Source organism: Bacteroides sp. L008 (assembly GCF_040812255.1).
GTDB classification, from domain to species: Bacteria; Bacteroidota; Bacteroidia; order Bacteroidales; family Bacteroidaceae; genus Bacteroides; species Bacteroides vicugnae.
The window spans coordinates 1,441,790-1,557,132 of sequence record NZ_JBFNXO010000001.1 but is presented as its reverse complement, the minus strand read 5'-3'; the positions used below and the strand labels follow the sequence as shown (position 1 = coordinate 1,557,132).

Annotated in this window: 99 protein-coding genes and 1 riboswitch (1 of these 100 cut by a window edge); of the genes, 71 read left to right on the top strand and 28 right to left on the bottom strand. The window is 41.7% G+C overall.

Translation table 11 applies throughout. The annotated features are described in order from the left end of the window. Nucleotides 1-31 precede the first annotated feature (31 nt). The 4 genes from AB3G73_RS06340 to AB3G73_RS06325 all read left to right on the top strand — a co-directional run bounded on the left by AB3G73_RS06340 (nucleotide 32) and on the right by AB3G73_RS06325 (nucleotide 3,162). Entirely contained in the window at nucleotides 32-358 is a 327-nt protein-coding gene (locus AB3G73_RS06340; protein WP_007752390.1) for a PadR family transcriptional regulator, read from the top strand. Between the two features lie 21 nt (nucleotides 359-379). After that, complete coding sequence (locus tag AB3G73_RS06335) at nucleotides 380-1,477, top strand: PspC domain-containing protein (protein ID WP_320979310.1); 1,098 nt, start codon at nucleotides 380-382, stop codon at nucleotides 1,475-1,477. Nucleotides 1,478-1,632: 155 nt separating this feature from the next. Then, nucleotides 1,633-2,631 carry an MBL fold metallo-hydrolase gene (locus AB3G73_RS06330; RefSeq protein ID WP_217722149.1) on the top strand — a complete coding sequence of 333 codons (999 nt, stop codon included), beginning with the start codon at nucleotides 1,633-1,635 and terminating at the stop codon, nucleotides 2,629-2,631. Nucleotides 2,632-2,655: 24 nt separating this feature from the next. Then, nucleotides 2,656-3,162 (top strand): flavin reductase family protein, encoded by a 507-nt coding sequence (locus AB3G73_RS06325; RefSeq protein WP_029425934.1) that lies wholly within the window; start codon nucleotides 2,656-2,658, stop codon nucleotides 3,160-3,162. A 99-nt stretch (nucleotides 3,163-3,261) separates the two neighbouring features. Here the strand turns inward: AB3G73_RS06325 and AB3G73_RS06320 are convergent, their stop codons facing one another. From AB3G73_RS06320 to AB3G73_RS06305, 4 genes are all read right to left on the bottom strand, one after another. Continuing rightward, a complete protein-coding gene (locus AB3G73_RS06320) occupies nucleotides 3,262-5,364 on the bottom strand; it encodes a S9 family peptidase (protein WP_217722145.1) in 2,103 nt (700 codons plus the stop codon). Between the two features lie 48 nt (nucleotides 5,365-5,412). Beyond that, the gene (gene bexA / locus AB3G73_RS06315) at nucleotides 5,413-6,744 is read right to left on the bottom strand and encodes a multidrug efflux MATE transporter BexA (RefSeq protein WP_234133521.1); all 1,332 of its coding nucleotides are present in this window, start codon (nucleotides 6,742-6,744) and stop codon (nucleotides 5,413-5,415) included. Between the two features lie 84 nt (nucleotides 6,745-6,828). Beyond that, on the bottom strand, nucleotides 6,829-8,682 hold the full coding sequence (gene yidC, locus AB3G73_RS06310) for a membrane protein insertase YidC (protein ID WP_148367462.1): 1,854 nt from the start codon (nucleotides 8,680-8,682) through the stop codon (nucleotides 6,829-6,831). 58 nt (nucleotides 8,683-8,740) lie between these two features. Beyond that, on the bottom strand, nucleotides 8,741-10,366 hold the full coding sequence (locus tag AB3G73_RS06305; protein WP_148367459.1) for a CTP synthase: 1,626 nt from the start codon (nucleotides 10,364-10,366) through the stop codon (nucleotides 8,741-8,743). A 188-nt stretch (nucleotides 10,367-10,554) separates the two neighbouring features. On the opposite strand from AB3G73_RS06305, the gene AB3G73_RS06300 reads away from it, so the two are divergent. The 33 genes from AB3G73_RS06300 to AB3G73_RS06140 all read left to right on the top strand — a co-directional run bounded on the left by AB3G73_RS06300 (nucleotide 10,555) and on the right by AB3G73_RS06140 (nucleotide 52,260). After that, the gene (locus AB3G73_RS06300; RefSeq protein ID WP_367743786.1) at nucleotides 10,555-12,063 is read left to right on the top strand and encodes a DUF3078 domain-containing protein; all 1,509 of its coding nucleotides are present in this window, start codon (nucleotides 10,555-10,557) and stop codon (nucleotides 12,061-12,063) included. A gap of 121 nt (nucleotides 12,064-12,184) precedes the next feature. Continuing rightward, entirely contained in the window at nucleotides 12,185-13,390 is a 1,206-nt protein-coding gene (locus tag AB3G73_RS06295; RefSeq protein WP_217722126.1) for a site-specific integrase, read from the top strand. Between the two features lie 419 nt (nucleotides 13,391-13,809). Further along, the gene (locus AB3G73_RS06290; protein ID WP_320974832.1) at nucleotides 13,810-14,394 is read left to right on the top strand and encodes a DUF3575 domain-containing protein; all 585 of its coding nucleotides are present in this window, start codon (nucleotides 13,810-13,812) and stop codon (nucleotides 14,392-14,394) included. Nucleotides 14,395-14,406: 12 nt separating this feature from the next. Beyond that, nucleotides 14,407-15,831, top strand: coding sequence for a tetratricopeptide repeat protein (locus tag AB3G73_RS06285; protein ID WP_367743777.1), 1,425 nt, complete (start codon nucleotides 14,407-14,409; stop codon nucleotides 15,829-15,831). A gap of 116 nt (nucleotides 15,832-15,947) precedes the next feature. Continuing rightward, on the top strand, nucleotides 15,948-17,864 hold the full coding sequence (locus AB3G73_RS06280; RefSeq protein ID WP_320979523.1) for an Mfa1 family fimbria major subunit: 1,917 nt from the start codon (nucleotides 15,948-15,950) through the stop codon (nucleotides 17,862-17,864). A 252-nt stretch (nucleotides 17,865-18,116) separates the two neighbouring features. Beyond that, nucleotides 18,117-19,127, top strand: coding sequence for a FimB/Mfa2 family fimbrial subunit (locus tag AB3G73_RS06275; RefSeq protein WP_367743771.1), 1,011 nt, complete (start codon nucleotides 18,117-18,119; stop codon nucleotides 19,125-19,127). A gap of 10 nt (nucleotides 19,128-19,137) precedes the next feature. After that, nucleotides 19,138-20,340, top strand: a complete 1,203-nt coding sequence (locus AB3G73_RS06270; RefSeq protein ID WP_367743767.1) for a hypothetical protein — start codon at nucleotides 19,138-19,140, stop codon at nucleotides 20,338-20,340. A 20-nt stretch (nucleotides 20,341-20,360) separates the two neighbouring features. Continuing rightward, nucleotides 20,361-23,780, top strand: a complete 3,420-nt coding sequence (locus tag AB3G73_RS06265) for a DUF4906 domain-containing protein (protein ID WP_367743763.1) — start codon at nucleotides 20,361-20,363, stop codon at nucleotides 23,778-23,780. Between the two features lie 226 nt (nucleotides 23,781-24,006). Next, complete coding sequence (locus AB3G73_RS06260) at nucleotides 24,007-24,597, top strand: UpxY family transcription antiterminator (protein ID WP_148367442.1); 591 nt, start codon at nucleotides 24,007-24,009, stop codon at nucleotides 24,595-24,597. 323 nt (nucleotides 24,598-24,920) lie between these two features. Further along, nucleotides 24,921-26,849, top strand: coding sequence for a nucleoside-diphosphate sugar epimerase/dehydratase (locus AB3G73_RS06255; protein ID WP_217722113.1), 1,929 nt, complete (start codon nucleotides 24,921-24,923; stop codon nucleotides 26,847-26,849). 16 nt (nucleotides 26,850-26,865) lie between these two features. After that, complete coding sequence (locus tag AB3G73_RS06250; protein ID WP_367743760.1) at nucleotides 26,866-27,699, top strand: polysaccharide biosynthesis/export family protein; 834 nt, start codon at nucleotides 26,866-26,868, stop codon at nucleotides 27,697-27,699. Nucleotides 27,700-27,708: 9 nt separating this feature from the next. Next, entirely contained in the window at nucleotides 27,709-30,132 is a 2,424-nt protein-coding gene (locus tag AB3G73_RS06245) for a GumC family protein (RefSeq protein WP_367743757.1), read from the top strand. Nucleotides 30,133-30,169: 37 nt separating this feature from the next. Then, a complete protein-coding gene (locus tag AB3G73_RS06240; RefSeq protein WP_367743755.1) occupies nucleotides 30,170-31,489 on the top strand; it encodes a UDP binding domain-containing protein in 1,320 nt (439 codons plus the stop codon). A 2-nt stretch (nucleotides 31,490-31,491) separates the two neighbouring features. Then, nucleotides 31,492-32,556 (top strand): NAD-dependent epimerase/dehydratase family protein, encoded by a 1,065-nt coding sequence (locus tag AB3G73_RS06235; RefSeq protein WP_008022754.1) that lies wholly within the window; start codon nucleotides 31,492-31,494, stop codon nucleotides 32,554-32,556. A gap of 20 nt (nucleotides 32,557-32,576) precedes the next feature. Continuing rightward, nucleotides 32,577-33,626 carry a polysaccharide biosynthesis protein gene (locus AB3G73_RS06230; protein WP_148367430.1) on the top strand — a complete coding sequence of 350 codons (1,050 nt, stop codon included), beginning with the start codon at nucleotides 32,577-32,579 and terminating at the stop codon, nucleotides 33,624-33,626. Nucleotides 33,627-33,633: 7 nt separating this feature from the next. After that, nucleotides 33,634-34,839, top strand: coding sequence for an NAD-dependent epimerase/dehydratase family protein (locus AB3G73_RS06225; protein ID WP_367743751.1), 1,206 nt, complete (start codon nucleotides 33,634-33,636; stop codon nucleotides 34,837-34,839). 1 nt (nucleotide 34,840) lies between these two features. Further along, nucleotides 34,841-36,031, top strand: a complete 1,191-nt coding sequence (locus AB3G73_RS06220) for a UDP-N-acetyl glucosamine 2-epimerase (protein ID WP_367743749.1) — start codon at nucleotides 34,841-34,843, stop codon at nucleotides 36,029-36,031. Nucleotides 36,032-36,263: 232 nt separating this feature from the next. Further along, entirely contained in the window at nucleotides 36,264-37,310 is a 1,047-nt protein-coding gene (locus AB3G73_RS06215) for an acyltransferase family protein (protein WP_367743747.1), read from the top strand. Nucleotides 37,311-37,480: 170 nt separating this feature from the next. Next, nucleotides 37,481-38,473 carry a glycosyltransferase family 2 protein gene (locus AB3G73_RS06210; protein ID WP_367743745.1) on the top strand — a complete coding sequence of 331 codons (993 nt, stop codon included), beginning with the start codon at nucleotides 37,481-37,483 and terminating at the stop codon, nucleotides 38,471-38,473. A gap of 1 nt (nucleotide 38,474) precedes the next feature. Next, nucleotides 38,475-39,596, top strand: coding sequence for an O-antigen ligase family protein (locus tag AB3G73_RS06205; RefSeq protein WP_367743741.1), 1,122 nt, complete (start codon nucleotides 38,475-38,477; stop codon nucleotides 39,594-39,596). Continuing rightward, complete coding sequence (locus AB3G73_RS06200) at nucleotides 39,586-40,383, top strand: hypothetical protein (protein WP_367743738.1); 798 nt, start codon at nucleotides 39,586-39,588, stop codon at nucleotides 40,381-40,383. The genes AB3G73_RS06205 and AB3G73_RS06200 overlap by 11 nt, the downstream gene beginning before the upstream one ends. Next, on the top strand, nucleotides 40,377-41,774 hold the full coding sequence (locus tag AB3G73_RS06195) for a lipopolysaccharide biosynthesis protein (protein ID WP_367743733.1): 1,398 nt from the start codon (nucleotides 40,377-40,379) through the stop codon (nucleotides 41,772-41,774). The genes AB3G73_RS06200 and AB3G73_RS06195 overlap by 7 nt, the downstream gene beginning before the upstream one ends. Further along, on the top strand, nucleotides 41,771-42,910 hold the full coding sequence (locus tag AB3G73_RS06190) for a CapA family protein (protein ID WP_367743729.1): 1,140 nt from the start codon (nucleotides 41,771-41,773) through the stop codon (nucleotides 42,908-42,910). The genes AB3G73_RS06195 and AB3G73_RS06190 overlap by 4 nt, the downstream gene beginning before the upstream one ends. 545 nt (nucleotides 42,911-43,455) lie before the next feature. Next, nucleotides 43,456-44,388, top strand: a complete 933-nt coding sequence (locus AB3G73_RS06185; protein ID WP_367743726.1) for an ATP-grasp fold amidoligase family protein — start codon at nucleotides 43,456-43,458, stop codon at nucleotides 44,386-44,388. A 393-nt stretch (nucleotides 44,389-44,781) separates the two neighbouring features. Beyond that, the gene (locus tag AB3G73_RS06180; RefSeq protein ID WP_367743722.1) at nucleotides 44,782-45,861 is read left to right on the top strand and encodes a glycosyltransferase family 4 protein; all 1,080 of its coding nucleotides are present in this window, start codon (nucleotides 44,782-44,784) and stop codon (nucleotides 45,859-45,861) included. Next, nucleotides 45,858-46,973 carry a glycosyltransferase family 4 protein gene (locus tag AB3G73_RS06175; protein ID WP_367743718.1) on the top strand — a complete coding sequence of 372 codons (1,116 nt, stop codon included), beginning with the start codon at nucleotides 45,858-45,860 and terminating at the stop codon, nucleotides 46,971-46,973. Before AB3G73_RS06180 ends, AB3G73_RS06175 begins: the two co-directional genes overlap by 4 nt. Beyond that, entirely contained in the window at nucleotides 46,940-47,593 is a 654-nt protein-coding gene (locus AB3G73_RS06170) for a DapH/DapD/GlmU-related protein (RefSeq protein WP_367743714.1), read from the top strand. The genes AB3G73_RS06175 and AB3G73_RS06170 overlap by 34 nt, the downstream gene beginning before the upstream one ends. Before the next feature lie 86 nt (nucleotides 47,594-47,679). Beyond that, nucleotides 47,680-47,868: a hypothetical protein gene (locus AB3G73_RS06165; RefSeq protein ID WP_367743712.1), complete on the top strand. Its 189-nt coding sequence runs from the start codon at nucleotides 47,680-47,682 to the stop codon at nucleotides 47,866-47,868. Between the two features lie 82 nt (nucleotides 47,869-47,950). Then, entirely contained in the window at nucleotides 47,951-48,325 is a 375-nt protein-coding gene (locus tag AB3G73_RS06160; RefSeq protein ID WP_367743710.1) for a transposase, read from the top strand. A 238-nt stretch (nucleotides 48,326-48,563) separates the two neighbouring features. Then, nucleotides 48,564-49,808, top strand: a complete 1,245-nt coding sequence (locus AB3G73_RS06155; RefSeq protein ID WP_367743708.1) for a glycosyltransferase family 4 protein — start codon at nucleotides 48,564-48,566, stop codon at nucleotides 49,806-49,808. Nucleotides 49,809-49,821: 13 nt separating this feature from the next. Further along, on the top strand, nucleotides 49,822-50,808 hold the full coding sequence (locus tag AB3G73_RS06150) for an NAD-dependent epimerase/dehydratase family protein (protein WP_367743706.1): 987 nt from the start codon (nucleotides 49,822-49,824) through the stop codon (nucleotides 50,806-50,808). 4 nt (nucleotides 50,809-50,812) lie between these two features. Beyond that, nucleotides 50,813-51,817 carry a glycosyltransferase family 4 protein gene (locus AB3G73_RS06145; RefSeq protein WP_367743704.1) on the top strand — a complete coding sequence of 335 codons (1,005 nt, stop codon included), beginning with the start codon at nucleotides 50,813-50,815 and terminating at the stop codon, nucleotides 51,815-51,817. 5 nt (nucleotides 51,818-51,822) lie between these two features. Next, nucleotides 51,823-52,260, top strand: coding sequence for a WbuC family cupin fold metalloprotein (locus AB3G73_RS06140; protein ID WP_367743702.1), 438 nt, complete (start codon nucleotides 51,823-51,825; stop codon nucleotides 52,258-52,260). A 278-nt stretch (nucleotides 52,261-52,538) separates the two neighbouring features. On the opposite strand, the gene AB3G73_RS06135 is transcribed toward AB3G73_RS06140, so the two are convergent. The 3 genes from AB3G73_RS06135 to AB3G73_RS06125 all read right to left on the bottom strand — a co-directional run bounded on the left by AB3G73_RS06135 (nucleotide 52,539) and on the right by AB3G73_RS06125 (nucleotide 53,743). Then, nucleotides 52,539-52,967, bottom strand: coding sequence for an N-acetylmuramoyl-L-alanine amidase (locus AB3G73_RS06135; RefSeq protein ID WP_367743700.1), 429 nt, complete (start codon nucleotides 52,965-52,967; stop codon nucleotides 52,539-52,541). Nucleotides 52,968-52,970: 3 nt separating this feature from the next. Continuing rightward, the gene (locus AB3G73_RS06130; RefSeq protein ID WP_004303578.1) at nucleotides 52,971-53,078 is read right to left on the bottom strand and encodes a smalltalk protein; all 108 of its coding nucleotides are present in this window, start codon (nucleotides 53,076-53,078) and stop codon (nucleotides 52,971-52,973) included. Between the two features lie 176 nt (nucleotides 53,079-53,254). Continuing rightward, nucleotides 53,255-53,743: a DNA-binding protein gene (locus tag AB3G73_RS06125; protein ID WP_099145941.1), complete on the bottom strand. Its 489-nt coding sequence runs from the start codon at nucleotides 53,741-53,743 to the stop codon at nucleotides 53,255-53,257. A 219-nt stretch (nucleotides 53,744-53,962) separates the two neighbouring features. On the opposite strand from AB3G73_RS06125, the gene AB3G73_RS06120 reads away from it, so the two are divergent. Then, nucleotides 53,963-54,181 (top strand): DUF4248 domain-containing protein, encoded by a 219-nt coding sequence (locus tag AB3G73_RS06120; RefSeq protein ID WP_004297475.1) that lies wholly within the window; start codon nucleotides 53,963-53,965, stop codon nucleotides 54,179-54,181. A gap of 176 nt (nucleotides 54,182-54,357) precedes the next feature. Here AB3G73_RS06120 and AB3G73_RS06115 read toward each other — a convergent pair whose 3' ends face one another. Together AB3G73_RS06115 and AB3G73_RS06110 are read right to left on the bottom strand one after the other, a co-directional pair. Beyond that, complete coding sequence (locus AB3G73_RS06115; protein WP_148366998.1) at nucleotides 54,358-56,184, bottom strand: DUF3987 domain-containing protein; 1,827 nt, start codon at nucleotides 56,182-56,184, stop codon at nucleotides 54,358-54,360. Nucleotides 56,185-56,201: 17 nt separating this feature from the next. Continuing rightward, nucleotides 56,202-56,834 carry a BT4734/BF3469 family protein gene (locus tag AB3G73_RS06110; protein ID WP_297284816.1) on the bottom strand — a complete coding sequence of 211 codons (633 nt, stop codon included), beginning with the start codon at nucleotides 56,832-56,834 and terminating at the stop codon, nucleotides 56,202-56,204. A 681-nt stretch (nucleotides 56,835-57,515) separates the two neighbouring features. Between AB3G73_RS06110 and AB3G73_RS06105 the strand changes: the two genes are divergently transcribed. The 8 genes from AB3G73_RS06105 to galE all read left to right on the top strand — a co-directional run bounded on the left by AB3G73_RS06105 (nucleotide 57,516) and on the right by galE (nucleotide 64,497). After that, nucleotides 57,516-57,941 (top strand): SoxR reducing system RseC family protein, encoded by a 426-nt coding sequence (locus AB3G73_RS06105; RefSeq protein WP_148366997.1) that lies wholly within the window; start codon nucleotides 57,516-57,518, stop codon nucleotides 57,939-57,941. A gap of 7 nt (nucleotides 57,942-57,948) precedes the next feature. Then, nucleotides 57,949-58,845, top strand: coding sequence for a Fe-S cluster domain-containing protein (locus AB3G73_RS06100; RefSeq protein WP_234133547.1), 897 nt, complete (start codon nucleotides 57,949-57,951; stop codon nucleotides 58,843-58,845). A gap of 24 nt (nucleotides 58,846-58,869) precedes the next feature. After that, the gene (gene rsxC / locus AB3G73_RS06095; protein WP_074909204.1) at nucleotides 58,870-60,207 is read left to right on the top strand and encodes an electron transport complex subunit RsxC; all 1,338 of its coding nucleotides are present in this window, start codon (nucleotides 58,870-58,872) and stop codon (nucleotides 60,205-60,207) included. 5 nt (nucleotides 60,208-60,212) lie between these two features. Beyond that, nucleotides 60,213-61,220, top strand: a complete 1,008-nt coding sequence (locus AB3G73_RS06090; RefSeq protein WP_367743686.1) for an RnfABCDGE type electron transport complex subunit D — start codon at nucleotides 60,213-60,215, stop codon at nucleotides 61,218-61,220. Next, nucleotides 61,217-61,963: an RnfABCDGE type electron transport complex subunit G gene (locus AB3G73_RS06085; RefSeq protein ID WP_148366995.1), complete on the top strand. Its 747-nt coding sequence runs from the start codon at nucleotides 61,217-61,219 to the stop codon at nucleotides 61,961-61,963. Before AB3G73_RS06090 ends, AB3G73_RS06085 begins: the two co-directional genes overlap by 4 nt. A gap of 15 nt (nucleotides 61,964-61,978) precedes the next feature. Beyond that, a complete protein-coding gene (locus AB3G73_RS06080) occupies nucleotides 61,979-62,566 on the top strand; it encodes an RnfABCDGE type electron transport complex subunit E (protein WP_008998541.1) in 588 nt (195 codons plus the stop codon). Nucleotides 62,567-62,662: 96 nt separating this feature from the next. Continuing rightward, nucleotides 62,663-63,235: an electron transport complex subunit RsxA gene (rsxA, locus tag AB3G73_RS06075; protein ID WP_004295587.1), complete on the top strand. Its 573-nt coding sequence runs from the start codon at nucleotides 62,663-62,665 to the stop codon at nucleotides 63,233-63,235. A gap of 227 nt (nucleotides 63,236-63,462) precedes the next feature. Next, nucleotides 63,463-64,497, top strand: coding sequence for a UDP-glucose 4-epimerase GalE (gene galE, locus AB3G73_RS06070; RefSeq protein WP_074705183.1), 1,035 nt, complete (start codon nucleotides 63,463-63,465; stop codon nucleotides 64,495-64,497). 265 nt (nucleotides 64,498-64,762) lie between these two features. Here galE and ispE read toward each other — a convergent pair whose 3' ends face one another. After that, the gene (gene ispE / locus AB3G73_RS06065; protein ID WP_148366994.1) at nucleotides 64,763-65,587 is read right to left on the bottom strand and encodes a 4-(cytidine 5'-diphospho)-2-C-methyl-D-erythritol kinase; all 825 of its coding nucleotides are present in this window, start codon (nucleotides 65,585-65,587) and stop codon (nucleotides 64,763-64,765) included. 234 nt (nucleotides 65,588-65,821) lie between these two features. Between ispE and dnaB the strand changes: the two genes are divergently transcribed. From dnaB to AB3G73_RS06015, 10 genes are all read left to right on the top strand, one after another. Then, nucleotides 65,822-67,384: a replicative DNA helicase gene (gene dnaB / locus AB3G73_RS06060; RefSeq protein ID WP_367743659.1), complete on the top strand. Its 1,563-nt coding sequence runs from the start codon at nucleotides 65,822-65,824 to the stop codon at nucleotides 67,382-67,384. Nucleotides 67,385-67,658: 274 nt separating this feature from the next. Continuing rightward, nucleotides 67,659-70,121, top strand: a complete 2,463-nt coding sequence (gene pheT, locus AB3G73_RS06055; RefSeq protein WP_148366992.1) for a phenylalanine--tRNA ligase subunit beta — start codon at nucleotides 67,659-67,661, stop codon at nucleotides 70,119-70,121. Nucleotides 70,122-70,152: 31 nt separating this feature from the next. Then, the gene (locus AB3G73_RS06050) at nucleotides 70,153-70,890 is read left to right on the top strand and encodes a YebC/PmpR family DNA-binding transcriptional regulator (RefSeq protein WP_074636120.1); all 738 of its coding nucleotides are present in this window, start codon (nucleotides 70,153-70,155) and stop codon (nucleotides 70,888-70,890) included. A gap of 8 nt (nucleotides 70,891-70,898) precedes the next feature. Beyond that, nucleotides 70,899-71,144, top strand: coding sequence for a TIGR03905 family TSCPD domain-containing protein (locus AB3G73_RS06045; protein ID WP_148366991.1), 246 nt, complete (start codon nucleotides 70,899-70,901; stop codon nucleotides 71,142-71,144). Nucleotides 71,145-71,325: 181 nt separating this feature from the next. Beyond that, entirely contained in the window at nucleotides 71,326-72,579 is a 1,254-nt protein-coding gene (locus AB3G73_RS06040) for an Nramp family divalent metal transporter (protein WP_148366990.1), read from the top strand. A 29-nt stretch (nucleotides 72,580-72,608) separates the two neighbouring features. Further along, nucleotides 72,609-73,370, top strand: coding sequence for an exodeoxyribonuclease III (locus AB3G73_RS06035; RefSeq protein ID WP_148366989.1), 762 nt, complete (start codon nucleotides 72,609-72,611; stop codon nucleotides 73,368-73,370). A 64-nt stretch (nucleotides 73,371-73,434) separates the two neighbouring features. Then, nucleotides 73,435-73,893, top strand: a complete 459-nt coding sequence (locus tag AB3G73_RS06030; protein ID WP_004295601.1) for a C-GCAxxG-C-C family protein — start codon at nucleotides 73,435-73,437, stop codon at nucleotides 73,891-73,893. Nucleotides 73,894-74,047: 154 nt separating this feature from the next. Next, complete coding sequence (locus AB3G73_RS06025) at nucleotides 74,048-74,248, top strand: winged helix-turn-helix domain-containing protein (protein WP_004295603.1); 201 nt, start codon at nucleotides 74,048-74,050, stop codon at nucleotides 74,246-74,248. 130 nt (nucleotides 74,249-74,378) lie between these two features. Beyond that, nucleotides 74,379-76,160, top strand: a complete 1,782-nt coding sequence (gene lepA, locus AB3G73_RS06020) for a translation elongation factor 4 (protein WP_148366988.1) — start codon at nucleotides 74,379-74,381, stop codon at nucleotides 76,158-76,160. 85 nt (nucleotides 76,161-76,245) lie between these two features. Beyond that, nucleotides 76,246-77,424: a sodium:proton antiporter gene (locus tag AB3G73_RS06015; protein ID WP_148366987.1), complete on the top strand. Its 1,179-nt coding sequence runs from the start codon at nucleotides 76,246-76,248 to the stop codon at nucleotides 77,422-77,424. Nucleotides 77,425-77,548: 124 nt separating this feature from the next. Here AB3G73_RS06015 and AB3G73_RS06010 read toward each other — a convergent pair whose 3' ends face one another. From AB3G73_RS06010 to AB3G73_RS05990, 5 genes are all read right to left on the bottom strand, one after another. Beyond that, a complete protein-coding gene (locus AB3G73_RS06010) occupies nucleotides 77,549-78,784 on the bottom strand; it encodes a DNA recombination protein RmuC (RefSeq protein ID WP_195649605.1) in 1,236 nt (411 codons plus the stop codon). Further along, the gene (map, locus tag AB3G73_RS06005; protein ID WP_148366985.1) at nucleotides 78,784-79,638 is read right to left on the bottom strand and encodes a type I methionyl aminopeptidase; all 855 of its coding nucleotides are present in this window, start codon (nucleotides 79,636-79,638) and stop codon (nucleotides 78,784-78,786) included. The genes AB3G73_RS06010 and map overlap by 1 nt, the downstream gene beginning before the upstream one ends. 304 nt (nucleotides 79,639-79,942) lie before the next feature. Continuing rightward, on the bottom strand, nucleotides 79,943-81,010 hold the full coding sequence (locus AB3G73_RS06000; RefSeq protein ID WP_367743640.1) for a hypothetical protein: 1,068 nt from the start codon (nucleotides 81,008-81,010) through the stop codon (nucleotides 79,943-79,945). A gap of 265 nt (nucleotides 81,011-81,275) precedes the next feature. Then, nucleotides 81,276-81,899 (bottom strand): DUF4858 domain-containing protein, encoded by a 624-nt coding sequence (locus AB3G73_RS05995; protein WP_217722094.1) that lies wholly within the window; start codon nucleotides 81,897-81,899, stop codon nucleotides 81,276-81,278. 114 nt (nucleotides 81,900-82,013) lie between these two features. After that, nucleotides 82,014-83,654, bottom strand: a complete 1,641-nt coding sequence (locus tag AB3G73_RS05990) for a DUF4080 domain-containing protein (protein WP_367743636.1) — start codon at nucleotides 83,652-83,654, stop codon at nucleotides 82,014-82,016. A gap of 111 nt (nucleotides 83,655-83,765) precedes the next feature. Between AB3G73_RS05990 and AB3G73_RS05985 the strand changes: the two genes are divergently transcribed. Then, complete coding sequence (locus AB3G73_RS05985) at nucleotides 83,766-84,164, top strand: hypothetical protein (protein ID WP_148366982.1); 399 nt, start codon at nucleotides 83,766-83,768, stop codon at nucleotides 84,162-84,164. Nucleotides 84,165-84,245: 81 nt separating this feature from the next. On the opposite strand, the gene AB3G73_RS05980 is transcribed toward AB3G73_RS05985, so the two are convergent. Together AB3G73_RS05980 and rlmD are read right to left on the bottom strand one after the other, a co-directional pair. Next, nucleotides 84,246-85,166 carry an RluA family pseudouridine synthase gene (locus AB3G73_RS05980; RefSeq protein ID WP_099145921.1) on the bottom strand — a complete coding sequence of 307 codons (921 nt, stop codon included), beginning with the start codon at nucleotides 85,164-85,166 and terminating at the stop codon, nucleotides 84,246-84,248. 104 nt (nucleotides 85,167-85,270) lie between these two features. Further along, nucleotides 85,271-86,641 carry a 23S rRNA (uracil(1939)-C(5))-methyltransferase RlmD gene (rlmD, locus tag AB3G73_RS05975; RefSeq protein ID WP_259023465.1) on the bottom strand — a complete coding sequence of 457 codons (1,371 nt, stop codon included), beginning with the start codon at nucleotides 86,639-86,641 and terminating at the stop codon, nucleotides 85,271-85,273. Nucleotides 86,642-86,888: 247 nt separating this feature from the next. On the opposite strand from rlmD, the gene ppdK reads away from it, so the two are divergent. From ppdK to AB3G73_RS05960, 3 genes are all read left to right on the top strand, one after another. After that, nucleotides 86,889-89,609, top strand: a complete 2,721-nt coding sequence (ppdK, locus tag AB3G73_RS05970; protein ID WP_195649602.1) for a pyruvate, phosphate dikinase — start codon at nucleotides 86,889-86,891, stop codon at nucleotides 89,607-89,609. Between the two features lie 243 nt (nucleotides 89,610-89,852). Then, complete coding sequence (locus AB3G73_RS05965; RefSeq protein WP_148366979.1) at nucleotides 89,853-90,368, top strand: outer membrane beta-barrel protein; 516 nt, start codon at nucleotides 89,853-89,855, stop codon at nucleotides 90,366-90,368. 196 nt (nucleotides 90,369-90,564) lie between these two features. Next, nucleotides 90,565-91,137 (top strand): porin family protein, encoded by a 573-nt coding sequence (locus AB3G73_RS05960; protein ID WP_148366978.1) that lies wholly within the window; start codon nucleotides 90,565-90,567, stop codon nucleotides 91,135-91,137. 136 nt (nucleotides 91,138-91,273) lie between these two features. Here AB3G73_RS05960 and AB3G73_RS05955 read toward each other — a convergent pair whose 3' ends face one another. From AB3G73_RS05955 to AB3G73_RS05910, 10 genes are all read right to left on the bottom strand, one after another. Then, nucleotides 91,274-91,882 carry a thiamine phosphate synthase gene (locus AB3G73_RS05955; protein WP_148366977.1) on the bottom strand — a complete coding sequence of 203 codons (609 nt, stop codon included), beginning with the start codon at nucleotides 91,880-91,882 and terminating at the stop codon, nucleotides 91,274-91,276. A 62-nt stretch (nucleotides 91,883-91,944) separates the two neighbouring features. Next, on the bottom strand, nucleotides 91,945-92,637 hold the full coding sequence (locus AB3G73_RS05950; RefSeq protein ID WP_234133551.1) for a HesA/MoeB/ThiF family protein: 693 nt from the start codon (nucleotides 92,635-92,637) through the stop codon (nucleotides 91,945-91,947). Nucleotides 92,638-92,641: 4 nt separating this feature from the next. After that, complete coding sequence (gene thiH / locus AB3G73_RS05945; RefSeq protein WP_148366975.1) at nucleotides 92,642-93,766, bottom strand: 2-iminoacetate synthase ThiH; 1,125 nt, start codon at nucleotides 93,764-93,766, stop codon at nucleotides 92,642-92,644. A 90-nt stretch (nucleotides 93,767-93,856) separates the two neighbouring features. Beyond that, complete coding sequence (thiC, locus tag AB3G73_RS05940) at nucleotides 93,857-95,554, bottom strand: phosphomethylpyrimidine synthase ThiC (RefSeq protein ID WP_195649601.1); 1,698 nt, start codon at nucleotides 95,552-95,554, stop codon at nucleotides 93,857-93,859. A 13-nt stretch (nucleotides 95,555-95,567) separates the two neighbouring features. Then, the gene (locus AB3G73_RS05935; protein ID WP_004295706.1) at nucleotides 95,568-96,341 is read right to left on the bottom strand and encodes a thiazole synthase; all 774 of its coding nucleotides are present in this window, start codon (nucleotides 96,339-96,341) and stop codon (nucleotides 95,568-95,570) included. Between the two features lie 121 nt (nucleotides 96,342-96,462). Then, nucleotides 96,463-97,119, bottom strand: coding sequence for a thiamine phosphate synthase (locus tag AB3G73_RS05930; protein WP_195649600.1), 657 nt, complete (start codon nucleotides 97,117-97,119; stop codon nucleotides 96,463-96,465). Nucleotides 97,120-97,123: 4 nt separating this feature from the next. Next, entirely contained in the window at nucleotides 97,124-97,324 is a 201-nt protein-coding gene (thiS, locus tag AB3G73_RS05925; RefSeq protein WP_148366972.1) for a sulfur carrier protein ThiS, read from the bottom strand. A 61-nt stretch (nucleotides 97,325-97,385) separates the two neighbouring features. Next, nucleotides 97,386-97,479: riboswitch (TPP riboswitch) on the bottom strand. Nucleotides 97,480-97,534: 55 nt separating this feature from the next. Continuing rightward, nucleotides 97,535-99,514 carry a HAMP domain-containing sensor histidine kinase gene (locus AB3G73_RS05920; protein WP_297284802.1) on the bottom strand — a complete coding sequence of 660 codons (1,980 nt, stop codon included), beginning with the start codon at nucleotides 99,512-99,514 and terminating at the stop codon, nucleotides 97,535-97,537. A 150-nt stretch (nucleotides 99,515-99,664) separates the two neighbouring features. After that, nucleotides 99,665-100,282 (bottom strand): superoxide dismutase, encoded by a 618-nt coding sequence (locus AB3G73_RS05915; protein ID WP_148366970.1) that lies wholly within the window; start codon nucleotides 100,280-100,282, stop codon nucleotides 99,665-99,667. Between the two features lie 75 nt (nucleotides 100,283-100,357). Further along, nucleotides 100,358-102,097: an RHS repeat domain-containing protein gene (locus tag AB3G73_RS05910; protein WP_148366969.1), complete on the bottom strand. Its 1,740-nt coding sequence runs from the start codon at nucleotides 102,095-102,097 to the stop codon at nucleotides 100,358-100,360. A gap of 146 nt (nucleotides 102,098-102,243) precedes the next feature. Between AB3G73_RS05910 and AB3G73_RS05905 the strand changes: the two genes are divergently transcribed. Next, nucleotides 102,244-104,556, top strand: a complete 2,313-nt coding sequence (locus tag AB3G73_RS05905; RefSeq protein WP_320982802.1) for a UvrD-helicase domain-containing protein — start codon at nucleotides 102,244-102,246, stop codon at nucleotides 104,554-104,556. Between the two features lie 25 nt (nucleotides 104,557-104,581). Then, nucleotides 104,582-105,274: a glycine zipper family protein gene (locus AB3G73_RS05900; protein WP_148366967.1), complete on the top strand. Its 693-nt coding sequence runs from the start codon at nucleotides 104,582-104,584 to the stop codon at nucleotides 105,272-105,274. 105 nt (nucleotides 105,275-105,379) lie between these two features. On the opposite strand, the gene AB3G73_RS05895 is transcribed toward AB3G73_RS05900, so the two are convergent. Continuing rightward, nucleotides 105,380-106,621: an ATP-binding protein gene (locus AB3G73_RS05895; RefSeq protein WP_234133554.1), complete on the bottom strand. Its 1,242-nt coding sequence runs from the start codon at nucleotides 106,619-106,621 to the stop codon at nucleotides 105,380-105,382. A 248-nt stretch (nucleotides 106,622-106,869) separates the two neighbouring features. Here AB3G73_RS05895 and AB3G73_RS05890 point away from each other — a divergent pair, with 248 nt between their 5' ends. From AB3G73_RS05890 to AB3G73_RS05850, 9 genes are all read left to right on the top strand, one after another. After that, nucleotides 106,870-108,438, top strand: coding sequence for an ATP-binding protein (locus AB3G73_RS05890; RefSeq protein WP_367743600.1), 1,569 nt, complete (start codon nucleotides 106,870-106,872; stop codon nucleotides 108,436-108,438). Beyond that, on the top strand, nucleotides 108,425-109,336 hold the full coding sequence (locus AB3G73_RS05885) for a PD-(D/E)XK nuclease family transposase (RefSeq protein ID WP_367743598.1): 912 nt from the start codon (nucleotides 108,425-108,427) through the stop codon (nucleotides 109,334-109,336). Before AB3G73_RS05890 ends, AB3G73_RS05885 begins: the two co-directional genes overlap by 14 nt. 767 nt (nucleotides 109,337-110,103) lie before the next feature. Beyond that, the gene (locus tag AB3G73_RS05880; protein ID WP_367743595.1) at nucleotides 110,104-111,108 is read left to right on the top strand and encodes a winged helix-turn-helix domain-containing protein; all 1,005 of its coding nucleotides are present in this window, start codon (nucleotides 110,104-110,106) and stop codon (nucleotides 111,106-111,108) included. Between the two features lie 149 nt (nucleotides 111,109-111,257). Next, nucleotides 111,258-111,491 carry an NVEALA domain-containing protein gene (locus AB3G73_RS05875; protein ID WP_367743593.1) on the top strand — a complete coding sequence of 78 codons (234 nt, stop codon included), beginning with the start codon at nucleotides 111,258-111,260 and terminating at the stop codon, nucleotides 111,489-111,491. After that, nucleotides 111,460-112,542, top strand: coding sequence for a BF3164 family lipoprotein (locus tag AB3G73_RS05870; RefSeq protein WP_367743591.1), 1,083 nt, complete (start codon nucleotides 111,460-111,462; stop codon nucleotides 112,540-112,542). Before AB3G73_RS05875 ends, AB3G73_RS05870 begins: the two co-directional genes overlap by 32 nt. A 201-nt stretch (nucleotides 112,543-112,743) precedes the next feature. Next, nucleotides 112,744-113,007 carry an NVEALA domain-containing protein gene (locus AB3G73_RS05865; RefSeq protein WP_195649593.1) on the top strand — a complete coding sequence of 88 codons (264 nt, stop codon included), beginning with the start codon at nucleotides 112,744-112,746 and terminating at the stop codon, nucleotides 113,005-113,007. A gap of 77 nt (nucleotides 113,008-113,084) precedes the next feature. Further along, entirely contained in the window at nucleotides 113,085-114,086 is a 1,002-nt protein-coding gene (locus AB3G73_RS05860) for a hypothetical protein (protein WP_259011504.1), read from the top strand. Then, the gene (locus tag AB3G73_RS05855) at nucleotides 114,083-115,087 is read left to right on the top strand and encodes a hypothetical protein (protein WP_195649592.1); all 1,005 of its coding nucleotides are present in this window, start codon (nucleotides 114,083-114,085) and stop codon (nucleotides 115,085-115,087) included. The genes AB3G73_RS05860 and AB3G73_RS05855 overlap by 4 nt, the downstream gene beginning before the upstream one ends. Nucleotides 115,088-115,089: 2 nt before the next feature. Then, nucleotides 115,090-115,343 carry the start of a DUF1573 domain-containing protein gene (locus AB3G73_RS05850; protein WP_195649591.1) on the top strand. The gene runs 622 nt beyond the window's last position, so only the first 254 of its 876 coding nucleotides appear in the window; it begins with the start codon at nucleotides 115,090-115,092; its stop codon lies beyond the right edge, outside the window.

Below are 115,343 nucleotides of genomic sequence, written 5' to 3'. Positions count from 1 at the left end.
ATATATTTGTGCCATCTAAAAGAAGTGAATAATGAAAGTAGACAATGTAAAATCACAGATGAGGAAAGGCATGCTTGAATATTGCATCATGCTTTTGCTACACAAGGAACCCTCTTATGCTTCTGATATCATTCAAAAGTTGAAAGAAGCCCAACTGATTGTAGTGGAAGGCACCTTGTATCCATTGCTTACCCGTCTGAAAAATGACGATTTGTTAAGTTATGAATGGGTAGAATCTACCCAAGGACCTCCCCGCAAATACTATAAATTGACCGAACAGGGAGAAGTCTTTTTGGGAGAACTTGAAATTTCCTGGAAGGAACTTAATGAAACAGTGAATCATATTGCCAATAGATAATCCGAAAAAGAAGAAATAAAAATGAAAAAGACATTGACCATAAATTTAGGAGGAATTGTCTATCATATAGATGATGACGCCTACCGATTGTTAGACAATTATCTGTCTAACCTCAAACATTACTTTCGTAAACAGGAGGGTGCGGAAGAAATCGTAAACGATATTGAAATGCGTATTGCCGAACTGTTTGCCGAAAAAGTAAATGAAGGGAAACAGGTCATCACAGTTTCGGATGTGGAAGAAATCATCGCCCGCGTCGGCAAACCGGAAGACTTTGGAATTGCTGATGAGGATATGGACTCACAGAAAAGAACGGAACAAACATCGTCCGCTAATCAAGGCGGTACACAAACCTCTGCTCAACGCCGTTGGTTCCGTGATCCGGATAATAAATTGTTGGGAGGTGTAGCGGCAGGATTGGCAGCTTACTTCGGTTGGGACATTACATTGGTACGTATACTGATGATTATCCTGGTGTTTGTACCTTATTGCCCGATGATTATACTTTATATTATCGGATGGCTTGTTATTCCGGAAGCCCGTACTGCTGCAGAAAAATTGAGTATGCGTGGAGAAGCGGTGACCATTGAGAATATTGGCAAAACAGTGACAGACGGTTTCGAACGCGTAGCGGACGGAGTCAATAACTATATGAATTCCGGCAAACCTCGTACCTTTCTTCAAAAGATAGGTGATGTATTTGTTTCCATTGCTGCCGTTCTCTTTAAAATATTTCTGGTAGCTCTTGTCATTCTCTGCTGTCCTGTCTTGTTTGTATTGGCCGTTGTACTGGTAGCGCTGGTGTTTGCAGCAATTGCCGTGGCAGTTAGCGGAGGAGCATTACTTTACCAGATGCTGCCTGCCATTGACTGGATGCCGATTACTTCTTTATCGCCAATGATGACACTACTGGGTACGATTGCCGGAGTTGCCCTCATCGGTATTCCATTAGGAGCTTTCTTGTATACTATCTTGCGGCAGTTATTCCATTGGTCGCCGATGGGAGCAGGCTTGAAATGGTCGCTATTGATTCTATGGATATTGGGTGCAGTCATAATGATTATTAATCTTTCAGCTCTTGGCTGGCAACTGCCTTTGTATGGCTTGCACTGCTCTTAACGAAGTCTCATTCTATATAAAAAAGGATAATATTTATTCTTTTATAAGTAAATGTACCCCGATAGTGTGTCCGGGGTACATTTTTTGTTTACTCTAATTCATCGTAAATCGAGAAATTATTAGTAAGTTTGTAAATACGTATTCAGGAAATAAAAATGGGTGAACATATATGTTTTAGGAGAAACGAACGTTTAGCGACAGTCAACCCTTATTGGAGAGGAAATCCGATGGTGCGCGGGCGTTTTTTTAATCGGCAGCATCGCTTCCGTCCGGGGATGGGGAGTGTACTGAAATGGCGTCTTTCGCCCAACCCCCAACGCAAGGAGAAGAAAACGGTGAAATGGGATCCGAAAGTTTGTTATCTCCGTTCATTGGATGCGGTGGTAGGAGATTCCCTGATATGGCTCGGACATAATTCTTTCTTTCTGCAATTAGCAGGTAAACGAATCATGTTCGATCCTGTGTTCGGAAGTATTCCTTTTGTGAAGAGGCAGAGCGAGTTTCCCGCTAATCCTGACATATTTACAGGGATTGATTATCTACTTGTCAGCCATGACCATTTCGATCATCTGGACAAGCAGAGTATAGCCCGCCTATTGAGGAATAACCCGCAAATGAAACTCTTTTGTGGATTGGGAACCGGTGAACTGATTCAGGGATGGTTTCCTGAAATGAGGGTGATTGAAGCCGGATGGTATCAACAAATGGAAGATGAGGGATTGAAGATTACTTTTCTACCGGCACAACACTGGAGCAAACGTTCCGTACGCGATGGCGGCCAGCGACTGTGGGGAGCCTTCATGCTGCAAGGAGATGGAATCTCCCTTTATTATAGTGGTGACACTGGTTATTCCAGCCACTTTCGTGAGATTCCCGATCTGTTCGGAGCACCGGATTACGCTTTGTTGGGTATCGGGGCATATAAACCTCGCTGGTTTATGCGTCCCAATCATATATCGCCTCACGAGTCTTTGACTGCTGCCGAAGAAATGCATGCAGGACTTACTATCCCCATGCATTATGGCACATTCGATTTGTCTGACGAGCCTTTGCATGATCCCCCGAAAGTCTTTGCAACAGAAGCAAAGAAACGGAAGATCTCTGTGGAAATTCCTTATTTGGGAGAGATCGTGAAATTGAGGAAACAGAAATAAGAATATTTAGATACGAATAAAGAGATGAAGAAATTAGAAGTAAAAGATCTGAAAGAAAACTTTTTCGAAGCAATCGGAAAAGAGTGGATGCTCGTAACGGCGGGAACAAAAGAGAAGTTTAACACCATGACAGCAAGTTGGGGTGGCATCGGCTGGTTGTGGAATAAACCGGTTGCTTTCGTTTTTATCCGTCCTGAACGGTATACATACGAGTTTGTAGAGGAGAACGATCACCTGACACTTTCTTTCTTAGGAGAAGAAAATAAGAAGATTCATGCGGTTTGTGGTTCCAAGTCGGGACGTAATATAGATAAAGTAAAAGAAACCGGATTGAAACCTGTATTTACAGAAAAAGGTAATGTCCTGTTCGAACAGGCACGTTTGAGCCTGGAATGTAAGAAACTTTATGCTGACGCTATCAAACCGGAATGTTTTCTGGATAAAGAATCAATAGAAAAGTGGTATGGTGGTGCTCATGGAGGTTTCCATAAGATGTATATTGTAGAAATTGAAAATATTTATTCAAGGTAAAATTTAGCGGATTTTGGTTGAATGTAATGGAGAAGGCTCTGAACTCAAGTAGATTGAGAACAGAGCCTTCTTTTTACTTTATAGGAATATGTACCGTTTTTATTTGGACGGCGCTTTCTTTACCCATTTATCCAACCACTCAAAGAATGTGCGTTGCCATAAAACTCCATTCTGTGGCTTCAATACCCAGTGGTTTTCATCCGGATAAATCAGCAACTCTGCGGGAACACCACGCATCACGGCAGCATCAAAAGCAGCCATTGCCTGATTAGCCAGAATACGGTAGTCTTTTTCTCCATGAATACAGAGAATAGGAGTATCCCATTTCTCTACGAATAGGTGAGGAGAGTTGGCGAATGTACGCTGTGCCACCGGATTCTGTTTTTCCCAGTATGCGCCTCCCATATCCCAGTTGGCGAACCATTTTTCTTCAGTTTCCAGATACTGCATTTCCATGTTGAAGATACCATCATGAGCAATGAACGCTTTGAACCGTTTGTCGTGATGTCCGGCCAACCAATATACGGAGAATCCTCCGAAGCTGGCACCTACGCATCCCAGACGATCTTTGTCCACATACGGCTCTTTTGCCATTTCATCGATAGCAGTGAAATAATCCTTCATACACTGGCCACCGTAATCGCCGCTGATCTGTTCGTTCCATTCCACACCGAATCCCGGCAAACCGCGACGGTTCGGAGCGACGATGATATAATCATTAGCTGCCATAATCTGGAAGTTCCAGCGATAAGACCAGAACTGGCTTACCGGACTCTGCGGACCTCCTTCACAGAACAGCAAAGTCGGATATTTCTTGTTCGGATCAAACTGTGGAGGATAAATCACCCATGTCAACATCTGTTTGCCATCTGTTGTTTTCATCCAGCGACCTTCCACTTTGCCCATTTCCAGCTGGTCATAGATTTGTTTATTCTCCTGTGTCAGTTGAGTGGTAGAACCATCCAGTGCCACAGAGTAAATCTCATCACCCATACTCATTGAATGACGTTTCGCAATCAGCTTATCTCCGAAAAGAGCTACCCCTTCGTAATCGTACATTCCTGAAGTAATAGCCTTTACCGAATCATTTGTCAGGTCAAGCGCATAAATCTGCGACTCTCCATGCCATACACCTGTGAAATAGATCACTTTTGCATCTGCTCCCCAGACAAAAGCATCTACATTCGATTCGAATGCCTTGCTCACAAAACGCTTCTCGCCGGTTTCCAGGTTCATGATGAACAGACGGTTCAGATCCGCTTCGTATCCATCCCGTTCCATGCTTTGCCAGGCAATATACTTGCCGTCCGGTGAGTATTGCGGATTGGTATCATATCCTTTATTCTCTTCAGTAATATTTTCCGTTTTCTTGGTGTTCAGGTCATATATATAAATATCCGAGTTGGTAGAAATCGCATATTCCAGTCCCGTCTTTTTGCGGCAAGTATAAGCCACTTTGTCCGAGGTTGTATTCCAGGCAAGTTGTTCGATGCCACCCCAAGGCTTCATCGGACTTTCATACGGTTCGCCGTTCAGGATATCCACGATATTGGAAATACCGTTACCATCAAAGTCAGCAATGAAAGGATGCGGAGCGGTCGTCACCCATTCATCCCAATGCTTGTACATCAGGTCGGTAACGATGATACCGGTGGCTTTCGGCAGGTCCGGATACTTATCAGCGGTGCTTTCTTTCGTCTTTACTTGTGAAATAAATAGCAGTTTTTTGCCATCCGGTGAGATGGAATATCCTTCGATATCTCCGTCGTAGCTGGTCAGCTGCTTGCGTCCGCTACCATCCGGATTCATTTCATAAAGCTGGCTGCTTCCGTTGTCATTGCTTAAGAATGCAAGTTTGGTGCCTCCCTTAATCCAAGTCACCTCATTTTCCTGATACGGGGTACGAGTGATTTGCTGGTTTTCGCTTCCGTCTGCGTTCATCACGAAAACTTCGCGGTTACTCTTGTTTTCCGGTACGCTGTAATACGCTACCGTATACGCAATTTTCTTTCCGTCGGGCGATACGGCGAATCCGCCGATACGTCCCATAGCCCAAAGTGCTTCGGGAGTCATGCGCTTCCCTTCGATCTTTATGTCCGATTTCTCGATAAGCACCTGATCTGTCTTGCCTGCGTCTTTGGTTCCTCCGCAGGCAGCTAATAACATTGCTGCCGACATCATAAATAAATTAGCTTGTCTCATATATTTTATAAAATGTTTATTTTCTTGCGAAGATAGTGAAAAAAGGATTTAAATCTTCTTTTTCTGCCAGTTTCCTTTCTTCATGTACCAGTAGCAGAATATCAGTATAAAAGTACCGTACACACATTCCGTCGTCCAGGCAAATGCGATATCCATTCGTAGGTGCAGGATAAAATATGCAGAATATGCCACATAAATAACCAATACACAAAGTTCCATAGCCAGTGCTGTTCGAGTATTTCCTGTACCTGATACCGACTGGAAATAAACATTGGCAGGCACCAACACCAGGTAAGCGGAACACAATACCCATAGTGAAGATACGGATGCAGCCCTTAAATCCGGCATATCCGTATAGATACGCAGAATCAGATCCGGAAACAGGCAGAAGAATACCAGAATCGGCAATACAAATAGATATCCGATCCGAATGTGCTGCCTGATAGTTCCCCGTACACAATCCTGTTCGCCTGCACCGATCAGGTTACTTACCAGTGAGCCACAAGTAGCTGCAAATGCCATCGCAATCATGAACGGGATACCCGACACGTTACGGATAATGTTGGCGATTGCCAGAGAACGTTCTCCCAAATGTTCCACGAACAGAAAGAACATAAACCAGGTAGATAAGGAAACAAAGTTCTGAATCATGGTCCATACGGAGACATTCAGTATTCGTTTCAATGTTTTCCCTTGGAATTTGGGCAGTATATTCAATGCATACTTCTTGCAGTCAATCCGTTTCCACGTATAGATAATGAAGAAAATCACCGATACCATTTCGGCCAGTGAAGAACCGATGGCAGCACCGGCAATACCCAGTTGCGGGAAACCGAATTTACCGAAGATCAGGATATAGTTGAACACCACATTCGAAAGTACCATCACAATCGAGTTCAACGTCAATGTTTTGGTTTGCGTCGTGCCTACAAAGAAAGCGCGGAACATCACCATGACAAAGGAGAAGAAGAACCCATACACACGCCACTGAATATAACTTTCGGCTGCATCATAAATATGAGGAGACGAAATTATATTTTTGAGGATATGGGGTGAGAATACAATGGAGAGCGTAAATAAGATCACAGCCATTACAAGCAGGAAATAAACGCCCTGATAGAAAATCGGGCCGATTTCCTTGTAGTTTCCTTCTCCGTTGCGACGGGCTATTAATATCTGTGCACCGATGCTGAAACCGAATGCCATCATAAAGATGGCAAGATAATATACACCTGCAATAGCAGAAGCACCCAGCTCGATTTCACCTACACGTCCCAGAAAGGCTGTGTCCGTCATACCGATCATCTGCTCCATAATCAGACTGATTAGGATAGGGTAGGCAATCGTCCAGATTTGTTTATACGAATATTTAGTTTTCATCCTATTTTATTTTTTAGAGAAAGAAAGCCGGGCAACCAAAATAGGGTGTCCGGCTTTCTTAGAATAGATTTCGGGAATTACTCCTTATTTTTTATTCTGTCTTTGCTGCTGCAATAGCTCTTGTTGCTTTTGCATCGCCTCCAGGCGAGCAGCAAATCCGGTCTTTTTCATTTGTTTCGGGTCTTTCTTTTTCGCTTCAAGAATAGACAATAATTTGACCTCGTCGGTCGTTCTACGAAGCAGAATCATAGTCCCCACACTAATCAGCGTTGACACGAAGTAGTAATAGTTCAAACCTGACGGATAGTCGTTCAAGACGAACAAGAACATAATCGGCATCAGATACATCATCCATTTCATAGCTGCCATTTGTGGCTGCGCTCCGGTATCCTGCATAGACATTGTGTACTTTGTGTTCAGGATATTGGTCACCGTCATCAGCAAGCAGAACAAGCTAAGATGGTTACCCAGGAACGGAATATGGAACGGGAACGTGATGAACGCATCATAAGTAGAAAGGTCGTCCGCCCACAAGAAGCTCTGTTGACGCAGCTCGATAGCACTCGGCACGAACATAAACAAAGCCATCAGGATAGGGAACTGCAATAACATCGGCAGACAGCCGCCCATCGGGCTTACCCCGTACTGGCTGTAAAGGCCCATCACCTCCTGCTGTTTCTTCATTGCATCTTCCTGCTTCGGGTATTTCTTGTTGATTTCGTCAATTTTCGGTTTCAATACACGCATCTTGGCAGAAGACATATATGTTTTCCAGGTAGCCGGATAAACCAGCACTTTTACCATAATAGTCAGAATCAACAGAACGATACCCATGCTCAATCCCCAACCGGACAACCAGTCGAATACGTTGATCGTGATAAACTGGTTAATCCAGCGAATCAACGGCCAACCCAAGTAAACGAGTCGGTGAAGCTCCCATTTCTCGTCACGGCCTTTATCCAACGCTTTCAACGTCTTGAAGTGGTTCGGACCGAAGTAGAAATACATCTCTGTCGGTTCCTTACCTGACGGATCAAAGAAAGTATTCATTTCAGCAGAATAATCTTTGATATATCCGCTTCCCTGTTGTTCCATTTTTGACTTAACGGAAACCTTGTCGAAATCCTGTTCAGCGATAAATACAGACGAGAAGAACTGATTCTTGAAAGCTACCCAATCAATGCGTCCCGGCAAATCCTGACTGTCATCTTTGGCAGCAGACAAGTTGTCTACATTGTCACCTGTTACTTTATAAGTCAGTTCCGACAGACGATTCTCATAAGTGAATCCTTTTTCCAGTTGGCGGGCACGTTGTGACCAGTCGATGTCCACATACTTAGTGCTTGCCAACTTGTCTTCCATGCCTGTCGCTTTGATTTCAAAGTTCATCAGGTAGCTATCCGGTTTCAGTGTATAGATGAAATCGATATAGCTTGCGCTATCCGCAGCCAGACGCATTGTAACACTACTGTCCGTCTTGTTCACCGCTTCAAAGAAATAATCTTTGGTCTGGATGGCTCCTGCTTTGTTGTAGAAGTTGAAGTTCATCGAAGCATCGTCACCGTCGAACAACATGACCGGCGTCTTTTTGTCCTGTGCCATATAATCTTTCAGCATGGCTGAATAGACGCGTCCGCCTTTGGTTGTGAAAGTGATTTCCGCTACATTATTCCGGATGCTGATTTTAGAGTCAGTTCCATGCAAGGCATTGAAAAACAAAGCAGAAGAATCGGCAGCCGTTGCCACCTCTTTTTGGCTGTTAGCCAGTGCAGCTTCCGTTTTAGCCTTCAACGCTTCCTCCTGCTGCTGTACCACGGCAATAGAATCGTAGTATTTCTTTTGTGCAGCTATCTGTTCCTCGCTTGGACGGCTCAAAAAACTGAATCCTACCAATAATATACCTATCAGAACGAGACCTGTGATGGTGTTTTTATCCATTCTTATTTTAATTACAAATTATATAAATTACAAACTACCGGTTGTTTACCACGTATCGTTAGCCGTTCACCGTTGCTTTTTCGTTTTCGATGGCAGCTTTCACAAAGGCGACGAACAACGGATGAGGGTTCAGTACCGTACTACCATATTCCGGATGGAACTGTGTGCCGACAAACCATTTCAAAGCCGGGATTTCAACAATTTCTACCAGATCCGATTCCGGGTTGATACCTACACATTTCATGCCGGCAGCTTCATATCGGTCTTTATAATCATTGTTGAACTCATAGCGATGACGGTGACGTTCTTGAATATGTTCCTGTCCGTAAGCCTGATATGCTTTAGAACCTTTCTGCAAAACACATTCGTAAGCACCCAGACGCATGGTACCACCCATGTTGGTGATTGCCTTCTGTTCTTCCATGATATCAATCACGTTATGCGGAGTTTTTTCATCCATTTCACGTGAGTTGGCATCAGCGTATCCCAGTACGTTGCGGGCAAACTCGATAGCAATACATTGCATACCCAGACAAATACCGAAAGTCGGGATGTCATGTGTACGTGTATATTTGATAGCGACAAACTTGCCGTCGATACCCCGTTGACCGAATCCCGGACCAATCATTACACCCGCCATACCTTTCAGAGCTTCACATACATTTTCGTCTGTCAACTTCTCGCTGTTTACGAAATGAACTTCCACTTTGCGGTCATTGTACGTTCCTGCCTGTGATAAAGCCTCACGGATAGACTTATAAGCATCCTGCAAGTCATATTTTCCAACCAGTGCAATATTGATCGGATCTTTTGTCTCTGCGGCGTGACGGCGTTCCAGGAACTTACGCCATGGGCCGAGTCCCGGAGTTTCTCCTACCGGCAGTCCCATCTTTTCGAGGATAGTGCTGTCCAGTCCTTGTGCCTGCATCAGGATAGGTACTTCGTAGATTGTTTCCGCGTCGATAGACTGCACAACAGCTTTATCGTCTACATTACAGAATTGTGCCACTTTCTTACGCAATCCGTCACTTAGCGGATGCTCGGCACGCAGAACCAGTACATCCGGCTGAATACCCACACTTTGGAGTTCCTTTACAGAATGTTGCGTCGGTTTTGTTTTCAATTCTCCGGCAGCAGCAAGATAAGGAACATAAGTCAAGTGTACGCAAAGAGCGTTCTTACCGAGTTCCCATTTCAACTGACGGATACTTTCGAGGTAGGGGAGTGATTCGATGTCACCTACCGTACCACCGATTTCAGTAATCACAAAATCAAACTTGTATTTATTACCAAGCAGTTTAACATTCCGTTTGATCTCGTCTGTGATGTGAGGAATCACTTGGATGGTTTTACCCAGATAGTCTCCACGGCGTTCCTTGTCAATGACGCTCTTGTAGATACGTCCCGTAGTAATGTTGTTCGCCTTTGTCGTTTGTATTCCCAGGAATCTCTCATAGTGTCCCAGATCGAGGTCGGCTTCGTGTCCGTCTACGGTTACATAGCACTCTCCGTGCTCATAAGGATTTAATGTTCCCGGGTCGATGTTAATATACGGGTCAAACTTCTGGATGGTTACATTATAACCTCTTGCTTGCAGCAACTTACCGATGGATGATGAGATGATCCCTTTTCCTAAAGAAGAGGCAACACCACCGGTGACGAAAATATACTTTGTTTCTCCCACAGCTATAACTGTTTTAATAATTGTTACTTAGTAGTATTCTTACGAACTTAAAAAGCGCAAAATTATAAAAAAAAGGGGAAGATTGCAGACTTTCGTCTCTACAATTTTATTAAAAAATGCAATTTTGAAAGAATCCTATGATTTCTAAACAAAATAATGTAGCTTTGCAGCCTAAACCATAGACAAATATGATGAGAATTACTACTTTATGTTCAGCGTTTATCCTGTCAATCTTATCGTTATCGCTTTTTGCACAGGAGCCTGTCGAATCCGCTTCACTTCCGACTGACTCTCTGCAGCCTGCTCCTGCAGCGATCAAACCTGCCAAAACGGTTAAATCTTCAACAGTTGTGGCAAAAGCCAGAGTCGTGAGGGCAGATACCCTTTCTGCAGAACTTCAGAAATATTTGATGCTAAAACTTAATCTGTCTGGTCCGACTCCGAAACTGGATACCGTTTCTTATTTATATAATAAGTATGTTGCACAATTAGATTATTTGAACGACTTGTCCGTTCCGCCACGTTATATTCCGTCTGATCCCGATTATTTCCGCTTGTTTACACCTGTGGCGTATTATTATGCCCCGATGGCACAATATTCGAAATTGGAATGGAAACCCATACAATTGGATGCTACTCCTCAACTGACAACAGAACTTCTGCCATACGATACCTTGGTATTTACCAAAACCCAGCGTGCCGGTAAAATAGTGAACAGTGCGTTGATGGATCTGTATCTGGCACATCCGGATTTGGTTGTAACTACAGAAGATCGCATCATGAGCCGTGATGTGTTCCGTCACGATGTGAAGCCGAAAATATCTCCGAAAGCAACTGTTGTTCATCTGTTTCAACCGGAAAATATGGATGATAATGTAGGAAAGGCCAATATGAAGATTAGTCGACCTAACTGGTGGGTTACGGGAGGTAACGGGTCGTTGCAGATCAGTCAGAACCACCTGTCGGACAACTGGTATAAGGGAGGGGAAAGCAACTTTTCCGGATTAGCGACTTTTCAGGTTTTTGCCAACTATAATGACAATGAAAAAGTACTGTTTGAAAACCAGTTGGAAGCTAAAGTCGGTATGACTTCCACTCCGTCAGATGAATACCATAAATATCTTTTTAATACCGACCAATTTCGCTTGTATAATAAATTAGGTCTGAGAGCTTTCAAGAACTGGTATTATACCATTTCTTCCGAGTTCAAGACGCAGTTCTTTAATGGTTATAAAGCTAATAGTGAAGAATTGGTTTCGGCTTTCATGTCTCCGGCAGATTTGGCGGTCAGTGTCGGTATGGACTACAAACTGACTAAGAAGAAATTTAATCTTTCCGTGTTTATGGCACCGTTAACTTATAATTTACGTTATATTGGTAGCTCGGAAGTGGATGAAACAAAATTCGGTTTGGACAAAGGCAAATGTTCTAAAAATGACTTCGGTTCCCAGCTGCAATCGACATTCAACTGGACCATCATCTCTGCAGTGACTTTAGAATCCCGTCTCAATTGTCTGACCAACTACCATTGGGCACGTATAGAGTGGGAGAATACATTCAATTTTGTGTTGAACCGTTATCTTTCTACTAAGCTCTATATACATACCCGTTTTGACGATAGTTCGAAACCGACTGAAGGAGACAGCTTCTTCCAGTTGAAAGAATTGCTTAGTTTCGGTATTAATTATAAGTGGTAAGAAATTTAAAGTTTCCCCAAAGAAATAAAAGAGGCTGTTTAACAATAAAATGTTATTCAGTCTCTTTTTTTGATCCATATATTTGTTATATCACTAATTTATAATTCAAAATATAACTTATATGGCAACAGTAAAAGTGAAATTTCGTCCTTCTTCAGTTTGTAAAAAAGAGGGGACTTTATTTTATCAAGTGACTCATAATAGAGTCGTGAAGCGGATAAGCACGTGTTACAAGATTTTCCCGTCGGAATGGGATAACCGGTTTTCCTCGGTTATTACCTTCACTGATAACGAAGTTCGTGCACGTCATCTTGTTACATTAAGAAAATGCATTTTAGAAGATCAATCCCGGCTTAAAGAAATTATTCGACGGTTTGAGCGGTCGGCGGATACTTTTACGTCAGACGATGTAGTGAAAGCCTATAAAGTACCTCTTGTTGACGGTTTCCTGTCATTTGGGCGGAATCTTATTGTGCAGTTGGAGCAAATAGGTAAAGAACGTACCGCTGAAACCTATAGGGCAACCTTAAATAGTTTCGAACGTTTCATGGGAAGCCGTGGTGATATTCTTATTGAAGGAGTGGATTCTGCTTTTATGGTTGAGTATGAAACATTTTTAAAATCAACTGGAGTATGCCCCAACAGTTCTTCGTATTATATGAGAAATTTGCGTGCGATATATAACCGTGCTGTTGACAAGGGGTTGACGGTACAGCGTAGTCCGTTCAAACATGTGTATACTGGGATTGACAAGACAATGAAGCGTGCTGTGTCAATGACAGTTATTCGCCAGATAAGAGATCTGGAACTGGGATTTTCATCTTCAATGGAGTATGCTCGGGATATCTTTATGTTTTCGTTTTATACTCGTGGAATGTCGTTTATAGATATAGCATTCCTTAAAAAGAAAGATATTCAGAATGGCATCTTGTCATATCGGCGTCACAAGACGAATCAGCAGCTTTTTATCAAATGGGAAAAGCCTATGCAAGAAATCGTTAACAAGTATAATACGGTAGATACGCCTTATCTGTTACCGATAATAAAAGATATTGGTAAAAATGAAAGGCGGCAATATATAAATGCGGCACATTTGATAAACAGGAAATTAAAAATGATTGGAGAACTGTTGAATTTGAATGTGACACTGACAACATACGTTGCCCGCCATGCTTGGGCCAGTATAGCCCGAAGCAAAAATATTTCTATTTCTGTTATTAGCGAGGCTATGGGACACGACTCGGAGAATACTACAAAAATTTATCTTGCATCATTGGATACTTCAGCTGTGGATAATGCTAATAATCTTATTATCAATTCTTTATAATGATAAAAAAGAAATGAGTGTATATTATTGAGCCGGTACTTTTCTTATCAAGAAAAGTATTAATTTGATGCAAAATTATAAAAAAACGGCCATACAGCATTATATCCAACAACTTTTTTTATTCTGTAACAAAAAATATTAGCATTTTTTGTAAAATGTTAATTGAAACAGCACTTTAATATAATCCAAAAGTATCAGTATCAGACAGTATTGTTGTCGGTACTTTTCTTGATAAGAGAAGTATTGGATTAAGCCATAAAGCAAATAGAATTGGGGTATAAACATATTTGCAGGGGAAATAAAGATCAAGATATATTTTTAGAATATCAGTAAATGCTAATTTGTTTATTGCTGTTTGTTTGGGGTAATGCTTAAAGAGAAATAGTAACAATTATTTGGCATAGGAACACACATAAATGATGAAACTAAGGATTCTTTTTCTGATAGTAGCCATGAATGGCGTGGCTTATACAATTAATGCGCAGAAAGTGGCGCTAAAGACCAATATCCTGTCCGATGTTTTCATGAATATAAATACCGGTTTCGAGGTAGGACTTGCACCTCGGTGGACATTGGATATTTCCGGAGATTTCAACGCATGGACCTTATCGCATAATCGCCGGTGGAAACACTGGGCGGTACAACCTGAAGCACGCTACTGGTTTTGCGATCGCTTTGCAGGTCATTTTGTCGGAGCTCATCTCCACGGTGGACAATATAATATAGGTGGTATTGACACTGATTTCAAATTACTGGGCACAGATTTTTCAACTCTTAAGGACACCCGCTATCAAGGATGGTTTGTTGGCGGCGGTGTTGCTTATGGTTATGCTTGGATCTTGGGGCGTCATTGGAATATCGAGGCTGAAATAGGTGTCGGTTATTCCTATACCCGATATGACCGTTTCAGGTGCGCCGGGTGTGGAAAGAAAGTGGAGGAGAGCAAGCCGCATAACTATTTTGGTCTCACTAAAGCGGCAGTGAATTTAGTTTATTTATTCTAAAAGCGTTTAGTTATGAAACGAACTATTTTTATTATAACAGCATTGCTGGGAGCTGGCTGTATGCTGAATGCCCAGCAAACAATTGGAGTGACAACAGATAACCTTAAAATTGAACGGAACGGTGAATATATAGTAGTCGATATGAATATGGGGCTGTCTCCTCTTGATGTGGAGAGCAATAGAGCAGTGCTGCTCACTCCTCGCTTTGTGTGCGCTACGGACACGTTGGAGCTTCCTTCGGTAGGAGTTTATGGGCGTCGTCGTTATTATTATTATGTGCGTAATGGTGAAAGTATGCTCTCCGGCAAAAAAGAGATGACATTCAAAGCACATTCCAGACCAGAAGATGTGGCGTATCATGCTATTATTCCTTATTACAAATGGATGAACGGTTCTGCACTGGAACTGTATCGTAGTGATTACGGATGTTGTAGCACACTATTAGCGGAATGTATCGAGCCGTTGGGCGGATATGCCGAAATAGAACCGCTTTCTCCACAGTTGCTCTATGTATACCCACAGGCAGAAACAGTCAAAAGTCGTTCGCTTTCCGGTTCGGCTTTTATCGATTTCCCGGTCGACAAGACGGTTATATATCCCGAGTATCGTCGGAATACTTCCGAGTTGGGTAAAATTCAGGCTTCTATTGACTCTGTCCGTAATGATAAAGATATAACCATCACTTCGGTATGGCTTAAAGGTTACGCTTCACCTGAAAGTCCATACTCCCATAACCGTGATTTGGCGATAGGTCGTACAGCGGCATTGAAAAGTTACATCAATCAACTGTACCATTTCAGGGATAGTGTAATAACTACCGCCTATGAACCGGAAGATTGGGGAGGATTGCGCCGGTATGTTGAGAAAACGAACCTTACACATCGTACGGAAATATTGGCAATGATTGACAGTGACATGGAACCGGATGCTAAGGAAGCAAAAATCAAGCGGACTTATCCGGAAGAATACCGTTTCTTGTTACAAAACTGTTATCCGGCTTTACGCCACACTGACTATCGCATAGATTACATTATCCGCAGCTTCAGTGATGTAGAAGAAATCAAACGTATTATGCGGACACAACCGCAAAAACTTAGTCTTAATGAGTTCTATCTCGTGGCGCGGACATACGAACCGGGAAGCGCAGAGTTTAATGAGGTGTTCGAAACGGCCGTGAGAATGTATCCCGATGATGAGATTGCCAATTTGAATGCTGCAAACTCTGCTATGCAGCGTAAGGATTTTGAAAGCGCAGAGCGTTATCTTTCCAAAGCGGGAGATTCGTCACAGGCGGTATACGCTCGTGGGGTATATGCCTTTGGAGTAGGGAAGTATGATGATGCTCGAAGGTTCCTGAATGATGCGAAGGCGATGGGAGTAGAGGAAGCGGAGATAATTCTTATTGAGATAGATAAAATAGAGAAAGCAAAAAAATAAATTAATTCATTAACATTATTATAAAAAGGAAGCTGCCGAGATTAATAAGGTTAGCTGATTGGATTAAAATCAAGAGATTAGAAGATAGATTTATAATAACTATTAATTTTTTAATTATGAAAATGAAGAAGATTATTTGGGGAATTTTTGCATGTATGGCATTATGTGCATGTTCCGATGAAAGTAAAGATGTGACGGATGGCAAGGGTGACAATGCTGTTCTTTTTCCTAATGGAGAAGCATATATCAACGTGAAAATTTCGGAAGCGGGTGCTTTGACGAGAGCTACGACTAAAGATGATGCGCCAGGTTTTGAATTTGCTGATAAGAATACGAAAGAAGGCGAAGTGAAGAATGCCAAATTCTATTTTTATGATGCAACGGGTGCTTTTGTTTTGAAAAATGATGTATGGGATGGCGGAAATATTCATGATCCAAATCCGGATAACATTGAATTTGATGGTAAGACAGTTGTTGTTTTGCGTGGTCTTACAGAAACAAATTTTCCGAAATATATGCTTACTGTATTGAATGCACCTGATAATTTTGAGGCAGGAGCTACATTGGACGAAGCACAGAAGAATTTGATGGCTTTGAACAGTGATGTGGAAGGCGTTTATAAAAATGGTGAAAATTTTGTTATGAGTACGACAAGTTACGTCAGAGAAGATGGTACTCCATACTATTGTGTAACAGTTTTGTCTACAGAAAATTTTGCTAAGTCTACGGAGCAGTTGAAAGAGACTCAAATTGTGAAAGTTTACGTAGAACGTTTGGCTGCAAAAGTTGCTTTGAAAACAACGCTTGAAAAAGCTTCCTCATATACGAAAGGGGAAGAGGAAGTGCCTCTCTACAAATTGAATGTTTCTATCGCAGGTGAAGAAAATAATGAGGGAGAAGTTGTATTCCCAAGTACAGGTGAGGGTACAACTGTCGATAAAATTCAAGCTGGGGCAACTGATATTTATGTAGAATTTGTTGGTTGGGGCTTGAATGCTACAGCAAAAGATTCTTATTTGCTGAAAGGTATCAACACAGCATGGCAGAGTACAAATCCAGGAGATAAGACAACTTTTGTAGGGTTCGATTGGGATGCGAGCAAATATTTCCGTAGCTATTGGGGTACGTCGTTTGCCTATGGTCATGAGATTTCAGCACAGTCTGCCGAAGACGTTGCAGCAGGTGAAGAAACAGATAAAGATGGCAATAAGGTATTTCATAATTCAAATAACTCAAAGTATTTGAACTACATCTCTGCAAATAATTGTAATGGAGTAATTGGTGCCGATGTTGCTTATTGTGCTGAAAATACAAATACGGCTGCTTATGCTGTATCTCGTGCAGCTCGTACAAGTGTAATTTTGGTGGCTCGTATTTGTGATAAGGACGGTAATGATTTAAGTGATGATTTAGTTCGTTTTAACGGTCTGCTTTATTTGAGAAAATCATATCTCAATTATGTACTTAATACACAAAAAATTAATTTGTATTATAAAGTTGATGGTGTAGATGAAAGTGCTACTGACGATGAAAAATACAAGCAAATCAATGATACTTATGTAGAGTTGGTTAACATGGGTGATGGTAAGGTAAAAGTAGCGCTTACTAAGGAAACAGAAGTTGCTATTACAACTCTTTATAAGAAGGATGCGAATAAAAAAATGCTATCTGCTGAAGCGAGTGATATTGACGTTATAAATACAGCTTTATCATTTAAGAACTTTGAAAACCAAGATCCTGCAATTGGTTATAAAGGTGGTTTGATGTACTATAATATTCCTATTGAACACTTGAATAACGAAACTGAAACAATCGGAGATAAAGAAGTAAAAACATTCGAAGCTAATTACGGCGTTGTTCGTAATCACTACTACACACTTACAGTAAACAAATTGGAAAACTTAGGTAAGGGTGTTTATGATCCGGATGAAGTAATTGTTCCTAGTGAAGATGATGAAAAAGAAAACTACTATGTAGGTGCTACAATTAATATCCTTTCTTGGAAAGTTGTTAATCAGAATGTAGGTTTGTAATTTTTATTGCTAACACATAAATAGAAATTTATCTCGGAGGAGAAAAGGCTTTAATTCCTGCTCCTCCGGGATTTAACAAGAAAAAGTACTTCCGTTCCGGTACAAAGAAAGGGCGGCTTTGGAAAATGTGACGACAAAAAGTTGTCTATTTTCCCACTAACAATGAAAATTCACTACGGATGTATGTTCGTAGACAATATATATAACGAGAGAAATAATCCATGTATATAAACGATGAATACATTAGTTTATATGAAAGAAATAAATAAAACAACAACACTGCCAGTGCTTATGCTGCTGTCTGTTCTTTTTGTAATGACAGCTTGCGATGGAATTTACGAGGATGAAGGAGATTGCTCTGTGCATTATCATGTCAAGTTCCGTTATGATATGAATATGAAGTTTGCAGATGCTTTTGCACACGAGGTAAATTCGGTTACACTTTATGTCCTTGATGAACAGAATAATGTAGTGTGGCAAGGTTCAGAGCAAGGGGAAGCTCTTGCACAAGAAGGATATGCAATGGAAGTAGACGTGGCTCCGGGTAGTTATAGCCTGTTGGCATGGTGTGGGTTGGCAGGAGGCAATTCATTTGTCGTTCCTGTCTCATCTTGTAAGGAAGACCTGATTTGTTCATTGAAGCGCGAGCACAAGCTTGATGGAACAGCTTATGTCAAAGAAGATCTTAATAGGCTGTATCACGGCTATTTGGAAAAACAGACTTTCAGCAGTGAGGAAGGTACACATACTTTTGTCGTTCCGTTAGTTAAAAACACTAATAATATACGTGTTGTATTGCAGCATCTTTCGGGCGAGCCTGTCGATAAAGATAAATTTACGTTCTCCATAACTGATGAAAATGGGGTGATGAACTGGGATAATAAGCTGCTATCTGATGAACCTGTGACATACTATGCATGGCATACTGACTCGGGAACGGCGGGCATTGATGATGTAGATAGCAGGACAGTATCTTCATTTAGCGCTGCTATCGCAGAACTTACTACTGCAAGGTTGGTTAAGGAAAAAGCTCCCCGCCTGAAAGTGACGAACGATAAGGGAGAAACAGTATTTTCTATTCCACTGATAGATTATGCTTTGCTGGTGAAAGGAGAGTACAATCGTCGAATGGACGATCAGGAATATCTCGACCGGCAAGATGAATATAATATGGTTTTCTTTTTAGATGAAGGAGACCGTTGGATGGATGCTTATATTTACATAAATTCTTGGAAAGTTGTTCTTCAAGAGACCGGTATTTAAAAACATGTATATGATGAGAAAAGGTAAAAGCATATTGTCATTTTCTTGCTTGTTCTTCTCTGTCTGCATTTTGTTCTTATCGTGCAGTTCAGAGAGAGAATACCTTTCAACAGACCGGTATGAAGAAGAGGAGACTGTTCAGGTAGGTTTTCATATTGCGTTTGATGAACTCTCTGATACCCGAACAGTGACAAGGGCCGGTCGGGACGGGTATGACAACGGGATGGAAACAGATTTTGAAAATTACATCAATTTTGAGAATCAAGACTTTCGTATCCTCTTTTTCGATAAAGATAATAAATATATTTCTACTCTTCAGCTGGAAGGTATTATGCTTGTGGGCAATGCCGGTTATCGTTCAAAGTATTATGATGTAGTGGGTAATATTAGAAAACCGCTTCCTTCTACATTCAAGGTCGTGATGCTTGCCAACTGGAGGGAATATCCCCAAGAAAGTGAAATGGTTGTTGGGCAAACTACCATCAAAGATATATGTATAAGCCCGGGCAGTCAATATTCGTATGTTACTCCTTCTTTGTTTCATCTTTCAGAAGATTGTCTCATTCCTATGTATGGCGTGAAACTTTTCGAGAACGTGAAATTCTACTCTAATATGTGCACTTATTTAGGCACGCTCCATATGCTTCGTGCGATGGCGAAAGTGGAAGTTAACTATACTGTTGCCGAAGCCTCTGGCAATACTTCCGACTACACCTTAAAGTCTGTTACGCTACATCGCTACAATAGCCGCGGATATTGTGCACCGGATAATGTATTCGTGGAAAGCGATTATGTGAAGGGGGATTATGACAAGGATTATGTAGACGACTTGCATTTGCCGGATGGCAAGAACGACAGTGATGAGAAAGAATTGCCTTTCGAGGAACTGTCGACAGGAACTCGTTTTGTGCTCTATATTCCCGAATATCAAAACCTTCTCAACGGTAACAAAGCTGTGGATGCAGCCGAGATTCACTTGAAATTTGCCGAGAGCGATCAAATACATACTATTGATTTTAAATATTATGATAATGCACCGAAAGACGTAGCATTAGGTACACCTTTCGACATTCATCGCAATTATTATTATAAATTCAACGTGACGAAAACGTACATAGATAAAATAGATGTTCATGTACAGGTAGTACCCTATGCAGAGGTCGAACTTGAACCCGATTTTGGCCTGGATCCGAAATCTGATTCTAACAATTAAACCTGAAAATGATGTGTCGTATGAGAAAGATAACAACTTTATTTTGTTTTGTTTTGCTTATGCTGCAATTCGTACTGACGACAAGTTGTCGGGATGATTATTTCATGACAGAAGAAATTGGCAAAGGAGATGCTGTCATTTCTGTATCCTTATGTTTTGATCAGGAGAATGCATTACTAGGCAAGACTCGTGCCGGAGAAGCGCAAAAAGAAACGGGTGGTGATGATGGAGATGCCATTCAGAATATCAACTCGCTTTGTATGCTGTTCTATAATGAAGCAGGCGAATTAGTTCATAATTATATCGTTTACAATAATGATGTGACGCCCGATCCGGATGTTGCCGATTGGAACTATAAATTAGAAGACAATCGTATTGACGAAGATAAAAATGAAGACGGAAGTCAGTTTGAGGACGATAAGACAGGTTCAGCCACCTTTAAGCTTCGTTCGATAAAGCGAGGACGCTACTATGTCTATGCGGTAGCTAATATGGGTGATCTGGGAGATTATTCTGATGCGATAAAGACCCGTGCAGGACTGAAATCAATTTCTCTTACCTGGGAGGATGAAATAGCAAAGAATAGTGAAATGTTTGGTATATTTAGTCTTAAGTCGGATCGTAATGCGAGTGATGACCAACCTGTCACTATAAATTCTCCAAGTGTGCAACTCCATAGCTGGTTGCGTCGTGCAGCTTCTAAGGTAACGGTTGCATTCGACGGTACCGGCCTTTATGAAAATGTGCAGATATATATTGAAAATATTGTAATAAAAGATATACCTAAAACCTGCGCATTAGGCAACCCGAATACACCCGGACAGGCTGATGTAAGCAAAGTGTATCCGTTGAGTGACTATATGGCTGAAGAAACAAAATGGGATGATAGGATGCTTGAGCGTTCTGTACGTTATTCCGCTTCTAACGGTTTGCTTGAAGAAGGTAAATCCATTATTATTCAAGAACTCCCGGATAAAGATCTTCAAACGCTCACTCCGGAAAACTATAAACATGTGTGTAAAACACAGCATCCTTATTTGGGTATGGGAGAGGATGGTGACGATTCCAATATTATCACCAATCGTCATGCCCATACAGCAAAGTCTCTGTTTTTTTATGAGAATATGCAGGGGAAAGGAAAGTTGAAATATCAGTCGAACGATGGTGGCCATTCGATATGGAAGCCCAATCCGGATGAAAATGAGCCGGGTTCCGGTTGGAAAGATGAAAAACCTTACGGTACGTATGTGGAGGTGAGTGGTTATTATCGTTGTACGGCTTCGGACGAACATTTGGGCGCAGGTCCGATTAAATTTCGTTTTATGCTTGGAAAAGATGTAAAAACGGATTATAATGCCGAACGCAACACTCATTACAAGCTGACTCTTAAATTCAAGGGTTACGGCAACGATGCCGATTGGCACATCGAATATAAAGAGCCGCCCGGCATTCATGTGACTACTCCACAGTATATTTCTTATTTGTATAATAAGGAAATGACGGCAACGGTGAAGGTGACAGGAACGATGAAGTCCGGTTATAAGTTGGTGGCAAGAATTTTGGCGAAGAAAGAAAAGAGCTATGCAGGTAAGCATGAGTGTGAAAATGACGAAGTTGATTCTTCATTTACAGGATGGAAGCCTTGGGGAAATAATACAAAAGCATTTCCGCTTGTTACTGATGGATTCTTCTATAATCAGCAGTCTGTTTATGAAGATGGTCCGTGGAATAGTTTTTTGTCGTTGATAAAAACTTCTACAGTAAAGGTTGGAAAACCTGAATGGGAAAAACAAATGTCGAATAAAGTAAATGTGTCGGATGCTTCGTTTTATAATTTTCAGTATTATAAAGGCATAGTTGATGGAAAAGATCGAAGTAAAAGAGTTTATGAATGGACGGGAAACGAAATGAGTGGAGGTAGTGAAGCTGATGGGAAATATACTGTGGTTGATAATGGCAAGGAGCTTGTATTCTCAATACCGCTTTATACGCGTGCCAAAGAATTGGTGACAAGAACAGGCTTTACCGGCAATAATCCCTACGTAGCTTATCCTCGTAAAGAGGTTGTGAGATTCACGATTGAAGATGAAAACAATAATAAAGTTGCCGGACCGGTAGATCTTGATATGATACAAGTCCGACGTGTCGAGAACCCCAAAGGGGTATGGCGTAGCCATAGTTGTTCGGACGATTTTCATGTGACGTTGATGCGGCTACCCAATGAAGAAGGTGATTTTGTACCATTCAAGTCTGAAGGTGAATGGAGTGCGGAAATCATGGAAGGTGGCGATAATTTTATAACTCTGGAAGGTACTAGTGAAAGTGTAACTGTCAAACCTGATAGAGTGGAAGGGAAAGGAGAGCAATTTATTGATTTTAAAATAAAATTCAACGGAACGATTGGAGAAAATGACGTGCGCTGTGCAATAGTTCGTGTACGCTATCATAATTATACGTGCGAACATGACATTTTTGTGCGACAAGGTTACGCCCCTTTAACATTGGAAGGTAATGTAAGTGATAGCAATCCTGCATGGGTTTCATATAATGTGTATCGTTTTGATAAGGATAACAATCCTGTTTATACCCGTTCGCCTTTGGAGGAAGGGTCGCTGTTCCGTCGCGGTAATAATACGGCAATTTTAGCCTCAAACAATGATAGACCGGGGTTTGGTTATGCAGATAAATACACATCGGCTCCATCAGAAGATTTTCACGTATTGAAGCCCGGAGAAACGAGTGTTTCGAATGTATCATGGGACGGGCTTGCTCCTTCTACAGAGGAAGAAAAAAAACGTTTTAATGGCTCGTGGACCCTTCCGGGAAAGTCAGATGAGCGTATTGCAACCATTGATGATTTTTATCATACATTGGTGTCTACAGATATAAACGGTAAAATAAATAAGGGATACGGTATACTTTATGGAGATGGTGCTAGAGAAACAGCAACAGAAAAATCCATAGCACAGGGATATGTGCGCATTGAAGAACCGAATTCTCCGAATTCGGAAAAAGGTATGCGTGGATGTTTTGTATATAACAAAGACAATGGGCATTGCATCTTTCTTCCTATTGGAAAACTTGGTTATGGACGCAGGCAAGGTGTCGCACCATGGAGTGACAGTAGTGAGAAACCTGGTAAATTACGATATGCCTCCCGTAATACATGGTATGATAGTGGGGATATAATATATCAACCTTTATTTTATGACTTGTACAAACGTCCGGGAGCAGTTTATCATTGTCGCAATAGAATAGGAAATTTGGAAGTAACAGACCCTACTACCAAAGAAAAGTATACTGATGTAACAAAATCAAGTGCCTTGGATATTAATTATTTTACCATGGGGTTTGAGGGCTTTGAAAATGGTGCAGCGACAATCAAAGATGATGTATTAAAGCCTGACGCTTGTTTCTTGCGTACAGTAAAATATAAATAGCACTATATCTCTAATTATTCGAGTTCTATGGTCTTGTTCGGAAAATAAAAGAATCCGGATTTTGCTTGGATTTTTTTGCGTGTGGGTAGTTTTTTAATGGCATATTTTACCTTACGACTAAAAAGAGTACATTTTTTCTTGTTTATTATTTATAATTTTATCTATCTTTGTCACCGAATTCAATCCATTACCAAAGAAGTAACGGAAAAATGAGGGGTAAAAATACATGATCATTAAGAAAAATGACGATCAGAGAACTCTGCCAACAGATGTGATTGGCAGCAGCGTAGCGCGCTCAAAACGTTGGTTAGTGGCCATTGTGCGCATCTGTCACGAGAAAAAAACGAGTGAGCGGCTTACGAAAATGGGGATCGAAAATTTCCTTCCAATTCAACAAGAAGTCCATCAATGGAGCGACCGTCGTAAGGTTGTCGACCGGGTACTACTTCCGATGATGATTTTTGTTCACGTTGATCTGCAAGAACAAAAAGAAGTCCTGACTTTATCTTCTATCAGCCGTTATATGGTATTACGTGGGGAGAGTACTCCGGCTGTTATTCCTGACCAACAAATGTTGCGATTTAAGTTTATGCTCGATTACTCGGATGAGACGATCAGCATGAGTACATCGCCATTAGCTCCGGGAGAAAAAATACGGGTAATCAAAGGACCATTGGCAGGACTGGAAGGGGAATTAGTAAATATGAATGGGAAATCGAAAGTTGCTGTTCGATTGACGATGTTGGGGTATGCATGTGTAGATATACCGGTGGGGTGTGTAGAGCCGGTGTTTGAAAATGGGGATTTAGATGATTGAATAATCAATCTATTTTATAGGGGGTATGGGGATTTTACTGCAAAAATGTAATGAAAGTCTGTAAAATAGCAGACAGTCTATCTGACATCGGTAACCAAACAGTGGATATATTTATCGATGACCTCTCTCAAAAAAATCCATAAAAGTATTATGAATTATATCTTGTAAAAGATATAGTGTAGAAATGTATGTACGTATCGAAAGATGAAAAGATTCTCTGTTGGGTTACACTGACATTGAAATCTTGCTCATTGCCTTTGTATTGATAGTAATCAATCAGATAAATCAAACTTCGAAATATTATTTTATTCATTTATACTATAATGGAAAAAACATTGAAGGGCATAGTACAATATGCCCGCAAAAACTATTTCAGTTATTGGGTTGTTTTAGGTATTGACACGGCACTTTCTGTATTGTGTTCATTGGTAGCTTATGCTGTAATTCATTATATGGCGCATGTGCCAATGACAGACTGGATGCTTTGTAAATTTGCTTGTGTTTCCTTGGTGTCAAGTGTTGCGGGCGCTTTGTTATTCCATACTTATCGTAATACGATTCGTTTTTCACAAGCTCGTGAACTTTGGCGTATCATGTGTGCCGTTTTATTCAAAATTGTCTGTTTGGCCATTATTTCTTTTGGGCTTATATATGAGATTCAATTGCCATACAATTATAAAATATCCTATCTTCTATTTGATGGCTTATTGACTCTGGTGATTCTGACATCTTTTCGCGTATCGTTAATAATCGTCTATGACCTCTTGTTGGATTGGGTGAATAAAAAGAATACCCGTATTCTTATTTATGGTACTGACGAAGAGAGCGTGGCCTTGAAATTACGTCTTAGGGATAGTGCACATTATAAGGTAGCAGGTTTTTATGTATATGGTAAAAATAACAGCCGACGCCGATTGGCAGATCTTCCCGTTTATTACTTTGAAAATGAGTCGGATGTTGATTATATCATGCGAAAGCGTGGAATTAAGGGGATCCTGTTTGCCCGTTATGAAGACACTCGCTTGGAAGAAAAACGCCTTTTGGAATATTGTAAAAGCAATGAACTTAAAACATTGATAGCTCCTACTATCAGTGAAGCGGATTCTGACGGCAATTTTCACCAATGGATACGTCCCATCAAGATTGAAGATTTGCTGGGACGTGCTGAAATCAACATCAATCTTCGTCAGGTTGCGGAAGAATTCAGGGGAAAAGTGGTGTTGGTGACCGGTGCGGCAGGCAGTATTGGCAGTGAACTTTGCCGTCAATTGGTGCAGATGGGAATTCAAAAACTTATCATGTTCGACTCTGCAGAGACTCCTTTACACAATGTCCGTCTTGAATTTGAGAAAAATTATCCAAATATAGATTTTATTCCTGTGATCGGTGACGTGCGTGTGAAAGAGCGTGTACGTATGGTGTTTGATCTTTATCATCCTCAAATCGTCTTTCATGCCGCCGCTTACAAACATGTACCGTTGATGGAAGAAAATCCTTGCGAGGCTGTCCTTGTCAATGTAACCGGTTCCCGACAGGTAGCTGACATGGCTGTGGAATATGGCGCAGAAAAAATGATTATGGTTTCTACAGATAAAGCCGTGAATCCTACCAATGTAATGGGGTGCTCCAAACGTTTGGCAGAAATCTATGTACAGAGTTTGGGATGTGCTATTCGTGAAGGGAAAGTGAAAGGTCATACCAAATTCATCACGACACGTTTCGGAAATGTATTGGGCAGTAATGGTTCTGTCATTCCTCGTTTTAGGGAACAAATTGAGAATGGCGGTCCTGTCACTGTTACTCATCCTGATATCATCCGTTTCTTCATGACTATTCCTGAAGCTTGCCGTTTGGTGATGGAGGCTGCCACGATGGGAGAGGGCAATGAGATCTTTGTTTTTGAAATGGGCAAAGCCGTGAAGATTGTTGATTTGGCTACCCGTATGATTGAATTGGCGGGTTATCGTCCGGGGGAAGACATAAAGATCGAATTTACAGGATTACGTCCGGGTGAAAAGCTTTATGAAGAGGTGTTGAGCGATAAAGAAAATACAATACCTACCGAAAACAAGAAAATTATGATAGCTAAAGTACGTCGGTATGAATATGCAGATATCCTTGATACTTATGCAGAGTTTGAGAAGTTGTCGCGTACGGTAAAGATTATGGATACCGTGCGGTTGATGAAGAAAGTCGTGCCGGAATTTAAGTCAAAGAATTCTCCGAAATTTGAGAGGTTGGATAAGGAATAATAAATTTAACAATTTTATGAATAAATCATTTTACATGTATATGAGTATGCAAGGTATGGGACGTAATGTGTTTGTCTGTCTGATTGCAATATTTCTGCTCGCGTCTTGTCAGTCATACAAAAAGGTTCCTTACTTGCAGGATGTGGAAGTTGTGGAACAGACCGTCCAACAGGAAAATTTGTATGATGCCAAGATAATGCCTAAAGACCTGCTTACTATTGTGGTTTCATGTACCAGTCCCGAGTTGGCGGTTCCATTCAATTTGACTGTAGCGAGTCCTGGCAGTGTGGCTATCGGGAATACACAGTTGACAACTCAGCCTGTTCTACAGCCCTATTTGGTGGATAATGAAGGAAATATCAATTTTCCGGTATTAGGCGAATTAAAGGTGGGCGGTTTGACAAAGAAAGAGGCGGAACAATTAATTATAGAAAAGTTGAAACCTTATATCAAGGAGACTCCGATAGTAACCGTCCGCATGGTTAATTACAAAATTTCCGTATTGGGTGAGGTTGCACATCCTGGTACCTTTACCATTAATAATGAGAAGGTGAATCTGTTGGAAGCCTTGGCCATGGCGGGTGATATGACTGTCTGGGGGCTTCGTGACAATGTAAAGCTGATTCGTGAAGGTGCTGACGGCAAACAGCAGATTATAACGCTGGATCTGAACAGTGCGGAAACCATTCTTTCCCCTTATTATTGGTTGCAGCAGAATGATATTGTTTATGTGACTCCGAACAAGGCGAAGGCTCGTAACTCTGATATCGGTAATAGTACAAGTCTTTGGTTCTCAGCCACCTCTATCTTGGTGTCATTGGCAAGTTTATTAGTAACAATCTTCAAATAGTATCACTGTATGGTTGAGGAAAAAAAGGAAAAGTGTATGGAACAGTCTGAAGGACAGGTTAATATTCAGGAAATTTTTTTCCGTTGTCTGGTTCACTGGCCTTGGTTCGTGGTTTCAGTAATTGTATGTATCGCCTGTGCGTGGGGATACCTGCGACTGACAACACCCGTTTATAATATTTCCGCTACAGTCTTGATTAAGGATGATAAGAAAGGCGGTGGTACAAGTATGTCTTCCGAACTGGAAAGGATGGGGTTGGACGGTTTTGTCTCTTCGTCCAGTAATGTTGATAATGAAATTGAAGTGCTCCGCTCGAAGTCTTTATCCGGAGAGGTGGTAAACAATTTAGGACTGTTTGTTACCTATATGGATGAAGACGAGTTCCCGAAAAAGGAACTTTATCAGACCTCTCCTGTATTGGTGAGCCTTACTCCGCAGGAGGCAGACAAGCTTCCTGGCAGGATGGAAGTCGCCATGACTCTTCAACCGACAGGTGTGATGGATGTACAAATGAAAGTGGGTGATAAAGAATACCGGAAACAGTTTGAAAAATTACCTGCCGTATTCCCGACAGATGAGGGTACGGTCGCATTTTTCGCAAATAATGATACCTTATCTGCTGTTCGTCCGGAAAGCGTGACAAAAGAACGTCATATTACGGCTTTCATTAACAGACCTTTCTCTGTAGCAAAAGGATATGCCAGCTCCTTGTCAATAGCCCCCACTTCGAAAACGACTTCTGTTGTTGTCATTTCATTGAAGAATACTAATCCCCGTCGTGGTAGGGATTTTATCAATAAACTGCTTGAGATGTACAACATCAATGCGAATAATGACAAGAATGAAGTGGCCCAGAAAACGGCAGAGTTTATAGATGAACGTATCGGTATTATTTCCAAAGAGTTGGGCAGTACTGAGCAAGATCTGGAAAATTTCAAACGTACAGCAGGTATTACGGATTTGAGTAGTGAGGCACAGATCGCCTTGACGGGTAATGCGGAATACGAAAAGAAACGTGTGGAGAATCAGACCCAGATCAACCTTATTGTTGATTTGCAAAAATACCTTCAGGGTAGTGAATATGAAGTGTTGCCTGCCAATGTTGGTTTGCAGGATGGTGGCCTGGTTGGAGCAATCTCGCGTTATAATGAGATGCTAATTGAACGTAACCGTCTGTTGCGTACCTCCACTGAAAGTAATCCGGCGATTGTCAACCTTAATACCAGTATCCGTGCCATGCGTAGCAATGTGCAGGCCACTTTGGATGCTACCTTGAAAGGATTACAGATCACTAAAGCTGATTTGGATCGTGAAGCGAGTCGTTATTCCCGTCGTATCAGTGACGCACCGACTCAGGAACGTCAGTTTGTAAGCATTGCCCGCCAGCAGGAAATCAAATCGGGACTGTATCTAATGCTGCTTCAGAAACGTGAGGAGAATGCTATTACTTTGGCAGCTACGGCAAATAATGCCCAGATAATTGATGCAGCGATTGCTGATGATAATCCCGTTTTCCCTAAAAGGATGATGGTCTATCTGGTTGCTTTGTTTTTGGGAATGGGAATCCCGGTAGGTATCATCTATCTGATAGGCTTGACCAAATTCAAGATTGAAGGACGTGCCGATATAGAGAAATTGACTTCACTTCCGGTTGTAGGTGATATTCCATTGGCAGATGAGAAATCCGGTTCAATTGCGGTCTTTGAGAATCAGAACAACCTGATGAGCGAGACTTTCCGTAATGTCCGTACCAATCTTCAGTTTATGCTTGAAAGAGATAAGAACGTAATTTTAGTAACTTCAACTATCAGTGGTGAAGGTAAATCCTTTGTATCATCCAATTTGGCTATCAGCCTTTCTTTGTTAGGTAAGAAAGTTGTAATTGTTGGTCTTGACATTCGCAAGCCCGGTCTGAACAAAGTGTTCAATATCCCCAAGAAAGAGCATGGTATTACTCAGTTCCTGACTAACCCGAGTATGAACTTGATGGATCTGGTTCAACCTTCGGATATCAACAGGAATCTTTTTATTCTTCCGGGTGGAGCAGTTCCGCCCAATCCAACGGAATTATTGGCCCGTGACGGATTGGAGAAAGCCATCGAAATATTGAAGACTAACTTTGATTATGTGATTCTGGATACCGCTCCTGTTGGTATGGTAACCGATACTTTGCTGATAGGTCGTACTGCTGATTTATCGGTATATGTATGCCGTGCTGATTATACCCGTAAGGCAGAGTTTACTTTGATTAATGAACTTTCTGAAAATAAAAAGCTGCCTAATCTCTGTATCGCTATAAACGGCTTGGATCTTCAGAAAAAGAAGTACGGCTATTACTATGGCTATGGCAAATACGGCAAGTATTATGGCTATGGCAAGCGTTACGGTTACGGCTATGGCTATGGAGAGAAGCATGCAAGGTCGGGAAGGTAAATAACATTGATATAGATAAAACCAAATCAAACATAATATGCGTGATTTCAAAGAGATTCGGGTCGCAGTAGCCGGAACAGGCTATGTGGGGCTGAGCATAGCGACACTGCTATCACAACATCATCATGTAACCGCTGTGGATGTAGTTCCGGAAAAGGTGGAGAAACTGAACGGCAAGGTTTCTCCTATCCAGGATGATTATATCGAGAAGTATCTAACTGAAAAGCCACTTGACCTTGTAGCCACTTTGGACGGAAGGGCAGCCTACGCTGACGCCGACTTTGTGGTAATAGCCGCTCCTACAAACTATGATCCTGTGAAGAATTACTTCGATACGAGCCGTGTGGAGGAGGTTATCGACCTTGTGCTTGAAGTGAATCCTGATGCTATAATGGTGATCAAATCGACGATTCCGGTGGGCTATACCCGTAACCTTTATGTGAAATATGCCAAAAAAGGAGTAAAGAAGTTCAACCTGCTGTTCTCACCGGAGTTCCTCCGTGAAAGCAAGGCTCTTTATGACAATCTCTATCCGAGCCGTATCATCGTAGGCTATCCGAAGATTATTGACGGTCCGGAGTTTGCGGAAGAAAACAAGGCTATCCAGTCCGTCACGGATGTCAATATGTTGCAGGAAGCTGCCAGGACATTTGCCGCCCTTTTGCAAGAAGGGGCTGTCAAAGAAAACATCGACACGCTCTTCATGGGTATAAAAGAGGCGGAAGCAGTCAAGCTCTTCGCCAACACCTACCTGGCTCTCCGTGTCAGCTACTTTAATGAACTTGATACATACGCGGAAATAAAGGGATTGGACAGTAAAGCGATTATTGAGGGCGTAGGCCTTGATCCCCGTATTGGGACACATTATAATAATCCTTCATTCGGTTATGGCGGTTACTGCCTGCCGAAAGATACCAAACAACTTCTTGCCAACTATCAGGATGTTCCCCAGAACATGATGTCCGCAATTGTGGAATCAAACAAGACCCGCAAGGATTATATAGCCGATGCAGTGCTTCGTAAGGCAGGCTATTATACAGGAAACGGACAATGGGACGCATCCAAGGAGCATACCTGCGTCATCGGTGTATACCGCCTGACCATGAAATCGAACTCTGACAATTTTCGCCAGTCCGCCATTCAAGGTATAATGAAACGTATCAAGGCGAAGGGTGCGGAAGTGATCATCTATGAACCCACGCTTGAGGACGGGACTACATTCTTCGGCAGCAGGGTCGTTAACGATCTTACCGGATTCAAAGCGCAAAGCAAGGCTATCATAGCCAACCGCTTTGACAACAGTCTGGAAGATGTGGAAGCCAAGGTTTATACACGTGACATTTTTAGAAGGGACTGACCATGTTGCCATATAATATAGAGCTGGACGAAAAGACTGTGCTTGTAACGGGTGCTGCCGGTTTTATTGGGAGCAATCTTGTCATGCGTCTTTTCCATGATTTTCGAAATATCAAGGTAATCGGTATTGATTCCATCACCGATTATTACGACGTCAATATCAAGCATGAGCGTCTCAAGGAAATAGAGTCGTTAAACCGTGACTGGACTTTTGTCCGTGCCTCGATTGCCGATAAGGATGCGGTAGAAAGAATTTTCTCTGAAAACAGAATTTCCGTTGTCGTAAATTTTGCGGCCCAGGCGGGCGTCCGTTACAGTATCACCCATCCTGATACCTATGTCCAAAGTAATCTTATCGGTTTCTATAATATCCTTGAAGCCTGCCGTCATTATGAGGTGGAGCACTTGGTTTATGCCTCTTCATCATCCGTATACGGCAGTAACAAGAAAACTCCGTATTCAACTGATGACAAGGTTGACAACCCGGTCAGCCTTTATGCGGCAACAAAGAAGAGTAACGAGTTGATGGCTCACGCATACTCAAAACTCTACAATATTCCATCAACAGGCTTGCGTTTCTTTACGGTTTATGGTCCTGCAGGTCGTCCGGATATGGCGTATTTCGGGTTCACCGACAAGCTTGTAAAAGGCGAAACTATCAAGATTTTCAATTATGGTAATTGCAAGCGTGATTTCACCTATGTGGATGATATTGTGGAGGGGGTAGTACGCATTATGCAACACGCTCCGGAAAAAGAGAATGGAGAAGACGGACTTCCGATTCCACCATACAAAGTATATAATATCGGTAACAGTCATCCGGAGAACCTGCTTGAATTTGTGACTATTCTTCAGGAAGAATTGGTTCGTGCCGGTGTGCTTCCGAAAGACTATGATTTTGATTCCCATAAAGAACTTGTGCCTATGCAACCGGGTGATGTGCCTGTTACTTATGCTGATACTACTCCATTGGAACAGGATTTTGAATTTAAACCGAGTACAAGTTTGAGAGATGGACTAAGAAACTTTGCAGAGTGGTATGTAAAGTTTTATAATACGGAGAAATAAAACAATAAAACAATAAAACTATGAGCATTTTTGCGGGTAAAACCCTAATGATTACCGGTGGAACAGGTTCTTTCGGTAATGCAGTCTTGAATCGTTTTCTTCGTACCGATATCGGTGAAATTCGTATATTTTCACGTGACGAGAAGAAACAGGACGATATGCGCCACGAATATCAGGTAAAGTATCCTGATGTGGCAAACAAAATAAAATTCTTTATCGGTGATGTACGCAACCTCCAGTCTTGTAGGAACGCCATGCCGGGAGTAGACTATATCTTCCATGCCGCTGCCTTGAAGCAGGTTCCGAGTTGCGAATTTTTTCCAATGGAAGCTGTCAAGACGAATGTAATCGGTACTGACAATGTATTGACGGCTGCTATTGAGGCGGGTGTTGGTGCCGTAATCTGCCTTTCCACGGATAAGGCTGCCTATCCAATCAATGCTATGGGTATCACCAAAGCTGTTGAGGAAAAGATAGCGGTGGCAAAGAGCCGTTACTCCGGTAAGACCAAGATTTGTTGTACGCGTTATGGTAACGTGATGTGTTCCCGTGGTTCAGTCATTCCTCTCTGGATAGAGCAGATCCGCAATGGTAATCCTGTAACATTGACCGAGCCTAAAATGACGCGCTTCATCATGTCATTGGAAGAAGCGGTGGATCTCGTATTGTTTGCTTTCGAACATGGTCAGAATGGTGACATCCTTGTTCAGAAAGCTCCGGCTTGTACCATCCGGACTCAGGCGGAAGCTGTCTGTGAGCTCTTTGGCGGCAAGAAAGAAGATATTAAGGTTATCGGCATTCGTCATGGAGAGAAAATGTATGAAACATTGCTGACCAATGAGGAATGCGCCAAAGCAGAGGATATGGGCAATTTCTATCGTGTACCGGCAGATAACCGCGGGTTGAATTACGATAAATATTTCAAAGAGGGTGAGACAGAGCGTAACACGCTTACAGAGTTCAATTCAAACAATACGCGAATCCTCAACGTGGAGGAAACTAAAGCCAAGATTGCAGCTTTGGAGTATATAAAGAAGGAGTTGAGCGGTGAGGGCAACTTCGTACAATAATAAAACTATGAAGATATTAGTAACCGGTGCCAAAGGTTTTGTTGGGAAGAATCTTTGCGCCCAACTTAATAACATCAAGGACGGTAAGGCTCGTTGTTATGGTGAACTGAAGATCAGTGACGTATTCGAGTACGATCTTGACTCTACTCCGGAACAACTTGATAATTGGTGCAAAGAAGTCGATTTCGTATTCAACCTTGCTGGGGTAAACCGCCCTAAAGACAATGATGAATTCATGAAAGGTAATTTCGGCTTTGCAAATACATTGCTTGATACCTTGAAGAAATATCATAACACTTGTCCCGTTATGCTTTCCTCCAGTGCGCAAGCCTCGTTGACCGGTCGTTTTGGTAACAGCGAATATGGTCGTAGCAAAAAGGCGGGTGAAGATCTTTTCCTACAATACGGTAAAGAGACAGGAGCCAAAGTTTTGGTCTATCGTTTTCCGAACCTTTACGGAAAGTGGTGCCGTCCAAACTATAATAGTGCTGTAGCCACTTTCTGCAATAACATTGCCAATGACTTGCCTATACTGGTCAACGATCCGAGTGTGGAACTTGAGTTGCTTTACATTGATGACCTTGTGGACGAAATGATTCATGCCCTGAAAGGTGGGGAACATCATTGCGAATTCGAGGGGCTTGATGTACATCCGGAGGCTGACGGCAGATATTGCTATTGCCCTGTTACCCATAAAGTGACGCTTGGTGAAATCGTTGGTTTATTACATCAATTCGCGGAAATGCCTAAGACGCTGATGATTCCGGAAATCCCGACTGATTCATTTGCAAAACGTCTGTACAGCACGTTCCTAAGTTACTTGCCAAAAGAAAAAGCGATTTTCGACTTGAAGATGAATGTGGACCAGCGTGGTAGTTTCACGGAACTTGTACATACCTTAAATTGCGGCCAGGTAAGCATTAATATCTCCAAACCGGGCGTTACCAAGGGCGAACACTGGCACAATACCAAATGGGAGCAGTTCATTGTGGTCAGTGGACATGGACTCATTCAGCTTCGTAAAGAAGGTACAGAGGAAGTCTTGAACTATGAGGTGAGCGGAGAGAAAATACAGTCTGTCATTATGCTTCCTGGTTATACTCATAACATCATTAATCTCTCTGATACGGAAGATTTGGTAATAGTTATGTACTGTAATGAGATATTTAATCCGGATAAACCAGATACGTACTTTGATAAAGTAGAAAAATAATATGGAAAAACAACCCAAATTTGATTATTCAGATATAAAATTCAAGGACAACGGCAAGTTGAAACTGATAATCGTAGTCGGCACTCGTCCTGAGATTATCCGTTTGGCGGCAGTAATCAACAAGTGCCGTAAGTATTTCGATGTGATTCTTGCCCATACGGGTCAGAATTATGACTATAACCTCAATGGCATATTCTTTAAAGATTTGAAGTTGGCAGAGCCGGAAGTATATATGGATGCCGTAGGCGATGATCTGGGAGCTACTTGTGGTAATATCATTAATTGCTCTTACAAGCTTTTTGCACAGACTAAGCCTGACGGAGTTCTTGTACTTGGTGATACAAACTCATGTTTGAGTGTAATTGGTGCAAAGCGTCTACATATTCCAATTTTCCATATGGAAGCAGGTAATCGCTGCAAGGATGAATGTCTTCCAGAAGAAACCAACCGTCGTATTGTTGATATCATCAGTGATGTGAATATGGCATACTCCGAACACGCCCGAAGATATCTTGCCGACTGTGGGCTGCCTAAAGAGCGCACTTATGTCACGGGTTCACCTATGGCAGAAGTACTTCACAATAACCTTGCAGAAATTGAAGCCAGTGATATTCATCAACGTCTTGGTTTGGAGAAAGGAAAGTACATTCTGCTCTCAGCACATCGTGAGGAAAATATCGATACCGAGAAGAACTTCATGTTGCTCTTCAATGCTATCAACCGTATGGCCGAAAAGTACGATATGCCAATCCTTTATAGTTGTCACCCACGTAGTCGTAACCGTCTTGCAGAGAGTAGTTTTAAACTTGATGAACGGGTTATCCAACATGAGCCTCTTGGCTTCCATGATTACAATTGTCTCCAGATGAATGCCTTTGCCGTAGTTAGTGATAGTGGAACACTTCCAGAGGAATCTTCGTTTTATGCATCTATCGGCAAGCCAATCTCTGCAATATGTATTCGTACGAGTACAGAACGTCCGGAAGCTCTTGATAAAGCATGTTTCATCCTCTCTGGTATCGATACCAAGGGGCTTCTTCAGTCCATTGATCTTGCTGTTCAAATGACAAAAGATGGTAATCATGGTATTCCTGTTCCTAACTACATAGATGATGTGTCTAATAAGGTTGTTAAGATTATTCAGTCATATGTTGGGGTTGTTAACAAGATGGTTTGGCGCAAGGAGATTTAGGCTTTTGCAATCAGTATTTACTAATAATATGCACAATCTTAAACTCAATTCGTAACAGTATCTGTGCGATATCTTCCGTTGGATAAAAAATACTGCGGAAGATGAGTCTATATATCTTCTTCCCATAAATGTAGCCACAGGTTGCTATCATATGAGGTCAATATATGAATTATAAAAACAAATGTTTTAGACTCTTAACTAGACTGAACTGATATAAAAACATAACAAGCAAATGTCAAGTAATACTTCTAATAACAAACAACTTCTTTATGAAGTGGTAGTGATCAGACTATTTCTGATAGTGATGCTTGTGTTCTATCATGCTTTTGCGATATTCTCTGGCGGATGGGCACCTATTGAGGATTACCCGGAGATACCTGTGTATGATTTGATGGACAAGCTGTCATATGCCTGCTTGCTCGAAACTTTTGTGTTCATATCAGGATATATCTTAGGCTATCAAGTAAGGCAGAAAGGAGCTGAGAAGGTGCTGAAGGCAAAGAATATATTTGTGAAGAAATTCAAGCGATTGATTATCCCCTCTATCATTTTCAGTACTATCTATCTATTGATGTTTAGAGACTATCATCAGTCTATACTTACATCAGTATATCGGATATTATGTGGCGTAGGACACATGTGGTTCTTACCCATGTTGTTTTGGTGCTTTGTAATTGTGTATTTTATAGAGAAAATAGAAATAAAGAGGCAGTGGGCAATAGTATTACAATTCTTCGCAATGTTTATGTCATTTCTGCCTTTACCTTTCGGTATGGGAGTTGCATTGTACTATGTGATATTTTTCTATGTAGGATACATATTGCAAAAGGAAGATATAGTCGGCTCATGCAATATCAAACGTTGGTTGCCTATTCTTACAATTTCATTCGTTATTGCATTCTTGAATAAAATGTGGCTAGGAAACATCTCAGATTTCTCACTCATTGGATATCCGATAGCTGATAAGATACTATATGTATCTTTGATGACATTCGTTAGGTTTGTGTGCGCTTCTGTTGGCATAATAATGTTGTATGCAACTTTTAAAAGCTTTGTACATCGTTCATTATCAGGAAAATATTCAAGGGTGCTAAGCGAATGTTGCTTTGGGGTCTATCTGTTTCAGCAGTTTATCCTAAAGGCTATATATGAATCGTCAGTTCCCCAAATGATTAACCCATATATACTGCCTTGGACATCATTCGTAATTACGCTAATATTGTCATCATGCTTAACAATAGTGATAAGAAAAACAAAAGTTGGAAGAAATATATTGTAGTTCAATGGTCAATGAATCATCAAATTGCAAACTTATAAGTGCGACAAAGTGGTCAGAATCACAGAAGTTCTTTGGTGGTTTTGTGGGGTGAGGTGTCTTCTAATAGTATGCGTTTAAAGTTTATTTAAGGTTATTTCATTCGATTCTTCTATATTGGTTATTGAACATTTATGACAAAACAATATAATATAAAGTATAAAGAGTGGTTGAAAGATAGTCGTGATATGAATATTATCACAATCTTTACCCCAACCTACAATCGAGCAAACCTCATTCAACGAGTTTATGAATGTCTTTTGAATCAGACGGACAAGAGATTCGTATGGATTCTTGTCAATGATGGCTCAAAAGATAACAGTGATGAAGTAGCAGAGGAGATTCTTGAGAAAAATGAGTTACCGATACTCTTTATCTCGAAGTCTAATGGAGGGAAGCATAGTGCATTTGAAGTCGCCTTTAATGAGGTAAGAACAGAATATTTCATGTGCATGGATGATGATGATATCTACTCGCCTAAGGCCGTTGCAACATATCTTGGTGAATGGGATTACATAAAACAAGAGAATAAATTTGAGAAGATTGGTGCCATTCGCACTATAACCCAGGAAGAGGATGGTACAATAGTTTCGAGAAAACCATTCAATAAGTCTTTTCTTGGAACACGAATTGACCAAACAACACTAGAGAGTAATTATATCAAGCACGAGTATTTTGAGAATTGGACCTGCTATCGTACAGGAGCGTTACATTCCGTTGATCTTTTTCCGAAACACTACTGGATGCACGACCAGCATAAATTCTTTTCTGAAGGTATCTGGCAAGGGCGTTTTGCTCGTAAATACCAATGCCGTTATTACTTCGTCGTGCTTCGTGAATATCGTCATGATACCGAAACAAGTATTATTCGAGGTCACAAGAGTCGCCAGCATTATGTTGATATGTTTATCAACACAAAGATGATATTGGATGAGCACTTGGATTATATAAAGAAGTCACCGTCTCATTTCATTCAAGATGTAGCAATTGTAAGTATTTTGAGACACAAGCTCGGAATCTCATTGAAGGAACTACTGAAAAATACAAAGTCTGTATTACTGAAATGCTGTTTCGTGCTCGCCATACCATTGGCATACTTAGCGCGTAACCCTAAGATTAGTAAGTAATATGCTTTATAAAAAGAATTATTTAATATATGCACTGTTTGCTGTATTAATAACCTATACGGCATATACCTTTCTTTGGACACGCTTTGGTTTGGGAGTAACTTTTGTTGTGCAGTTAGCTCTCTTGGGCTTGGTTATTTTAGGGTTCTTTGCATATCTTGTTTCACCATCATCCGGAAAGAACTCTTGGATTAATTGGTTATTTGCTGTGTGGGTAACGCAGGCTCTTGCTTATACATTGGGCGACTCGTCTGCTACAACACAATTTAAAGAATCAACGTTTGTGCTATTATGTGCGGCACCAATTATTTCTCAAAAATACAATCCCAAGCATGCGAAATATTTCATGATAGTTATGGGAGCTGTTTCCATAGCTATGTATTTTGTAACAATTTCTATGATGCGACTTGAAAATGAAAACAGTTATGGTGGTGGTTACCTGATCTTAGTGGCTTTCCCCGTTTTACTTTACTTCTTCCGCCATAAGTCGATTCGTATCCGGATGATTATTTCCATAATAACCTTTGTGTTGGTGTTATTATCAATGAAACGAGGTGATATTTTGTCTTGTATATTAGTAATATTGGTTTACTATTATATAATGTTGCGACATAAGGGCAAAATAGACTCCAAAGTTATTGTTGCTATAATTTTCGTCGCTTTTGCAGGTTTTCTTATTTTTAAGTATATGTTGTCAACATCAGATATCTTTGCATGGAGATTTGAACAAACTATGGAAGGAGATAGTAGTAATCGCGATGATATATACTCATCTCTGATCAATAACTTCTTGAATGCGCCTTTCGATGTTCAATTATTTGGAGGTGGCTTTGATGCTTCAGTAAAGATTGCAGGTATCCGAGCTCATTCTGATATACTTGAGGTGTTATCATGTGAAGGTATCTTTGGACTTACCATTTATCTTGGTGCTTTCTTTTCCCTCTTTCGTCAAATGCGTAGGAGAGCTGATGTGGCAGAAAAAGCTATACTTGCTTCGGTCCTTGTAATATGGCTCGTGAAAATGGTATTTTCCATGTTCATTTTCTCGCAACCTACAATTATCTTATTTGTACTAACCGGTTATATTTTGAATAAAAGAATTGATAAACAATATGAATATTAGCATGCTTTTCTCATCATGCGATAAGTATGATGATGCTTGGGTTCCTTTCTTCACCCAGCTCAAAAAATTCTGGCCAGAGTTTGATATGCCTGTCTATATGAGCATAGAGTCTAAAACTTTCCAATTCGAGGGCTTTGATATCCGTTGCCCGCTTGCAGATGGTCCGGTATATAAGCAGTGGTCCGAACGTCTGTTGAAATTGTTGGAGCATATCGATACGGAATATGTGTTGTTCACATTGGATGACTTTTGGCTGACAGCTCCAGTTAACAATGGTATTTTTGAGCGTATCTACTCTTATATGGAAAACGATAAGCGTATGGGGTTTGTGTGTCTGAAACAAGAGATAATCAAAGGCAAATCTTCAGCAAAAGACATTGCTGCAAGTGTAGATTGCGAATATCCTGAATTGTGGAGATGTCTTAAGAACAAGAGTTTTCGTATTACTACCCAGTTTGGACTTTGGAAACGCTCTTATCTGATTAAGATTCTCAGAACTCATGAGTCAGCATGGTATTTTGAGACCCGGGCCACATGGAGAAGTAAATTCTGTTGGGAACGTGTATATGATGTAAAAGAGACTGTAATTACATATCCCATAGGTGGTTTTTTTGGGGGGGGACAGTGCTATGAAGATTATAAAGACTTGTTTGATGGTGAGCTAATCAAGCCTTGTGTGGAAAAACGAGGATTTATCCACTTTGGCGATCATCGCGATTATCCTCCTACACCTAAAGGTTTTTACTATTATTTCTCAATCTTCCGATCAATGCTTCCGAAATGGTAATAAGCGAAAATAGAAAAGCAATTATCTGGAGTGGAATAGAAAAAGTTGGCACCTACGTTGTCAATTTCGCGATTCAAATCTTGTTGGCTCGATTGTTATGTCCTAATGACTATGCGGTCGTAGCTATGTTGGCTATCTTCTTTTCCATATCTCAAGCCTTCATCGATAGTGGCTTTGCTACTACACTTATTCAGAAACAGGACTGTACTCAAACCGACTATAGCTCGGTATTCTATTTTAATATGCTGGTTGGTGGTGTCGTTTATCTGCTATTTTTTTTCGGAGCACCGTTCATAGAGTCGTTCTATAACTTCGAAGGGCTTGCTTTGGTAACGAGAGTTTACTCGCTGAACTTATTCATTAATTCGTTTGCGATGGTTCATCGAGTTATATTGACGAAGGAGTTGAGGTTTAAGAAGATTGCCTTAATTACATTTTTATCTTCGATAGTTTCTGCAATTCCCGCTATCATAATGGCATATTTAGGATATGGATATTGGGCTCTTGTAGGTCAAAGTTTAATGAGTGCAGTTGTTACTTCCGCATTGCTTGTGTACCAATCTAAATGGTGTCCGTCGTTAATCTTTTCTAGGAACTCCTTGGCTAAGCTTGCACCTTTCGGTTTGAAAATGCTTGTGGTATATCTCTTCCACGCAATATATAATAATGTGTATTCATTATTAATTGGCAAGAAGTTTCCTGCTCAAGAACTTGGTTATTACGATAGAGGAAAGACCCTTAGTAGTATGGGACCAGTTGGTTTCAGTGACTTCTACACGAGAGCTCTTTATCCCATTCAGGCGAAGGTCCAGAATGATACACCAACACTGAGACAGTCCTATAACAAGTCGTTTTCAGTGATGTGTTTAGGCATAGTGCCAATTGCTGCATTTATGTTCTTTTTTGCCGAGGAGACCGTCTATTCACTATTCGGAGAACAATGGATGAATTGCTCCTTTATCCTTCGAATTCTCTGTTTGGGTTATATGTTCTATCCTCTTCAAACGCTTAATATGAATATGTTGAAGGTCAAAGGTAGAGGAGACTATATGTTGATTGCTGAAGTGATTAAGAAGATAATGGGTATTACTTGTGTCCTTGTTTTGATAAATTTCGATTTGAAATTGGTGGTGATTGGGTGGACATGCTGTTCAATCATTGAGTTCTTGATTAGTGAAGGATTCTTTTTGAAACTGTACCGATTCTCGCCTTCAATTACTATAAAGACGTTAGTGGTAACAGTAGTGGGTACTTTTGTACTGTCTTTCGCATTATCTATAGCCACAACTCTTCTGTTTGATAATATGTTTGTTCGTTTTATAGTTGGAGGCATTGGCTTTATGGCGATATATGGTTTAAGCAACTTTAGAAAAATAAAAAGACTGATATGAGTGAAATCTCTATATTGATAGCTGGAGATTATTCTCCGAAGGAACGTTTTCAGAAGGAGTTGGAAAACAATTCTTATACAGATTTGTTCCCAGGAGTTAAAGAGGCTATATTATCTGTTGATTATTCTATAGTCAACTTTGAGACTACGATACCTACACGAGAATCGCTACCGATTGATAAGGTAGGTAGTCATCTTGCAGCTAAAGAGGATGCCTTGGCCCCATTGAAATGGTTAGGCTTCAATATGCTTACAATGGCTAATAATCATTTTATGGACTATGGAGAAATAGCTATGGAGCATAGTATGAACCTAGCTAAGCAGAATGGTTTTGAAGTTATAGGTGCTGGTCATAGTTTAGCAGAAGCACGTTGCTTTAAGGTTGTAGATGTTCAAGGTCAGAAGGTAGCGGTTATCAACGCTTGCGAGCACGAGTTCTCTATTGCTAGTGAGAGAAAAGCGGGCTGCAATCCCTTAGATATAATTAATTTGTCGTACGATATCCAACAAGCTAAGTTACAAGCTGATTATGTGATTGTTATAATTCATGGTGGCAATGAGCACTATAAACTCCCTAGCCCGAGGATGAAGAAGACTTATCGATTCTTTGTTGATCAGGGGGCAGATGTTATACTCAATCACCACCAGCATTGCTATTCTGGTTATGAAGTATACAAAGGAAACCTTATCTTTTATGGTTTGGGCAATTTCTGTTTTGACTCTGCCAGTGATATCAAGTATCGTCATGAGACATACAACTTTGGGTATCTAGTCAAACTACATTTGTCGTCATCGATTTCATTTGAATTGCTCCCATACGAGCAATGTTATGAGAAACCTGGTGTTTATCTTTTTGATGGTGCGAAAAAAAAGAATTTTGAGAAAGACATTGCTGAACTAAATGTAATCATAGCAGATGACGAAAGGCTAACTAAAGCTTTCGAGGAAATGGCAAGAAAAAAACGAGACTTTGTATACAGATGTTTCCGTCCGTTTACAAGTCGTATTGCTAATTCGCTGTATTATCGGGGGCTTTTGCCATCATTCCTTACAAAGGAGCGTCTCAAAATTATCACAGCAACATTGGATTGTGAGGCTCATAACGACATATTAATGACTAATCTGAAATCAGAGTAATGAAGTCAAGAGTTAAATATGTTGATACTATGAGAGAACTCGTTATCCTTACAGTTGTTGTCGGACATTTGGTACAACGTAACATAGCGGAGGCATTTCTTATCCCTTGTTTGACTTGATTTATAACTTCTACATGCCATTGTTCTTCTTTATGTGGATGCATGCAATGGCTTAGTTATATAGCAAAAATAAATGTAAATCATTGAATGTGATGTGAATAATGGGGGATAATGCAGCTGTTTGGAGGCAAAAGTGGAGCGATGATAGTAAAACTATTATGGGCAACCATATATTCTATGGATAGTAAACTCTGTTCTGGGGAGTTGGCTATTCTTGAGATTAGTAAATATCTGCTATCATTTATGTTGTTCTTTGGAAAATATTCATTGCTTATGTTGACACCCACACGTTAAGCGTATTTTTTTAATTCAATTAGAACCGTCAACAATTACCTACATTACGATAGTAACTATAACAACCGTTCTAGTCCATGCTCTTACTAAATATTTACCGATAATTGAAGGAAAAAATTAAATTCAAAAGTAATGGTATCAATAAAAAGAGGTATAAAATACCTGTTTCATAATAGAGTACAGTTTGTAGATTCAATCGTAAAAAACTATCTAAGTTTCTTACCGGACAAGTTGTATCTGTCCCTTCGTTACAGGTGTCTAATGGGATATTGGATTGACTGGAAGAATCCAAGGACGTTTACAGAGAAAATTCAGTGGCTCAAGGTCTATAATCGGAAGCCTGAGTATACTATGATGGTAGACAAGTATGCGGTCAAGCAGTATGTGGCCGATCGTATTGGTGAGGAGTATATCATTCCAACACTTGGAGTATGGGACACCCCTGAAGATATTGATTGGAATTCGCTTCCGAATCAGTTTGTGCTTAAAACAACTCATGGAGGAGGTGGATGTGGTGTGGTTGTTTGTAGAGATAAGAGAAGGTTTAGCAAACAGGATGCTATTGCTAAATTATGGTCGTCTTACAATTCTGAGATTTATCCTAACCTACGCGAGTGGCCTTATAAGAATGTGCCTAAACGCATCATTGCGGAGGAGTTTATGGCGTCTGTGAAAAATACAGCTTCAACTGATTTGTCAGACTATAAGTTCTTCTGTTTTAATGGCGAGCCGACGTACTGTCAGGTGATACGCGACCGTTACTCAAAGGAGACTATCGACTTCTACGATATGGAGTGGAACCATCAAGAATTTGTTGGCCTTAATCCCGTTGCTCGTAATGGTCTGACTCCCGTTGCTCGTCCCGAACATCTCGATGAGATGATAGGGATTTGCCGAAAGCTCGCTAATGACCACACGTTTGTTCGTGTTGACCTCTATGTTATTGACGAAAAGCAATATTTTGGTGAACTTACATTCTATCCTGCTTCAGGAATTGGCACATTTCTCCCGGAGGTATGGAATGGTAGATTAGGAGATTTGCTAACCTTACCTAATGCAATGTGAATGGAAAAATCTACTTCGGCGAATTGATTTTTATTCTGCATCTGGATTCGGACATTTACGCCTGAAGAATGGCAATATAAATTGGGTGACTTTCTTATTTTGTCGTCATGATACATTAGTATCTTCAATACACTTCTTTGAAGAATTAATAACTAGAATAGGATTGTATTTATAATTATAATATTTTGACGATATGGTGTATTCTGTATTAATCAGAACATTGGGAACTGCTGGAGAAAAGTATCTTCAGACACTTTTGGCTGTGGCGGACCAAACGATTAAGCCTTAAAAAAAATATATAGCTATACCTCATGGATATGAAAACCCTAAAGAAACATTAGGAATTGAGACCATTATCCATACTTCAAGAAAATAAGAAATAAAACAGTATAAATGAAAAAAATCCTTCTCTTTACAGACAGTCTTGGTGCTGGTGGTGCACAACACCAACTGGTGGGATTGGCTGTATTCTTGCAGCGGGCGGGATATGCCGTTAAAGTGTGTACCTATTACAATTTTGATTTCTATAAAAGTATTCTTTATGAGAATCAAGTTGCCAACGAACTGATTCCTTGTGCTGACAACAGCAAGAAACGTATCTTAGCGGTTAGTAAATACTTTAAGCGTGAGAATCCAGATTGGGTAATTGCTTATCAGGAAACTCCATCTCTTTTGGCGTGTGTAGCTAAAATTATGGGGCGCGATTATAGACTTATGGTAAGTGAAAGAAACACTACGCAAAAGATTGGTATGAATGAGCGTGTTCGTTTTTTTCTCTACCGATGGGCTGATGCTGTTGTACCTAATAGTTATGCTCAAAGTGATTTTTTGCTTTCCTACTACCCTTGGATGAAATCAAAGCTTACGACTATCAGTAACTTTGTAGATTTGGAGCGATTCGATTTTTCATCAAAGCATAGAAGAAAACAACCGTTGATTGTTGTTGCTGCCAGTATATGGCCTCCCAAAAATACGGTAGGTCTTATTCAGGCAGTTAAAATCTTGAAAGATCGTAGGGCGTCATTCCGAATAGAATGGTATGGGATAAGTGATGTGTACAATGACTATTTAGATCAATCAAAAAAACTTATCAAGGAGTTGGAGTTGGAGGATTATATTAATTTGCTTCCAAAGTCTAAGCAGATACAGGAGAAGTATAAAGAGTGTGATTATTTTTGTCTCCCGTCATTTTATGAGGGAACTCCAAATGTGATCTGTGAAGCAATGTCATGTGGTCGTCCTATAATATGTAGTAAGGTTTGTGATAATCCTGTGTATGTTGCAGAAGATGAGAATGGCTTCTTATTTGATCCTAAGTCCCCTGTGGCAATTGCAGATACCATTCAACGTGCTTTGCAGATATCAGATGAAAAATATTTATCGTATTGCGGTAAGTCACGCGAAAAGGCAGAACGGTTGCTTTCAAAAAAGTTTTTTGTAGATAAGTATATAACAATAATTGAAGGTAGATGATGAAAGTATTATTCTGCTCTCCATATTCCGATGCTCCAAAGGTTATAAAAGGGGGAATCAATACTTGGGGACGATACATAATGGCCTATTACAAACAGTATGGGAAGAATCAGGTAAAGATGATACCTGTATCCTTGGATCGTACCGTATGCGTAGATGAGAAAGCATCTTTTGTGGTGCGTTTGATCTGTGGATTTCGTGAACAGATAGGTCCTGTAAAAAAGGCTATTAAGCATATGGATTCAGAGAGACCATTGGTAGCGCATTTTTGTACAAGTGCAGGCTTGGGGCTCTTTCGTGATTTACTTTTTCTCAGAGAAGCAAAGAAAAGAGGTATCAAGACAGTTGTCCATCTGCATTTTGGTCGTATACCAGAACTTGCTAAAAAAAATAATTGGGAATGGAAGTTACTCTCCAAGGTATTACATATGTGTGATGTGCCTGTTGTGATGAACCGACCGACTGAGAAGACACTTATTGATGAAGGTTTCAAGAATGTTACTTATCTGCCTAATCCTCTTGGCGTGAGTGTCCTTGATTCTATTTATAGTACAGAAGGGAAATATGAGAGAATTCCCCGCCGTCTGCTCTATTGCGGACATGTATTCAAGTCTAAAGGGGTGTTGGAATTAGTAGAAGGTTGCAGCCGTATTCCGAATATAGAGCTCCGTGTGGTGGGTAAGTACTCTCAGGATATAAAAGCTGAAATGCAGTCTATAGCTGTAAAGTCGGGAAAAGATATTTCATGGCTTGTTTTTGTTGGTGAAGTGTCTCACGAAGATGTAATTCGTGAATTCTTTCAAGCAGATATGTTTGTGTTTCCGTCTTATTCAGAAGGTTTTCCAAATGTCATTTTGGAGGCAATGGCTTGTGGATGTCCGATTGTATCGTCAGGTGTGGGTGCCATTCCTGAAATGCTTGACATTGATGGAAATGCTTGTGGTGTCTGTTTTAAATCTCGTAGTGCTGATGAAGTTTATAGTGCAGTCAGTTCTCTTATTGATAATCAAAAGCTAAAATCGTTATTTGCCGCCAATGCTAGGGCTCGTGTGAATAGTATGTATGCAATACCTCAGGTTTGGAAGGAAATGGTAAATATTTGGAAGAAATGAGCATTGTTAGAAAAATAAAAAATAATCTTTTTGTGAGGAATTGCTGGATTGCTTTTGAACATCTGAAACGCTTCTTCTGTGGTAGAAGTCAATTCGCTCAATGTGCTGAATCTGTAGTAATTATCCCTCCCTATAGCTTTGGTAATCCTAAGAATATTGTGCTGGGACCGAACATTGGATTGGGATCGAATGCACATATTTCTGCCCTCAATGCTAGGTTTATCTGTAAAGGCAATTGTGCCATAGCCGAAAACTTGACTGTCCACACAGGCAATCATGCTCGTGTTGTTGGTATGTATGTAACAGATATTACAGAAGCTAATAAACCTAAAGGGTATGATCTGGATGTCGTTGTAGAAGAAGATGTTTGGATTGGCTCGAATGTAACGTTACTTGCTGGCGTAACTATTGGTAGAGGTTGCACAATAGCTGCAGGTGCTGTAGTTGCTAAGTCAATGCCTCCTTATTCCATCTGTGGTGGTGTGCCTGCTAAGTTCATTAAGTTTTATTGGACGATTGATCAGATTCTTGAGCATGAAGCAAAATTATATCCAGATTCTGATAGATATATGCGCCAACATCTAGAACAGATATTTAGAAAGTATAATAGTAGCGTTTAAAAACTTTTTGTAACCGTCTATCTGGAAACAGATGTTGATGAGATGAAGTTACGATTGGCATATTCTGAAATAGCCCATCTTAGGGTGTGATTTCAGAATTATATCGTGGGCAGACAGGCCTTGTAGCCTATGCTGCTGAATTGCGTGCTGACTTTAATCGTCAACGAGAAGAAGACCGTCGGTTATTTGATTCTCAGATGGATGATCTAAAATCTTTCTATCAGTGCCGATGTTCGATCAGTCTGATCGGCATAAACAAGAGATACGAGATTTGAATGAAAAGCATTAGTCTAACCTCGAAAATTTTAAACTTAGCGAGGAAACGCTTAACCTAGCATCGTTTAGGAAAAGACAGCTTTGGAAACGTTCGTCCGAACAAATAAAATAGGTGGAAGTCTAGAAGAAAGATTGCAGCGAAGGCTTAAGAATACTGAACCAATCGTAGGTAGGATTAATGATAAGTTGGAGTATTTTGCCAAAAGTAATTTCTCAAAATTAGGTAAGCTGACCACTCGAGCTTCAAAGTATATGAAGAAAGAATGGCAGGCTATGAGTAGAATTCTTCAGGATGGAAATTTGGAAATATCAAATAACTTGGATGAACAGATGATGAGACATATCAAGCTGAATTTAAAAAACTGCCTGAATATAGGTTGTGAAGATTCTGCATTAGATTATGCCTTCATGTATTTTGTGTCAGAAAGTTATGACATCAATGGGGATGGTATCTAGGTGAGCTGATACAGAAACTTGTGGACAAAAAACGCCTATTACCCTGTTTTCTCAATAAATAAAAGTTAAATTCAAATATTCTTTTTAGCATTTCTATAATGTTCATGAATGAGGTGGAGCGATATGCGGAGAAATAGATGTATACATAGTTAAATTAAAGTTAAACTCAAAATACTTGGCACTGTTTACTGCTGAAAATCAGTAGGAAAACAGTGCTAAGTGCTTACAATCAACAATAATGGAAAGGAAAAAGAAAATACTGATTCACTCTTTAATCTTCAGTCCTGATGGAGTATCTACAGCTTATCTTTACAACGACATTGCGTTGGCTTTTAAGTGTGTTGGATATGATGTGGTAGTACTTTCGACTACTCCTCATTTCAATGTGGTGAAGGAACAGCTGGAGAAGCAGCCTATGAAGTGGGGTGTGGGGGGACTGTATAAGAAGAGCTTGTTCTACGATATCCCAGTTTATCACATTCCCCAGAAGAAGTTTAAAAGTACGTTGCTCAGGTTGATTGGCTTTGTGTATTGGCATATCGTGTCGTTCTTCGTTGGCTTATTTATCAGGAATGTGGATGTGATTGTTTCACCATCGCCTCCATTGACTATTGGTCGACTTAATAACTGGCTCGGAAAGCTGAAAGGTTGTAAGGTGGTGTATAACGTGCAGGAGATTTATCCGGACATCTTGAACAAGTCTGAGACGAGTCTGGTGTATCGTTGCCTTCGAGGAATGGAGAAACGTGTGTATAATAAGTCGACTGCTGTTACGACTATTGATCAGGTATTCTACGATACGATTGTGGATCGCTTTGAGGATAGAAGTAAGTTGCACATCATCCCTAACTTTGTGGATACGGACTTATATCACAGTGGTGTTTCTACTGATGCTTTGGATAAGAATCTGTTTCCAGAGAATGATAACATTAAGTTGATGTATGCTGGTAATATCGGTTTGGCTCAAGATTGGTATCCATTGGTGAGATTGGCTGAGAAGACTAAGGATATGCCTGTAGAATATTTCCTGATTGGTATGGGGATAAAGAAACAATGGGTAGAGGATCAGAAGGTTGCTCTTGGTTTGGATAAGTTGCATATACTAGACTATCAGCCACGGCAGTTGATGCCTGCCATTTTGGCCTATAGTGATTTGCAATACATCTTCATGACTCCTGAAATGGAAGGCATGGGGTTTCCGTCAAAGGTATACACTATCATGGCTTGCGGCCGTCCGTTATTGGTCTGTAGTGGTGACAAAACTCCTATCGTGAATTTCTTGAAGCCTGTGGGTTGCGCAAAATTAGTGACTAATCATGATCTTGAACAGAAGACCGACGAGATGGCTGAATGGCTTAAAGGGATGACTCGTGATGAGTTGCGTGAGATGGGTGCTCTGGGTGAAGAAACTATTAAGGCTCAATACACCAAGGAGATTGTGACAAAACAGTATGTAAATTTGATTGATTCACTTTTAAAGTAAGAAACGGAGTATTATGAATATCCTCATCACCGGAGTCCACGGTTTCGTCGGCTCTAATTTAGTGAAAGCGCTCGCGCCAGAGAATACAATATATGGTCTGGACATTGTGGCTCCTAAGAAAGAAGGTATAGTAAAGACTTTCTCATGGGACGATTGGGGTAGTATTGACTTCCCGCAAATTGATGCTGTTATTCATCTTGCGGGTAAGGCCCATGACACTCGCAATAAGAGTACAGCGGATGTATATTTCAAAGTAAATACAGGTCTTACTCAACGTATTTTTGATTGGTTTCTTTCCAATGAATCTGCAAAGAAGTTTATATTTTTCTCTACAGTAAAGAGTGCTTCTGACAAAGTGGAAGGCAAATGCCTTACAGAAGAATGCGTTCCCACTCCCGTAGGCCCTTATGGAGAGAGTAAAATTAAAGCGGAGGATTACATAATCGGGCATTTTGCCCCTGAAGCTCTCGAACGTCCTTATCACAATTTTGATGATAGCGACTCTCTTGTAAAAGGGAAGAATGTGTACATTATACGTCCTTGTATGATTCATGGTCCTGGAAACAAGGGTAACCTCAATCTTCTTTATGGAGTAGTGAGCAAGGGGATTCCATGGCCTCTTGGTGCTTTTGAGAATCGTCGGTCGTTTACCAGTATTGGAAATCTTTGTGTAGTAATTGACGGATTTCTAACTAAGAATGTACCTTCAGGTATTTACCATATGGGAGACGATGAAGCTCTTTCAACTAATGAACTCATTCAAGTTATTTGTGAGGCTCTTGGTAAGAAAGCTCATATATGGTGCATTCCGAAAGGTCTGATGAACGGAGTTGCAAAAGTGGGTGGTTGGTTTCATCTTCCGCTCAATCCTCTTCGAATGCAGAAGCTCACAGAAAACTATGTAGTGAGTAATGCCAAGATCAAGGCTGCTCTTGGCATTACGCAGATGCCGGTAAGAGCGAAGGATGGATTGATGAATACTATTAAAAGTTTTAAGTAGTAAAATGATTATGAATACATACTTGACTTACGGAATCATTTTCGTGATTCTATTGGTATTAGAGTTATGTTATTTCAAGGTGGCTGACCACTTTAACATTATTGACAAACCCAACGAACGCTCATCACACTCCACGATTGTATTGCGTGGCGGAGGTATAATCTTTTTGATTGGCGTATGGATTTGGAGCGCCTTCTTCGGATTTCAATATCCTTGGTTTCTACTAGGCCTGACACTTGTATCAGGCATTAGCTTTGTAGATGACATCCATTCATTACCGGACTCTGTAAGATTGGTCGCTCAATTTGCAGCTGCTGCAATGGCATTCTATCAGCTCGGCATATTGCATTGGTCAATGTGGTGGATTATACTGTTGGCACTAATAGTATATGTCGGTGCCACGAATGTAATAAACTTCATGGATGGAATCAATGGTATCACAGCAGGATACTCTTTGGCTGTATTGGTTCCATTGACGTTGGTGAATATGAATGGTGTTTTTGTAGAACAGAGTTTGATCATATCAACGATTCTTTCTTCATTGGTGTTTTGTATTTTCAATTTCCGTCCGAAGGGGAAAGCGAAATGCTTTGCAGGGGATGTCGGCTCTATCGGTATTGCTTTTATTATACTGTTTCTGTTAGGTAATGTGATGATCAGGACAACGGATATTACTTGGCTGATATTCTTGTTAGTATATGGTATGGATGGCTGTCTGACTATTGTACATCGTATTATGTTGCACGAGAACTTGGGCGAGGCACATCGTAAGCATGCTTATCAGATTATGGCTAATGAGTTGAAAGTGGGGCATGTAAAAGTTTCATTGCTGTATACGGTTATGCAGTTAGTGATTTCTCTAGGATTTATCTATCTTTGTCCCGATACAGTGCTTGCTCATTGGTTATATCTGGTGGGTGTATCAGCTGTATTGGCTATTGCTTACATATTATTCATGAAAAAAAACTATCATTTACATGAAGAATATCTTATATCATTGAAACAATAATGATTATGGAATTTGATAAAGAATTTTTAGATAAGTTATTTGAGCAAGCTATGGAGAATCCACGCTTGCGTCAGAACTTCGATTTGCGTACCTCACCTGCTGATACCAGCCAGCGAATGCTTAACGCGTTACTTCCGGGTACAGTTGTGCCCATTCATCGGCATGAAGATACTACCGAAACTGTAATCTGCCTGTGTGGTAAGTTGGACGAAGTAATTTATGAGGAAGTAGTTTCGTATGAGAAGGATACGGATGATTTTCAGAAGGGGATGAGTGTACAAAATGTAGCTCGTAAGGTTGAGTATCGAGAAGTACAGCGTATCCATCTCAATCCTACAGAAGCCAAGTATGGTTGTCAGATACCTAAGGGTGCATGGCATACTGTGGAAGTGATTGAACCATCTGTCATCTTTGAGGCTAAAGATGGAGCTTATGCTCGTTAAACGATGAAAAACAATGAATAAGAAGTACTGAAAGTGCTTTTTAATACGCTATGTTATAATTGAACATTTACAATGAGATGGAAAAATGTAGGTCCCTAGATTCATGTGACAAACATGAATCCCTACATTTAGTAGATTAGGAGCAATACAGTGGTATTGTCCTAATCTTGCTCTTCATATAAGTGTTAACACTTATATGATTTCCAAAAATACCAACTGTCTGTGAAGATCGTTGATATTTTTTATATAATAAGGCTGTGGTGAAAATCTAAAAGGAGCTACTTTTGACAAGAAATTACTTGAGAATACTCTTTCACCGCATCAAAGCACGGACATCCTTTCATTGGATTCAAGTCCCGGTGTCCCACAATCAACGCTTTCGGAAACTGTCTTTTCAACTCCCTCAACAAAGCAAGCAAAGCTCCTTTTTGCTCCAATGTACGCGTATCTTTCGGTTTCCCGTTCGCATCCACTCCTCCCTCATAACAAACACCAACCGAATGGGCATTATGATTACGGCAGTGTGCCCCGACCTTTTCTAACGCACGTCCCCGGTGAATCTCCCCATCACGAGTGATGTAAAAATGATAGCCAATATCACGGAAACCACGGTGCAAGATATGATCCTGTCGGCAAGCCTCCGCCGAAAGGGACTTTCCTTCCGGCGTGGCACTGCAATGAATGATAATTAATGTAATAGTCCGCATGGGTTACATGCAACTTTGTATTCCGAACACACCTCCGATGGCGGTGGCTACAGTGATAACGATTTTGAGGACTAAGCTCCATACAGAGCGGGGAGATGATGATTTACTCATACAATAACAGGTTTTAAATAAATTAATAATAGTTTTCTTTTACCACAGATTTACCGTAGATTTGTCATAGATTTACCACAGAACTACACAGACTCACACAGATAAATAATCGACTACTCAAGTAACTACCAATTCAATATAATCTGTGAAAATCTGTGTAATCTGTGGTGAACCTTTTAAGCAGCCGGGTCAGGCGCTTCGCCGCCACCATCCGGTTTCGGATCAGGGTTATCACCCGAATCAGAACCTCCTCCGGCAGTTGTCGGTTTCTGATATTCCGCCTGCTGCTTCAACTGACTGTCGAGTTTCAGATTATTGGTCGACAGATTACCGGTGGCACGGGCTTTCAGACGCATACCGGTAATATTCTTCTCCAGCGAAAACTCTTCCAGCGTATCAGCCGCCTTACTGCGAATACCCACCCCAAAAATGGCAAGATCATCAATTTTCACACATTTGCCATCCAGCAACAATTCCTTGATGCAATCTACCATATCCGAAAGCACACCTTTGATGACACCACCGGAATACGGTGAATTGTGCTTCGACATATGCTCGGCAAGTTTTGCCAAATCAAACGTCTCGTCGCTTACTGCACGGGCGAACCACTTACCCGCATTCAAGCCTTTCTTCTGCTGGTTCTGATAAATCTTGTAACGAATCATAAAACAATAAATTAAAGGGTTAAACATCGTGTCCGGGGAATTATTTCCCTTTCGACGATACAAAGATACCACCCTCAAACTCCGGAAAATCAATAGTACACAGTTGCGTACGATTGTTGTCGGTTGTGTGCAATTATGATCGATTATTCAATGAAAAAGCGTTGGCTATGTAGAAATATTTTGCTATTTTTGTAACTGTAAATCAGAAACTTATCCATTATGAACGAATTCAAAATACGTGCCTACGGGCGCATGGAACTGGCTCAACTCTATTCTCCGGAACTTACCGATATTGCCGCTTATCGAAAAATGAAGAAATGGATCTCCCTATGTCCCGGACTTCTGCAACGCCTGTACGACTTAGGCTATGAATCAAAGCGACGTTCATTCACACCGTTGGAAGTAAGAGTGATTGTAGATGCCCTGGGAGAGCCTTGAATAAAGCGGCGTTTTACGGTGCATAAAGCGCCGCTTTACGATGTCTAAAGCTTAGCTTTACACCTCCTAAAGCGATGCTTTATGCAGTAAAAACGGATGCGGTAATCAAAATGAATGTACCAGTCCAAACGATTACAGTAAGTAAGGTGGGTACAGTGGGGACACTTTCCCCCGTTTCACTCATACACACACGCACGCGCGTAAGCCCCTTTGCCGTCTACACTGATTAGCTTGCCTTGTCGGGTGAGACGTTTCAGCCAGGTGATGGCGGTGCTTTTGTTGATACCCAGAGCCGTTGCTTTTTCCAGCAACTCCGTGCGGGTAAATTCCTTACCCAGTTGCTGGAAGAGGAAATCCCGGTCGGCATTGGGGCGGTGGCTGACTTCCGTGTTGGGGAGGAACGACAAGATATGCATGGCGTGACAGTAGAGAGGTTCCGCCAAATTTAATACGGCGTGGAAGTCTTCCGCCGAGATGGATACGTTCCAGCGGGTGACGATGCCGTCCTTGCGGTTGTCCGAAGGAATGGACTTGTCGGGTGTGAAGGGGGAGGAGGAGGAAATTTGGAGGCTGTAGGGATTCGGGTGTTCGAGCGCGCGCAACACAGCTACTTCCGACATGATCCTGCACAAATTGATAGCCATACGCGCCACAAAGCTATACATTTCTCTGTCGTTGGCTATGCTCGAACGATCGAACAACTCCGAAAAGACGGTGTCAATTTCGTTTTTCTGCCCGCTCGTGAGCTGTAGCGTGTGAATGCCATGTTCCCTTATCACGTCCAGTTGATTTTTCCATTCCAGTCCCAGAGCGTTGAATACCTCTTCCCAGTCTGTTTCGTCGTCTACAAACTGGCTGACCCATTTGTCGATTCCGTACATGTAGTAGTACAACTGGCGGGAGGATCCTCCGTCTTCCGTTGTCGGGATGAAGGCTTTCACCTGGAGTGGGGTGCCCGACATCAGGAGCGAAAGGCAGACTTTTTTTGTTTCCCGATATTCTTGGTTACCGCGACGGTTGTAGGACAAAAAGTCGTGGTCGAACGCTTTGCGCAGCGTGTCGCTCCAATGGCCGTGTTCCGATCCGATGGCGGTGGAGAGTGTGTCGGCTTCCGACTCGAAGATAAGTCCTGTACCTTCGGAGTCCATAATGTTTTGTAGGATGCCTGTGCCGGTGTTGTTGCCCGAAATCAAGAACATCTTGTTAGGGGGCATTTGCGGGACTTCCATTTTCGACCGCTCTTTTCCCATCGCGTCATATTCGGCCTTTTCTTTTTTATAGATCTTCATTTGCGCCGCCACTTTCGCGCGAATCTCGTCATGGATGGGTTGCACGAGCAGGCGGAGGTAGGAGAGGATGCCTTTGCCGGAAGCAGAGGGCGCTACGATGAAACATTGGAGGCTGGGATAATAGTATTTGCCGCCATAGAGGCATCGCACGTGGCGCGACATGCAAGCTCCCAGCGCGGTGAATGCTCCCATCAGCATGATGTCGCGTTGAATCTCACTTTTCGCTACCGTGATGATACGCTGCAGGAGTTTCGGCCAGTTTGCTTCCGGCAGAGTGGGTAGCGGGTGTTGCGGATCGCTACCGGATAGCAGTTCTTCTTTTTCTTCCGTGATCGTTTCTTCGTCTGTTTCCTCATTTGCCACCTTATTATACGCGCGTGCCTGTGTGAGAATTTGAGGGGCTGTCCTCACTGTCCCCACTGTCTCCACATAGCTGATGGCGACTCCCGTCGCTTCGGCAAGGTGGAAAGCCGTGCCCAGGTGCACTTCTCCACGTTGGGTGTGGAGCGCGTTGGAGAATACCCGTTCGGCATGTTCGCGCTGATACTTGGGAGAGACCCGGCATAGGCGGTGAAAAAACTCACGTCCTGCTTCACCGCAATCCGTTGCGATGGCGAATGACAATTGTACGTATTCAAGATAAGTGGGAGCAATGTCCGCTCCTGCCGTTTCAACTGCTTCGGTGAGACGGCGTAAAGATTCAATATCAGTCATGTCTTTTAATTGATAATTTATAATTTATAATTTCTTCTGAACAATGCTTCCGGGTCGTAACTAAGGAAACAGGATCTCACGAGGTCTTTGCCGGAGAAGTCTACTTTGGGTTTCGTTTCGGAAGAAACCGCTGTTACCGTATTGTATGCCGTCTCTACGTACCGCATCGCCCAACTCATGTTGTCTGTGATATTTTTGGCATCATCTGTCGTGGAGGAATAATGGCAAGGAACAAATGCCTTTACACCCAGTCCGCTGGGGCTGATAAAGGTGAGTACAGGTTGCAGGAGAGGATCGTCATAGAGCATACGGCGCATTTCCACTGCTTCCTGATAGGAGCAGAGCCCGTCCACATCTACTATCACCAGGTGAGACGGGGAGACGAAATCCTTACTGCTGCGGCGGGTGAATGTGCCGCAGGGAGTCACATACGGTAGTAATGACGCTTTGGCTGCTCGTATATCCGCGGCATTCCGTACTTGTTCGGTCAGGGTTTTGAGATTCTCGTTGCAGGTAATCATTTGGAAAACTTGTTCGAGGGAGACTTCGCAGAAGGGGATAAGTGTGGGAGGAGTCATCAGTCGGCCTTGTTTGTCTTTGATAGGAGCGATCGGTGGCATGAAATAGGACATTCTGTAGTTGTTTGATATCATTTTCTTTTTGTTATAAGTTAAAATGTTTATTTTTGCAAAAAATATGAGTGTGTGCCAAAACACGGCATGAAAGTAGTAATAACAAAATAGACTCTACCCTGATATGTGAGGATAAAAGTTAAAATAATTAATTATTGAAGTGTGTATTTAACAACAAAAAACAAAGATGAAAAAGAAAACGGTTTGTTGCAGTGATTTGGGAGCTTATATTAATGAGTTGCTTAAACGTGCGAAATTGAGAAATGAGTATGTCTGCGAGACCCTAGGTATGGGACATGATGTTTTGAATGGCATAAAAAAGGGCTAAATCTCCCATTGAACGATTATATAAAAGTAATGAATCTCTGTTTGAATGCCTACAACGAAGAGGAGATTGAACAGATTTTGAATACGTTGGTGAGAATGTATCTGCGCTACTACAAGAAGAGGATAGTGGAGTAATCCGTAAAATAATTGATAGAAAATCCCGGCTGAATAAATAAAACGACCGGGATTTTTTTGTTTAAGATGTCTATTTGTCATTTTTGAAATCTATCAAATAGTAGCCATACCTTTTTCGTGTGCGATAACGAAAACGCAAAAAATAACATTTTATTATGTAGAAAAAGTTTGAGGAATGCTTCGTAGTTCACAAATAATGATTAAATTTGCCGCGATTTGTAATGTGGAGTTTGCAGAATGACGAATAATACTATAAAGCATCTAGGTATTGTGGAAAACATACAGGGTTCTCATCTGTCGGTGAGGATTGTCCAGACATCGGCTTGTGCGGCTTGTGGCGCAAAGGGACATTGTTCTTCGGCGGATAGTAAGGACAAAATCATAGATATCATAGATACGGCGGCTTCTTCCTATCAGGTGGGAGAGAAAGTAATGGTGGTCGGCGAAACGTCGATGGGCATGATGGCGGTATTGTTGGCGTTTGTACTTCCTTTCGTACTTCTTATATTCTCATTGTTTCTTTTGATGGCTTTGATGGGGAATGAACTGTATGCGGCTCTTCTTTCTCTGGCTGTCCTTATACCTTATTATTTCGTTTTATGGCTCAACAAAACGCGACTCAAACAACAATTTTCATTTACTATAAAACCAATAAATAACTAAAAACATTATGAATTTGATTCTGATTGCAGTGATTTCATTGGGAGCTATAGCGCTCGTGCTAGCCGCTATTCTTTATGTGGCTTCCAAGAAATTTGCCGTGTATGAAGATCCGCGGATTGCCCAGGTGGGAGAAGTGCTTCCCCAGGCTAATTGCGGTGGATGTGGCTACCCCGGTTGTAGCGGATTTGCCGACGCTTGCGTCAAAGCCGGTTCGCTGGATGGCAAGTTCTGCCCCGTAGGCGGACAGCCCGTCATGGCACAGATTGCTGATATCCTTGGGCTTGCAGCCGGAGAAGCTGAACCGATGGTAGCAGTGGTGAGATGTAACGGAACGTGTGCGAATCGTCCGCGTATTAACCAATACGACGGTGCGAGGAGTTGTGCTATCGCTGCTTCGCTGTATGGCGGGGAAACGGGTTGCAGCTACGGCTGTCTGGGATGCGGCGACTGTGTGGCTGCCTGTCAGTTCGATGCCATCCACATGAATCCTGAAACAGGACTTCCGGAAGTGGATGAAGCGAAATGTACCGCTTGTGGTGCCTGTGTAAAGGCTTGTCCGAAGGCGATTATTGAAATCCGTCCGCAAGGAAAGAAATCGCGCCGTGTGTATATCTCTTGTGTGAATAAAGACAAGGGAGCTGTGACACGCAAGGCTTGTGCGGTGGGCTGTATCGGCTGCGGCAAGTGTGTGAAGACTTGTCCGTTCGAAGCTATCACGTTGGAAAACAACTTGGCTTACATTGATCCGAACAAGTGCAAATCTTGCCGGAAATGTGTGGAAGTTTGTCCGCAGAATACCATTATCGAATTGAATTTCCCTCCGCGGAAACCGAAAGAAGAGGCTCCGGCTACTCCGAAACCTGCTGCTGCAAAGACAACAGAAGCTCCAAAAGTAACAGAATAATAACAGAATAAAATACAGAATTGTATGTTAAAGACATTTTCAATTGGTGGAGTTCATCCACACGAAAATAAATTGTCGGCACATCAACCCATTATCACAGCGGAAGTTCCTGCAAAGGCTGTTATTTTGCTGGGGCAGCACATCGGTGCACCTGCAAAACCGATCGTTGCGAAAGGGGATGTGGTAAAGGTGGGCACACGGATTGCCGAACCTGCCGGCTTTGTTTCGGCAGCAATTCACTCTTCAGTCAGCGGTAAAGTGGCGAAGATTGATACCATAGTCGATGCCAGCGGTTATGCGAAACCTGCTATCTTCATTGACGTGGAAGGCGACGAATGGGAAGAAACAATCGACCGTAGCACCACACTGGTGAAAGAGTGTGAACTTTCCGCAGAAGAGATCGTGAAGAAGATTGCCGATGCCGGAATCGTAGGGCTGGGCGGTGCTTGTTTCCCTACTCAAGTGAAACTTTGTCCTCCTCCTTCTTTCAAGGCGGAATGTGTGATAATCAATGCCGTAGAGTGTGAACCTTACCTGACTGCCGACCATCAGCTGATGCTGGAACATGCGGAAGAAATCATGGTAGGTGTTTCTATCCTGATGAAAGCGGTGAAAGTGAACAAGGCATTTATCGGAATCGAAAATAATAAGCCGGATGCTATCGAACTGATGACGAAAGTGGCTTCCAGCTACGCAGGCATCGAGGTCGTGCCCTTGAAGGTGAAATATCCGCAAGGAGGTGAAAAGCAGCTGATCGATGCGATTACCAAACGTCAGGTGGCCAGCGGTGCGTTGCCTATCTCTACGGGAGCGGTCGTGCAGAACGTGGGAACAGCATTTGCCGTTTATGAAGCGGTACAGAAGAATAAGCCGTTGTTCGAACGGGTGATTACCGTGACAGGAAAGTCGGTTGCCAAACCGTCCAACTTCCTGGCTCGTATCGGTACGCCGATGAAGCAGTTGATCGACGCTTGCGGCGGCTTGCCCGAAGATACGGGTAAGGTGATCGGCGGTGGTCCGATGATGGGTAAGGCGTTGGTAAACATCGAGGTTCCTACTGCGAAGGGCAGTTCCGGTATCCTGATTATGAACCAAAAGGAAGCCAAACGTGGGGAGGCGCAGACCTGTATCCGTTGCGCGAAGTGTGTGAGTGCCTGTCCGATGGGACTGGAGCCGTACTTGCTCGGAGCTTTGTCCGAAAACGGAGATTTTGAAACAATGGAAAAAGAAAGAATCATGGATTGTATCGAGTGCGGCTCTTGCCAGTTCACTTGTCCCGCCAACCGTCCGCTGCTCGACTATTGTCGTCTGGGTAAAGGCAAAGTGGGAGCTATGATTCGTGCACGTCAAGCTAAAAAATAACGAATATGGAAAATAAATTAATCGTATCACTATCGCCCCACGTCCATGGCGGAGACAGCGTACAGAAAAATATGTATGGCGTGCTGATCGCACTGATTCCGGCTTTTCTGGTGTCTCTCTATTTCTTCGGACTGGGGGCTCTGATTGTCACGGCTACTTCCGTTGCGGCTTGTTTGTTCTTCGAATGGGCCATCGGAAAATATTTAATGAAGAAACCGACCACCACCATCTGCGACGGCTCTGCCATCATCACAGGTGTGTTGCTGGCATTTAACTTACCGTCTAACCTGCCTGTCTGGATTATCATCCTGGGCGCACTGTTTGCTATCGGTGTAGGCAAGATGTCTTTCGGCGGACTGGGTTGCAATCCTTTTAACCCTGCATTGGCAGGCCGCGTGTTCCTGTTGCTTTCTTTCCTGGTGCAGATGACCAGCTGGCCGGTAGTCGGACAGTTGACGGCATATACGGACGCTACCACCGGTGCTACTCCGCTGGCATTGATGAAACAGGCGATTCATGCTGCAGATAAGAGCGCGGCTATGGATGCTTTAAACCAGATTCCGGACGCATTGAGCTTGCTGATCGGGCAGAACGGCGGATGCTTGGGTGAAGTGAGCGCACTGGCTCTGCTGATCGGGCTGGTTTATATGCTTTGGAAGAAGATTATCACCTGGCATATTCCTGTGTCTATCCTGGCTACCGTGTTTATCTTTGCCGGTATCATGCACCTTGCAGATCCGGAAAAATATGTATCTCCGGTATTGCAGTTGCTCTCCGGTGGTCTGATGCTGGGTGCCGTCTTTATGGCAACCGACTATGTGACTTCTCCGATGAGCAAGAAAGGGATGCTGATTTATGGTGTATGTATCGGTCTGCTGACAGTGGTTATCCGTTTGTTCGGTGCCTATCCCGAAGGTATGTCGTTCGCCATCCTGATTATGAATGCGTTCACTCCGCTGATTAACACCTATTGTAAACCTAAACGCTTTGGGGAGGTAGCGAAGAAGAAATGAAAAAGTTAGAATCATCTTTAAAGAATATGTTGCTGGTGCTTACGGGAGTGACTGCTATTTCCGTTGCGTTGCTGGCTTATGTAAATGAACTGACGAAAGGCCCTATCGCCGAAGCGAATGCAAAGACGCTGAACGAGGCCTTGAAAAAGGTTCTTCCTGAATTTACCAACAATCCGGTAGCGGAAAGTGATACGATCTTCAGCGAGAAAGACGGAAAGAAGATCGTTGACTTTATCGTTTATCCGGCCAAGAACGGGGAAGAACTGGTGGGCACAGCCGTTGAAGCTAAATCAATGGGATTTGGCGGTGAACTGAAAGTGCTGGTAGGTTTTAATGCCGAAGGAAAAATCTATAACTACTCCCTGTTGGCACATGCGGAAACTCCGGGATTGGGCTCTAAGGCCGACAAATGGTTCGGGGCTTATGATCCTGCAAAGGGAGAACAAGCGGTATCTCACGAAGAGAGTAAAAAATCTATTCTGGGTATGAATCCGGGTGAAGCTCCGTTGACTGTCAGCAAAGATGGGGGAGCAGTGGATGCCATTACAGCTTCTACCATTACTTCACGTGCTTTCCTCAATGCAGTGAATGCCGCTTATCAAGCCTATAAGGCCGAAGGCGGGGAAGTGAACGGTGTAACCGGTGCCTCTCAAAAAGCGAAAGGCGCGGACGCAGATGCTGCTGACGCTGCTACGGGAGCTACGATTAAAGTTGAACTAACTGATTCGGTCAGTGCTAAATAAGAAAGGAGACAGATAATGAATAACTTTAAAGTAATGATGAACGGGATTATTAAAGAGAATCCTACGTTTGTACTCCTGCTCGGTATGTGTCCTACATTGGGTACTACGTCATCGGCTATCAATGGTATGGGTATGGGACTGGCTACCATGTTCGTATTGATCTGCTCGAATGTGGTGATCTCTTTAATAAAGAACCTGATTCCGGACATGGTGCGTATCCCATCGTTTATTGTGGTGATCGCGTCTTTCGTGACCTTGCTTCAAATGGTGATGCAGGCTTACGTGCCGGGACTGTATGCTACACTCGGTCTTTTCATTCCGTTGATTGTAGTGAACTGTATTGTGCTGGGACGTGCCGAAGCCTTTGCTGCCAAGAATAACGCAGTTGCTTCCATGTTCGACGGTATCGGTATGGGACTTGGTTTCACCATCGCCCTGACCTTGCTGGGTGCTGTCCGCGAGTTTCTGGGGACCGGTAAAATCTTCGATCTGACCATCATGCCGGAAGAATATGGAATGTTGGTATTCGTATTGGCTCCGGGTGCTTTCATCGCTTTGGGATACCTCATTGCAATAATTAATAAATTGAGAACTGAAAATTGAGAATTGAGAAATAATAGATATGAACCATATTCTTAATTTCATTTTCACATTCTCTGATTTTTTAATTCTCAATTTTCAATTTTCAATTTAACAACTATGGAATATATATTGATATTTATTTCGGCAATCTTTGTAAACAACATCGTGTTGTCGCAGTTCTTGGGTATCTGTCCGTTTCTGGGCGTATCCAAGAAGGTGGAAACTGCGATGGGTATGAGCGCTGCGGTTGCTTTCGTGTTGACCATCGCTACCATCGTCACCTTCCTGATTCAGAAGTTTGTACTGGATGTTTTCGGACTGGGATATTTGCAGACGATTACGTTCATCCTGGTGATTGCCGGACTGGTGCAGATGGTGGAAATCATCCTGAAAAAGGTGTCTCCGGCTCTGTATCAGGCTTTGGGTGTATTCTTGCCGCTGATTACAACGAACTGTTGTATTCTGGGGGTCGCTATTCTGGTGATTCAGAAAGACTATGACCTGCTGACAGGGGTTGTATACGCATTCTCTACGGCTATCGGCTTCGGTCTGGCACTGGTGCTTTTTGCCGGATTGCGCGAACAGATGAGCCTTGTGAAAATTCCGAAAGGAATGCAAGGAACTCCGATTGCTTTGATTACCGCCGGTTTGCTTGCTATGGCATTCATGGGATTCTCCGGCGTGGTGTAAGGTAAGGATTTACAGTTGATAATTAAATAGGGGATTGGAAGCTCTGCTGTGTGGCGACATACAGATTAGAGTTTCCAATTCTTTTTTATACCTAAATGCTACCAAATCGTACCTTAATTACTTTTTAGCAAATAAATTCGTGGCAAATTATTGCTATTCCATTTTATTTCCATACATTTGTAACTCAAACAATAATAAGCCGAGAAACTAACCATTTTATAAAGTATATGAAAGAAAGAATTTTAGTAACAGGCGGGACAGGATACATTGGGTCTCATACTGTTGTAGAACTACAAAACAGCGGATATGAAGTAATCATCATCGATAATTTATCAAATTCAAGTGCTGACGTTGTTGACAATATAGAGAAAGTTTCCGGTATTCGTCCAGTTTTTGAAAAGCTGGATTGCCTGGACTTTGCCGGTCTGGATGCAGTATTTACAAAATATAAAGGAATTAAGGCTATCATTCACTTTGCAGCTAGCAAAGCAGTAGGAGAATCGGTACAGAAACCGTTGCTTTACTACCGTAATAACCTGGTTTCTTTGATTAACCTTCTCGAACTGATGCCAAAGCATGGAGTAGAAGGTATTGTGTTCTCTTCTTCTTGTACAGTATACGGTCAGCCGGACGAGTTGCCGGTAACGGAAAAGGCTCCGATCAAGAAAGCGGAATCACCTTATGGAAATACCAAACAGATCAATGAAGAGATTATTCGTGACACGGTAGCTTCAGGTGCTCCGATCAATGCGATCATGTTGCGCTATTTCAACCCGATTGGTGCGCATCCTACTGCATTGCTGGGTGAACTGCCTAACGGGGTTCCTCAAAACCTGATTCCATATCTGACCCAGACAGCCATCGGTATCCGTGAGAAACTTAGCGTGTTTGGTGACGATTATGATACACCGGACGGTTCTTGTATCCGTGACTTTATCAATGTCGTTGACTTGGCTAAAGCACACGTGATTGCTATCCGTCGTATCTTGGAAAAGACACAAAAAGAAAAAGTAGAAGTATTCAATATTGGTACAGGACGTGGTGTTTCTGTATTGGAATTAATAAATGGCTTTGAAAAAGCCACTGGCGTAAAATTGAATTATCAGATTGTCGGACGTCGTGCAGGCGACATTGAAAAAGTTTGGGCTAACCCGGATTTTGCTAATAAAGAGCTGGGCTGGAAAGCCGTAGAAACTTTAGAAGATACTTTACGCTCTGCATGGAACTGGCAGCTGAAACTCCGTGAAAGAGGGATTCAATAAAAGGGAAACTTGTTTTAAATAACATAAAAGTTTAAACAAATCGTGCATGCGATTTGTTTAATTGATGCTAATCGACCTGAAGCTGTTTATGAGTATGCGAATATACGTAAATAGTACTTATGCCTCCCCGGCATAGACAGGAAAGATTGCATAGTAGTTTTGTCGTGTTTTATTTTGTGTTTGTGTTGTGACGGTACTACGACGTGAGTCGTGGTACCGTTTTTTGTACGCCCAGCATGGGCGTACGATTATATGGTTCTTTACTTTATAGCTTTCCTTTGAAGCAGAATACGTCAGTTCCCCAATTAATTTCCGGTAAGACGAATCCGGGAGCAAACAATCCGAATACCGAAGATCCGGAGCCGCTCATGGATGCGTAGATTGCTCCTTGATGATAGAGTTCTTCTTTGATTTCTCCAATGACGGGATGTTGCGGGAATACACTTGCTTCGAAATCATTGATTAACGTATCCTTCCATTCTTGTACAGGACGCTGGATTGCCTCCATAACCGGATATTTCGGACGATGGGGATGAATGTTTGAAAAGGCTTCCCGGGTGGAAACAAAAACATTCGGTTTTATAATCATGATTTGGTAGCCGTTTAATGAAAGTTCGACCGGGGAGAAGATGTTTCCAATTCCTTCGGCAAATATCGGTCTGTTTTTGATAAAGAAAGCGCAGTCTGCTCCCAAAGTGGCAGCGTATACTTCCAATTGTTCTTCGGATACTCCCAGCTGATAATGATCGTTGAGCAACTTCAGCATGAAAGCGGCATCCGATGATCCTCCTCCCAGTCCGGCTCCTGAAGGGATGTGCTTGTATAAGTGGATTTCGACAGGAGGGAGATGAAATTCCTTATCCATCAACAAATAGGCTTTTACTACCAGATTGTCTTCCGGGTTACCGGCTATTTCCATTCCGTGTTGGTGGAGAGTGAATTTTCGGTCAGCGTTAGGGGAGGTACGGATTTCCAGTGCGTCTTCCAGAGCTACCGGATAGAAAACGGTTTCCAGATTGTGATATCCGTCCGGGCGTTTTTCCGTGATGGAAAGTCCCAGGTTTATTTTGATATTAGGAAAAGCAAGCATAAGGTTATTTACTATTTTACAATTTACGATTTACTATTTGCAGTGCTGCACATGACAATTAATCATGTGTTGAATGTAATTCGGGAGCAAAGTTAGTAAAATCTTCATTTTTCCTTATTCATTCTTCATGATTATATTCTATCTTTGTCGTCCCGACTGGAAAAACTCTGTTATAAAGGAGTCTGTCCGGTCGCAAAATAGTAAATAGTAAATTGTAAAATAGTAAATACCTCGATGGCCGAACAGAAAAGAAATACCCGCAATTCAAAGTCTACTAAAATACAACCGGTAAATGATTATGGTCGTATTCAGCCGCAGGCGCCTGAACTGGAAGAAGCAGTTCTGGGAGCTTTGATGATTGAAAAGGATGCTTACTCGTTGGTGAGTGAGATTCTTCGTCCCGAATCTTTTTACGAACGACGGCATCAGTTGATTTATTCTGCTATCACCGATCTTGCGGTGAATCAGAAACCGGTGGATATTCTGACTGTAAAGGAACAACTTAGCAAACGCGGAGAATTGGAAGAGGTGGGAGGCCCGTTCTATATTACTCAATTGAGTAGTAAGGTGGCTTCATCAGCGCATATTGAGTATCACGCCCGTATTATTGCACAGAAATCTCTGGCGCGTGAGCTGATTACGTTTACAAGCAATATCCAGAGTAAGGCGTTTGATGAAACGCTGGATGTGGACGACTTGATGCAGGAAGCGGAAGGCAAGCTTTTCGAGATCTCACAGCAGAATATGAAAAAAGATTATACGCAGATCAATCCGGTGATTGACGAAGCCTATAAGCTGATTCAGAAGGCTGCGGCGCGAACCGACGGTTTGAGTGGTCTTGAGAGTGGTTTTACAAAGCTCGACAAGATGACTTCGGGTTGGCAGAATTCCGACCTTATTATTATAGCTGCCCGTCCTGCTATGGGTAAGACTGCTTTTGTCCTTTCTATGGCTAAGAATATTGCGGTGGATTACCGGAACCCGGTGGCATTGTTCTCTCTTGAAATGAGTAACGTTCAGCTGGTGAATCGTTTGATTGCCAATGTCTGCGAAATTGAAAGTGGAAAGATCAAGAGCGGACAGCTGGCGGGTTATGAGTGGCAACAGTTGGACTATAAACTGAAGAATCTGATGGATGCACCGCTTTACGTGGATGATACGCCGTCTCTGTCTGTGTTTGAACTTCGAACGAAAGCACGCCGTCTGGTACGCGAACATGGGGTGCGAATCATCATCATTGACTACCTTCAGTTGATGAATGCGAGTGGTATGGCGTTTGGTAGCCGTCAGGAAGAGGTTAGTACCATTTCCCGTTCGTTGAAAGGATTGGCAAAAGAGTTGAGTATTCCGATCATCGCACTGTCACAGTTGAATCGTGGTGTGGAAAGCCGTGAAGGTATTGACGGTAAACGACCGCAGTTGAGTGACCTTCGTGAATCGGGAGCCATCGAGCAGGATGCCGATATGGTGTGCTTTATCCACCGTCCGGAATATTATAAGATTTATCAGGATGACCGCGGAAATGACCTGCGCGGCATGGCGGAAATTGTAATCGCCAAGCACCGTAACGGTGCAGTAGGCGAGGTGTTGCTCCGCTTTAAGGGTGAGTTTACCCGTTTCTCTAATCCGGAGGACGATATGGTGATCCCGATGCCGGGCGAACCTGCAGGAGCGATGCTGGGATCGAAAATGAATGCGGGCAATGCGGGGGCTGTACCTCCGCCGCCGGCTCCTGATTTTTCGCCACAGACAGCGAATCCGTTCGGGGCGCCGGGGGATGGACCGTTACCGTTCTAGTTGTGCTTTGTTTCACCACAGAGGACACAGAGGACGCAGAGAATACAGAGTTCTTTCTTTTTATTAAGTACTCATGTTGAATTTGTTGGTAAATGAATTATATACATTTGCTTATTACGGATTTACACTTATTTTTCATTTTTCCGGTATCCTCTGCGTCCTCTGTGTCCTCTGTGGTGAAATAACGCGCAATTTTTTATCAAACCTTCTCGGTCAACCGAAAAATCTTATTAACTTTGCAAATCTTTTTGAGAAACAATAAAAAATTAATCATATGAATATCTCTTATAACTGGCTGAAAGAGTATGTCAACTTCGATCTGACGCCCGATGAAACGGCGGCTGCGTTGACTTCTATCGGCTTGGAAACAGGTGGTGTAGAAGAAGTGCAAACCATTAAAGGTGGTTTGGAAGGACTTGTGATTGGTGAAGTGCTGACCTGCACGGAACATCCTAATTCTGACCATTTGCATATTACTACTGTTAATCTGGGAGACGGTGAACCGGTACAGATTGTTTGTGGTGCCCCGAATGTGGCTGCCGGACAGAAAGTGGTGGTGGCTACTTTAGGTACAAAACTTTATGACGGTGACGAATGTTTTACCATCAAGAAATCAAAAATCCGTGGGGTGGAATCTATCGGTATGATTTGTGCTGAAGACGAAATAGGGATCGGTACGGATCATGCAGGTATTATCGTATTGCCGGAAAATGCTGTTCCGGGTACGCTTGCCAAGGATTATTATAATATCAAGAGCGACTATGTGCTTGAAGTGGATATCACGCCTAACCGTGCGGATGCCTGCTCTCACTATGGGGTGGCTCGTGACTTGTACGCTTATCTGATTCAGAACGGCAAACAGGCTACTTTGCAACGTCCGTCGGTGGACGGCTTTAAAGTGGAAAACCACGACTTGAATATTGAAGTGAAGGTGGAAAACAGCGAAGCTTGTCCGCATTATGCCGGTGTTACGGTGAAAGGTGTTACTGTGAAGGAAAGTCCGGAATGGCTGCAAAACAAATTGCGTCTGATCGGGGTGCGTCCTATTAATAATGTAGTGGATATTACCAATTATATCGTTCATGCTTTCGGTCAGCCGTTGCACTGCTTCGATGCCGGAAAGATCAAAGGCAATGAAGTAATTGTCAAGACAATGCCGGAAGGAACTCCGTTCGTTACGCTGGATGAAGTGGAGCGTAAATTGAGCGAACGCGACCTGATGATTTGTAACAAGGAAGAGGCCATGTGTATTGCCGGTGTATTCGGCGGACTGGACTCCGGTTCCACGGAAGCTACGACAGATGTATTCATCGAAAGTGCTTATTTCCATCCTACATGGGTGCGTAAGACAGCCCGCCGTCATGGCTTGAATACGGATGCTTCTTTCCGTTTCGAACGCGGTATCGATCCGAACGGGGTTATTTATTGCCTGAAGCTGGCTGCTTTGATGGTCAAAGAACTGGCGGGCGGTACGATTTCTTCAGAAATAAAAGACGTGTTCACTACTCCTGCACCCGATTTTATAGTCGATCTGGCTTATGAGAAAGTACATTCTTTGGTAGGAAAAGTAATCCCGGTAGAGACAATCAAGAGCATTGTGACCAGCCTGGAAATGAAGATCACTAATGAAACGGCAGAAGGGCTGACATTAGCTGTTCCTCCTTATCGTGTAGACGTGCAGCGTGATTGTGACGTGATTGAAGATATTCTTCGTATCTACGGATATAACAATGTTGAAATCCCGACTACGCTGAACTCCAGCCTAACTACCAAAGGTGAACATGATAAATCGAATAAATTGCAGAACCTGATTGCAGAGCAATTGGTGGGTTGCGGATTTAATGAGATCCTGAACAACTCATTGACGCGTGCTGCTTACTATGATGGTATGGAGACTTATCCGTCCAACCACCTGGTGATGTTGCTGAATCCGTTGAGTGCGGATTTGAACGCTATGCGCCAGACTTTGCTGTTCGGTGGACTGGAAAGTATTGCTCATAATGCAAATCGTAAGAATGCTGATTTGAAGTTCTTCGAATTCGGTAATTGCTATCATTTCGATGGTGACAAGAAGAACGAAGAGAAGGTATTGGCTCCTTACTCGGAAGATTATCACTTGGGTTTGTGGGTAACCGGTAAGAAGGTTTCCAATTCATGGGCACATGCGGATGAGAACAGTTCGGTATATGAGTTGAAGGCTTATGTAGAAAATATATTGAAGCGTCTGGGACTGGATTTGCACAATCTGGTTGTCGGTAATCTGACGGACGATATTTTTGCTGCCGCACTCTCTGTCAATACGAAGGGTGGTAAGCGTCTTGCTTCTTTCGGTATCGTGACTAAAAAACTGTTGAAAGCATTTGATATCGACAATGAAGTGTATTTTGCCGACTTGAACTGGAAGGAACTGATGAAGGCTATCCGTTCTGTGAAGATCAGCTACAAGGAAATCTCCAAGTTCCCTGCTGTGAAACGTGACCTGGCATTGTTGCTTGACAAGAATGTGCAGTTTGCCGAAATCGAAAAGATTGCTTACGAAACAGAGAAGAAGCTGCTGAAAGAAGTGGAACTTTTCGATGTGTACGAAGGTAAGAATCTGGAAGCAGGCAAGAAGTCGTATGCGGTGAGCTTCCTGCTTCAGGATGAGAGCCAGACTTTGAATGATAAGATGATTGATAAGATCATGTCCAAACTGGTGAAGAACTTGGAAGATAAGCTGGGTGCCAAACTTAGATAAACTTAAAATTTCAATCTAAAAATATAAACCAATGGGAAGAGCATTTGAATATAGAAAGGCCGCTAAACTGAAAAGATGGGGCCACATGGCTAAAACATTTACAAGACTGGGCAAACAAATCGCTATAGCTGTAAAGGCTGGCGGTCCGGAACCTGAAAACAACCCGACTTTGCGTTCGGTAATCGCTACTTGTAAGCGTGAGAATATGCCGAAGGATAATATTGAACGTGCTATCAAAAACGCAATGGGTAAAGACCAGAGTGACTACAAGAGCATGACTTACGAAGGGTACGGCCCTCACGGTATTGCTGTATTTGTAGATACCCTGACAGACAACACAACCCGTACAGTGGCTGACGTCCGTTCGGTATTTAATAAGTTTGGCGGTAATCTCGGCACAATGGGATCTCTCGCGTTCCTGTTCGACCACAAATGTGTATTTACTTTCAAGAAGAAAGACGGATTGGATATGGAAGAACTGATTCTGGATCTGATCGATTATGATGTGGAGGATGAATATGAAGAAGATGACGAAGAGGGAACAATCACTATCTATGGTAATCCCAAGAGCTATGCCGCTATTCAGAAACACTTGGAGGAGTGTGGTTTTGAAGATGTCGGTGGAGACTTCACTTATATCCCGAACGACATGAAAGAGGTGACTCCGGAACAGCGCGAGACATTGGATAAGATGATCGAACGTTTGGAAGAATTTGATGACGTGCAGACTGTTTATACCAATATGCAGCCGGAAGGGGAAGAAGAGTAAGGCAGGTTATGGAATATGTGTATAAAACCCGGGGAACTTGCAGCACTAACATCGAGCTGAACGTGGAAGATGGAGTGGTGAAAGAGGTTGTTTTCTGGGGAGGATGCAATGGTAACCTTCAAGGTATTTCCCGTCTTGTGAGAGGAATGAAGGTAGCGGATGTTATCGCAAAACTTGAAGGAGTGCGGTGTGGTGGCAGGCCGACTTCATGTCCTGACCAGTTGTGTCGTGCATTGCACGAGATGGGATATTAATCGACGACATTTATTCGGGCACGGATTACACGGATTTCACGGTTTCAATAAAATAAGAACCGTGAAATCCGCGTAATCCGTGCCTAATTTTTGTATACTTACTTGTCGGTATTTTGAACTAAAATTGACCTTCACTCGTTATTTATAAGTATATTTGTAAGGTTAAAACTATTATGCAAAAATGAAGAATATTTTTCAAGACTTAAAACGCAAAGATCATAAACGCTATCTGGGTGGACTGGATGTTTTTAAATATATTGGTCCGGGGCTTCTGGTTACCGTAGGATTTATTGATCCGGGAAACTGGGCTTCTAACTTCGCCGCCGGTTCCGAATTCGGCTATTCCTTACTGTGGGTGGTTACATTGTCTACTATTATGCTGATCGTTCTTCAGCACAACGTTGCCCACCTGGGGATTGTTACCGGACTTTGCCTTTCGGAGGCGGCCACTAAGTACACTCCCAAATGGGTGTCGCGACCTATTCTTGGTACGGCGGTACTGGCGTCGATATCTACTTCTTTAGCGGAAATTCTGGGAGGTGCCATTGCCTTGGAAATGCTCTTTGATATTCCTATTATATGGGGGGCTATATTGACTACGCTTTTTGTCTCTATCATGCTTTTCACTAATTCGTATAAGAAGATAGAGCGTTCCATCATTGCATTTGTCTCCGTTATCGGACTTTCGTTTATCTACGAATTGTTTCTGGTGGAAATAGACTGGCCGGCTGCGACAGCAGGGTGGGTGACTCCTTCTTTTCCGAAAGGAAGTATGCTGATTATCATGAGTGTGTTGGGAGCGGTAGTGATGCCTCATAATCTGTTCCTTCATTCGGAGGTGATACAGAGTCACGAATATAATAAGAAAGATGATGCTTCTATTAAGAAGGTCTTGAAATATGAGTTGTTTGATACTCTTTTTTCCATGATTGTCGGCTGGGCGATTAACAGTGCCATGATTCTGCTGGCTGCCGCTACTTTCTTTAAAAGCGGTATTCAGGTAGAGGAACTGCAACAGGCCAAGTCATTGCTCGAACCTTTGTTGGGAAGTAATGCTGCCATTGTATTTGCACTGGCATTGCTGATGGCGGGTATTTCATCCACCATTACGAGCGGAATGGCGGCGGGTTCTATCTTTGCAGGTATTTTCGGCGAATCGTATCATATCAAAGACAGCCACTCGCAGGTGGGAGTCCTTTTGTCTCTGGGAATTGCCTTATTGCTGATTTTCTTTATTGGAGATCCTTTCAAAGGACTGATTATTTCGCAGATGATACTTAGTATTCAATTACCTTTCACAGTGTTTCTGCAGGTGGGGCTGACGTCTTCCCGCAAGGTGATGGGAGATTATGTCAATAGTCGTTGGAGCACGTTTGTGTTGTATTCGATTGCTATTATTGTTTCGGCACTGAACATCATGCTTTTGTTTTCATAAAATGAATATAAATCAATAAATATAGATCGATGAAGATTATTACTTATAATGTGAACGGACTGCGTGCTGCCGTATCTAAAGGCTTGCCGGAGTGGTTGGCGCAGGAGAATCCTGATATTCTTTGTCTGCAAGAGACGAAACTGCAACCGGACCAATATCCGGGAGAGGTGTTTGAAGCGTTGGGTTACAAGTCTTATTTGTATTCGGCACAGAAGAAAGGATACAGTGGAGTGGCCATACTTACCAAGCAGGAACCGGACCATGTGGAATATGGGATGGGAATGGAGGCTTATGATAATGAAGGACGTTTTATACGGGCGGACTTTGGAGATTTATCGGTAGTCAGTGTTTATCACCCTTCGGGAACGAGCGGGGACGAACGTCAGGCTTTCAAAATGGTGTGGCTGGAAGATTTTCAGAAGTATGTGACGGAGTTGCAGAAGTCCCGTCCCAATTTGATTCTTTGTGGTGATTATAATATTTGCCACGAACCGATTGATATTCATGATCCTGTCCGGAATGCGACAAACAGTGGCTTCCTTCCTGAAGAACGGGAGTGGATGACACGTTTCCTGTCTGCAGGGTATGTGGATTCTTTCCGTACGCTTTGTCCCGAAAAACAGGAATATACTTGGTGGAGCTATCGTTTTAATTCGCGTGCCAAGAATAAAGGTTGGAGAATTGACTATTGTATGGTCAGTGAGCCGGTACGCCCGCTGTTGAAACGGGCGTATATCCTGAATGAGGCCGTACATTCCGACCATTGTCCGATGGCATTGGAAATATTATAGGATAGTAATACTCAATTTACGGGTGTCTTATATTTTTGTGCGAAATAAAAATGCAAAATAGTTTATGGAAGATAGAATACAGAAAGCAGTGGAGCTTTTTAAGAGCGGATATAACTGTTCGCAGTCGGTGGTAGCGGCCTTTGCAGATATGTATGGATTTACACAGGAACAGGCGTTACGTATGGGTGCTTCCTTTGGCGGGGGAATAGGACGAATGCGCGAAACGTGTGGAGCTGCCTGCGGCATGTTTTTGGTGGCGGGCTTGGAAACCGGCGCTACGGAAGCGACAGACCGGGAAGGAAAAGCTGCCAATTATGCGGTAGTGCAAGAACTGGCGGCTGAATTTAAGAAGCGTAACGGTTCGCTGATTTGTGGCGAATTGTTGGGATTAAAGAAAAAAGATCCCGTTTCAACCATTCCGGAAGAGCGTACTGCTCAATATTATAGCAAGCGTCCCTGTGCTAAAATGGTGGAAGAAGCGGCAAGAATTTGGTCGGAATATCTCGAAAAGCATCCTAAATGAGGTTCTAAAATGCTTTTTTATTACAAAAACGGTAAAAAAGTGCTCAATAAAGTGTTATATAACATAAAAATAACTATCTTTGCCTCCGAAATAAAATCTGAAAGTCTTTTGGACCGGATGATTTTAAGCATGTCTAACTAAAATTGCAAAGCAAATGTTGAAAGAAAAAGCTGGTGTAATTGCAGGTACTATCTGGAATGCACTGAACGAAACAGAAGGAATGACTGCCAAGCAGCTTAAAAAAGCAACTAAATTGGTTGACAAAGATCTGTTCCTCGGCCTTGGCTGGTTATTGAGAGAAGACAAAGTCTCTGTGGAAGAAGTTGAAGGTGAACTCTTCATCAAATTGATCTAAGCGAGTAACTCACTTAAGCAATAAAAAAAATGCGTTGGTACATGGTCATAATGTTATCAACGCATTTTTTTTTATTCCGCCATTTACGTATCTTTGCACACCAAAAAGCTAAAAATAATAAGAATTCAGAATGAAGAATATACGCAACTTTTGCATTATTGCTCATATTGACCACGGGAAATCGACTTTGGCCGACCGTTTGTTGGAGTTTACACACACTATTCAGGTGACTTCGGGGCAGATGCTTGATAATATGGATCTGGAGAAAGAAAGGGGGATCACTATCAAGAGCCATGCAATCCAGATGGAATATACTTATCAGGGGGAGAAGTATATCCTTAACCTGATTGACACTCCGGGACATGTGGACTTTTCGTATGAGGTGTCGCGCTCTATTGCTGCGTGTGAAGGTGCGTTGCTGATTGTCGATGCTTCGCAGGGAGTGCAGGCACAGACTATCTCGAATCTGTACATGGCAATTGAGCACGACCTTGAGATTATTCCGGTGATTAATAAATGCGATATGGCGAGTGCCAATCCCGAAGAAGTGGAGGACGAGATCATTGAATTGCTGGGCTGCAAGCGGGAGGAAGTGATCCGTGCATCCGGCAAAACGGGTATGGGAGTGGAAGAAATACTGGCGGCCGTGATCGAGCGTATTCCTCATCCGGAAGGAGATGAAGAGGCTCCGTTGCAAGCTTTGATTTTCGACTCTGTATTCAACTCTTTCCGTGGAATTATTGCTTATTTCAAGATTGAAAACGGTATGATTCGCAAGGGGGATAAGGTGAAATTCTTCAATACGGGAAAAGAGTATGATGCCGATGAAGTGGGAGTGCTGAAAATGGATATGGTACCTCGCAACGAACTTCGTACGGGGGATGTGGGATATATTATTTCCGGTATCAAGACTTCTAAAGAGGTGAAGGTGGGAGATACCATTACGCATATTGCCCGTCCGTGTGACAAGGCTATTGCCGGTTTTGAGGAAGTGAAGCCGATGGTGTTTGCCGGGGTTTATCCGATTGAGGCGGAGGATTTCGAAGATCTTCGCGCGTCTTTGGAAAAGTTGCAGCTGAATGATGCGTCGTTGACTTTCCAGCCGGAGTCTTCGCTGGCTTTGGGTTTTGGTTTCCGTTGCGGTTTCCTCGGATTGCTCCATATGGAGATTGTGCAGGAGCGTCTGGATCGTGAGTTTGACATGAATGTGATTACTACGGTGCCGAACGTGTCCTACCATATCTATGACAAGCAAGGTAATATGAAGGAGGTGCACAACCCCGGTGGTATGCCCGACCCGACGATGATTGACCATATCGAGGAACCGTATATCAAAGCATCTATTATTACAACCACCGATTATATCGGTCCTATTATGACGCTTTGCCTGGGTAAACGTGGTGAATTGATTAAACAGGAATATATCTCCGGTAATCGTGTGGAAATCTATTACAATATGCCTTTGGGAGAGATTGTGATCGATTTCTACGATAAGTTGAAGAGTATTTCTAAAGGGTATGCGTCGTTTGATTATCATCCGAATGGTTTCCGTACTTCCAAACTGGTGAAGCTGGATATCTTGCTGAACGGTGAGCCTGTGGATGCACTTTCTACTTTGACACATATTGACAATGCTTACGATATGGGACGACGGATGTGTGAGAAGCTGAAAGAGCTCATTCCGCGCCAGCAGTTTGATATTGCCATTCAGGCGGCTATCGGAGCGAAGATTATTTCGCGTGAAACCATTAAGGCGGTCCGTAAGGATGTGACAGCGAAGTGTTACGGGGGTGACGTGAGCCGTAAACGTAAACTGCTTGAGAAGCAGAAAAAAGGTAAGAAACGAATGAAACAAATCGGTAACGTGGAGGTGCCGCAAAAAGCCTTCCTCGCCGTACTGAAACTAGATTAAAAATACTGCCGCAAGCAATTTTTCAGAGATATGTTCTGAACAAATTGACTTGCGGTTAGTTTTTAATACACAAACAACTATAAATATGAGAAAAGTTCTGTCTTTTTCGGGCTTCCTGATGTTGGGGCTCATCGTTTCGCAATTCCTGCCGTTGATGGCAGGGGATGGGTATGGAGCTGTTAAATCCATATCGAATGTACTGCTCTATGTATGCCTTAGTTTTATAATGATTAATGTAGGCCGTGAGTTTGTCCTTGATAAAACGAGGTGGAAAAGTTACGCTCAAGATTATTTTATTGCGATGGCGACGGCTGCTTTACCGTGGTTTATGATTGCTATTTATTATGTGTTTATTTTGCTTCCGCCCGATTTCTGGAATAGTTGGGAAGCATGGAAGGAGAATTTGCTGCTAAGCCGTTTTGCCGCACCTACATCGGCCGGTATTCTGTTTACAATGTTGGCGGCTATCGGACTGAAGTCCAGTTGGATTTATAAGAAAATACAGGTATTGGCAATTTTCGATGATTTGGATACGATTCTTTTGATGATTCCTCTTCAGATTATGATGATCGGACTGCGCTGGCAGTTGATTATTGTGGTGGTGATTGTATTCTTGTTATTGTCGATCGGCTGGCAAAGATTGAATAAGTATGATTGGCGTCAGGACTGGAAGGCTATCCTCTTTTATTCAGTGATTATATTTCTGGCTACTCAAATACTGTATCTGGGGAGTAAAGAATTGTATGGGGACGAGGGAAGTATTCATATTGAAGTACTGTTGCCGGCATTTGTTTTGGGTATGATCATGAAACATAAGGAACATGATACACCGGTGGAACGAAAGGTGTCTACCGGAATTTCATTTTTCTTCATGTTTCTGGTGGGAATGAGCATGCCGCATTTTATTGGAGTGAACTTTGCGGAGACTCATGCAGGTTCTTATTCCGTAACCGGTTCGCAGGAGATGATGTCGTGGGGAATGATTCTGTTTCATGTGGTGATTGTCTCTTTATTGTCGAATATAGGAAAGCTTTGTCCGATGTTCTTCTATCGTGACCGGAAATTAAGTGAGCGGCTGGCTCTTTCCATCGGTATGTTTACCCGTGGCGAGGTAGGGGCCGGAATCATTTTCATTGCATTGGGATATAACTTGGGTGGCCCTGCATTGGTTATTTCAGTGCTTACTCTGGTATTGAATCTGATTCTGACGGGTATCTTCGTTCTTTGGGTGAAGAATCTGGCTTTGCGGAGTTATGTGGATTGACGTGATATGGAAATGTTGTGGAGTATTTTTTTAGGCACGGATTACACGGATTACGCTGTTGCTTTATGCAATCGTATTTCTAAAAACCGTGTAATCCGTGTAATCCGTGCCTGAATAATATCAGTTAGTAATCTGTCGAATCGTCCTCTACGTCAATGGGGAGAATCTTTTGGCTTTCTTCATGCGGCAACTGTTCCACTTGCCGCAGTTTGCGTTCGATGGCACGTGTTCGTTTTCCCATGACTTCTTCGAGTTGGTCACCGGCGCTTTGCAGGTTCTTTTGTACTTTTTCAAGCAACCCTCCGAATTTACTGAATTCTGTTTTGACAGCTCCCAATACGGTCCAGACTTCTCCGGTACGTTTTTGGATAGCGAGCGTGCGGAATCCCATCTGAAGACTGTTGAGAATGGCGCCTAATGTTGTCGGTCCCGTAACTACAATCTTATACTCCTTTTGGAGTGTTTCGATGAGACTGGTACGACGGATTACTTCGGCATATATGCTTTCAAACGGCAGGAACATAATGGCAAAGTCTGTGGTAAACGGCGGGTCTACATATTTATCATGGATGTCTTTTGCCATCTTTTTGATTGTATTTTCCAATTGCTTGCCGCACGATTCCATCAATGCTGTGTCTCCCGCTTCGAATGCGTCGTAGTATTGTTCGTATACATCTTTGGGGAATTTGGCGTCGATGGGGAGGTAGACGGTGCTGTTGGCGTCATCTTTTCCCGGAAGTTTGATGGCAAACTCCACAAATTCGGTTCCGCTCTTTTTCGTTTTGACATTGGCGTCGTACTGTTCGGGGCTCATCATTTGTTCTAAGAGTGCACCCAGTTGGACTTCGCCGAACGTGCCTCTCATCTTTACGTTGCTCAATACCTTTTTCAGCCCACCGACATCTTGGGCGAGAGATTTCATTTCTCCCAGTCCTTTTTGTACGTTTTCAAGTTGCGAACGGACGATTTCGAATGATTGGCCGATACGTTCGTTAAGTGTTTTTTGTAACTTTTCCTCTACCATCAAACGCATATCGTCGAGACGTTTTTCGGTGGATTTCAGCAATGCTTCCTGCTGGCGGGCCATCATGTCGAATTTCTGTCGTTGCAGTTCTCCGGTAGTCATCATATTCTTGTGCAGAACATCTTGAAGCTGTTGCATATTCTGGTTCAGCGTTTGCGTCATTTCCATGCGAAGTTCCCGGATGCTGCGGTTCAGTTCTTCCCGGTTTTCCTGCATTTGCTGGCGCAAGGCTATTTGTAATTGTTCTGCTTGAGTTTGATTGTTGCCTTTGGTTAGTGATAATACAAGTAGGACTATCACTAACACGGCAATAACAATAAGTAGAATCAGTTCCATCAATATGTCAGAATTTCGTTTCCGGTTTCCGTTATCAGAATCATATTTTCCCATTGGGCGGAAGGCAGTCCGTCGTCGGTGCAGACAGTCCATCCGTCGGCTTCGTCTATGAATACTTCATAGGTTCCCATATTAATCATAGGTTCGATGGTGAAGGTCATGCCCGGCACAATCATCATGCCCGTACCCCGGCGTCCGAAATGTTCTACGTCCGGTTCTTCGTGGAATTGCATTCCTACGCCATGTCCGCAGAGATCACGGACTACGCTGAATCCGTTCTTTTCGGCATGTTCCTGAATGGCAGCGCCTACATCACCCAGCTGTTTCCAAGGTTGGGCGGCGGCAATGCCTATTTCCATACATTCTTTGGTTACCTGTACCAACTTTTGCATTTCAGGGCTGACGTCACCGATCATAAACATACGGGATGCATCGGAGAAATACCCTTTGTAAATGGTGGAAACATCCACATTGATAATATCTCCGCTTTTCAGAATCTCATTTTTATTGGGTATTCCGTGGCACACTACATCGTTGATGCTGGTGCAGACGCTTTTGGGAAATCCTTCGTAGTTGAGTGGGGCAGGGATAGCACCATGACTGGTAGTAAAATCATATACGAGCACATCAATTTCTTCGGTGGACATGCCTTCCCGGATATTTTCCGAAATATAGTCCAGCAGTGCAGTATTGATTTTGGCACTTTCACGGATGCCTTCCAGTTGTTCGGGAGTACGGAGTACTTTGCGCGGTGGGAGTTTGTAACCTTGCTTTCTGTATTTCTGTATTTTTGCTTCTACTTCAGCCGGATAATTAGAGGGAGTAAACCGGAATCCCTTGATAAAGTTCTTCATTATGATAGCATATTTAATCGTATGACAAATTTAGATAAAATCTCTGATTTTTAGGCCAGTTGTGATAAAAAGTCAAGCCCTTCGGCACAATTCCCCGTCTAATATTCGCGCTTTAAGCACACTGATTCGTATATTGCGGTTGTAACTTAAAACTCTTCATTATGAATAGACCAGACAGAACTGTGGGGATTAACGTTCACAAAGATAGTGTATTTATTTGTGTCATCGATCATTTACACCGGTCAAAAGTACCAATCTATATTCTTAATTAAAAGTTCGACAATCGATTGTCCCTTAGATAATCTTAATTAGAATTAGCCTCTAACCACTTCTTTATAGTCTTCTTCGTAGTTTGTTGTAACCCTTCAAATTGATGAGGATCCTCATTCGCATATCGTATTTTCTGATTCTGGTCATCTTGAAGATCTTCATACAATCTTATCGCAAAAAAGTTATCTTCTTCTGTCGCCATCTTCTCGATCAATAATGGTATAATTTCCCTTCCCATAGCCTTTAATTCTGCATATTGGGGCAATTGTCTTGTAGTAGCTGTATTACTACTAAAAGACCATGTCCATGCTTCTTTCCATTCATTAAACAAAGATTCAAACATTGGCCTCTTACTAATTGCACGTGCCTTTTGGGAGATTATGGCCAGTTCACTCCGTGAAATAGTTATATTTTCTTGAGTAGCCTCATGCATTTTCCTGATTTCTTCAGCGTTAATATCTCCCTGACTACTATGCCATAACAGCCACGTTTGCCCCATCTTAGAGCGCTGGGAGTTACTATGTTTAAAATCACATAAACTTGCATGTAAAGGAGTGGGCCCCTGACTCCAAATTACCGGATATTTTTTTTCTGTTCCAAAGTCACTATCGCTATAATCATAATAAGCATGATACTTTGCTCTCGCATTGCCATATCCGAGATATAAATCGTCCCAGTTATAGAACTCTATCCACGAATAAATCCCCATCGAATATGCATAACAATTGTACAGTCCAGACCAGTTGTTCCAAACAACCGTATTAGTATAATCAACACAAGTAAATGCTTTTTGTAACTGAACTTTTTCTTGGGTAAAAAGTGGACGCGGCAAGCTGTTTCTAATAAGCTCTATCTGCTCTTCTGTTAGTTGATAGTCCCATCCATCTTTTAAAAGATATCCTGTTACATGATCTCTAGTCTTTGGAAAAGAACTAATAATGCTATCAATATATTCCATAATTTCAAGGCTATCAAGTAAATTAACAGTTTGTGCAGTCAATTCATTAGCCGGCTTTGCAGATTCCTCAACGGTACTTACAATGTCTTCACTGCTACAAGCGAAAAGACACAACAGAAAACACATAAAGGTTAAATGTTTCATATCATAAGTGTTTATGTGAATACTATACGAATTTATATATATTTTTCGACATATCCCAATACCTCTCAACTTTTTTTATCACAATCTATGATATTTCATTTTTCCGATTTTGAGCAACATATTTAAAGGGCTCAAAACAACACTAAAGTTGCAGAATATGCGCTATTAGCATCAATCAACGTACTTTAAATGTACGCAACTGGTCAATAGTAGAATAGAAAGTGGGATTCTCCCAGTTACGGGAAATCGTGGATATCATAGGTTTTTACCATTCGTATGAAACGCTAACTTGAGGTATCCATTCCCATCTTTTTCGTATAGCATTATATTGGTATTGCATCCCTGTTTTGATTTTCCAGTTTTTATTTATTTTGAAAATGACATTACTTCCAAATTTGGTTGGTTCCACTTCGGAGGGGAGCCCGCGATATCTTCGGGTATCGAGGTTTTGTGAACCATATATGTCGAGAGACCATTTGGAGGACAATTTATATTCCATTTGGCTTTGGATATGAAAATGATTGGGATTTTCCGCAAAGTCGCTTTTACTATGCAGAATAAGATTCTTGTTTATTCTTAGCCAGGAATAAGTGGGTAAAAAGGTGGAACCTGGCTTTCGGAACATCTTGTATGTGTGAATAGAAGGTTTCGAAAAGATTGTGGAAGATTTTAAAGTGGGTAGTGTGGGATCAAAATCTACAAATGGTTTTCGAGAGTACATGTTTTGCTCTACTTTTTCGATGAACTTTCTATTTATGTTGATCTCCTGATCGGATTCCAGCATTTGCTGAAGTTTCAATGAATCTTGTTGGTTCCATTCTTGTCCTGCTGCGGATAAGGGGAACAATAATAAACAAAGAATATTCAATTGATATTTTCGAATGTCCATACTGCTTTGTGCTAGTAGAGTTTATTGTATGGACGGTGGAAAACAGGAAATGCTGCTCTAAACGATCAATGAATAGTAATTATTTCACATAATATGGGAATACTTCTCTTTTATTTATGATAGTTTTTTAGCTTTGAAAACCGGTTGTATCTTCTGAATCTCCGATTCAAAACCAAACCAGTAACCATGTCCTTCTTCATCGGTGGGAAGGAAACATAATCGTAGATTCTCGCGATATGCTCCATATTCTATTTCCCAGCTTTCAGGTGGTAGCTGTCTTTTGGTCCTTACTTTTTCTGCCGGAGCCTTTTTTAATGACATACCCGCTTCTATCCATGCAATGCTGACTTGTGCCAGGTAGTCGGGATAATGATTCTTGCAGAAATCATAGAGGATTAATCCTCTTTTTTCCAGACTAAGAGGGGTGTCAATGACATCTGTTTGAACTAAATGGTCGAGTAACTCATGTATAAAATGAGGGTTTTCCAGAATGAGTATCCGTGTGATGCTTCGCCAAGTGGGAGTATTATAGAAACCGTCTAACAGGCGGGACAGATAATGTGCTGTCTGTAGTTCATCTACGGTGATTTCACGAGTTTGAAGAACTTCGTATGGAGGGAGTGGGGAGTACTGTATGCCTAACTCGTCCGCTCTTCTTTTCATTTCGGTGCCCGGAAGTAATTTGAGGGATTCCAGTTGAATTTCTCCTGCGCCATACTCTGCTAAAGTGCGGACATCATCGAAAATCTCTGATAGATGGTAGAGTGGGAGTCCTGCTATCAAGTCGGCATGAGTTTCCATGTTTTTAAGTGAACATAGATATTTAAGTCCGGCCAGAGCGTCGGAGAGTTTTCCTATTCTCCGGCTTTGTTCAAGCACGTTTTCCCGTAGGCTTTGGATTCCGGCTTCCAGATGCAGCAGTCCTTTAGGGAGGGTGGCTAATTCCTGTTTGAGTTCATCGGAAAGGAGTGCGGGATGAATTTCCAGATGGAAACAGATATCCGGGTATTCGCGGAATAGATTTAGTAATTCTTTTGCCCGTTTGTTGTTGTAATTGAACGTGCGGTCCAGTACCCTCACGTTCTTGATTCTGTGTTGGTGTATTACGTCGAGACGTTTCCGGGTTGCTTCAAGAGATAGGGTGCGAACTGGCTTTTCACCTCCACTGACACAAAAGGCACAGGTGTTAAAACATCCGCGGGTGGTTTCTAACTGTACAAAAGGTTTGCTCCAGTTGAAGAAACGGCTCTTTTCGGGGGGAACCAATTCGGAAAACTTCATAACGCGGGCGAGTCCGTTGTCATGATATCCTCCCGATTCGTCCAGATAACAGAGTCCTGTGATTGATTTCCATTCTTTTCTTGGCTGATTCCACACTTTTAACCATAAAGGAAATACTTCTTCGCCTTCTCCGCGAAACACTCCGCTTACAAATTTGTTCTTATATAAGAAAGCTTCATTATCTCCTAAAAATTCGGGGCCTCCGAGTATGACACAACAGTGAGGTAGTAATGCTTTTGCGCGTGAAACGATGTGTAGGAGTTGCTCGTGATTAAATAGCCAGTTGGTAGCTGCGATGATGTCCGGTTGATGACGGTAGATTTGATTGACGACACTGCCCGTATTTTCATTGATAGTGGCGGAGACTACGCACCATTCAATAGTGGTATCGTCTGCTATTTGAGCATGGAGTGCAGGGAGTGCCAATGAGGAGTGTGCGTACGAACTATTTAAATCAAGCCAAAGAAGTTTCATGTGGAAAATTTAATATTATCTTTGCAAAGGTACAAAAAACTTGTGGCTTGTGATGTATAGTAAATATAAAATGCTAATTTTGTATTAATAAACGCAATAAACTAGAGAATTATGAAAATGATAAAAAGATATGCAGGTATCTTGATGATGCTGACTTTATTGGTTGGCTTTACTTCGTGTGAAGACGATGAAGATATTTATGACGATTTGATGGGACGCACCTGGGTGGGTGATTTGTGGTTCGGTTCTGATTATAATCCGATAGAAAGTGGTATTCGCTTGGATAATAATGGGCTGGGAATAGACTATCAGGTTTATGATTATAATGGTAAATCTGCAGGTGATTTGCCTTTCCGGTGGTGGGTTGATTATGGCACATTGTACCTTGATTATGGACGTGATTTTGCTTTACGTGAGATAAGGGGCGTTCGTGTCAGAGGGCGTTATTTGCAAGGTGACCTGTATCTTGATGGAGGATATATTGATTATATTGAGTTGCAAATGCAATAGAATAAGATCTGATTTTAATAGAAAAAGGAGTTAAATCAAAATCAATTGATCTAACTCCTTCTCTTTTTTTTGAGTGTAGTTTTATTTTTTCAAAAACAACTTCTTGAACTCTGCCGGATAAGGCGTCTCGAACTCCATCAAATCTCCCGTTACCGGATGATAGAAACAAAGTTTGAAAGCATGGAGTGCCAGACGTCCGATAGGATTGGGGGAATCTTCTCTTCCATATCTTCCGTCACCGATAATGGGATGACCTAAATCCTGCATATGCACACGAATCTGGTTCTTCCGGCCGGTTTCCAGATCGAGCTCCAACAGGGAATATCCGTTGGCACGTTTGATTGTCCTGTAGTGGGTTATAGATTTTGAGCCGCCGTCATCATACTCGCTGGAACTTACATAAAGCGTTTTATCAGTCAGCCAGGAAACGACTGTATCATAATCTTTCTCCATATTACCTTCCACTACAGCTACATATCGGCGGTCGGTCACTATATCATGCCAGTTGTCGCGCAGGGTCCGCTGTGTTTTTTCGTCTTTGGCAAACATCATCAGACCGGAAGTGTCCCTGTCCAGGCGATGAACGATAAACACACGGAATTGACGTCCGGAGCGTTGCACATATTCATTGAGTATCGTGTAGGCCGTGCGCTCTTTCTGGCGTTCCGTATTGACTGATAAAAGTCCTTGCATCTTTTCGACAACAATGATATAGGCATCTTCATACACGATTTTCAGCAGTCTGTTATTAAATTCTTTCTTTCCTTTCTCTTTGCTGATTTGTACCTTCATGCCCGGTTCCAACGGGAAGTTGAATTGCGTGGTTATCACATTATCAACAAACACCACCCGCTTGCTTAGCAACGATTTCAATTTGGTGCGACTTGCGTCCGGCATCTTGGCAGCGAGGAACTCCATTAGTTCCATAGGTTCTTTCACTGCATAATTTGTATATTGAGCGCGTGCTTTTTCAGCAGGAGTTCTTCTGGGTCTTTTTTTCATTTCTTTTTCTTCTTTTGAGATTTTATTTTTCACCACAGATTACACACATTATAATAATCAATAATAAAAATCTGTGTTAACCTGTGTAATCTGCGGTGAACTTTTTATCGAAGTTCCAGTAACACAACATTTTCTACATGGTGAGTGTGAGGGAACATATCTACCGGTTGGACGGCTTTCACTTTATACTTCTCATCAAGCAACTGCAGATCCCGTGCTTGAGTGGCAGGGTTGCAGCTTACATAAACAATCCGTTTCGGTTCAGCAAACAAAATGACGTCAACCACATCCTGATGCATGCCGGCACGTGGAGGGTCTGTGATAATTACATCCGGACGTCCATGCTGATTGATGAAATCCTGTGTCAGCATATCTTTCATGTCGCCGGCATAAAACAGTGCATTCTTGATATCATTGATTTCTGCATTTACCTTTGCGTCTTCAATAGCTTCCGGCACGTATTCGATACCGATCACCTGACGGGCTTGGCGTGAGACGAAGTTGGCGATTGTTCCTGTTCCTGTATAGAGGTCGTATACCAATTCGTTTCCTGTTAGTCCGGCAAAGTCACGGGCTACTTTATATAAATTATAAGCCTGTTCCGAGTTGGTCTGATAGAATGATTTCGGACCGACCTTGAAACGCAGTCCTTCCATCTCTTCAAAGATATGATCTTTCCCTTTAAATACGTGCACATCCAAATCATTGATGGTATCGTTGCACTTATTATTAATAATGTATAGAAGGGACGTTATTTCAGGGAAAGAGTCCGCTACGAATTGGAGTAACTGCTTGAACAGTTCCATTTCGTGCTCTTCCGTAATCTTACAAATAACGATCACCATCAGTTCCCCGGTTGAGGATGTGCGTACGATCATATTCCGCAGCATACCTTCCTGTGTGCGCAGATTGATGAAAGAGTAATCATGCTCGTAAGCATAGTCACGTATTGCATTCCGGATGCGGTTGGATATATCATCCTGCAACCAGCATTTCTCGATGGCCAGCACTTTGTCGAAGGCTCCCGGAATGTGGAAACCCACCGCATTCATCTGGTCATATTTCACATCCTGACGGACTTCCTCATTAGTCAGCCAGCGTTTGTTTGAAAAGGTGAACTCCAGTTTGTTTCTGTAGAATTCCGTTTTGGCAGAACCGAGAATCGGGGAAATTTCGGGAAGTTCGATCTTTCCGATACGTCTCAAATTATCTTCCACTTGCTTTTGCTTATACCTGATTTGCTCCGAATAGGGGAGCACTTGCCACTTGCAGCCACCGCATACGCCATAGTGTTGGCAGAAAGGAACAGCGCGATTGGGTGACAGCTCGTGAAACTTCACCGCTTCAGCTTCGGCATATTTATTCTTTTTACGCTTGATTTGCAGGTCTACCACATCACCCGGCACTACATAGGGAACAAAAATCACCAGGTCGTTTACTTTTGCGATGGCTTTTCCTTCGGCAGCCACATCCATGATTGTTACCTTCTCCAATAAGGGAAGCTCTTTTTTCTTTCTTGCCACTTTTACACCAGTCTAATAATTACTTTGCAAAAGTAGGTATTTTTTTTGGAAAAAATTCGGGTATATAGAAATATTCCGGATTGTAATGTCGAAATTGCATTTTGATAGAAAGTTTTTTCGCAAAAAGTTTTCAAGTTTGCGAAATATCCTTAGATTTGCGAAAAGATAATAGTCATAATGTAACTTTAAACACAATATTATGGATAAAAAAAGAGTTTATACCTTTGGTAATGGTCAGGCAGAAGGAAAAGCTGACATGAAGAATTTGCTCGGTGGTAAGGGAGCCAACCTTGCTGAAATGAATTTAATCGGAATTCCTGTCCCTCCCGGATTCACAATAACTACAGATGTTTGTACGGAATATAATACGCTAGGGCGTGATAAAGTGGTTGAGCTGCTGAAAGATGAAGTAGTAAAAGCGATCGCCCATGTGGAAGCGTTGATGAAATCTAAATTCGGTGACATTGAAAATCCTTTGTTGGTGTCTGTACGTTCCGGTGCACGCGCATCTATGCCGGGTATGATGGATACGATTTTGAATTTGGGATTGAATGATGAAGTGGTAGAAGGAATTATCCGTAAGACTGGTAATGCACGCTTTGCATGGGACTCTTATCGTCGTTTTGTACAGATGTACGGTGATGTGGTTCTGGGCATGAAGCCTACTAATAAAGATGATATCGACCCGTTTGAAGCCATCATCGAAGAGGTGAAGAAAGCGAAAGGGGTGGAACTGGATAACGAGCTGAAAGTGGAAGACTTGCAGGAACTCGTAAAGAAATTTAAAGCTGCCGTGAAGGAACAGACGGGAAAAGATTTCCCGACTTGTGCATACGAACAACTGTGGGGAGCTATCTGTGCCGTATTTGATTCATGGATGAATGAACGCGCTATTCTTTACCGTAAGATGGAAAGTATACCTGATGAATGGGGTACGGCTGTCAATGTACAGGCTATGGTATTCGGTAATATGGGTGATACTTCGGCTACAGGTGTGTGTTTCTCGCGTGATGCCGGTACAGGTGAAGACCTTTTCAACGGTGAATACCTGATCAACGCGCAAGGTGAAGACGTTGTGGCCGGTATTCGTACTCCGCAACAGATCACCAAAATCGGTTCTCAACGTTGGGCTGTGTTGGCTGGCGTTACCGAAGATGTTCGCGCGGCGAAGTTCCCTTCCATGGAAGAGGCAATGCCGGAAATTTATAAAGAACTGGATGCTCTTCAGACCAAACTGGAAAATCACTATAAAGATATGCAGGACATGGAGTTCACCGTACAGGAAGGTAAACTTTGGTTCCTTCAGACGCGTAACGGTAAACGTACGGGTGCTGCCATGGTGAAGATTGCTATGGATTTGCTCCGTCAGGGCATGATTGACGAAAAAACTGCTTTGATGCGTGTGGAGCCGAATAAACTGGACGAACTGCTTCATCCTGTATTTGATAAAGATGCTTTGAAGAAAGCCAAAGTGCTGACTCGTGGTCTTCCGGCTTCTCCGGGTGCCGCAACCGGCCAGATTGTATTCTTCGCCGATGACGCTGCTGAATGGCATGCTGCCGGTAAACGCGTGGTGATGGTTCGCATCGAGACTTCTCCGGAAGACTTGGCGGGTATGGCAGTTGCCGAAGGTATTCTGACGGCTCGTGGCGGTATGACTTCTCATGCTGCTGTGGTGGCTCGTGGCATGGGTAAGTGCTGTGTATCGGGTGCGGGTGCATTGAATATTGATTATAAGAACCGTACTGTAGAAATCGACGGCGTTGTTTTGAAAGAAGGAGATTATATTTCTTTGAACGGAAGTACAGGTGTGGTATATAATGGCAAGGTGGAAACGAAAGCTGCAGAACTTTCCGGTGACTTTGCAGAATTGATGACATTGGCTGATAAATATACCCGTTTGCAGGTACGTACGAATGCGGATACTCCTCATGATGCGGAAGTCGCCCGTAACTTCGGTGCGGTAGGTATCGGTCTTTGCCGTACGGAGCATATGTTCTTCGAGGGTGAAAAGATCAAGGCAATGCGTGAAATGATTCTGGCAGAAAATGCGGAAGGACGTCGGAAAGCATTGGCTAAGATTCTTCCATACCAACAGGAAGATTTTAAGGGTATCTTTAAAGCAATGGCAGGTTGTCCGGTAACTGTCCGTTTGCTCGATCCTCCTTTGCACGAGTTCGTTCCTCACGATTTGAAAGGACAGCAGGAAATGGCAGATACTATGGGGGTGAGCTTGCAATATATCCAGCAGCGTGTAGAATCACTGTGTGAGCATAACCCGATGTTGGGTCACCGTGGTTGCCGTCTGGGAAATACTTATCCTGAAATTACACAGATGCAGACACGTGCCATCTTAGGTGCTGCATTGGAACTGAAGAAAGAAGGAGTGGAAACTCATCCGGAAATCATGGTTCCGTTGACTGGTATCCTGTATGAATTCAAGGAGCAGGAAAATGTAATCCGCTCGGAAGCAAAGAAGTTGTTTGAGGAAGTGGGAGATAGTATCGACTTCAAAGTTGGTACAATGATCGAAATCCCGCGTGCTGCTTTGACTGCCGACCGTATCGCTTCTTCTGCCGAGTTCTTCTCATTCGGTACAAATGACTTGACGCAGATGACTTTCGGTTATTCTCGTGATGATATAGCTTCTTTCCTTCCTGTTTATCTGGAAAAGAAGATTTTAAAAGTGGATCCGTTCCAGGTTCTCGACCAGAATGGTGTGGGACAATTGGTACGTATGGCTACAGAAAAGGGCCGTGCTATCCGTCCGGATCTGAAATGTGGTATTTGTGGTGAACATGGTGGTGAGCCTTCTTCTGTGAAGTTCTGCCACCGGGTAGGTTTGAACTACGTTAGTTGTTCTCCGTTCAGAGTGCCGATTGCCAGACTGGCGGCGGCGCAGGCTGCAATAGAAGGATAGTCAAATACGCTGGTTAGGTACTTAACTATCTGATAAATAGACTGTAAATACTTGTGAAAGTATTTGCAGTCTATTTTTTATGTCCGCTTTGTCTTGGGCATTCGTTCTCTTGGTTAAATAAATATTTGGTATTTATTATAAAAAACTAACCAAATGTTTGTTTAATCGTAAAAACAGCTTTACATTTGCACCCCAGAAATCGACCGAATTGGGGTCTAACGTTTAATTTAAAAAACAAAGAAGATGAAAAAGGGTTTATTATTGGTAGTTGTAATGTTGGCAACTATCGCTGTAAAAGCACAAGACATTTACGTAGGCGGATCTTTGAATCTGTGGCGTAACAGTACAGGCAACACTACCTCTTTTAAAATTGCTCCGGAAATCGGATACAACTTTAATGAGACATGGGCATTGGGTGCTGAATTGGACTATTCACACAATTATGTTACAGGACAAACTGCAAACTCTGTATTTGTAGCTCCGTACATTCGTTGGTCTTATTGTGAAACCGGTGCTGTCCGTCTGTTTCTGGACGGAACTGCTGCTATCGGCTTCGTGAAAATTAAAGATGGAGACACCACCAAGGCTGGACAAGTGGGACTTAGACCGGGTATTGCCGTTAAATTGAACGATCACTTTTCTTTTATTGCCAAGTATGGTTTCTTGGGATATCGTAGAAATGTAAATACGCTTGGAGATTCTTTTGGTCTTGAACTTACCAGTGAAGATCTTTCAATTGGTTTCCATTACGCTTTCTGATAAGAGGAAAACAGTTTAATCAAATAGGAAAGGGAGTTCTCAAAAATAGGGAATTCCCTTTTTCTATGTATAAACTCTATAAATTACGCACTTGTTAACGAAAAAGTTGTTTAATACGAATTACAATTATACATTTGTATTGTTAAATAGGGAGGGGTAATAAAATCCCTTAGTATTAATTTAAAACTTTAAAATTATGAAGAAGAGTGTTTTGTTTGTTTTATTTGCACTGATTTCAGTGGCAGGTTTCTCTCAAATTACAGGTTGGAATGCCAAAGTAGGTATGAACTTTAGTAATTACACCGGTGATCTTGACCTGAATGCAAAGGTTGGATTCAAACTTGGTGGAGGTTTTGAATATGCTTTTGATGATACATGGTCACTGCAACCTTCATTATTCCTGACTAGCAAGGGGGCAAAGAAAGATGGAAGTAGCATTAATGCAATGTATTTGGAATTGCCGGTAATGGCTGCTGCGCGTTTCAATGTAGCAGATAATACTAATCTGGTGGTTAATGCAGGTCCTTATTTTGCTTGTGGTATTGCCGGTAAGACAAAGTTTGACTTAGGAAATAATACGGAGCATAAAGAGAATACTTTCGGTGATGATGGTTTGAAACGTTTTGATGCTGGTCTTGGTGTGGGAGTCGCATTGGAGTTTGGTAAGATCATTGCAGGTTTGGATGGTCAATTCGGTTTAGTTGACGTACAAAAAGTTGGCAATCCTAAAAATATGAACTTCTCTATTATCGTGGGATATAAGTTCTGATAAGAAAACACTGAAAATACAGAAAGCCGTTGCAGAAGACAATTTGCAGCGGCTTTTTTAGTTCATGATTGAGAAAGTCATTTCTTTTATTGTGGGTATAATGGGAATGCACAGTCAGTTTACCATCGGCTTTTCATTAATCTGATAACTTCTTCAACTTTTTAAAGTGCTCGATTACGGCTAAATAGTTCTGATCCTGACAGGCATCGAATTTGTTCCAAAGATCTCCTAATACGACAGCCCCTCCAAAACCGAAATCTTTAATCTCCAGTAAATTATCTTCATTGATGCCTCCCAATGCCATTACTTTAGAGTCGATGATTTTCGCTCTTTGTGCTTCGCGCAATTCTTCGGCAGTATAGGTTGAATAGTAATTCACTTTAGAGATACTGTCATAGATAGGACTCATAAAAACATAATCATAAAAATGCTTTCTGTTTTTCACCTCTTCCACTGAATGGCACGAACAACTGATATGGCCATAATAGTCATGCGGCTCTTTGGGATTACGGGCATTCAGGTGGATTCCCATCAGATTGAATTCCTCTTTTAGATAAAAATGCTCATGCGTGACAATGCGGCGGTGATATTTCTCCGGAATAAGAGTCAGCAGCCGTTCTGAATACATAGCCGGAGTCTCCGGTTTCCTAAGATGTAGGACATCCAGCCCCTCTTCGAAAAGAGCGGTAATTATCTTATCTTCTTCGACAAAGAAGGTAGGGGTGGTAACTACAATTAGTTTCATTTCTTTCGTTAAAATTGGATTGTCTAGCAAAGTTACTAATTAACTATGTCAGAAACCAACCTTTATAGTGAAAATTTGTTAGATTGCAATGTCCGCAGGTCGATTGTCCATAGTTTACCGGCTAAAACATCACCAAAATCACAGATAATTTTCAACACTTCCGTAGCTTCCACACTCCCGACAATAGCAGGAGTAACTCCTATTACACCTTTAGGCGGAGGAGGCATCCGCTGCATTTCTTCTTCGTCAGGATAAAGATCCCGGTAGTTTTTCTTCTGATTTCCGTAATTGAACACAGAAACCTGTCCTTCAAAACCACAGATGGCTCCATATACGTAGGGTTTTTCCTGTTTAATGCAGATGTCGTTAATCAGGTAGCGGGTGGCAAAATTGTCGCAGCCGTCGACCACTATGTCGTATTTCTGAATAATATCATACGCATTATCTTTCGTCAGCCGGGTAGAGTAGGGATAGATCCTGATCCCACTGTTGAGAGCGGAGAGTCGTCCGGCTGCACACAAGGCTTTCGGTTTACCCAATTCCTTTTCGGAATAGAGAACTTGCCGTTGCAGGTTAGTGATGCTTACCAGATCATCATCTACCAGTCCGAGACAGCCCACACCCGCACCTGTCAGGTAAAGGGCGATGGGAGAGCCTAACCCTCCCACGCCTACAATAAGCACTTTGGCTTCCTGCAGTTTCTTCTGACCTTCTTCTCCGATTTCGGGAAGTATGATTTGTCTGTCGTACCGCATCTGCTTATCTTTTAAAGTCAAAAGACTGGTCCCAATCTTTCCAGACCGGTTCACGGCCTAATCTCTTTAAATCACGTTCCACTTCAACCGCTTTCCGTTCGTCACTTACATGAAATTGTTCCAGCGTTTGAGGATAACTGTAATATCCTCCCGGTTCTGTTTTACTCTCTGCACTCATGGTTGTGACGCCGAGTGTTGCCATGTGATTTCGAATTTCTGCACTCTCACGGGTGGAATAGGAGATATCTACGTCATGGTCGAAGATTCGCATAGCGAATGTAAGTTGAGCCAGTTCCCGGTCGTTCATGACTACATTCGGCTGGAATCCGCCATTTTCAGACGGGCGCATACGCGGGAAATTTACGCTGTACTTTGTTTTCCAGTAATGCTTCTGCAGATAACGCAGATGATAAGCCATCATCGTAACGTCTGTCCGCCATTCTTCCAGACCGATCAGGACACCCATGCCAATTTTGTGTACACCTGCCTGTCCCATACGGTCGAAGCCGTTTACACGCCATTCGAATTTGGATTTCATGCCTCTCGGATGGTACGTTTTGTAATTTGCTCTGTTGTAAGTCTCTTGAAAACAGATCACTCCGTTCAGGCCATGATTTGTCAGTTCCTTGTATTCCTCCGCTTTAAGAGGCATTACTTCAATTTGCAGATTGCTGAAGTAAGGCTTCGCTAAATCCAGTGCCTTGGCAATGTACGGAACGCCTGCTGCGGCAGGATTCTCACCAGTTACAAGCAGCAGGTTTTCAAAGGGAGCCAACCGTTTGATGGCTTTGTATTCGTTGACAATCTCTTCCTCTGTCAGTATTGTTCTCTTCATCGGATTGCTGATGTGGAAACCGCAATAGACACAGGAGTTGGTACATGAATTAGTCAGGTAGAGCGGTACGAACATGGAGATAGTCTTACCGAACCGTTCCATCGTATATTTCTGACTAAGGCGTGCCATCACTTCCAGATAAGGAGTGGCGGCAGGTGAAATCAGCGCCATAAAGTCGTTGACATCCAGATGCTCTTTTTTACCCAATGCACGGCGTACGTCGGCATCTGTTTTGGAATAGATGGCTTTTGTCGTCTCTTCCCAGGATATTTTTTCTAATTCGTCGGAGAACATTCTTATTAAATTGAGAATTGAAAATTAAAAATTAAAATGAGGGGAGGGCAGGTTCGGTCAGTGGGCTGACTTTTTGTTTCTCCCCACTCATTATTTGTTGGTTTTAGCGCTTTTCTTTAAATCGCGTGACAGTCTCATTGCACAGAAATTGGGTCCGCACATTGTACAATATTCTCCGTCGATATGATGTCCTGCACGGAAATAGGTCTGTGCCCGTTCCGGGTCGAGAGACAGGTCGAACTGATCTTTCCAGCGGAACTCATAGCGGGCTTTACTCAATGCGTTGTCCCGTACCTGTGCACCCGGATGACCTTTTGCCAGGTCAGCGGCATGAGCGGCTATCTTGTAGGTAATGACTCCTACACGTACGTCCTCCTTGTCGGGTAAGGCAAGGTGTTCTTTCGGAGTGACATAACAAAGCATGGCCGTACCCAGCCATCCGATTTGTGCGGCACCGATAGCAGAAGTGATATGGTCGTATCCGGGAGCAATGTCCGTCACCAACGGGCCGAGCGTATAGAATGGGGCGTCATGGCATTTCTCAATCTGACGTTCCATGTTCTCTTTAATTTTATGCATCGGAACATGTCCGGGTCCCTCGATAAATGCCTGAACATTCTTGTTCCAGGCACGAAGCACTAATTCTCCCATGGTATCCAGTTCGGCAAACTGCGCTTCGTCGTTCGCATCATAGATGGAGCCCGGGCGAAGTCCGTCTCCTAAGGAAACGGCTACGTCATATTGTGCCAGAATATCACAAATATCATCAAAGTGATCGTATAAGAAGCTTTCCTGATCGTGTACGAGACACCATTTGCTCATAATACTTCCTCCACGGCTGACGATACCGCACAACCGCTTGTCGGCAAGATGAACATTATGGCGGCGGATACCTGCATGGATGGTGAAGTAATCTACGCCTTGTTCACATTGTTCGATCAATGTATCCCGGTAGATTTCCCAGGTGAGGTCTTCTACTATGCCGTTCACTTTTTCAAGTGCCTGATAGATGGGAACAGTACCGACCGGTACGGGACAATTGCGGATGATCCATTCACGTGTTTCATGAATATTTTCTCCGGTGGAAAGATCCATCAAAGTATCTCCCCCCCATTTACAGCTCCACAATGCTTTCTCCACTTCTTCATCTATGCTTGAAGTAGTAGCTGAATTTCCGATATTTGTATTGATTTTCACAAGGAAGTTGCGTCCGATAATCATCGGTTCGGCCTCCGGGTGGTTGATATTGGCTGGTAATACGGCACGTCCCTCTGCAATCTCCTGACGGACAAATTCAGGAGTAATATGAGTGTTAATTCCCAGTTCCTCGCAATTCATGTTTTCGCGGATCGCTACATATTCCATTTCAGGAGTGATCATCCCTCTTTTGGCATACGCCATTTGAGTGATTGCCTCTCCTTTTTTAGCGCGATAGGGCAGGGCGATGTGCTCGAAGCGTAAGTGATCGAGACTTTTATCATCCCTTCTCATACGTCCGTATTCCGAAGTGATTTCAGGGAGTTGTTCCACATCGCCACGACTCACAATCCATTCTTCGCGCATACGGGGCAGCCCTTTTTTAAGATCGATGCTCATATTTGCATCGCTGAACGGTCCGCTGGTATCATATACATATATCTCCGGATTGGGTGTTGCTATCTTTTCTTCGCCTTCAAAGCTGACACTGGGCACTTGTTCCACTTTCCGCATGGCTACACGGATATTCGGATAAAGTTTACCGGGTAAATAGACTTTCTGTGAGCGGGGAAATTTTATTTTTTGTTCCATAGTTTATTCGTTTTTAATCAAGAAAAGCCGTTAGAGGTGAACTTGCTTCTGCCACGAAGTCTACGGCTTGTAATCCTAATCCTGCTTCGTAAGCCTGTCTTCCGGCTTCTGTAGCCGCTTTGAATGCTTTTGCCATTTCTACCGGATTTCCGGCAACGGCTATTGCAGTATTTACTAATACAGCGGAAGCTCCCAGTTCCATTGCTTCGGCAGCATGACTGGGTGCACCGATACCCGCATCTACGACCACCGGGATACCTGCCTGTTCGATTATGATTTGCAGGAATTCTTTGGTCTGCAATCCTTTATTAGTACCGATTGGTGCACCGAGTGGCATAACGGTAGCTGCGCCCGCCTCTTCCAGACGTTTGCAGAGTACGGGGTCAGCCTGACAATAAGGCAACACGATAAAACCTAGTTTTACCAGTTCTTCCGTAGCTTTCAGTGTCTCGATAGAGTCAGGGAGCAGATAACGCGGGTCCGGGTGAATTTCCAGTTTCAACCAGTTTGTTCCAAAGGCTTCGCGAGCCAACTGTGCGGCAAAAACAGCCTCTTCTGCATTACGTACACCGGAAGTATTGGGCAATAGCTGAATATTCGGATGGATAATATGTTTCAGCATGTCATCCTCTTTGTTGTCCATGTCGATTCGTTTCATGGCAACAGTAACCATTTCCGTGCCTGAAGCCAGAATAGCTTGTTCCATTACTTCATTGGAATTGAATTTTCCTGTTCCCAGGAAAAGACGGGAGTTAAATTCGCGTCCCGCAATTACTAACTTTTCCATTTTATGTATTTTAGTTGATTATTTAAATGCTAATTTATGAGTTCACCACAGAGGACGCAGAGGACACGGAGGTCTGATGATTTCTTATTCATTATGGAGTTACACAGAGTATATGTGTTTATCATTCTGTTTTAGGAAAGAACGAAAAACTCTGTGTACTCTGTGGTGAATCAATGATTCTACGTGTCTCTTCTACCGGATTGTCCGCTCCGAGAATGGTTCCCGACAGGGCTATCCCGTTGACTCCTGTATGAAGTATGGCAGGGATATCCTCATAAGTGATTCCTCCAATCGCTACTACGGGGATTTCGATATTCGCCTTTTTCATCTGTGAAAGGATGGAGGAATAACCTTCCAATCCCAGTACAGGGCTTAAATTCTTTTTAGTGGTGGTAAACCGGAAAGGACCGATGCCGAGATAATCGGCTCCGGCACGGTAGTGCTGTACGACATCTTCGAATGTATTTGCGGTGCCGCCGATAATGAAGGCTTCTCCAAGTATCTGGCGAGCTTGGTCGATAGGCATATCTTTTTTACCCAGATGCACACCGTCCACTTCCAGCTTTTGCGCCAGTTCGACGTGGTCGTCCAGAATCAAGATCGCTTCGTGTTCTTTGCAGAGCGGTTTCAGTTGCAAGGCTACTGCCTCCACTTCTTCGGGAGAAGCGTCTTTCATGCGTAGCTGGATCCATTTGCACCCTCCTTCGAGTGCCATACGTGCCGATTCGAGGTACGAATACCGTTCGGTCTGATGCGTGATAAATTGTAGACTGACCATTCCCTTATCCTCCGCAAGCAGCTTTGATAATCACCAGGTTGTCGTTCTCATGCAATATGAAACCTTCCCATTCGGTACGGGGAATCATTTTGTTGTTTACGGCGATAGCAATGCCTTGAACAGGAAGTTCGAGCTGTGCTGTCAGTTGTGTAAGGGTAGAATCAGGAATAATTTCCACCTCTTTGTTGTTCACTTGTACTTTCATTGTCCTATCAGAATAAATAAATTGAAAGTAAATACAAAGAGCGTGCTTGAATGGAAAGGCGATAACGAAGAAACACAATCCCTACGTCAGTACTAACTGCATCAGGTTCCTAGGGTATAATCTCAGCCCCTCGAGGGGCACCCCTTTGTCTTTACAGGGGCAAAGTAAGCGAAAAAGAAACAGAAAAACACTAAATCATCCGATTTTTTTTCATTTTTCTGTTGATTTTTGTTTTTTGATGGGATGGGAAAAGATAAACCGGGCACCATTCTTATAGCTTTTGTCAATCCAGATATCACCTCCCATATATTGGATGGTCAGTTTGCAGATGGCCAGTCCCAATCCCGTACCCTGCATGAATTCATTCAGCTTTTCGAAACGTTGGAATACGAGTTCCTGCTTGTCTTCGGGGATTCCTGTGCCGGTATCAGTCACGGAGAACAGCATACATTGCTTTTCCTCATCCACTTTATAATCCAGCGTGATACTTCCTCCGGCGGGAGTGAATTTCAGCGCATTATTCAGTAGATTGATAATAATCTGTTGCAGGCGTAACGGGTCTGTGTAGAGCTTATAGGGTTCTTTAGGCATTTGAAGTTTGATGTCTACATCCATTGTCTTGTTCCGGTTGGTCAGGGTAATCATATTCTGGCAATGGTTCACCAGCTCACACCATTCATAATTGAATTGCAGTTTCCCTGATTCCAGACGTGATATATCCAGTACGTCACTAATCAATTGTAGCAGTAAATTAGAATTGGTCTGGACAATATCTGCGTATTCTTTCAGTTCCTTATTTTGCTCAACAGAGCCGATAATCAGGCTGGAGAAACCGACAATGGCATTTAAAGGTGTCCGTATCTCGTGGCTCATATTCGAAACAAAGGCACTTTTCAACTGATTGGCTTCTTCGGCACGTTCCTTGGCGTCACGTAATTCAACTTCAGACTCTTCCAGCTTCTTTTTATCTTCCCGTAATTGTTTCGTCGTTTTTTCAAGGTGGTTCTTCAGGATTCTAGTCCGGTAATAGTAATACAAGGAAATCATCAGGCTTCCTACTAATACGAGAAATATGATCAGGATGAACTGCACTTCTGTCTTGTAAGCTACAAAGAACGGGATGGGCTGATTGATGACCATTGAGTTGACAGGTAACTTCTTGTCTTCAAATCCCCATTCTTTTAGTTTCTTCGCATCAAATTTATATCTGTTGGGCAAGATATTGATACTGCTGATATCAGTTTCCTTCTGGTCTAAAAAACGGTAAGCATATTCTCCCATGCTTTTTCCCACTCCTTCATATTGCGGGACATATCCTCCGATAGCCCAGTAACCAATGGCAGTGGAAGTCATACTGAACACAGGCAGGAGAGGATTGGCTTTGGAGAAAGCATAAACAGAGTTGCTCATGTAGGTGATACCCCGGCTGTCGATTCTCCAGATGCCAAGTAACATTGCCGTGTTTCTGGGAAGATTGCGCAATTGATTGACAGCCATATCAAGTGTATGGATGCGACCGTCGATGTAAGTGATAGATAACTGCGGGAAATGCTGCAGGTTTTTCTTGAACCATGCCAGTTCGGCAAGTCCGTTGTATGTATTATCCGATACAAATACCAGATGCTCGGTATCCGGATAGAAATCCTGTATCATTTCTATGTCTTTGCTGATATTGTATTCGTATGAATTACAGTATTTTACATTATAGTCTTTCATTCGTTCCGTTAAGTCGATACTTACTGGATTATAGTCTCGGATATCGATCGAATCCTCCGGAATACGGATTCCGTTGCGTGATGCCATTGCGCAAAAAACAGGAAGCTGCTTGTATTTTTCATCTTCAAGATGGAGGAAACTGCTCCATGCTTCCCCACCCAGAAGAATCACTAATTTAGCTTTCGGATGCTTATCCAGAATATCGGTTAATGTTTTTTTCCATTGGTGTGCCTGCGTTAAGTCTGTTGCATTCATGTTTTCTACGATGGTCGAGTATTTTCCTCCCAATCGGGTGTAAGTTTCTATAAATGTACTGATGTTGTCGTAGGTGTATTTAGTATCCGAATTATAAGAGGTGATGAACAGAATTTCTCCCGCAGATTCTTCTGTGGTGGCAGCATTGCAAAAAAGAGGGAAGAAAAGGATTGCAATGGAGACGATAAATCGTATTTTTTTTCTTTTATATAGTATCATAATTGTTTGTTATGTTGGATTATTAGTTGCAAAAATACAACTAATGCGTCTGATATACAATAAAAGTCAGTTTTTTTTAGTCTGTAAAAAAGGTCGCTGTGAAATACACAACGACCTTTTCATAAGTATAGTTTAGTCTATGAAATCCGATTACATTCTTTTTTCAACCACATCCCAGTCGATGATATCCCACAGGGCGTTAACATGGTCGGCACGGCGGTTTTGGTAATCCAGATAATAAGAGTGTTCCCAAACGTCAAATCCGAGAAGCGGTTTCAAACCGGCGCGTACTGGGTTGCTTCCGTTCACTTCTTTAGTGATTTTCAGTTTACCGTCTTTATCTACGGATAGCCAGGCCCATCCTGAACCGAACAACCCGACTGCTGCTGCATTGAATTCTTTCTTGAAGTTTTCAAAGCTGCCGAAGTCACGTTTGATGGCTTCTCCCAGTTTGCCGGTTGGCTCCTTTTTCGAAGGTTTCGGGGCAAATTGCAGGAAGTACAGATTGTGATTCAATACTTGTCCGGCGTTATTGAATATAGCTCCATCCGGTGCGGCTGCAACGATTTCTTCTACCGTTTTACCTTCATATTCTGTACCGGGCACGAGGCTATTCAGATTATTTACATACGTTTGTAGATGTTTTCCGTAATGGAAATCTATTGTTTGCTGACTGATTACAGGTTCCAATGCATTGTTTGCATAAGGAAGTTTAGGCATTTCGTAAGTCATGGTCATCATAATTAAAGACATTAATATAGTATTCATAATGTTACAAGTTTTAATCGGCTTGTTATACTATAATAACAGAAGCCCTCTGCAAAATGTTCACACTATCTTGCTTTATTTATAAATGTACTGTATACGTTCCACATCTTTCGGATGATCACGGTTGGTACGGCAGGTCCATTGGCCCGTATTGTCATATTCATAATAAGAATTACTATCGATCCGGTTTCCGTATTTATCGTACAGGCAGATCAGGCATCCGGATGTTTTCTGGTTATTGCCCAAAATCCGTTGGTAGACGATCTGTGTCAGATAGCCGTATTTATCGTATTCATAAGCATCTTTTTGTGATATAATCTGATCCGGAGAATTGGCGAAAAGCAAATTTTGATGTTGCGATGAAATCAATCTGCCCTTATCATCATATTTGTTTGCGGTGTACGCCTGAAGTTCTCCATTCTTATTATACTCTTTGGTTTCGGTCAATAACCCCTGTTTATCATAGGAACTTATGATAACTCTTCCATCTGTATACTTGAGTGAATCACTCTCGATACTTCCATCCGTACCGATACGGCGTGTCCGCCGGTAGAGGTCCGTTTTGGTTTTCGGATTCGTTTGCACTTCAAAGATGCAGTGGCCTTGCGGATCGTATAATCTGTTCGTTTGTATTTCATTGCTTGGCTGACCGTTTTTTATGGTAAGCGACAGGGTGGAAATGAGCTGTCCCTTATCGTCATACGAATAAGTGGTCGATATATTTCCTGTACTGTCATTTTCCGCAGACTTTATCAATCGTCCTCCATTATAGTATTTCACAGAGGTAGGGGTAGATACGATTGTTTGTAGGATAAACGGTGTCCGTAGTGCATTGGCCTGGTCACGAAATTCCTTGTACCTGTGTGTGCAAAGAAAATCCTGCAGCATGCTCAATGATTCGGAACTGACAATGGCAGCTTTTAAAAGCTCGAAATCAGCCTTTTCACTAAGATATTCAAGATCATCCAGATGAGTACGCGCAGTGGAAGTCAGGTAAGGTGATTGCTTATACTCGTCAATGATCTGCCGGATGGCTGTCGCATTTCCTTTTTCCCGGAGGCTGTCGATCCCTTGAAACAGAAAATCGTCGTATAGCGTGCGAACTTCCGGAAGGAATGGACGCGTATCTTTATCAGTGAAAAATTTCTGCATATCGGCATTATCAAAGAATGCCTTGAAATTCTCCGATGTCGGATTACTCTTTACAATCTGGTAAAGCCGTTTGTTTTCCGCAGCGTTGATTTGAGAGATAAATTTGCCGTTCGGATATTCAGTGATGTACGTTTGATAAATATTCAGCGTGGGTGTTTTCAGCATCCCTTCCAGTAAGGCCATTTCACGGATGTCCCGTACCTTTTGTAAAATGGCGGAGTCTGCCGGATAACCGCTTGACTGGATGCTGTCCATCAATGTCTTGCTAAAAGGAATCTGGTCTTTCGAAGCCTCCAGAACAGAGATGACAGCTTGTTCCGCTTTGTCTTGCACGTTGGAAAGTTGTATCTTCTCTTCTTCGCAGATATTCGGGAAATAGGCTTTCGCAGCCTTTTCATAGCATCCGAAATAATTGGCGGCGGCTTGTTCGCTTTGCTCGTTCCATAATTCGTTGAGCACATCCAATAATGCCAGTTCTTCGGCGTAATAGCTTTGAGTCTCGGTGTCTATCTTATCACGGTTCTTCTGCCATTTGTCGGCGTCATTATCGTTCAGATACCTTAGCAGCTTTTCCAGGCGGCTCTGCTTTTGTGCCATTGCCTGTGGGATGCAGGCAACCAGAAACGAACTCAAAATAATCGATAAAAATATACTTCTTTTCATTGCTTTTTGGTGTTAGGTTAAAATAGTTAGTGATGAAAATTCATAAAAATACCTTCATTCTCGAATGAATATTATACTTTTGTATTGAGAACAAATTTGAGTGCCAAGGGTTTGTTAAAAATCCACATAGTTTTTATAATGCTGTTATGAATACCAATTATATAGAGGAATTAAACGAGAGTCAGTGTGCAGCAGTGACTTATAATGACGGTCCTTCACTGGTGATAGCCGGTGCCGGTTCGGGAAAAACGCGTGTATTGACTTATAAAATCGCTTACTTGCTGGAGCAGGAGAACGGGTATAATCCATGGAATATCCTTGCATTAACCTTTACCAATAAGGCTGCACGTGAGATGAAAGAGCGTATTGCCCGTCAGGTCGGTATGGAACGGGCACGTTATTTGTGGATGGGAACTTTCCATTCCATCTTCTCACGGATTCTTCGTGCCGAAGCACAATATATCGGTTTTACTTCCCAGTTTACCATCTATGATACGGCTGATAGTAAGAGTCTGCTTCGCTCCATCATCAAGGAGATGGGATTGGACGAGAAAACGTATAAGCCGGGAGTAGTGCAAGCACGCATCTCCAATGCCAAGAACCATCTGGTTACTCCCACGGGGTATGCTGCCAATAAAGAGGCCTACGAAGGAGATATGGCCGCCAAGATGCCTGCTATCCGTGATATCTATACCCGTTATTGGGACAGATGTCGTCAGGCAGGTGCAATGGATTTCGATGATTTACTGGTGTACACCTATATTTTATTCCGTGACTTTCCGGAAGTGTTGGCACGCTACCGGGATCAGTTCCGTTATGTGCTGGTAGATGAGTATCAGGATACGAATTATGCGCAGCATAGCATTGTCCTGCAACTGACTAAAGAAAATCAACGGGTCTGTGTCGTGGGAGACGATGCGCAAAGTATCTATTCTTTCCGTGGGGCGGATATTGACAATATTCTCTATTTTACAAAAATCTACCCCAATACGAAAGTCTTTAAACTGGAGCAGAATTACCGTTCCACGCAAACCATTGTTTGTGCTGCCAACAGCCTGATTGAGAAGAATGAACGTCAGATACGGAAAGCCGTGTTTTCAGAGAAAGAAAAGGGGGAACCTATCGGTGTGTTTCAGGCATATAGCGATGTAGAAGAGGGTGATATTGTAGCTAATAAGATTGCAGAACTGCGTCGGGAGTATCGCTACGGATATGCTGATTTTGCTATCCTGTATCGTACGAATGCACAAAGCCGTATTTTTGAAGAGGCTCTTCGGAAACGAAGTATACCTTATAAGATTTACGGAGGACTTTCGTTCTACCAGCGAAAAGAGATAAAAGATGTGATTGCTTATTTCCGTTTGGTAGTGAATCCGAATGATGAAGAAGCATTCAAGCGAATCATTAATTATCCGGCGCGTGGCATTGGAGATACGACGGTCGGGAAGATTATATCGGCGGCTACTGATCATGGTGTAAGTCTTTGGGCGGCACTCTGCGAACCATTAACTTATGGGTTGGATATAAATAAAGGAACGCATGCGAAACTGCAAGGCTTTCGTGAATTGATAGAAAGTTTCATTGTCGATCAGGCGGATAAGAACGCTTATGAAATGGGAACGAATATCATCCGTCAGTCCGGCATTATCAATGATGTCTGTCAGGACACATCCCCCGAGAATCTAAGCCGTAAGGAAAATATAGAAGAGTTGGTGAATGGTATCAACGACTTCTGCGCTTTGCGGCAGGAGGAGGGTAGCCCGAATGTGTCTCTTACCGATTTCCTTTCGGAGATTGCATTGCTTACCGATCAGGATTCCGATAAGGCGGATGATGGAGAAAAGATAACGTTGATGACAGTCCATTCGGCTAAAGGATTGGAGTTTAAGAATGTATTTGTGGTCGGTCTGGAAGAAAACCTGTTTCCCAGTGGGATGGTAGGAGATTCTCCCCGGGCACTGGAAGAAGAACGTCGTTTGTTCTATGTAGCAATTACTCGTGCGGAGGAACATTGTTATCTGTCTTTTGCCAAAACCCGTTTCCGTTATGGAAAGATGGAATTTGGAAGCCCCAGTCGTTTCTTGCGTGATATCGATGTTCATTACTTGCAACTGCCGCATGAGGCAGGAGTGAGCCGGGCTGTCGATGAAGGTGCGGGACGTTTCCGCGCTTCCTTACAGCAACGTCCGAAAGCACAGATCATTGCTCCCAGCGTACCGAGGAATTTGAAGAAAGTTAGTACTGTTAGCCCAAGTAACGGTGCACAGGCAACCTCTTCCACTTCGGCATCGGTAGCAGGAGTACAGGCCGGACAGATGATAGAGCACGAACGTTTCGGATTGGGTGAAGTGATTAAAGTAGAAGGAACGGGAGACAATGCGAAAGCAACTATTCATTTTAAAAATGCGGGAGACAAACAACTATTATTACGTTTCGCTCGTTTTAAAGTGGTAGAATAAATAATAACACTAAATAGAGAGACTCATGAAGAAACAACTAACAGTAATTTTGCTTTCCGCTTTGATTTTGAGTGGATGTGCGTCGGGGCGTATGGGAAATCCGGGAGCTATCATGGCAGGTGCTTCTATCGGAGGTAGTCTGGGAGGTTCGATAGGTGGACTTATCGGAGATAATAATCGTGGCTGGAGAGGCGGTTACCGTGGTTCTGCTATTGGGAATATTGTGGGAACCATTGCCGGTGCGGCTATTGGAAACGCGTTGACGGCGCCAAGACAAGAGCAAATAGAGGAAGATGCGTATATTCCTGAAGTGAGGGAAGTCCGTGTGCAAAAATATAAGAAGCAGCCACAGGTGCAACAGCCTATTTCTCAACTGAAGTTGCGCAAGATCCGTTTTATAGATGATAATCGCAGTCATGTGATTGATGCGGGAGAAAATAGCAAGATAATCTTTGAGATTATGAATGAAGGGAGAAATCCAGTTTATAATGTAGTTCCTGTGGTAGAAACGGTGGGGAAGGTGAAGCATCTCGGCATTTCTCCTTCCGTGATGGTGGAGGAAATTCTTCCGGGTGAAGGCATCCGTTATACCGCTTCCATTCATGCAGGTGAAAAATTGAAAGACGGTGAAGTGACATTCCGTGTCGCAGTGGCGGACGAGAATGGAGTGATTTGTGATTCGCAAGAATTTACTCTGCCTACACAGCGCGGAAACTAGAAATAACAGCCCGGAATATCCGGTTCAAACATAGTGACGGTATATGCCTGGAATAGTGACGCTATCCTAAGCATATACCGTCACTATGTTGGTGGGATAGCGTCACTATTTTAATAGCCATCTCCATATAGGAATTATATGTATTGTTTTGTTGCCGATAGTTATTTCCTCGGTTTCGTCATCAGTCAAAATTATTCCTTCGGTGAGATTATAGGTATTGAGTGCGGAAATTAATCCATTTATTTTACGCTGCCTTGTTTTTTCATCTTTCATCGAACGGGTGACTTGGCAGGCAGATACAATATGTCCGTTTTCACGCATAATGAAGTCGCACTCTATTCCGTCATTATGATAATAGATATCTTTTCCCTGGCGCTTTATTTCTATAAATACCAAATTCTCAAGTAATTGCCCGATGTTGTCGGTCGCATTGAATCCCACTTTGCCAATAATGGCATTATCTATGAAATACACTTTCTTTTGGTTGTTCATCTGTTTTTTTACAGACCAGTCGAACTTCATTACCTGAAATAGCAGATAAGTATTTTCAAGATATTCCAGATAGTTTTTGACTGTTTCCGTATGTTTGATACCTATCGTTTTTGCTAACGAACTGTACGAGAAACGTTTCGTAGCATTGCTGGCTAAGTAATAAACCATTTCCAGCAATTCTCTTTCACCATTTAGTTTGTTTCGAGTGACAACGTCTTTATAAATAATATTCTCATAAAGAGTGGATAGGTAATTGTTGTTCCGGTCTTTTATATAACGGGGAAAACCGCCAGTTTTCAAGTATTCGTCGAAGTGTTTTTTTAGCATACTTTTTCCGGTAGTAGTATAAAAGTCCTTTTGTTGCGGATATGCTTCCTTCATTTTTAGAAATTCGGGAAATGAGAAAGGGTATAGTTCAATTTGGCAATAACGTCCGGTGAGGTGTGTGCCTAATTCTCTACTTAGCATATTGGCATTAGAGCCTGTAACAAATACCTTACATCCACTGTCATGCAACCTTCTTACAAATCTTTCCCAACCGGGAATATTCTGTATTTCATCAAAATAAAATGTTTTTTGTTCTCCAAACAATTCGATGAAAGCTTCATATAAGGTTTGAAAATCATCGACTTTGAAGTTGATAAGCCGCTCATCATCAAAATTCATGTAAAAGTCTTGTTCTGACTGTTGCGAACGTATTTGCTGTAAAAGAACAGATTTTCCGCATCTTCTTATACCAGATATGACTAGCACTTCGGGATTGTTTACACAACTCATGTCAATATCCCTTTCTATCATTTGGGATATGTCTTTTTCACGCTGGTCGAATATGATATGCTTTAATAATTCTTTCATGATAACTGGGCTTTTGATTGCAAAGATATAAAACTTCTCATTATAAACGAATATAAAATGCTAAAATTGCTCATTGTGAATGAGTGAAAAGTGATAATACTTCTCGTTGATAATGAATGATAGATAGCAACTTTCATTTTCAATACAACAATGATACGGTTAGAAATAACAAATTCAGTCTCTATCTGTGTAAGATACGCGTAAAAACATTATCTTTGTTCATGTTTCAACTAATGCATTAGGTTTATATGAAAGAGATATTCAGAAGATATCCTATCGGGATACAGAATTTTGAGCAGTTACGTAATATGAATTGTGTATATATTGATAAAACCGCATTGGTTTATCAATTAGTCCATACTGATACTGTGTATTTTCTTAGCCGTCCCCGCCGCTTTGGAAAAAGTCTTCTAGTCTCTACTCTAGAAGCTTATTTCTCCGGAAAAAAAGATTTATTTAAAGGACTGGCAATAGAACAGTTGGAACAGGAATGGACTGTCTATCCTGTGTTGCATATTGATTTCAGCAGAACAAAATATACCACTATCGAAGATTTGCAAGAGCAATTGAATCTTTATCTAAGCGAATGGGAGAGGACTTATGGGAAAAATGAAGAAGAAACGAGCTATGCAGCCCGTTTAACCGGTTTGCTTCAACGAATTTATCAACAGACAGGAAAGCAGGTTGTCGTATTGATTGACGAATATGATGCACCTTTATTGGATAGTAATAGTGACTCTGCTTTACAAGGACAATTGCGAACTGAAATGCGGAAGTTCTTCAGTCCTCTTAAAGCACAAGGGCAATATCTTCGTTTCTTGTTTTTGACAGGAATCAGCAAGTTCAGTCAGATGAGTATATTTAGTGAGCTGAATAACTTGCAGAATATCAGCATGAGCGATGATTATAGTGCTATTTGTGGTATTACAGAGCAAGAGTTGCTAAGTCAGATGCAACCGGATATTGAGAGGATAGCTCAAGCGAATAATGAAACCTATGAAGAAGCTTGTCGGCATTTGAAACGGCAGTATGACGGTTATCATTTCAGCAAGAATTGTGAAGATATTTACAATCCGTTCAGCCTTTTCAATGCATTTTCGCAAAAAGATTATAAGAGCTTTTGGTTCTCTACCGGCACGCCTACTTTCTTGATTGAAATGTTACAGCGAATGGACTTCAGTCTTAATCTATTGGAAAAGATGGAAGTGAAAGACGAAGATTTTGATAAAGCGACAGAGGTTATTACCGATCCGATTCCTGTGCTTTATCAGAGTGGCTATTTGACTATTAAAGGATATGAACCTCTCTTTCGTACATATACATTAGGTTATCCCAACGAAGAAGTTAAAATAGGCTTTATTGAGACGTTGATCCCTTCCTATCTCAATCAACCGACACGAGAAAGTAACTTTTATGTAGTCTCTTTTGTAAGAGACCTGATGAAAGGTGATATTGAGCAGTGTCTTCTTCGTACTCGTTCTTTCTTTTCATCTATACCTTATGATTTGGAGAACAATCAGGAGAAGCATTATCAGACTATTTTCTATTTATTATTCCGTTTAATGGGTCAATATGTAGATGTAGAAGTAAAGAATGCCATTGGCAGGGCTGACGTGGTAATTAAGATGCCCGATGCAATTTATGTATTTGAATTTAAGGTAGATGGAACTCCCGAAGAAGCATTGGCTCAAATTAATAGTAAACAATATGCTATTCCTTACGAGATAGATCATCACAAGGTTGTCAAGGTCGGAGTGAATTTTGATAGTACAACACGGACTTTGGGAAAGTGGGTGATAGAGCATGAAACAAGGTAACAAGAAAGGAGACGAACCTATGCCGAGTAATTATATTCGTTTCGATTGGGCTATGAAGCGTTTATTACGCAATAAAGCCTATTTTGTAGTTCTCGAGGGCTTTCTTACCACTCTTCTAAATGAAAAGATAGTCATTCAGAAGCTGTTGGAAAGTGAGAGCAATCAAGAGGACGAGTTTGACAAGTATAATCGGGTAGATATGCTTGCTGAAAACTCAAAGGGTGAACTTATTTTAATTGAAGTTCAAAATAATAATGAGTATGCGTATTTCCAACGTATGTTATTCGGCACTTCGAAATTGGTGACCGAATACATAAACCGCGGGGAAGGGTATGACAAAGTAAGGAAAGTATATAGTGTCAATATTGTATATTTCTCTTTAGGGAGTGGAAAGGATATCGTATATCATGGAAAAACTGAATTCCGCGGAATCCATCAGGGAGATGTTTTGGAATTGACTCCTTTCCAGAAACAGACATTCAAAGTAGATAGTGTCAGTCAGTTTTATCCCGAATATTATATTCTGAAGGTCAATGATTTCAATCAAGTGGCTCGGAGCCCGTTGGAAGAATGGATTTATTATATGAATACTGGTGATATACCTGATAGTGCGACAGCACCGGGGTTGGATGAGGCTCGTCAACGCTTGAAACTGGATAAGATGATTAAAGAAGAATTAAATGCTTATTATCGTCATTTGGATAATATAGTGATTCTACGCGATAATATATATACCGAACGTGCGGAAGGTCGTGCTGAGGGCCGTGCAGAGGGACTTATGGAAGGTCGTATGGAAGAAAAAAGAGAAATGGTACATAATATGAAATCTTTGAATATTCCACTTGATACCATTTCGCAAGTTACAGGACTATCCCTTGAAGAAATAAAAAGCTTGTAGTAGGGATTGCCCCCGAAAAATGTGAATTTTAAAATGATAAAGACAACGCTTCCATTTGTACTGAGAGCGTTTTTTTATTCATAAAAATAGGATACTGTATGCGTTTCTCTTGCTTGAAATCTGAACAGTATATGGCGCTCAAGCAAATATGCGAGTAATTAGGCATTATGAAAATCTGTATTGCTTCTGCTTATATGTTATTGTGGTGCATATAGTTTGTAATAAAGTGCTAATTATGATATTTCGTCAGAGAATTGTGTGGCTATATCGTATTTTGCTACATCAGTTTATTGTAGTAAAAAGCATGGAATAGCTGAAAATATGCAGGTTATTTAGAGTCACACCGATGAATACATCGTTGGTCGGTGAGAAAAGCATTGATCCTCACTGACCAGTGATGCGTTCCTTTTAAAGGAACGGAGCCTAGTTTAGAGAGAATGACTTGTTTTTTATTCCTCATTTATGCAGTTTTTAGCTCATGAATAGCATATTCTTACATTAATTTATGTATTTATTTTTCTATTTGCTCGATTTTGAGTTAAATATTAAAAGGGGAAATCTTAAAAATAGAACAGAATCTCTTATTCTGAGAGACACGGTTGACATTCCATTCTCTGTTGAAACTGCAAGAATATTGTTTCTCATGATATGGTTGTTGCTTGATTTATTCGTTTGTTAGTTTAAATAATGTTACCTTTGTGACTGAAAAATATATAAAAAGAAACATGATAAGAACTATTTATAATAATTTGTTATTGGTGTAAATTATGGATTCAGACAGACGAATGGCTTTACTATTTTTCATTTTAATGATAATTCTTGTTGTCACATTAGAACGAATGCTTTATGCTTCAGGAGAAGTTGCACTTGCAAATAAGACTAAAATAACTTTATTGGAAACAATAGAAGATGGATTCAATGCGCAATATGATGCACTGGGACTATATGAGGCTGGTTATAAAATGGAACCGAACAGGAACTTTGAGCATTGTACTATAACTAGTTCTAAAGGTAAAAAAGTAAAAGATATTGCGGTTGAAGAAAACAAGGTCGTAGTGAGTTCGGATATTGATACTAGAATAAGTCATACCGTTTTAGCAGAAGAGGGAATAGATGCCGATGCTTGTTTATCTTTGTGGAGTAAGAAACTGTCTGCAGCTGATATTGTTTCTTGTCATGCATTACAAATGCATATTCATATTCATACAGATAGTGCCTATGTACTTGTTTGTGGAGATTCTACGTTATTTTTACCTGAGTATAAAAAGATTAGTAGTGTTTATGCCGGACTTTCCAATGAAATTGAAGTAGAGCCTTTTATTCGGTATTCTTGGTTGACAGTTCTTAAAAACACCTCAATAACGATGGTGGTTATTGTAGAATTGATTATCCTTGTTCTTTTATTTGTTTGTTTTATCTATTATCTAAGAAAGAAAATAAAAAAGAGCATTCCTTCAGTAACAGATATCTCCCAATTAGATATAAAATTAGCGAATCTGCGTTATGTTTACAGTTCGCATGAATTTTATGTAGATGATAATCGAAAGATTCGGATTACTGGCCAACCTGCATCTTTACTTTTGCTGCTTTTGAAAGCTCCAAATCATACAATGACAAAAGAAGAGATTATTTCATGTTTCTGGAGGCCGGAAGATAGAGGAGTAGAAGGTAGGTTGCGTCGTGTGGTGAGTGATTTAAGGTCTTTACTTCGGGAAAAATCAGTGAACATATCTATTAAATCATCAGGAAATAGCTATTCTTTGATTGTTTAAAAAGTGCTATTTCATCGATGAAAATTTGTTGTGCGAACTATTGTGAGAAATTTCTCACAATAGTTCGCACGATTTTTCACGTCAATAAATTGTCGTGTTCGAATAAGATGCCTACTTTCGAGCAAAAATTAATCAATTTATATTATAGTATGAAAAAGTATTTAAAGTTTGGAGTTTTTTCTTTTGTCGTATTGGTTTCTATTTTCTTTTGTAGAAAAGCTGAGCACAACAAACTGCAAAATGTTATTTTATTAAATAATGTGGAGGCATTGGCTGCCGGTGAGAATCCTACGACTAGATGTAGAGGTACCGGTTCTGTAGATTGTCCTTTAAATCATGAAAAAGTAAAGTATGTTTTCGAACCATTTATATTGGATTGGTAAGCTTCTGCTACTGATATTGGTAGTTGGGATATTATTCTCGTGCTCACAGTCCCCAAAAACTTTTTTGGGGATTAAATATTCGGATTTTCCGGAAGAGAAACATCTGTCGGCACAGGTAATAGAGCTTGATACAGCCTTGTTCCGCTATCCTTTTCGGATACGGATAGAGGGAGATAAAGCCATTGTAATGGATTTGCATGGTTCCGAACATTATGGGCACTTATTCCAATACCCAAGTTTCCGGTATTTATCTTCTTTCGGCAGACGAGGCGATTCCCCAACGGAAATGTTGTCAATGGAAAACTTCCGTTTGTATAACCATGAATTATGGACTTTAGATGCTAACAAAAGCGAATTAACTAGGTTAGATTTTTCTTCATCCGGTGATTCACTGCTTCGTGAGGAAACGGTAACATTGGATGAAGATATACTTCGACCGCTTGATTTTACAGTGTATGATGATACAACATTTGTCATTCCTGACTATTCAGGTGAGAGCCGCTTTTTAAAGGTTAGTTGCAAAGGTAAACTTATAGAGAAGATAGGCGCTATACCTACAGCGAATGAGAAAGCTTTGCAAGAAGCCCGTCCGGCATTAGCACAGGCATGGCGTAGCTTTTTAGATTATAATCCCCATAATGGCGTTTTAGCTGCTGTCACTCAACTGGGCGAGGTGGTTGAAGTTTATAATTTAAAAGATAGTACTCATGTAATTCGTATCGGTGAGCATGACGAACCTGAATTCAAAATTTCAGATGGATATGGTATACCAACAGGCATCATGGGATTCAGTGATGTTCAAGTAACGGATAGTGCCATTTATGCGGTATTTCACGGAACGCCCTTTAAAGAGATAGCAAGACAAAGTGGAAGGCTTCCTGACGGAGGAAAATACATTTATGTATTTAGTTTGAAAGGAGAACCGATGTGTAAATATGTACTCGACCATTATATATATGGTATTTGGGTGGATGAAGCTACTAAAACAATAATGGCAACAGATGTTAATAACGATCAGCCAATACTAAAATTTTGTTTTGGTAGCGTATGAGAGAATTAACATGATTAAAGGAGCAGAATGATGAGTTTGTCCATCTTGCCGGATTTGCTTACATATCATCTGCTCCTAAACCTTTAAAAAAGATTCCGATGCAAACATAAGAATAAAAAGTTAATGTAGCAAACTATTGCTGTTCTGTTGAAATGATAGATACAGAAGAAAAACGAAAAGTACAAATTAAAAAACTACAAAATGAAAAAGAAAATAATGGGGCTTATAGCTGTTGTTGCTATTGCCGCTATTGCGGGATACAATATGCTTACTTCACCAAATGATGTGAAGCTGTCTGGTTTAGCTATGGTAAATATGGAGGCGTTAGCTCAAGGCGAATCTTCAGGAGGAAATTGTGAACCTTCATCTAGTAGAGAATGCTGTGTATGTAATGGTATTCACTATACTTATCAGGCATCTGTTAATAGAAGTTGTGATACAAAAAGTGGCTGTAGTCACTGGTAATAATTGAGTTGAATTAAGCTACCTTAAAAGAAAATCATCAGTATTTATCTAGTAAGGTAGCTTTTATAATTAATACTATGTGTAAAAATATAATTATAATAGCTAGTATTGCGGTCTTTATATTTAGTTCTTGTTCTTCTAATAGAACAGATGTGCAAAGACTATCTTTGAAATCGCAAGTCTTAAATGATGAAATATTTACCATGATGCCGGGCGATTTACTTTTGGCTGATGACTATTTAGTTTGGTCCGATCCATTTGCTCGAGACTGTTTTTTGCATGTGCATAGTGCATTAACTGGTGAAGAATTAGGAGTAATGGGAAAAGTAGGAGAAGGTCCTAAAGAATTTATTACGCCTATGACTAATAGATATTGTGTAGATAATAAACTTTTTGCTATAGATGCAAATGGGAAGACAGTTGGTTATTTATCTATTGATAGTCTGATAAATGGACAGGAACCATTTTGCGAATTGTCGGATAAAGAGAAAGAAATGAAGATGGAAAAAGTAGATAAGGACCTATATATAAAATATACAGAAAATGGTTCGGAAAATTATTTTCGAACAATAATAAATGGGCAAGAATCATCGTGGGGTGTTTATCCTATCCCTGAAATTAAGGAACATATTGGTATTTATGAATCTTATGATCCAATTGAAGGATTGTTTCTGATTTCGTCTTTCAAGTTTCCATATTTGGCTTTGTATAAAAAAGAAAATTCTACTTTTGTTTTACAATGGGAACGGAAAGTTAATAAAGAAAAGAATTATACTATTGCAGATGATAGAGTTATATTTGATAGAAAAATAGTTGGAGCGTATGATGTATGTATGAGTAAGGATTATATAATTACTTTAGAACGGGATCGTGAGAAAGAGCCCGTAGACGAATCTACGGTTGGTCGCAATATAAGTAAGTGTCCTCATACACTGTTTTTGTATGATTACAATGGTAACTTGTTGAAAATAGTGGATATAGGAATGCCTGCAATTAGAATAGTAGCTAATAGAAAAAGTAATACTTTATATGCAATAGGAGTTGATCCTGATTATGTGTTGGCTAAATATGAATTATGAGAATTAGATTGTTGACCATAGTGATTTGGGGAGGGATTTGTTTGGTGGGCTGTATTCCATCTTCATCTACAGTGCCACTTGTATACAATAACATCTTTTCCAAAGATACTATTGTTACTTTAGAAAAACTACCGATGTATCCTGCTCAATTTAATCCTCGGTGTATCTTGTTTAATAATGAGAGAATTTTAGTACGTACTTCAACTTTGGATAATGCTGTCTATTCTGTATTTTCTTATCCCAAAATGAAACATCTGTCATATTTTGGTGAACAATCTGAGTTTATTGTCCCTTTGGAGCAGTTTAATGATGAATTTTATTTAGTTCATAATGATTCATTATATTTTTATAAATGGGTTGAAGGTGATTCATTGAAGTTGTTTTCAACTTCTTTCTTTAATAATATAATGGGACAACAAATGTTAGGAGTTGCTAAGCTAAATGATAATTTGTATGCTTATTCTGACAATTGTTTTGATAAAGGAATGAACGAATTTTTTATGATAAATTTATCTCGAAAACAAAAAGAACCTAAAGGCATATATCCAGATACACATGTAAATTTTAGTTCTATCAGTGATTTTAAATCAGCTTATGCTCATGAAATTATAGCAAAGCCTGATGGGAGTCGTTTATTGGTGTTTTATTATAGGACACGGCGTTGTCGTATTTATAACCAAAACGGTGTGTTATTTCGTGACATTTTGTTGAATTACGAACCTTGTCAGACTATTATTGATACTGACATAAAGAGACGATTCTTGCATATAAGAGATGCATATGTTACTAATAATATGATTTATTTGTTGTGTCCGGATACAAAGGAAGTAAACTCACCTTCCAGTTTACTAGTCGCAAATTGGGATGGAGAATTTAAAGCTATATATCATTTAGGGCAAACTATATCTTATTTTTTTATAGATGAGTTATTGAATTGCTTTTATGGTGTAGACTCTAATGATCCCTATCATTTTTATAAGTTAAAATTAAGTAAGAATTGATTATGAAATATTTTGTGTATATAATTTTTCTTTCCATTTGTATGTTCTCTTGTCAAGATGAAAAGAGTATACATGCTGAAAAAATATTAAAGAAATGGATAGATAAAGAGATTATTTTTCCTGAAAATCTTAATTTTAGTATTCAAGGAAGTGAAAGGGCTTCGAATTTTACTATACGTGATAGTGAATTTAAGATAATAGCATATGTAGACTCTATGGGATGTACCAGTTGTAAGTTACATTTATCTGAATGGAA

Coding starts and splice junctions, on each gene's coding strand:
- AB3G73_RS06250 (WP_367743760.1), top strand. CDS start 26,866: ATGAATAAATCATTTTACATGTATATGAGTATGCAAGGTATGGGACGT.
- AB3G73_RS05890 (WP_367743600.1), top strand. CDS start 106,870: ATGAAAGAGATATTCAGAAGATATCCTATCGGGATACAGAATTTTGAG.
- AB3G73_RS06145 (WP_367743704.1), top strand. CDS start 50,813: ATGATTATGAATACATACTTGACTTACGGAATCATTTTCGTGATTCTA.
- AB3G73_RS05915 (WP_148366970.1), bottom strand. CDS start 100,282: ATGAATACTATATTAATGTCTTTAATTATGATGACCATGACTTACGAA.
- AB3G73_RS05900 (WP_148366967.1), top strand. CDS start 104,582: ATGAAGAAACAACTAACAGTAATTTTGCTTTCCGCTTTGATTTTGAGT.
- thiH (WP_148366975.1), bottom strand. CDS start 93,766: ATGTTCTCCGACGAATTAGAAAAAATATCCTGGGAAGAGACGACAAAA.
- AB3G73_RS06245 (WP_367743757.1), top strand. CDS start 27,709: ATGGTTGAGGAAAAAAAGGAAAAGTGTATGGAACAGTCTGAAGGACAG.
- rsxC (WP_074909204.1), top strand. CDS start 58,870: ATGTTAAAGACATTTTCAATTGGTGGAGTTCATCCACACGAAAATAAA.
- AB3G73_RS06320 (WP_217722145.1), bottom strand. CDS start 5,364: ATGAGACAAGCTAATTTATTTATGATGTCGGCAGCAATGTTATTAGCT.
- AB3G73_RS06155 (WP_367743708.1), top strand. CDS start 48,564: ATGGAAAGGAAAAAGAAAATACTGATTCACTCTTTAATCTTCAGTCCT.
- AB3G73_RS06115 (WP_148366998.1), bottom strand. CDS start 56,184: ATGACTGATATTGAATCTTTACGCCGTCTCACCGAAGCAGTTGAAACG.
- AB3G73_RS05895 (WP_234133554.1), bottom strand. CDS start 106,621: ATGAAAGAATTATTAAAGCATATCATATTCGACCAGCGTGAAAAAGAC.
- AB3G73_RS06010 (WP_195649605.1), bottom strand. CDS start 78,784: ATGGAACTGATTCTACTTATTGTTATTGCCGTGTTAGTGATAGTCCTA.
- AB3G73_RS06150 (WP_367743706.1), top strand. CDS start 49,822: ATGAATATCCTCATCACCGGAGTCCACGGTTTCGTCGGCTCTAATTTA.
- AB3G73_RS05870 (WP_367743591.1), top strand. CDS start 111,460: ATGTTTTCGAACCATTTATATTGGATTGGTAAGCTTCTGCTACTGATA.
- AB3G73_RS05910 (WP_148366969.1), bottom strand. CDS start 102,097: ATGAAAAGAAGTATATTTTTATCGATTATTTTGAGTTCGTTTCTGGTT.
- thiC (WP_195649601.1), bottom strand. CDS start 95,554: ATGGAACAAAAAATAAAATTTCCCCGCTCACAGAAAGTCTATTTACCC.
- AB3G73_RS06175 (WP_367743718.1), top strand. CDS start 45,858: ATGATGAAAGTATTATTCTGCTCTCCATATTCCGATGCTCCAAAGGTT.
- AB3G73_RS06295 (WP_217722126.1), top strand. CDS start 12,185: ATGGCAACAGTAAAAGTGAAATTTCGTCCTTCTTCAGTTTGTAAAAAA.
- yidC (WP_148367462.1), bottom strand. CDS start 8,682: ATGGATAAAAACACCATCACAGGTCTCGTTCTGATAGGTATATTATTG.
- AB3G73_RS06210 (WP_367743745.1), top strand. CDS start 37,481: ATGACAAAACAATATAATATAAAGTATAAAGAGTGGTTGAAAGATAGT.
- AB3G73_RS05935 (WP_004295706.1), bottom strand. CDS start 96,341: ATGGAAAAGTTAGTAATTGCGGGACGCGAATTTAACTCCCGTCTTTTC.
- AB3G73_RS06205 (WP_367743741.1), top strand. CDS start 38,475: ATGCTTTATAAAAAGAATTATTTAATATATGCACTGTTTGCTGTATTA.
- AB3G73_RS06280 (WP_320979523.1), top strand. CDS start 15,948: ATGAAAATGAAGAAGATTATTTGGGGAATTTTTGCATGTATGGCATTA.
- AB3G73_RS06230 (WP_148367430.1), top strand. CDS start 32,577: ATGAGCATTTTTGCGGGTAAAACCCTAATGATTACCGGTGGAACAGGT.
- AB3G73_RS06260 (WP_148367442.1), top strand. CDS start 24,007: ATGATCATTAAGAAAAATGACGATCAGAGAACTCTGCCAACAGATGTG.
- AB3G73_RS06000 (WP_367743640.1), bottom strand. CDS start 81,010: ATGAAACATTTAACCTTTATGTGTTTTCTGTTGTGTCTTTTCGCTTGT.
- AB3G73_RS06045 (WP_148366991.1), top strand. CDS start 70,899: ATGGAATATGTGTATAAAACCCGGGGAACTTGCAGCACTAACATCGAG.
- AB3G73_RS05980 (WP_099145921.1), bottom strand. CDS start 85,166: ATGAAAAAAAGACCCAGAAGAACTCCTGCTGAAAAAGCACGCGCTCAA.
- map (WP_148366985.1), bottom strand. CDS start 79,638: ATGAAGAACTTTATCAAGGGATTCCGGTTTACTCCCTCTAATTATCCG.
- AB3G73_RS06335 (WP_320979310.1), top strand. CDS start 380: ATGAAAAAGACATTGACCATAAATTTAGGAGGAATTGTCTATCATATA.
- AB3G73_RS06035 (WP_148366989.1), top strand. CDS start 72,609: ATGAAGATTATTACTTATAATGTGAACGGACTGCGTGCTGCCGTATCT.
- AB3G73_RS06085 (WP_148366995.1), top strand. CDS start 61,217: ATGAAAAAGTTAGAATCATCTTTAAAGAATATGTTGCTGGTGCTTACG.
- AB3G73_RS05985 (WP_148366982.1), top strand. CDS start 83,766: ATGAAAATGATAAAAAGATATGCAGGTATCTTGATGATGCTGACTTTA.
- AB3G73_RS05995 (WP_217722094.1), bottom strand. CDS start 81,899: ATGGACATTCGAAAATATCAATTGAATATTCTTTGTTTATTATTGTTC.
- AB3G73_RS06135 (WP_367743700.1), bottom strand. CDS start 52,967: ATGCGGACTATTACATTAATTATCATTCATTGCAGTGCCACGCCGGAA.
- AB3G73_RS06185 (WP_367743726.1), top strand. CDS start 43,456: ATGGTATCAATAAAAAGAGGTATAAAATACCTGTTTCATAATAGAGTA.
- AB3G73_RS06275 (WP_367743771.1), top strand. CDS start 18,117: ATGAAAGAAATAAATAAAACAACAACACTGCCAGTGCTTATGCTGCTG.
- AB3G73_RS06300 (WP_367743786.1), top strand. CDS start 10,555: ATGATGAGAATTACTACTTTATGTTCAGCGTTTATCCTGTCAATCTTA.
- AB3G73_RS05920 (WP_297284802.1), bottom strand. CDS start 99,514: ATGATACTATATAAAAGAAAAAAAATACGATTTATCGTCTCCATTGCA.
- thiS (WP_148366972.1), bottom strand. CDS start 97,324: ATGAAAGTACAAGTGAACAACAAAGAGGTGGAAATTATTCCTGATTCT.
- AB3G73_RS05875 (WP_367743593.1), top strand. CDS start 111,258: ATGAAAAAGTATTTAAAGTTTGGAGTTTTTTCTTTTGTCGTATTGGTT.
- rlmD (WP_259023465.1), bottom strand. CDS start 86,641: ATGGATGTGGCTGCCGAAGGAAAAGCCATCGCAAAAGTAAACGACCTG.
- AB3G73_RS06195 (WP_367743733.1), top strand. CDS start 40,377: ATGGTAATAAGCGAAAATAGAAAAGCAATTATCTGGAGTGGAATAGAA.
- AB3G73_RS06190 (WP_367743729.1), top strand. CDS start 41,771: ATGAGTGAAATCTCTATATTGATAGCTGGAGATTATTCTCCGAAGGAA.
- AB3G73_RS05880 (WP_367743595.1), top strand. CDS start 110,104: ATGGATTCAGACAGACGAATGGCTTTACTATTTTTCATTTTAATGATA.
- AB3G73_RS06080 (WP_008998541.1), top strand. CDS start 61,979: ATGAATAACTTTAAAGTAATGATGAACGGGATTATTAAAGAGAATCCT.
- AB3G73_RS06180 (WP_367743722.1), top strand. CDS start 44,782: ATGAAAAAAATCCTTCTCTTTACAGACAGTCTTGGTGCTGGTGGTGCA.
- AB3G73_RS05885 (WP_367743598.1), top strand. CDS start 108,425: ATGAAACAAGGTAACAAGAAAGGAGACGAACCTATGCCGAGTAATTAT.
- AB3G73_RS06235 (WP_008022754.1), top strand. CDS start 31,492: ATGTTGCCATATAATATAGAGCTGGACGAAAAGACTGTGCTTGTAACG.
- AB3G73_RS06285 (WP_367743777.1), top strand. CDS start 14,407: ATGAAACGAACTATTTTTATTATAACAGCATTGCTGGGAGCTGGCTGT.
- AB3G73_RS06325 (WP_029425934.1), top strand. CDS start 2,656: ATGAAGAAATTAGAAGTAAAAGATCTGAAAGAAAACTTTTTCGAAGCA.
- AB3G73_RS06225 (WP_367743751.1), top strand. CDS start 33,634: ATGAAGATATTAGTAACCGGTGCCAAAGGTTTTGTTGGGAAGAATCTT.
- AB3G73_RS06340 (WP_007752390.1), top strand. CDS start 32: ATGAAAGTAGACAATGTAAAATCACAGATGAGGAAAGGCATGCTTGAA.
- AB3G73_RS06090 (WP_367743686.1), top strand. CDS start 60,213: ATGGAAAATAAATTAATCGTATCACTATCGCCCCACGTCCATGGCGGA.
- AB3G73_RS05865 (WP_195649593.1), top strand. CDS start 112,744: ATGAAAAAGAAAATAATGGGGCTTATAGCTGTTGTTGCTATTGCCGCT.
- AB3G73_RS06040 (WP_148366990.1), top strand. CDS start 71,326: ATGAAGAATATTTTTCAAGACTTAAAACGCAAAGATCATAAACGCTAT.
- AB3G73_RS06255 (WP_217722113.1), top strand. CDS start 24,921: ATGGAAAAAACATTGAAGGGCATAGTACAATATGCCCGCAAAAACTAT.
- AB3G73_RS06050 (WP_074636120.1), top strand. CDS start 70,153: ATGGGAAGAGCATTTGAATATAGAAAGGCCGCTAAACTGAAAAGATGG.
- AB3G73_RS06025 (WP_004295603.1), top strand. CDS start 74,048: ATGTTGAAAGAAAAAGCTGGTGTAATTGCAGGTACTATCTGGAATGCA.
- AB3G73_RS05860 (WP_259011504.1), top strand. CDS start 113,085: ATGTGTAAAAATATAATTATAATAGCTAGTATTGCGGTCTTTATATTT.
- AB3G73_RS05960 (WP_148366978.1), top strand. CDS start 90,565: ATGAAGAAGAGTGTTTTGTTTGTTTTATTTGCACTGATTTCAGTGGCA.
- AB3G73_RS05990 (WP_367743636.1), bottom strand. CDS start 83,654: ATGAAACTTCTTTGGCTTGATTTAAATAGTTCGTACGCACACTCCTCA.
- AB3G73_RS06240 (WP_367743755.1), top strand. CDS start 30,170: ATGCGTGATTTCAAAGAGATTCGGGTCGCAGTAGCCGGAACAGGCTAT.
- AB3G73_RS05950 (WP_234133551.1), bottom strand. CDS start 92,637: ATGCGGTACGACAGACAAATCATACTTCCCGAAATCGGAGAAGAAGGT.
- AB3G73_RS06140 (WP_367743702.1), top strand. CDS start 51,823: ATGGAATTTGATAAAGAATTTTTAGATAAGTTATTTGAGCAAGCTATG.
- AB3G73_RS05965 (WP_148366979.1), top strand. CDS start 89,853: ATGAAAAAGGGTTTATTATTGGTAGTTGTAATGTTGGCAACTATCGCT.
- bexA (WP_234133521.1), bottom strand. CDS start 6,744: ATGAAAACTAAATATTCGTATAAACAAATCTGGACGATTGCCTACCCT.
- AB3G73_RS06015 (WP_148366987.1), top strand. CDS start 76,246: ATGAGAAAAGTTCTGTCTTTTTCGGGCTTCCTGATGTTGGGGCTCATC.
- AB3G73_RS05955 (WP_148366977.1), bottom strand. CDS start 91,882: ATGAAACTAATTGTAGTTACCACCCCTACCTTCTTTGTCGAAGAAGAT.
- AB3G73_RS06215 (WP_367743747.1), top strand. CDS start 36,264: ATGTCAAGTAATACTTCTAATAACAAACAACTTCTTTATGAAGTGGTA.
- AB3G73_RS06330 (WP_217722149.1), top strand. CDS start 1,633: ATGGGTGAACATATATGTTTTAGGAGAAACGAACGTTTAGCGACAGTC.
- AB3G73_RS06200 (WP_367743738.1), top strand. CDS start 39,586: ATGAATATTAGCATGCTTTTCTCATCATGCGATAAGTATGATGATGCT.
- dnaB (WP_367743659.1), top strand. CDS start 65,822: ATGGCCGAACAGAAAAGAAATACCCGCAATTCAAAGTCTACTAAAATA.
- AB3G73_RS06125 (WP_099145941.1), bottom strand. CDS start 53,743: ATGATTCGTTACAAGATTTATCAGAACCAGCAGAAGAAAGGCTTGAAT.
- AB3G73_RS06290 (WP_320974832.1), top strand. CDS start 13,810: ATGAAACTAAGGATTCTTTTTCTGATAGTAGCCATGAATGGCGTGGCT.
- AB3G73_RS06105 (WP_148366997.1), top strand. CDS start 57,516: ATGACGAATAATACTATAAAGCATCTAGGTATTGTGGAAAACATACAG.
- AB3G73_RS05905 (WP_320982802.1), top strand. CDS start 102,244: ATGAATACCAATTATATAGAGGAATTAAACGAGAGTCAGTGTGCAGCA.
- AB3G73_RS05930 (WP_195649600.1), bottom strand. CDS start 97,119: ATGGTCAGTCTACAATTTATCACGCATCAGACCGAACGGTATTCGTAC.
- ppdK (WP_195649602.1), top strand. CDS start 86,889: ATGGATAAAAAAAGAGTTTATACCTTTGGTAATGGTCAGGCAGAAGGA.
- AB3G73_RS06130 (WP_004303578.1), bottom strand. CDS start 53,078: ATGAGTAAATCATCATCTCCCCGCTCTGTATGGAGCTTAGTCCTCAAA.
- AB3G73_RS06265 (WP_367743763.1), top strand. CDS start 20,361: ATGAGAAAGATAACAACTTTATTTTGTTTTGTTTTGCTTATGCTGCAA.
- galE (WP_074705183.1), top strand. CDS start 63,463: ATGAAAGAAAGAATTTTAGTAACAGGCGGGACAGGATACATTGGGTCT.
- AB3G73_RS05855 (WP_195649592.1), top strand. CDS start 114,083: ATGAGAATTAGATTGTTGACCATAGTGATTTGGGGAGGGATTTGTTTG.
- AB3G73_RS06270 (WP_367743767.1), top strand. CDS start 19,138: ATGATGAGAAAAGGTAAAAGCATATTGTCATTTTCTTGCTTGTTCTTC.
- lepA (WP_148366988.1), top strand. CDS start 74,379: ATGAAGAATATACGCAACTTTTGCATTATTGCTCATATTGACCACGGG.
- pheT (WP_148366992.1), top strand. CDS start 67,659: ATGAATATCTCTTATAACTGGCTGAAAGAGTATGTCAACTTCGATCTG.
- AB3G73_RS06030 (WP_004295601.1), top strand. CDS start 73,435: ATGGAAGATAGAATACAGAAAGCAGTGGAGCTTTTTAAGAGCGGATAT.
- AB3G73_RS06100 (WP_234133547.1), top strand. CDS start 57,949: ATGAATTTGATTCTGATTGCAGTGATTTCATTGGGAGCTATAGCGCTC.
- AB3G73_RS06120 (WP_004297475.1), top strand. CDS start 53,963: ATGAACGAATTCAAAATACGTGCCTACGGGCGCATGGAACTGGCTCAA.
- AB3G73_RS06220 (WP_367743749.1), top strand. CDS start 34,841: ATGGAAAAACAACCCAAATTTGATTATTCAGATATAAAATTCAAGGAC.
- ispE (WP_148366994.1), bottom strand. CDS start 65,587: ATGCTTGCTTTTCCTAATATCAAAATAAACCTGGGACTTTCCATCACG.
- rsxA (WP_004295587.1), top strand. CDS start 62,663: ATGGAATATATATTGATATTTATTTCGGCAATCTTTGTAAACAACATC.